The organism is Alicyclobacillus fodiniaquatilis, from assembly GCF_042678105.1.
Taxonomy (GTDB): Bacteria; Bacillota; Bacilli; order Alicyclobacillales; family Alicyclobacillaceae; genus Alicyclobacillus; species Alicyclobacillus fodiniaquatilis.
The window spans coordinates 161,300-276,642 of sequence record NZ_JBHUCX010000092.1 but is presented as its reverse complement, the minus strand read 5'-3'; the positions used below and the strand labels follow the sequence as shown (position 1 = coordinate 276,642).

The 115,343-nt window shown below is 49.3% G+C and carries 113 protein-coding genes, 15 tRNA genes, 1 pseudogene and 1 riboswitch (1 of these 130 cut by a window edge); of the genes and pseudogenes, 92 read left to right on the top strand and 37 right to left on the bottom strand.

Features of this window, described 5'->3' with window-relative positions:
- The 3 genes in view from ACFSB2_RS22830 to ACFSB2_RS22820 are tightly spaced (each overlapping or abutting the next) and all read left to right on the top strand, a layout consistent with a single transcriptional unit that may run on beyond the window.
- Positions 1 to 482: the 3' portion of an ArnT family glycosyltransferase gene (locus ACFSB2_RS22830; RefSeq protein WP_377945388.1), read on the top strand. Its footprint begins 1,144 nt before the window's first position; 482 of the gene's 1,626 nt are visible here — the last part of the coding sequence; its start codon lies off the left edge, out of view; it ends in the stop codon at positions 480 to 482.
- Complete coding sequence (locus ACFSB2_RS22825; protein WP_377945387.1) at positions 479 to 1,513, top strand: glycosyltransferase family 2 protein; 1,035 nt, start codon at positions 479 to 481, stop codon at positions 1,511 to 1,513. Before ACFSB2_RS22830 ends, ACFSB2_RS22825 begins: the two co-directional genes overlap by 4 nt.
- Positions 1,482 to 3,542: a glycosyltransferase family 2 protein gene (locus tag ACFSB2_RS22820; protein ID WP_377945386.1), complete on the top strand. Its 2,061-nt coding sequence runs from the start codon at positions 1,482 to 1,484 to the stop codon at positions 3,540 to 3,542. Before ACFSB2_RS22825 ends, ACFSB2_RS22820 begins: the two co-directional genes overlap by 32 nt.
- Before the next feature lie 172 nt (positions 3,543 to 3,714).
- Here the strand turns inward: ACFSB2_RS22820 and ACFSB2_RS22815 are convergent, their stop codons facing one another.
- Positions 3,715 to 4,701 carry a DMT family transporter gene (locus tag ACFSB2_RS22815; RefSeq protein ID WP_377945385.1) on the bottom strand — a complete coding sequence of 329 codons (987 nt, stop codon included), beginning with the start codon at positions 4,699 to 4,701 and terminating at the stop codon, positions 3,715 to 3,717.
- A complete protein-coding gene (locus ACFSB2_RS22810) occupies positions 4,698 to 5,885 on the bottom strand; it encodes an MFS transporter (RefSeq protein ID WP_377945384.1) in 1,188 nt (395 codons plus the stop codon). The genes ACFSB2_RS22815 and ACFSB2_RS22810 overlap by 4 nt, the downstream gene beginning before the upstream one ends.
- A gap of 293 nt (positions 5,886 to 6,178) precedes the next feature.
- Here ACFSB2_RS22810 and ACFSB2_RS22805 point away from each other — a divergent pair, with 293 nt between their 5' ends.
- The 8 genes from ACFSB2_RS22805 (at position 6,179) to ACFSB2_RS22770 (ending at position 14,165) form a co-directional block, all read left to right on the top strand.
- Positions 6,179 to 7,129, top strand: a complete 951-nt coding sequence (locus ACFSB2_RS22805) for a ubiquinol oxidase subunit II (RefSeq protein WP_377945383.1) — start codon at positions 6,179 to 6,181, stop codon at positions 7,127 to 7,129.
- 25 nt (positions 7,130 to 7,154) lie between these two features.
- Positions 7,155 to 9,125, top strand: a complete 1,971-nt coding sequence (locus tag ACFSB2_RS22800) for a cbb3-type cytochrome c oxidase subunit I (protein ID WP_377945382.1) — start codon at positions 7,155 to 7,157, stop codon at positions 9,123 to 9,125.
- Position 9,126: 1 nt separating this feature from the next.
- Positions 9,127 to 9,753, top strand: a complete 627-nt coding sequence (locus ACFSB2_RS22795) for a cytochrome (ubi)quinol oxidase subunit III (RefSeq protein ID WP_377945381.1) — start codon at positions 9,127 to 9,129, stop codon at positions 9,751 to 9,753.
- 1 nt (position 9,754) lies between these two features.
- A complete protein-coding gene (locus tag ACFSB2_RS22790; protein WP_377945380.1) occupies positions 9,755 to 10,078 on the top strand; it encodes a cytochrome o ubiquinol oxidase subunit IV in 324 nt (107 codons plus the stop codon).
- 23 nt (positions 10,079 to 10,101) lie between these two features.
- Complete coding sequence (locus ACFSB2_RS22785; RefSeq protein ID WP_377945379.1) at positions 10,102 to 11,028, top strand: heme o synthase; 927 nt, start codon at positions 10,102 to 10,104, stop codon at positions 11,026 to 11,028.
- Positions 11,029 to 11,219: 191 nt separating this feature from the next.
- On the top strand, positions 11,220 to 11,915 hold the full coding sequence (locus tag ACFSB2_RS22780) for a response regulator (RefSeq protein ID WP_377945378.1): 696 nt from the start codon (positions 11,220 to 11,222) through the stop codon (positions 11,913 to 11,915).
- A gap of 97 nt (positions 11,916 to 12,012) precedes the next feature.
- On the top strand, positions 12,013 to 13,500 hold the full coding sequence (locus tag ACFSB2_RS22775; protein ID WP_377945377.1) for a PAS domain S-box protein: 1,488 nt from the start codon (positions 12,013 to 12,015) through the stop codon (positions 13,498 to 13,500).
- 239 nt (positions 13,501 to 13,739) lie between these two features.
- Positions 13,740 to 14,165, top strand: a complete 426-nt coding sequence (locus ACFSB2_RS22770; RefSeq protein WP_377945376.1) for a universal stress protein — start codon at positions 13,740 to 13,742, stop codon at positions 14,163 to 14,165.
- 112 nt (positions 14,166 to 14,277) lie between these two features.
- On the opposite strand, the gene ACFSB2_RS22765 is transcribed toward ACFSB2_RS22770, so the two are convergent.
- From ACFSB2_RS22765 to ACFSB2_RS22755, 3 genes are all read right to left on the bottom strand, one after another.
- On the bottom strand, positions 14,278 to 14,796 hold the full coding sequence (locus tag ACFSB2_RS22765) for a hypothetical protein (protein WP_377945375.1): 519 nt from the start codon (positions 14,794 to 14,796) through the stop codon (positions 14,278 to 14,280).
- Between the two features lie 387 nt (positions 14,797 to 15,183).
- On the bottom strand, positions 15,184 to 15,930 hold the full coding sequence (locus ACFSB2_RS22760) for a MerR family transcriptional regulator (protein ID WP_377945374.1): 747 nt from the start codon (positions 15,928 to 15,930) through the stop codon (positions 15,184 to 15,186).
- A gap of 186 nt (positions 15,931 to 16,116) precedes the next feature.
- Positions 16,117 to 16,602 (bottom strand): 8-oxo-dGTP diphosphatase, encoded by a 486-nt coding sequence (locus ACFSB2_RS22755; RefSeq protein WP_377945373.1) that lies wholly within the window; start codon positions 16,600 to 16,602, stop codon positions 16,117 to 16,119.
- Positions 16,603 to 17,049: 447 nt separating this feature from the next.
- Between ACFSB2_RS22755 and ACFSB2_RS22750 the strand changes: the two genes are divergently transcribed.
- The 10 genes from ACFSB2_RS22750 (at position 17,050) to ACFSB2_RS22705 (ending at position 24,633) form a co-directional block, all read left to right on the top strand.
- Positions 17,050 to 17,484: a YciI family protein gene (locus ACFSB2_RS22750; RefSeq protein ID WP_377945372.1), complete on the top strand. Its 435-nt coding sequence runs from the start codon at positions 17,050 to 17,052 to the stop codon at positions 17,482 to 17,484.
- Positions 17,481 to 18,764 carry an RNA polymerase sigma factor gene (locus tag ACFSB2_RS22745; RefSeq protein ID WP_377945371.1) on the top strand — a complete coding sequence of 428 codons (1,284 nt, stop codon included), beginning with the start codon at positions 17,481 to 17,483 and terminating at the stop codon, positions 18,762 to 18,764. Before ACFSB2_RS22750 ends, ACFSB2_RS22745 begins: the two co-directional genes overlap by 4 nt.
- Positions 18,765 to 18,778: 14 nt before the next feature.
- Positions 18,779 to 19,576, top strand: coding sequence for an alpha/beta fold hydrolase (locus ACFSB2_RS22740; protein WP_377945370.1), 798 nt, complete (start codon positions 18,779 to 18,781; stop codon positions 19,574 to 19,576).
- Between the two features lie 31 nt (positions 19,577 to 19,607).
- The gene (locus tag ACFSB2_RS22735) at positions 19,608 to 20,054 is read left to right on the top strand and encodes a YdeI/OmpD-associated family protein (RefSeq protein WP_377945369.1); all 447 of its coding nucleotides are present in this window, start codon (positions 19,608 to 19,610) and stop codon (positions 20,052 to 20,054) included.
- Between the two features lie 155 nt (positions 20,055 to 20,209).
- Entirely contained in the window at positions 20,210 to 21,232 is a 1,023-nt protein-coding gene (locus tag ACFSB2_RS22730) for an alcohol dehydrogenase catalytic domain-containing protein (RefSeq protein ID WP_377945368.1), read from the top strand.
- On the top strand, positions 21,229 to 22,287 hold the full coding sequence (locus ACFSB2_RS22725; protein ID WP_377945367.1) for a Gfo/Idh/MocA family protein: 1,059 nt from the start codon (positions 21,229 to 21,231) through the stop codon (positions 22,285 to 22,287). Before ACFSB2_RS22730 ends, ACFSB2_RS22725 begins: the two co-directional genes overlap by 4 nt.
- Before the next feature lie 92 nt (positions 22,288 to 22,379).
- Complete coding sequence (locus tag ACFSB2_RS22720; protein ID WP_377945366.1) at positions 22,380 to 22,574, top strand: DeoR/GlpR family DNA-binding transcription regulator; 195 nt, start codon at positions 22,380 to 22,382, stop codon at positions 22,572 to 22,574.
- Between the two features lie 41 nt (positions 22,575 to 22,615).
- Positions 22,616 to 23,215: a 2-phosphoglycerate kinase gene (locus ACFSB2_RS22715; RefSeq protein ID WP_377945365.1), complete on the top strand. Its 600-nt coding sequence runs from the start codon at positions 22,616 to 22,618 to the stop codon at positions 23,213 to 23,215.
- Between the two features lie 53 nt (positions 23,216 to 23,268).
- On the top strand, positions 23,269 to 23,595 hold the full coding sequence (locus tag ACFSB2_RS22710) for a cupin (protein WP_377945364.1): 327 nt from the start codon (positions 23,269 to 23,271) through the stop codon (positions 23,593 to 23,595).
- A gap of 105 nt (positions 23,596 to 23,700) precedes the next feature.
- Positions 23,701 to 24,633, top strand: a complete 933-nt coding sequence (locus tag ACFSB2_RS22705; RefSeq protein WP_377945363.1) for a metallophosphoesterase family protein — start codon at positions 23,701 to 23,703, stop codon at positions 24,631 to 24,633.
- Between the two features lie 562 nt (positions 24,634 to 25,195).
- On the opposite strand, the pseudogene ACFSB2_RS22695 reads toward ACFSB2_RS22705, so the two are convergent.
- Positions 25,196 to 25,459, bottom strand: a pseudogene (locus tag ACFSB2_RS22695) (PadR family transcriptional regulator); the annotation flags it as partial.
- 377 nt (positions 25,460 to 25,836) lie between these two features.
- Between ACFSB2_RS22695 and ACFSB2_RS22690 the strand changes: the two are divergent.
- Positions 25,837 to 26,325 (top strand): MarR family winged helix-turn-helix transcriptional regulator, encoded by a 489-nt coding sequence (locus tag ACFSB2_RS22690; RefSeq protein WP_377945362.1) that lies wholly within the window; start codon positions 25,837 to 25,839, stop codon positions 26,323 to 26,325.
- Entirely contained in the window at positions 26,318 to 27,850 is a 1,533-nt protein-coding gene (locus tag ACFSB2_RS22685) for a DHA2 family efflux MFS transporter permease subunit (RefSeq protein ID WP_377945361.1), read from the top strand. Before ACFSB2_RS22690 ends, ACFSB2_RS22685 begins: the two co-directional genes overlap by 8 nt.
- Before the next feature lie 67 nt (positions 27,851 to 27,917).
- On the opposite strand, the gene ACFSB2_RS22680 is transcribed toward ACFSB2_RS22685, so the two are convergent.
- A complete protein-coding gene (locus tag ACFSB2_RS22680) occupies positions 27,918 to 28,709 on the bottom strand; it encodes an SGNH/GDSL hydrolase family protein (RefSeq protein WP_377945360.1) in 792 nt (263 codons plus the stop codon).
- 471 nt (positions 28,710 to 29,180) lie between these two features.
- Here ACFSB2_RS22680 and ACFSB2_RS22675 point away from each other — a divergent pair, with 471 nt between their 5' ends.
- The 3 genes from ACFSB2_RS22675 (at position 29,181) to ACFSB2_RS22665 (ending at position 31,950) form a co-directional block, all read left to right on the top strand.
- Entirely contained in the window at positions 29,181 to 29,537 is a 357-nt protein-coding gene (locus ACFSB2_RS22675; protein ID WP_377945359.1) for a hypothetical protein, read from the top strand.
- 209 nt (positions 29,538 to 29,746) lie between these two features.
- Complete coding sequence (locus ACFSB2_RS22670) at positions 29,747 to 30,298, top strand: dUTP diphosphatase (RefSeq protein ID WP_377945358.1); 552 nt, start codon at positions 29,747 to 29,749, stop codon at positions 30,296 to 30,298.
- A 200-nt stretch (positions 30,299 to 30,498) separates the two neighbouring features.
- Positions 30,499 to 31,950 carry a glycosyl hydrolase family 18 protein gene (locus ACFSB2_RS22665; RefSeq protein WP_377945357.1) on the top strand — a complete coding sequence of 484 codons (1,452 nt, stop codon included), beginning with the start codon at positions 30,499 to 30,501 and terminating at the stop codon, positions 31,948 to 31,950.
- Between the two features lie 124 nt (positions 31,951 to 32,074).
- Here the strand turns inward: ACFSB2_RS22665 and ACFSB2_RS22660 are convergent, their stop codons facing one another.
- From ACFSB2_RS22660 to ACFSB2_RS22645, 4 genes are all read right to left on the bottom strand, one after another.
- The gene (locus tag ACFSB2_RS22660) at positions 32,075 to 32,275 is read right to left on the bottom strand and encodes a heavy-metal-associated domain-containing protein (protein ID WP_377945467.1); all 201 of its coding nucleotides are present in this window, start codon (positions 32,273 to 32,275) and stop codon (positions 32,075 to 32,077) included.
- Between the two features lie 113 nt (positions 32,276 to 32,388).
- Positions 32,389 to 33,297 (bottom strand): non-homologous end-joining DNA ligase, encoded by a 909-nt coding sequence (ligD, locus tag ACFSB2_RS22655; protein WP_377945356.1) that lies wholly within the window; start codon positions 33,295 to 33,297, stop codon positions 32,389 to 32,391.
- Between the two features lie 165 nt (positions 33,298 to 33,462).
- Positions 33,463 to 34,080, bottom strand: a complete 618-nt coding sequence (gene wrbA / locus ACFSB2_RS22650) for an NAD(P)H:quinone oxidoreductase (RefSeq protein ID WP_377945355.1) — start codon at positions 34,078 to 34,080, stop codon at positions 33,463 to 33,465.
- A 226-nt stretch (positions 34,081 to 34,306) separates the two neighbouring features.
- The gene (locus tag ACFSB2_RS22645; protein WP_377945354.1) at positions 34,307 to 34,498 is read right to left on the bottom strand and encodes a hypothetical protein; all 192 of its coding nucleotides are present in this window, start codon (positions 34,496 to 34,498) and stop codon (positions 34,307 to 34,309) included.
- A gap of 334 nt (positions 34,499 to 34,832) precedes the next feature.
- Between ACFSB2_RS22645 and ACFSB2_RS22640 the strand changes: the two genes are divergently transcribed.
- Complete coding sequence (locus tag ACFSB2_RS22640; protein WP_377945353.1) at positions 34,833 to 35,033, top strand: hypothetical protein; 201 nt, start codon at positions 34,833 to 34,835, stop codon at positions 35,031 to 35,033.
- A gap of 107 nt (positions 35,034 to 35,140) precedes the next feature.
- Here ACFSB2_RS22640 and ACFSB2_RS22635 read toward each other — a convergent pair whose 3' ends face one another.
- On the bottom strand, positions 35,141 to 35,665 hold the full coding sequence (locus ACFSB2_RS22635) for an acyl-CoA thioesterase (RefSeq protein ID WP_377945352.1): 525 nt from the start codon (positions 35,663 to 35,665) through the stop codon (positions 35,141 to 35,143).
- 290 nt (positions 35,666 to 35,955) lie between these two features.
- Here ACFSB2_RS22635 and ACFSB2_RS22630 point away from each other — a divergent pair, with 290 nt between their 5' ends.
- A complete protein-coding gene (locus tag ACFSB2_RS22630) occupies positions 35,956 to 36,216 on the top strand; it encodes a hypothetical protein (protein ID WP_377945351.1) in 261 nt (86 codons plus the stop codon).
- Positions 36,217 to 36,314: 98 nt separating this feature from the next.
- The gene (locus ACFSB2_RS22625) at positions 36,315 to 36,704 is read left to right on the top strand and encodes a RidA family protein (protein WP_377945350.1); all 390 of its coding nucleotides are present in this window, start codon (positions 36,315 to 36,317) and stop codon (positions 36,702 to 36,704) included.
- 264 nt (positions 36,705 to 36,968) lie between these two features.
- On the opposite strand, the gene ACFSB2_RS22620 is transcribed toward ACFSB2_RS22625, so the two are convergent.
- Positions 36,969 to 37,136: a hypothetical protein gene (locus ACFSB2_RS22620; RefSeq protein ID WP_377945349.1), complete on the bottom strand. Its 168-nt coding sequence runs from the start codon at positions 37,134 to 37,136 to the stop codon at positions 36,969 to 36,971.
- A 311-nt stretch (positions 37,137 to 37,447) separates the two neighbouring features.
- Between ACFSB2_RS22620 and ACFSB2_RS22615 the strand changes: the two genes are divergently transcribed.
- Positions 37,448 to 39,328, top strand: a complete 1,881-nt coding sequence (locus ACFSB2_RS22615; RefSeq protein WP_377945348.1) for an APC family permease — start codon at positions 37,448 to 37,450, stop codon at positions 39,326 to 39,328.
- A 275-nt stretch (positions 39,329 to 39,603) separates the two neighbouring features.
- Here ACFSB2_RS22615 and ACFSB2_RS22610 read toward each other — a convergent pair whose 3' ends face one another.
- Positions 39,604 to 39,699: a hypothetical protein gene (locus ACFSB2_RS22610; RefSeq protein WP_377945466.1), complete on the bottom strand. Its 96-nt coding sequence runs from the start codon at positions 39,697 to 39,699 to the stop codon at positions 39,604 to 39,606.
- 92 nt (positions 39,700 to 39,791) lie between these two features.
- On the bottom strand, positions 39,792 to 40,034 hold the full coding sequence (locus tag ACFSB2_RS22605; RefSeq protein WP_377945465.1) for a hypothetical protein: 243 nt from the start codon (positions 40,032 to 40,034) through the stop codon (positions 39,792 to 39,794).
- Between the two features lie 333 nt (positions 40,035 to 40,367).
- Here ACFSB2_RS22605 and ACFSB2_RS22600 point away from each other — a divergent pair, with 333 nt between their 5' ends.
- Positions 40,368 to 41,021 (top strand): metallophosphoesterase, encoded by a 654-nt coding sequence (locus ACFSB2_RS22600; RefSeq protein WP_377945347.1) that lies wholly within the window; start codon positions 40,368 to 40,370, stop codon positions 41,019 to 41,021.
- 189 nt (positions 41,022 to 41,210) lie between these two features.
- Here ACFSB2_RS22600 and ACFSB2_RS22595 read toward each other — a convergent pair whose 3' ends face one another.
- Entirely contained in the window at positions 41,211 to 41,342 is a 132-nt protein-coding gene (locus ACFSB2_RS22595; protein ID WP_377945346.1) for a hypothetical protein, read from the bottom strand.
- Between the two features lie 348 nt (positions 41,343 to 41,690).
- Here ACFSB2_RS22595 and ACFSB2_RS22590 point away from each other — a divergent pair, with 348 nt between their 5' ends.
- On the top strand, positions 41,691 to 42,740 hold the full coding sequence (locus tag ACFSB2_RS22590; protein ID WP_377945345.1) for a GGDEF domain-containing protein: 1,050 nt from the start codon (positions 41,691 to 41,693) through the stop codon (positions 42,738 to 42,740).
- Positions 42,741 to 42,992: 252 nt separating this feature from the next.
- On the opposite strand, the gene ACFSB2_RS22585 is transcribed toward ACFSB2_RS22590, so the two are convergent.
- Positions 42,993 to 43,193, bottom strand: coding sequence for a hypothetical protein (locus ACFSB2_RS22585; RefSeq protein WP_377945344.1), 201 nt, complete (start codon positions 43,191 to 43,193; stop codon positions 42,993 to 42,995).
- Between the two features lie 288 nt (positions 43,194 to 43,481).
- Between ACFSB2_RS22585 and ACFSB2_RS22580 the strand changes: the two genes are divergently transcribed.
- Positions 43,482 to 44,726 carry a Ger(x)C family spore germination protein gene (locus ACFSB2_RS22580; protein WP_377945343.1) on the top strand — a complete coding sequence of 415 codons (1,245 nt, stop codon included), beginning with the start codon at positions 43,482 to 43,484 and terminating at the stop codon, positions 44,724 to 44,726.
- A 188-nt stretch (positions 44,727 to 44,914) separates the two neighbouring features.
- On the opposite strand, the gene ACFSB2_RS22575 is transcribed toward ACFSB2_RS22580, so the two are convergent.
- Positions 44,915 to 45,682 carry a sulfotransferase domain-containing protein gene (locus ACFSB2_RS22575; RefSeq protein WP_377945342.1) on the bottom strand — a complete coding sequence of 256 codons (768 nt, stop codon included), beginning with the start codon at positions 45,680 to 45,682 and terminating at the stop codon, positions 44,915 to 44,917.
- 335 nt (positions 45,683 to 46,017) lie between these two features.
- Here ACFSB2_RS22575 and ACFSB2_RS22570 point away from each other — a divergent pair, with 335 nt between their 5' ends.
- Both ACFSB2_RS22570 and ACFSB2_RS22565 read left to right on the top strand, forming a co-directional pair.
- The gene (locus ACFSB2_RS22570; RefSeq protein WP_377945341.1) at positions 46,018 to 46,740 is read left to right on the top strand and encodes a glycosyltransferase; all 723 of its coding nucleotides are present in this window, start codon (positions 46,018 to 46,020) and stop codon (positions 46,738 to 46,740) included.
- 47 nt (positions 46,741 to 46,787) lie between these two features.
- A complete protein-coding gene (locus ACFSB2_RS22565; RefSeq protein ID WP_377945340.1) occupies positions 46,788 to 47,774 on the top strand; it encodes a glycosyltransferase family 4 protein in 987 nt (328 codons plus the stop codon).
- Positions 47,775 to 48,266: 492 nt separating this feature from the next.
- Here the strand turns inward: ACFSB2_RS22565 and ACFSB2_RS22560 are convergent, their stop codons facing one another.
- The 3 genes from ACFSB2_RS22560 to ACFSB2_RS22550 all read right to left on the bottom strand — a co-directional run bounded on the left by ACFSB2_RS22560 (position 48,267) and on the right by ACFSB2_RS22550 (position 49,449).
- Positions 48,267 to 48,800, bottom strand: coding sequence for a DoxX family protein (locus ACFSB2_RS22560; protein ID WP_377945339.1), 534 nt, complete (start codon positions 48,798 to 48,800; stop codon positions 48,267 to 48,269).
- A 478-nt stretch (positions 48,801 to 49,278) separates the two neighbouring features.
- Positions 49,279 to 49,368, bottom strand: a tRNA-Ser gene (locus tag ACFSB2_RS22555).
- Positions 49,369 to 49,374: 6 nt separating this feature from the next.
- Positions 49,375 to 49,449 (bottom strand) — tRNA-Gly (locus ACFSB2_RS22550).
- A gap of 578 nt (positions 49,450 to 50,027) precedes the next feature.
- Here ACFSB2_RS22550 and ACFSB2_RS22545 point away from each other — a divergent pair.
- Positions 50,028 to 51,992: an acyltransferase family protein gene (locus ACFSB2_RS22545; RefSeq protein ID WP_377945338.1), complete on the top strand. Its 1,965-nt coding sequence runs from the start codon at positions 50,028 to 50,030 to the stop codon at positions 51,990 to 51,992.
- Positions 51,993 to 52,446: 454 nt separating this feature from the next.
- Here ACFSB2_RS22545 and ACFSB2_RS22540 read toward each other — a convergent pair whose 3' ends face one another.
- Positions 52,447 to 53,355 carry a YitT family protein gene (locus tag ACFSB2_RS22540; protein WP_377945337.1) on the bottom strand — a complete coding sequence of 303 codons (909 nt, stop codon included), beginning with the start codon at positions 53,353 to 53,355 and terminating at the stop codon, positions 52,447 to 52,449.
- A 292-nt stretch (positions 53,356 to 53,647) separates the two neighbouring features.
- On the opposite strand from ACFSB2_RS22540, the gene ACFSB2_RS22535 reads away from it, so the two are divergent.
- Together ACFSB2_RS22535 and ACFSB2_RS22530 are read left to right on the top strand one after the other, a co-directional pair.
- On the top strand, positions 53,648 to 54,373 hold the full coding sequence (locus ACFSB2_RS22535) for a TVP38/TMEM64 family protein (RefSeq protein ID WP_377945336.1): 726 nt from the start codon (positions 53,648 to 53,650) through the stop codon (positions 54,371 to 54,373).
- 156 nt (positions 54,374 to 54,529) lie between these two features.
- A complete protein-coding gene (locus ACFSB2_RS22530) occupies positions 54,530 to 55,000 on the top strand; it encodes a hypothetical protein (RefSeq protein ID WP_377945335.1) in 471 nt (156 codons plus the stop codon).
- Between the two features lie 186 nt (positions 55,001 to 55,186).
- On the opposite strand, the gene ACFSB2_RS22525 is transcribed toward ACFSB2_RS22530, so the two are convergent.
- Positions 55,187 to 56,377, bottom strand: coding sequence for a glycosyltransferase (locus ACFSB2_RS22525; protein WP_377945334.1), 1,191 nt, complete (start codon positions 56,375 to 56,377; stop codon positions 55,187 to 55,189).
- A 290-nt stretch (positions 56,378 to 56,667) separates the two neighbouring features.
- Between ACFSB2_RS22525 and ACFSB2_RS22520 the strand changes: the two genes are divergently transcribed.
- Together ACFSB2_RS22520 and ACFSB2_RS22515 are read left to right on the top strand one after the other, a co-directional pair.
- Entirely contained in the window at positions 56,668 to 57,678 is a 1,011-nt protein-coding gene (locus ACFSB2_RS22520; protein WP_377945333.1) for a glycosyltransferase family 4 protein, read from the top strand.
- 313 nt (positions 57,679 to 57,991) lie between these two features.
- On the top strand, positions 57,992 to 59,026 hold the full coding sequence (locus ACFSB2_RS22515; protein WP_377945332.1) for a L,D-transpeptidase: 1,035 nt from the start codon (positions 57,992 to 57,994) through the stop codon (positions 59,024 to 59,026).
- Between the two features lie 54 nt (positions 59,027 to 59,080).
- On the opposite strand, the gene ACFSB2_RS22510 is transcribed toward ACFSB2_RS22515, so the two are convergent.
- From ACFSB2_RS22510 to ACFSB2_RS22495, 4 genes are all read right to left on the bottom strand, one after another.
- Positions 59,081 to 59,347 (bottom strand): spore coat protein CotJB, encoded by a 267-nt coding sequence (locus tag ACFSB2_RS22510; RefSeq protein ID WP_377945331.1) that lies wholly within the window; start codon positions 59,345 to 59,347, stop codon positions 59,081 to 59,083.
- Complete coding sequence (locus ACFSB2_RS22505; protein ID WP_377945330.1) at positions 59,344 to 59,565, bottom strand: spore coat associated protein CotJA; 222 nt, start codon at positions 59,563 to 59,565, stop codon at positions 59,344 to 59,346. The genes ACFSB2_RS22510 and ACFSB2_RS22505 overlap by 4 nt, the downstream gene beginning before the upstream one ends.
- A 259-nt stretch (positions 59,566 to 59,824) precedes the next feature.
- On the bottom strand, positions 59,825 to 61,369 hold the full coding sequence (locus ACFSB2_RS22500; protein WP_377945329.1) for a recombinase family protein: 1,545 nt from the start codon (positions 61,367 to 61,369) through the stop codon (positions 59,825 to 59,827).
- A 4-nt stretch (positions 61,370 to 61,373) separates the two neighbouring features.
- Positions 61,374 to 61,943 carry a helix-turn-helix transcriptional regulator gene (locus tag ACFSB2_RS22495; protein WP_377945328.1) on the bottom strand — a complete coding sequence of 190 codons (570 nt, stop codon included), beginning with the start codon at positions 61,941 to 61,943 and terminating at the stop codon, positions 61,374 to 61,376.
- Between the two features lie 123 nt (positions 61,944 to 62,066).
- Between ACFSB2_RS22495 and ACFSB2_RS22490 the strand changes: the two genes are divergently transcribed.
- The 12 genes from ACFSB2_RS22490 to ACFSB2_RS22435 all read left to right on the top strand — a co-directional run bounded on the left by ACFSB2_RS22490 (position 62,067) and on the right by ACFSB2_RS22435 (position 78,294).
- Entirely contained in the window at positions 62,067 to 62,279 is a 213-nt protein-coding gene (locus ACFSB2_RS22490) for a helix-turn-helix transcriptional regulator (RefSeq protein WP_377945327.1), read from the top strand.
- Between the two features lie 56 nt (positions 62,280 to 62,335).
- Complete coding sequence (locus tag ACFSB2_RS22485) at positions 62,336 to 62,602, top strand: hypothetical protein (protein ID WP_377945326.1); 267 nt, start codon at positions 62,336 to 62,338, stop codon at positions 62,600 to 62,602.
- A gap of 172 nt (positions 62,603 to 62,774) precedes the next feature.
- Positions 62,775 to 66,344 carry a bifunctional DNA primase/polymerase gene (locus ACFSB2_RS22480; RefSeq protein WP_377945325.1) on the top strand — a complete coding sequence of 1,190 codons (3,570 nt, stop codon included), beginning with the start codon at positions 62,775 to 62,777 and terminating at the stop codon, positions 66,342 to 66,344.
- 739 nt (positions 66,345 to 67,083) lie between these two features.
- Positions 67,084 to 67,812: a hypothetical protein gene (locus ACFSB2_RS22475; RefSeq protein WP_377945324.1), complete on the top strand. Its 729-nt coding sequence runs from the start codon at positions 67,084 to 67,086 to the stop codon at positions 67,810 to 67,812.
- Between the two features lie 9 nt (positions 67,813 to 67,821).
- On the top strand, positions 67,822 to 68,280 hold the full coding sequence (locus tag ACFSB2_RS22470) for a hypothetical protein (protein ID WP_377945323.1): 459 nt from the start codon (positions 67,822 to 67,824) through the stop codon (positions 68,278 to 68,280).
- The gene (locus tag ACFSB2_RS22465; RefSeq protein WP_377945322.1) at positions 68,270 to 69,007 is read left to right on the top strand and encodes a hypothetical protein; all 738 of its coding nucleotides are present in this window, start codon (positions 68,270 to 68,272) and stop codon (positions 69,005 to 69,007) included. Before ACFSB2_RS22470 ends, ACFSB2_RS22465 begins: the two co-directional genes overlap by 11 nt.
- 258 nt (positions 69,008 to 69,265) lie before the next feature.
- Positions 69,266 to 70,237, top strand: a complete 972-nt coding sequence (locus tag ACFSB2_RS22460; protein WP_377945321.1) for a hypothetical protein — start codon at positions 69,266 to 69,268, stop codon at positions 70,235 to 70,237.
- A 27-nt stretch (positions 70,238 to 70,264) separates the two neighbouring features.
- On the top strand, positions 70,265 to 71,734 hold the full coding sequence (locus tag ACFSB2_RS22455; protein WP_377945320.1) for a hypothetical protein: 1,470 nt from the start codon (positions 70,265 to 70,267) through the stop codon (positions 71,732 to 71,734).
- A gap of 235 nt (positions 71,735 to 71,969) precedes the next feature.
- Positions 71,970 to 74,318, top strand: a complete 2,349-nt coding sequence (locus tag ACFSB2_RS22450; protein WP_377945319.1) for a hypothetical protein — start codon at positions 71,970 to 71,972, stop codon at positions 74,316 to 74,318.
- Between the two features lie 118 nt (positions 74,319 to 74,436).
- Positions 74,437 to 75,174, top strand: a complete 738-nt coding sequence (locus ACFSB2_RS22445) for a transglutaminase domain-containing protein (RefSeq protein ID WP_377945318.1) — start codon at positions 74,437 to 74,439, stop codon at positions 75,172 to 75,174.
- A 55-nt stretch (positions 75,175 to 75,229) separates the two neighbouring features.
- Positions 75,230 to 77,851: a hypothetical protein gene (locus ACFSB2_RS22440; protein ID WP_377945317.1), complete on the top strand. Its 2,622-nt coding sequence runs from the start codon at positions 75,230 to 75,232 to the stop codon at positions 77,849 to 77,851.
- Between the two features lie 41 nt (positions 77,852 to 77,892).
- On the top strand, positions 77,893 to 78,294 hold the full coding sequence (locus ACFSB2_RS22435) for a hypothetical protein (protein ID WP_377945316.1): 402 nt from the start codon (positions 77,893 to 77,895) through the stop codon (positions 78,292 to 78,294).
- A gap of 48 nt (positions 78,295 to 78,342) precedes the next feature.
- Here the strand turns inward: ACFSB2_RS22435 and ACFSB2_RS22430 are convergent, their stop codons facing one another.
- A complete protein-coding gene (locus tag ACFSB2_RS22430; protein ID WP_377945315.1) occupies positions 78,343 to 79,098 on the bottom strand; it encodes a helix-turn-helix domain-containing protein in 756 nt (251 codons plus the stop codon).
- A gap of 130 nt (positions 79,099 to 79,228) precedes the next feature.
- On the opposite strand from ACFSB2_RS22430, the gene ACFSB2_RS22425 reads away from it, so the two are divergent.
- The 4 genes from ACFSB2_RS22425 to ACFSB2_RS22410 all read left to right on the top strand — a co-directional run bounded on the left by ACFSB2_RS22425 (position 79,229) and on the right by ACFSB2_RS22410 (position 82,007).
- Entirely contained in the window at positions 79,229 to 79,627 is a 399-nt protein-coding gene (locus ACFSB2_RS22425; RefSeq protein ID WP_377945314.1) for an AbrB/MazE/SpoVT family DNA-binding domain-containing protein, read from the top strand.
- Positions 79,620 to 79,928: a type II toxin-antitoxin system RelE/ParE family toxin gene (locus ACFSB2_RS22420; protein ID WP_377945313.1), complete on the top strand. Its 309-nt coding sequence runs from the start codon at positions 79,620 to 79,622 to the stop codon at positions 79,926 to 79,928. The genes ACFSB2_RS22425 and ACFSB2_RS22420 overlap by 8 nt, the downstream gene beginning before the upstream one ends.
- A gap of 1,142 nt (positions 79,929 to 81,070) precedes the next feature.
- Complete coding sequence (locus ACFSB2_RS22415) at positions 81,071 to 81,337, top strand: hypothetical protein (RefSeq protein ID WP_377945312.1); 267 nt, start codon at positions 81,071 to 81,073, stop codon at positions 81,335 to 81,337.
- 133 nt (positions 81,338 to 81,470) lie between these two features.
- Positions 81,471 to 82,007, top strand: coding sequence for a hypothetical protein (locus tag ACFSB2_RS22410; protein ID WP_377945311.1), 537 nt, complete (start codon positions 81,471 to 81,473; stop codon positions 82,005 to 82,007).
- 55 nt (positions 82,008 to 82,062) lie between these two features.
- On the opposite strand, the gene ACFSB2_RS22405 is transcribed toward ACFSB2_RS22410, so the two are convergent.
- The 3 genes from ACFSB2_RS22405 to ACFSB2_RS22395 form a co-directional block, all read right to left on the bottom strand.
- The gene (locus ACFSB2_RS22405) at positions 82,063 to 82,299 is read right to left on the bottom strand and encodes a hypothetical protein (RefSeq protein ID WP_377945310.1); all 237 of its coding nucleotides are present in this window, start codon (positions 82,297 to 82,299) and stop codon (positions 82,063 to 82,065) included.
- A gap of 66 nt (positions 82,300 to 82,365) precedes the next feature.
- Entirely contained in the window at positions 82,366 to 82,638 is a 273-nt protein-coding gene (locus ACFSB2_RS22400; RefSeq protein WP_377945309.1) for an HU family DNA-binding protein, read from the bottom strand.
- Positions 82,639 to 82,695: 57 nt separating this feature from the next.
- Complete coding sequence (locus ACFSB2_RS22395; protein WP_377945308.1) at positions 82,696 to 83,262, bottom strand: site-specific integrase; 567 nt, start codon at positions 83,260 to 83,262, stop codon at positions 82,696 to 82,698.
- Positions 83,263 to 83,538: 276 nt separating this feature from the next.
- On the opposite strand from ACFSB2_RS22395, the gene ACFSB2_RS22390 reads away from it, so the two are divergent.
- The 5 genes from ACFSB2_RS22390 (at position 83,539) to ACFSB2_RS22370 (ending at position 87,115) form a co-directional block, all read left to right on the top strand.
- Positions 83,539 to 84,003: a hypothetical protein gene (locus ACFSB2_RS22390; protein WP_377945307.1), complete on the top strand. Its 465-nt coding sequence runs from the start codon at positions 83,539 to 83,541 to the stop codon at positions 84,001 to 84,003.
- 206 nt (positions 84,004 to 84,209) lie between these two features.
- Positions 84,210 to 84,797: a hypothetical protein gene (locus ACFSB2_RS22385; RefSeq protein ID WP_377945306.1), complete on the top strand. Its 588-nt coding sequence runs from the start codon at positions 84,210 to 84,212 to the stop codon at positions 84,795 to 84,797.
- A 102-nt stretch (positions 84,798 to 84,899) separates the two neighbouring features.
- Entirely contained in the window at positions 84,900 to 85,772 is an 873-nt protein-coding gene (locus ACFSB2_RS22380) for a hypothetical protein (RefSeq protein WP_377945305.1), read from the top strand.
- A 302-nt stretch (positions 85,773 to 86,074) separates the two neighbouring features.
- Entirely contained in the window at positions 86,075 to 86,545 is a 471-nt protein-coding gene (locus ACFSB2_RS22375; RefSeq protein WP_377945304.1) for a helix-turn-helix domain-containing protein, read from the top strand.
- A 6-nt stretch (positions 86,546 to 86,551) separates the two neighbouring features.
- Entirely contained in the window at positions 86,552 to 87,115 is a 564-nt protein-coding gene (locus ACFSB2_RS22370; protein ID WP_377945303.1) for a PIN domain-containing protein, read from the top strand.
- A gap of 82 nt (positions 87,116 to 87,197) precedes the next feature.
- Here ACFSB2_RS22370 and ACFSB2_RS22365 read toward each other — a convergent pair whose 3' ends face one another.
- The 3 genes from ACFSB2_RS22365 to ACFSB2_RS22355 form a co-directional block, all read right to left on the bottom strand.
- Entirely contained in the window at positions 87,198 to 87,650 is a 453-nt protein-coding gene (locus ACFSB2_RS22365) for an NUDIX hydrolase (protein ID WP_377945302.1), read from the bottom strand.
- Positions 87,651 to 87,797: 147 nt separating this feature from the next.
- Entirely contained in the window at positions 87,798 to 88,640 is an 843-nt protein-coding gene (locus ACFSB2_RS22360) for a tyrosine-type recombinase/integrase (protein WP_377945301.1), read from the bottom strand.
- Positions 88,641 to 88,887: 247 nt separating this feature from the next.
- Positions 88,888 to 89,097 carry a hypothetical protein gene (locus ACFSB2_RS22355; protein ID WP_377945300.1) on the bottom strand — a complete coding sequence of 70 codons (210 nt, stop codon included), beginning with the start codon at positions 89,095 to 89,097 and terminating at the stop codon, positions 88,888 to 88,890.
- A 37-nt stretch (positions 89,098 to 89,134) separates the two neighbouring features.
- On the opposite strand from ACFSB2_RS22355, the gene ACFSB2_RS22350 reads away from it, so the two are divergent.
- The 17 genes from ACFSB2_RS22350 (at position 89,135) to ACFSB2_RS22270 (ending at position 95,296) form a co-directional block, all read left to right on the top strand.
- Entirely contained in the window at positions 89,135 to 89,713 is a 579-nt protein-coding gene (locus tag ACFSB2_RS22350) for a manganese catalase family protein (RefSeq protein ID WP_377945464.1), read from the top strand.
- A 269-nt stretch (positions 89,714 to 89,982) separates the two neighbouring features.
- Positions 89,983 to 90,285: a metal-sulfur cluster assembly factor gene (locus ACFSB2_RS22345; protein ID WP_377945463.1), complete on the top strand. Its 303-nt coding sequence runs from the start codon at positions 89,983 to 89,985 to the stop codon at positions 90,283 to 90,285.
- An 18-nt stretch (positions 90,286 to 90,303) separates the two neighbouring features.
- Complete coding sequence (locus ACFSB2_RS22340; protein WP_377945299.1) at positions 90,304 to 90,516, top strand: DUF1540 domain-containing protein; 213 nt, start codon at positions 90,304 to 90,306, stop codon at positions 90,514 to 90,516.
- Positions 90,517 to 90,903: 387 nt separating this feature from the next.
- A tRNA-Ile gene (locus ACFSB2_RS22335) sits at positions 90,904 to 90,980 on the top strand.
- 70 nt (positions 90,981 to 91,050) lie between these two features.
- Positions 91,051 to 91,127, top strand: a tRNA-Arg gene (locus ACFSB2_RS22330).
- 1 nt (position 91,128) lies between these two features.
- A tRNA-Leu gene (locus ACFSB2_RS22325) sits at positions 91,129 to 91,211 on the top strand.
- Positions 91,212 to 91,213: 2 nt separating this feature from the next.
- A tRNA-Ala gene (locus ACFSB2_RS22320) sits at positions 91,214 to 91,289 on the top strand.
- 4 nt (positions 91,290 to 91,293) lie between these two features.
- Positions 91,294 to 91,368 (top strand) — tRNA-Asn (locus ACFSB2_RS22315).
- A 5-nt stretch (positions 91,369 to 91,373) separates the two neighbouring features.
- Positions 91,374 to 91,448, top strand: a tRNA-Glu gene (locus ACFSB2_RS22310).
- Positions 91,449 to 91,523 (top strand) — tRNA-Val (locus tag ACFSB2_RS22305). It begins immediately after the preceding tRNA gene.
- A 12-nt stretch (positions 91,524 to 91,535) separates the two neighbouring features.
- Positions 91,536 to 91,611, top strand: a tRNA-Met gene (locus tag ACFSB2_RS22300).
- Positions 91,612 to 91,614: 3 nt separating this feature from the next.
- Positions 91,615 to 91,691 (top strand) — tRNA-Asp (locus ACFSB2_RS22295).
- Between the two features lie 26 nt (positions 91,692 to 91,717).
- A tRNA-Ile gene (locus tag ACFSB2_RS22290) sits at positions 91,718 to 91,794 on the top strand.
- Positions 91,795 to 91,952: 158 nt separating this feature from the next.
- Entirely contained in the window at positions 91,953 to 92,516 is a 564-nt protein-coding gene (locus tag ACFSB2_RS22285) for an anthranilate synthase component II (RefSeq protein ID WP_377945298.1), read from the top strand.
- A gap of 154 nt (positions 92,517 to 92,670) precedes the next feature.
- A complete protein-coding gene (locus ACFSB2_RS22280; protein WP_377945297.1) occupies positions 92,671 to 94,200 on the top strand; it encodes an anthranilate synthase component I family protein in 1,530 nt (509 codons plus the stop codon).
- A gap of 101 nt (positions 94,201 to 94,301) precedes the next feature.
- Positions 94,302 to 94,378 (top strand) — tRNA-Arg (locus tag ACFSB2_RS22275).
- Positions 94,379 to 94,582: 204 nt separating this feature from the next.
- Positions 94,583 to 95,296 (top strand): SGNH/GDSL hydrolase family protein, encoded by a 714-nt coding sequence (locus ACFSB2_RS22270; protein WP_377945296.1) that lies wholly within the window; start codon positions 94,583 to 94,585, stop codon positions 95,294 to 95,296.
- An 83-nt stretch (positions 95,297 to 95,379) separates the two neighbouring features.
- On the opposite strand, the gene ACFSB2_RS22265 is transcribed toward ACFSB2_RS22270, so the two are convergent.
- Both ACFSB2_RS22265 and ACFSB2_RS22260 read right to left on the bottom strand, forming a co-directional pair.
- Positions 95,380 to 95,790 carry a CoA-binding protein gene (locus ACFSB2_RS22265; protein WP_377945295.1) on the bottom strand — a complete coding sequence of 137 codons (411 nt, stop codon included), beginning with the start codon at positions 95,788 to 95,790 and terminating at the stop codon, positions 95,380 to 95,382.
- A gap of 172 nt (positions 95,791 to 95,962) precedes the next feature.
- A complete protein-coding gene (locus ACFSB2_RS22260) occupies positions 95,963 to 96,184 on the bottom strand; it encodes a hypothetical protein (RefSeq protein ID WP_377945470.1) in 222 nt (73 codons plus the stop codon).
- Between the two features lie 190 nt (positions 96,185 to 96,374).
- Here ACFSB2_RS22260 and argC point away from each other — a divergent pair, with 190 nt between their 5' ends.
- The 3 genes from argC to ACFSB2_RS22245 are packed head-to-tail and all read left to right on the top strand — an operon-like array spanning position 96,375 to position 99,402.
- Positions 96,375 to 97,415, top strand: coding sequence for an N-acetyl-gamma-glutamyl-phosphate reductase (argC, locus tag ACFSB2_RS22255; protein ID WP_377945294.1), 1,041 nt, complete (start codon positions 96,375 to 96,377; stop codon positions 97,413 to 97,415).
- 11 nt (positions 97,416 to 97,426) lie between these two features.
- On the top strand, positions 97,427 to 98,236 hold the full coding sequence (argB, locus tag ACFSB2_RS22250; protein WP_377945293.1) for an acetylglutamate kinase: 810 nt from the start codon (positions 97,427 to 97,429) through the stop codon (positions 98,234 to 98,236).
- Positions 98,233 to 99,402, top strand: coding sequence for an aspartate aminotransferase family protein (locus ACFSB2_RS22245; protein WP_377945292.1), 1,170 nt, complete (start codon positions 98,233 to 98,235; stop codon positions 99,400 to 99,402). The genes argB and ACFSB2_RS22245 overlap by 4 nt, the downstream gene beginning before the upstream one ends.
- 115 nt (positions 99,403 to 99,517) lie before the next feature.
- Here ACFSB2_RS22245 and ACFSB2_RS22240 read toward each other — a convergent pair whose 3' ends face one another.
- Positions 99,518 to 100,006 carry an N-acetyltransferase gene (locus ACFSB2_RS22240; RefSeq protein ID WP_377945291.1) on the bottom strand — a complete coding sequence of 163 codons (489 nt, stop codon included), beginning with the start codon at positions 100,004 to 100,006 and terminating at the stop codon, positions 99,518 to 99,520.
- Between the two features lie 173 nt (positions 100,007 to 100,179).
- On the opposite strand from ACFSB2_RS22240, the gene ACFSB2_RS22235 reads away from it, so the two are divergent.
- The 11 genes from ACFSB2_RS22235 (at position 100,180) to ACFSB2_RS22185 (ending at position 114,935) form a co-directional block, all read left to right on the top strand.
- Positions 100,180 to 104,709, top strand: coding sequence for a glutamate synthase-related protein (locus ACFSB2_RS22235; RefSeq protein ID WP_377945290.1), 4,530 nt, complete (start codon positions 100,180 to 100,182; stop codon positions 104,707 to 104,709).
- Between the two features lie 341 nt (positions 104,710 to 105,050).
- The gene (gene argF / locus ACFSB2_RS22230) at positions 105,051 to 106,049 is read left to right on the top strand and encodes an ornithine carbamoyltransferase (RefSeq protein ID WP_377945462.1); all 999 of its coding nucleotides are present in this window, start codon (positions 105,051 to 105,053) and stop codon (positions 106,047 to 106,049) included.
- Positions 106,046 to 107,308 (top strand): argininosuccinate synthase, encoded by a 1,263-nt coding sequence (locus tag ACFSB2_RS22225; protein ID WP_377945289.1) that lies wholly within the window; start codon positions 106,046 to 106,048, stop codon positions 107,306 to 107,308. Before argF ends, ACFSB2_RS22225 begins: the two co-directional genes overlap by 4 nt.
- Positions 107,305 to 108,681 carry an argininosuccinate lyase gene (gene argH, locus ACFSB2_RS22220; protein WP_377945288.1) on the top strand — a complete coding sequence of 459 codons (1,377 nt, stop codon included), beginning with the start codon at positions 107,305 to 107,307 and terminating at the stop codon, positions 108,679 to 108,681. The genes ACFSB2_RS22225 and argH overlap by 4 nt, the downstream gene beginning before the upstream one ends.
- A 109-nt stretch (positions 108,682 to 108,790) precedes the next feature.
- The gene (locus ACFSB2_RS22215; RefSeq protein WP_377945287.1) at positions 108,791 to 110,035 is read left to right on the top strand and encodes an aspartate kinase; all 1,245 of its coding nucleotides are present in this window, start codon (positions 108,791 to 108,793) and stop codon (positions 110,033 to 110,035) included.
- Between the two features lie 363 nt (positions 110,036 to 110,398).
- Positions 110,399 to 110,481, top strand: a riboswitch (ZMP/ZTP riboswitch).
- A 63-nt stretch (positions 110,482 to 110,544) separates the two neighbouring features.
- On the top strand, positions 110,545 to 112,131 hold the full coding sequence (gene serA / locus ACFSB2_RS22210; RefSeq protein ID WP_377945286.1) for a phosphoglycerate dehydrogenase: 1,587 nt from the start codon (positions 110,545 to 110,547) through the stop codon (positions 112,129 to 112,131).
- A 12-nt stretch (positions 112,132 to 112,143) separates the two neighbouring features.
- The gene (serC, locus tag ACFSB2_RS22205; protein ID WP_377945285.1) at positions 112,144 to 113,226 is read left to right on the top strand and encodes a 3-phosphoserine/phosphohydroxythreonine transaminase; all 1,083 of its coding nucleotides are present in this window, start codon (positions 112,144 to 112,146) and stop codon (positions 113,224 to 113,226) included.
- A 41-nt stretch (positions 113,227 to 113,267) separates the two neighbouring features.
- Positions 113,268 to 114,395, top strand: coding sequence for an HAD family hydrolase (locus ACFSB2_RS22200; protein WP_377945284.1), 1,128 nt, complete (start codon positions 113,268 to 113,270; stop codon positions 114,393 to 114,395).
- An 86-nt stretch (positions 114,396 to 114,481) separates the two neighbouring features.
- Positions 114,482 to 114,574, top strand: a tRNA-Ser gene (locus tag ACFSB2_RS22195).
- Positions 114,575 to 114,677: 103 nt separating this feature from the next.
- A tRNA-Thr gene (locus tag ACFSB2_RS22190) sits at positions 114,678 to 114,752 on the top strand.
- 24 nt (positions 114,753 to 114,776) lie between these two features.
- Positions 114,777 to 114,935 (top strand): histidine kinase, encoded by a 159-nt coding sequence (locus ACFSB2_RS22185; protein WP_377945283.1) that lies wholly within the window; start codon positions 114,777 to 114,779, stop codon positions 114,933 to 114,935.
- Positions 114,936 to 115,343 lie beyond the last annotated feature (408 nt).

Below are 115,343 nucleotides of genomic sequence, written 5' to 3'. Positions count from 1 at the left end.
GCTTGCCGCTCGCTGCAATGGTTGTCAACTTTGCGTTGTTGTCCTATGTCATCACACAACCTGCCATCGCGCCGGATGAGAATACATTTTTGCAAAACACATTTGGACATCACAACCAGACATATGTCGAGGAACATCAGCAAATTCAGATTGCGCATGATCTGGACAAAGAGGTGCCAAATGCGACCATTCTCGCGGATTCCTTTTCTGCCTATCTGATCATTCTCGAGAGCCGCTATCCCAGGCGCTTCTATATCACGAGCGACTTTGGCTTTAAAGATGCGATTTCGAATCCAAAGTTGTATGGCGTGCAGTATATCTTGATTCCCAAGCCGGGAGACCCCTCTGTCATCAGTGCCATCAATAACGCCTATCCCAACCTCTACGCACATGGGGCAAGCTGGGGCACACTGGTGAAACAGTTCCCTGGTGACTGGCGACTTTACAGAGTGATCAAAAGCACAGGAGTGAACGCGAGATGAGCTTGGGCGCTGTTGAAATTTCCGTGGTCATACCCGTCATGAACGAAGCGCAGCATATTCGGAATACGCTGGCGCTCATTGCGGCATTCGTTTCGCAGTCGTCCAGTTCATTCGAAGTGATCGTGATCGACGATGGATCCACGGATGGCACATGGGATGCACTTTGTCTTGCGGCATCAGATCTCCCACAAGTCTATGGAATCCGACTCAGTCGCAACTTTGGCAAGGAGCGCGCGTTGTGCGCTGGGATAGAACATGCGAAAGGGAAAGCCGTACTGGTAATGGATGCAGATTTGCAGCATCCGCCAGAACTCATCTCCAAGATGATCGACCAGTGGCGAAATGATGGCGTCCAGGTGGTCGAGGCGGTCAAGCGAACGCGCGGTCGAGAGTCGCTGGGCTATCGGGTGGGCACCAAGATGTTTTACGGACTGATTCACCGACTGACCCGTTACGATCTCAATGGCGCCAGTGACTTTAAACTGCTGGATAGAAAAGTGGTGGACGCCTGGCTGAACATGCCAGAGCGGGCTACTTTTTTCCGCGGGATGACGGCTTGGCTGGGGTTTACCAAAAAAGAACTGGAATTTGATGTCGCGCCGCGCACCTCTGGCACATCAAAGTGGCATTTCATCTCCTTGGTTCGCTTGGCTTTAAACGCGGTGGTTTCCTTTACATCGTGGCCGTTGCGATTGGTGACGCTCATTGGCATTTTGTTTTTTCTCGGCGCTGTGATATTGGGCATTCAGACACTGTATATGAAGTTGAGCGGAAGCGCCGTGACGGGGTTCACCACCGTCATCCTGCTCCTGCTTGGCATGAACAGCGTGATTATGCTCAGTATCGGCATTTTGGGAGAGTATATCGCAGCGATTTATGACGAAGTCAAAGGGCGACCGCGCTATGTGGTCAGGGAGAATACAAGCACTTTGTCGCAGCGTTGGCAAGGCAAACGCATTTCAGTGAAACGTGTCAAAATATCACAATTGGGTGAGGCAGATGAGAAAGCAACAACGGCTTCGACTAGGTGAAATTCTCGTTCAACAAGGAAATTTGGCAGAGTCAGAATTGGAGCGAGCGCTTGCGTACCAGTCGCGCTATGGCGGACGCTTAGGCAATATATTAACGAATCTTGGATTGGTTGATGAACATGTTGTCCGAACCGCTTCGCAATCGATTGCCGATAAAGGGCGCCTGGGTGAACAGTTGATTCACCTCGGTGTGTTGTCGCGCGAACAGTTGGACACTGCATTGGCCTTCCAGGCAAAAAGCGGCGGTTTGATCGGCGATATCCTGCTCTCGTTAAATCTAGTGGATTCAAAGACATTGTATCGCGCCATCGCTGCGCAACAGGAAATGGGTAGGATAGGCAATGAATTCGATCTCGAATCTGTAGAGAAATTTCCGGAGCATATTGCGCGAGCATCCCGCGCTGTCATAGTCCATACGAGCGGGGAGCGGGCGATTGTTGCGGTGGACAATCCTTTATCGGTAACACAAGTAGATGCACTGCAGACGTATGTCGACAGCCCGATTGAACAAGTGTTGGCGACACCGGCAGAACTGGAAGCGCTCTTGCGGGAGGTGTATTCGACAGAACTCATCCGCGTCAGTCGAGATCAGTTGGCGGTGGATGATCCTGAGCACTCCGCCAACCGCACTGTCACACGCGGTCAGTTGATCACGCTTGCCATCATGCTGGCTGTCATCGTGTTTGGTTTATGTGTGAATACGTTTCACACCGCCGTCGTGATCAACGTCATCATCCAACTGATCTATTTTGTCGTTTCGCTCGTCAAATTTTCCATTATCCTGCGGGGCGCTCGTTCGTATTCGCAAATCCGTATTTCTGATGAAGAGGTTCATGCGGTGGATGAGCGCGTATTGCCGATTTATACGATACTTGTTCCAATGTACAGAGAGGGTCGTGTGATTCGGTCCCTCGTGGCGAATCTGGATAAATTGGATTACCCGAAGCACAAGTTGGACATCCGTCTATTGGTCGAAGAAGATGACGCTGAGACACTTGAGGTGCTGCAGGCGATGGCATTGCCGCATCATTACGCCGTCATTGTCGTTCCACATTCGCAGCCCAAGACCAAGCCAAAAGCGTGCAACTACGGGTTGATTCACGCCCGCGGCGAATATGTCGTCATTTACGATGCCGAGGATAGGCCGGATGCAGATCAACTGAAAAAGGTATATCTCGCATATCAACGTGCGCCAGAGGCTTGCTGTTGTATCCAAGCCAAGTTGAACTACTTCAATAGCGAACAAAATTTGTTGACCCGGTGGTTTACGCAGGAATACAGCATGTGGTTTGATCTCCTGTTGCCGGGATTGATGCAGTTGGACATCCCGATCCCGCTCGGTGGCACATCCAACCACTTCAAAACGCAGGTGCTGAAGGAATTGAACGCCTGGGATCCATACAATGTCACAGAGGATGCGGATTTGGGCATTCGGCTTTACAAGGCTGGATTCTCAACGGGCATTGTCAACTCGCGGACCTGGGAAGAGGCAAATAGCCGCGTAGGCAACTGGATTCGTCAGAGATCCCGGTGGATCAAAGGCTACATGCAGACTTGGTTGGTGCACATGCGCAATCCGCTGCGACTGTGGCGCCAGATTGGCACGCGTGGGATGCTCGGGACGCAAGTCGTGGTGTTGGCCACGCCGCTGTTGCCGCTGATCAACCCGTTTTTATGGGCAATGATTGTCTTGTGGTATCTGACGTCCAATCATGATATTCCGTTGATGTTTCCTGGCCCGATTTACTACATTGCTGCGGTGGAGCTGTTTGTCGGAAACTTTATCTTTGTCTTCAGCAATGTGGCCGGTGTCTATTGGGTCGTTCGCGAGCTGCATTCGAAGGAAGATTTCTCGCTCTCTTTCCGTCTGATTAAGCACGCGATTTCGGCGCCGCTGTACTGGATCATGATGAGCATTGCATCGTATAAGGCGGCATGGCAACTCATCACAAAACCGTTTTATTGGGAAAAGACGGAACACGGTTTGATTGAAGAGGACACACATGAAAACACGACCATCGGCGCCTAAATGAGGAGGAAAATGGGGATGTAGAAACCACGCCTGGCAAAGTGGGTTGTGCGCCAGCGGATCACATCATCCGCTATTCTGATGAGCGCATGTCCCACTTTGCGGTCGGTTTGCGCCATCCGCGATGCTCCGATTGACTGGCATTTTCATGGTTCTGCTGGTGCGGGATGCATCACGGATGGCCGGTCTGTTGAACGTCACCTGCTGGTGTTTGTGAGGGAACTGGACGGCTGCGGCGATTGACCATCCAAACACCCAAGATCATCACGATGGCGCCGATGAACTGAATGACGGAGAAGATTTCGTGTAGAAATATCGCCGAGAGAATGAGGCCGGATACCGGAACAAAGTACATGAACACGGACGCCCTCGGCGGTCCGATGGTTCGCACACCGACGTAGTAGAACCAGTTCGCCAGTGCGCTTGGAAAGATGCCGAGGAAGGCTTGATCCAGCCAAAAATCGCCTCCCAAACTCGCCCAGTGGATCCGGACAAGCGAAGGCGCCGCGACAATGCCAAGCGCTACAGCGCCAGTGAGCATGGCGTAGGAGGTTGTCAACAGCGGATCCATTGCCTGCAGCACGTTTTTCCCCAAGAGCGTATAGGTCGCCCACAGAATCGCCGAGCCGAGGAAGAGCACATCGCCAATCCCATGATGACCGTTTGCCTGTTTGGTCAATGCCATGGCAAAGAAAAAGATGGCTGCGCCAATCAACGTGCAAACGAGTCCAAGCGCTTGGTTTTTGCGCAGGCGTTCATGCAAGAATATCGCTGATAAAAGCACGGTGATGGCCGGACTTAAGCTGGGGATGATCATGCTGCCATCAGCGGCTGGCGAGTAGGACAGCGCCATAAAGAACAGCCAGTTGTAGGCAAATACGCCAATCAGGCCGAGCAACAGAATTCGCAAAAATTTCCCTTTGGGGAAGCGCCGTATTTGGTTTTTATTTTTACTTCGCGTGCGCAGCGTGAACAGCATGATGAATGAAACGATGGTTCCGATGCCAAACCGCAAGCATGCGGCTGCCGCAGGCGGGACGGAGTTTTCAGCGATTTTGGAGAAGACAAAGGCGCTCCCCCAGAGGGAGGTTGTAATCAGTAATAAGATATAGATGAATATCTGATTTGTTGAATTCTGCTGTCCTCTGGTCGCAGTCATGCGCTTGCCAACCTCCGTTTCCCCAGAAAGAGAATACATAGAAAACAAAAAACGGCCATCCCTGCCGCGACACTCACTAACATGATACGAACACCGGCGGTATCGATGATTTGGCCAGAGAGCATTGGACCAATACCACTGCCCAGAAACAAGGAGAAAGCAAAAAAGGACACCGCCGTCGCCCGTCCGTTTGGCAGTAAATCAGTGGCAAAAGTCTGTAAGGTGGAGTGGCAATAACTAAAGCCAAAGCCGAGCATGATGAAGCCGACGGTCAGTGTGATGACATTTTCCCAACTACAAATCAAGGCAAAGCCAAGCGCCATCAGAAAAGAACCCATTGCCGGCATCCTCGCTGTCCCTGCCCGCCGCAGCACGGGTGTGATGGTTCTGCTGCCGACAAAAGCGCCAAGGCTGTATGTGGCCGTCAACAGACCAACCACCAGATAGGTGAGGTGCAGTGTAGTCACGCCATAGACGCCTAGAAACGTAAATCCTGCATAAAAAATCAGTCCTTCACAGAGGACGAGCCCATAAATCAACCAGGCGCGTCGATTTCGGGCCAAAGTGATATAACGCGTGCGCAGCGGCACTGTCTGGGTCGAAGACGTCGTTTCACCGTTTCGACGCTGGCGCAACATCGCCAAGAAGGCCGGAACAGCTGCAATTCCGATGACGACAAATAAAATGCGGTAGCTGAAAAACTGCGCCACCAAGCCGCCAATGACAATGCCCATGGCTTGACCAGAAGTGGAGAGAGACATAAAAAAGGCAATTGCCTTCGGGCGCTCTGCAATCGTAAAACGATCCCCAATTTGCGCCAGCGTGGTGGGAATGATGCCAGCGGCAAACATGCCTGTAATGATTCTGAGCACCAACAGCCATGAGAAACTGTCCACGACACCACACGCAATCGTGCCTAGTGCAAATAGACATAAAGCTGCGAGAATCGTATTCACTTTGCCAATCCTGTCGGCAAGCGGGCCATAGGCCAATTGGAAGACTCCATATGGGATGGAGTAGGCCGTCACAAGCAAGGCAGCCGATGACGCGTTGGTGTGCAAAGCCGTTGCAATTGCGGGCAGCATCGGCGAGATGGCCCGATTGTCGGCGTTGACCAAGAAACCGCCGAATCCGAGCGACCACAGCATCTGCCTGTTCGCCGATCTCATTTGCTGATTGTCCATGACCATTTTTCCTGTTCCCCTCTGGATGACTCATTCATCCCACCATTTTAACACGAACCACTCTAGCCACCTAAATTGAGTGATAGGCCTTGCGCCTAGTTCTTCTGGACTATCGTGCAAACAGTCCTGAATGACTAATGAAAATGGGTGCTTTGTGTCTCCTGTGACTACGCGCCCCCCAGTTACGATTAAATCGCCAGTACGGGCGATGGTGGACTGCCCATCTGGGACAATTTGCAATCTATCAGTCCGTCAGTGGATCAGATGGCGTGTGAAAGGAAGGCGAGTACAGCATGAAAGGGCAACAGTGGCAGCGATTGCGCAGTGTGTTCCTCGTCGCCGGGGTGAGTGTTCTCTTTGCCACCGGATGTGGATCTAAGTATTTTGTGTTACACCCTGCTGGGCCAGTCGGCGCAAAGGAACTTCATCTCATTGCCTGGTCGGCCATTTTGACGCTCATCGTCATTGTGCCCGTATTGCTTTTGTTGGCATTCATCATTTGGCGTTATCGCGACAGGCCGGGCAGTACGGCCAAGTACACCCCGGAGTGGGCGGAAAGCAAAAAACTTGAGATTGTCTGGTGGGGCATTCCGATTGTGATCATCGCCATTTTGGGGGTGTACACAGGAAAAGTCACCTTCTCTCTCACGCAGCCGCCCGAGCGCAATGTGAAACCCATCACGATCTATGTGACATCGCTTGACTGGAAGTGGTTGTTTCAATATCCGGGTCAAAAGGTCGCTACCGTGAACTATGCGGAAATCCCAACAGGCGTACCCGTGAATTTTGAATTGACTTCCGATGCGCCGATGAATTCCTTCTGGGTGCCGAGCCTTGGCGGCCAAGAATACACCATGCCCGGCATGGCGACGAGACTGTGGCTCGAAGCCGATAAAGCAGGCACCTATTACGGCCATGGCGCCAATTTTACGGGCAAAGGGTTCGCCGACATGTCGTTTGACGTCGTCGCTGAACCACAGGCCAAGTTTAATCATTGGGTCAAACAGGTGAAATCCAGCGCTTCTGCGTTGACAAAAGCAGGCTATAAAAAGCTCAAGCAGCCGGGCACCGTTGGCAAAATTTCATATTCCTCGTTTCCACCCAATCTGTTCAACGACACCATTTGGGCCGAGGGCGGGCGGTATATGCAAAATGCGATGCCAAGCGGTTCCAGCACGGTTGCGGGCATGGGCATGGGGATGGAGTCCATGACGCAGAACGGGAAAATGGGGAGTTCTAAGTGACCAATTTGAAAGGGGATGTGAAGCCATGCCTGCAGCGTTGAAGCATTTTACAGATACATATCTGATGTGGAACGAAGGATACCTCATCTGGATATCTGACGCGCTGATTTTGCTCGTGAGCATCGGGATAATTGGAAGTCTGACGTATTTTAAAAAATGGAAATGGCTGTGGAACAATTGGTTGACCACGGTGGACCACAAACGAATTGGCATCATGTATTTGATCGCGGCTTTATTGATGTTCTTCCGAGGCGGGGCAGACGCCTTGCTCTTGCGCACGCAGTTGGCCCAACCGGGCGAGCATTTTCTCGACGCGGAGCACTATGATCAGATTTTTACGACACATGGGACCATCATGATTTTATTTATGGCGATGCCGTTTCTCTTCGCACTATTTAATATTGTCGTTCCACTACAAATCGGCGCTCGCGATGTGGCGTTTCCGTATCTGAACGCCATCAGTTTCTGGCTGTTTTTCTTTGGGGCGATGCTCTTTAACCTATCGTTTGTGTTCGGTGGCTCCCCTGATGCGGGTTGGACCAGCTATCCGCCACTGACAGAGCTCGGGTTCGATCCCGGTCCTGGCGAGAACTACTATCTGCTGGGTGTGCAGATTTCTGGCATCGGCAGTATCGCCACGGGCATCAACTTCATCGCCACCATTTTGAAAATGCGCGCACCGGGCATGAAACTGATGCGGATGCCACTTTTCACTTGGTCGACGTTGGCCAGTTGCATTGTCATTATTTTTGCTTTTCCCGCCTTGGCAGTCGCGCTCGCGCTGCTCTTGCTGGATAGAGTCGTAGGGACAGACTTTTTCACCATGCTGCATGGTGGGAATCCGATGATGTTCATCAACCTGTTTTGGATTTGGGGTCATCCGGAGGTGTACATTGTCGTCTTGCCGGCGTTTGGCGTGTATTCGGAGGTCGTTTCCACATTCACGCGCAAGCGGATTTTTGGTTACTCGTCCATGGTCGCTTCATTGATGCTCATTGCGGTCATCAGCTACTTTGTCTGGGCGCACCACTTCTTCACAATGGGGGCGGGCGCGGATGTCAACACGTTCTTTGCCGTTGCTTCCATGGCGGTTGGCATTCCAACAGGTGTGAAGGTGTTCAATTGGCTGTTTACCATGTTTCGTGGCCGGATCCGTTTGACGCTGCCGATGCTGTGGACGCTGGGATTTATTCCGAACTTTGCGGTCGGCGGCGCCACGGGCATCATGCTGGCGGCCGCGCCTGGCGATTATCAGTATCACAACAGCTACTTTCTCATTGCCCACTTCCACCAGATGTTGATTGGCGGCGTGGTCAACGGCATGTTGGCTGGCATGTATTACTGGTGGCCGAAGATGTTCGGATTTCGGCTCAATGAAAGACTGGGCAAATGGGCGTTCTGGATTTTCAACATCGGTTTTTACGTCTGTTTCATGCCGCAGTACGCGCTTGGCTTCGAGGGCATGCAACGTCGGATGTACACATATCCCGCCGATATGGGATGGGGATCGCTCAATTTCATCTCGACGATTGGCGCATATCTAATGGGCATTGGCTTTTTGTTTATCGTCTGGCAGGTGCTCTACAGCATCTTCCGCGGCGAGCGGGATACCACGGGAGATCCGTGGGATGCAAGGACGCTTGAATGGTCCTTGCCGTCGCCTGCGCCGCATTACAACTTCGCGGTGATTCCGACCATCGAAGACAGAGACGCATGGTGGGCCATGAAGGAGAAGGGGACGACAGATGCTTTTCGCGCAAAACGAGAGGATATCGAACCGATTCATATGCCAAAGCGATCAGGGCGCCCGTTCTTGATGGGACTTGCGTTCTTTGTGGCGGGGTTCGGCTTCGTCTTCAATTGGTATGTGCTTGCGGCGATTGGTTTGGCTGGTGTGGCCTTGTGCATGGTGCTTCGGGCATTGGAAGAAGACGATGAGGATGTCATCCCGGTCAAAGAGATTCTTGAAACGGAACATGGATTGGGGAGGTTGTAATATGTCCGCACTGCAAAATGTATTGTCAGGTCATGGGGATACAGAAGCGTCACTGGAATATCGAAATCCTCACCAAGCTGTGAAGATTACAGGTTTTTGGATATTCATGGCGACCGATATGGTGTTGTTCGGTTGTCTGTTCGCAACGTATCTGGTGCTGCGGACACATACAGATGGCGGGCCGACCGCCCACCATCTGTTCGACATACCGGGTTTTACAGCGGAGACATTCATCCTGTTGACGAGCAGTTTCACAGGTGGTTTGTCCACATTGGCCATGCGCAATCGCCAGCAGAGACAGGTCATGATTTGGCTCACTTTGACCATTCTCTTGGGATTGGCTTTTATCGGTTTGGAGGTTCAGGAGTTTGCAGCAGACGTGGCCATCGGGGCGACGATGCAGCGCAGCGCCTTCTTGTCCGCGTTCTTTACCTTAGTCGGCACACATGGCAGCCACGTGAGTATCGGTATCATTTGGATGTTTTTGACGCTCATACAGATTGCAAGGCGGGGGTTGAACGAAAAGACGGCGCGCAAACTGTTTGTCGTCAACCTGTACTGGCACTTTCTCGACGTGGTCTGGGTGTTCATCTTTACAATCGTCTATCTCTCTGGGGTGGTGATGTGATATGTCCATCAACAAAATCGACAAAACGAGATCGCAACATTCGCCTAAGCTCTACATCATCGGTTATTTGGCGTCTCTCATCCTGTCAGCCATCTCGTTTCTCTTGGCCCTGAATACGGGCATGCATGTCGGCTTGCTCGTGGTCATCCTGACGGTACTCGCAGGGTTGCAAATTGTTGTTCAACTGTTCTTCTTCATGCATATCACCGAGAGCGACGGTCCGCCATACCATGCGGTGCTGCTTGTTCTCGGTCTGATTTTCACGTTTGCCATCGCGTTGATGTCCGTCTGGATTATGGCCTTTGGCACAAATGTCAGCTACTGATGTCGATGGAGGAGGGAAAATGAATGGGGATGACAAAGTGCGCGGACGTACAGCCGTTTGCGGATATGCGTACGACGGTCAAAATGATCACGGTTGCAAAAGCCTATCTCGCTTTGACAAAGCCGCGGATCATGCTCTTTCTTCTGTTTACTGCCTATTGTGCGATGATTGTGGCGGCAGGAGGGATGCCTGACTTGCGCGTCACCTTCGCCGGACTGGGGGGGTTGGCTTTGTCCGCAGGCGGCAGCGCGGCCGTCAACATGTGGTATGACCGCGATATTGACGCGCTGATGGAGCGCACGGTCAACCGGCCTATTCCGGCTGGCCTCGTCCGGTCTTGGCACGCACTGGCGATTGGCGTGGGCCTTGGTCTGTTGTCTGTGCTGGTGCTTGACATCTGGTGCAATGGCATGGCGGCCATCTTGTCCTTGGCAGGCTATCTCTATTATGCAGTGGTGTACACCATCTGGCTGAAGCGCAGAACACCGCAAAATATCGTCATTGGCGGTGGCGCGGGGGCATTTCCACCGCTCGTCGGATGGGCTGCCGTCACCGGACACCAAAGTGTTGCCGCTTGGGTGATGTTCGCTGTCATATTCTTATGGACGCCTGCGCATTTCTGGGCCTTGGCGTTGTACAAAAATGCCGACTATATCCGGGCGTGCGTGCCAATGATGCCAGTTGTGCGCGGTAGCCGAACGACCAAGCGACAAATGGTGATGTATACCGTTCTGCTGGTCGTCGCCTCTTGGCTGTTGGCCGCGTCTGTCCATCTGGCGTTGTGCTACATCATTGCCGCCACAGCCATTGGCGTCCTGTTTCTCAAATCCACCATCGCCTTGCTGCGCGCCAGGGAGGACGAAAACACCTTTGCCAAACGGACGTTTCGCATGTCGCTCATTTATTTGCCAGTGCTGTTTGCGGTGATGGTGGTCTGTGTGTTGGCGTGATGAATAGACCACCATGCGTGATGCATCACGCACCAGCAGATCCATGAAAATGCCAGTCAATCGGAGCATCGCGGATGGCGCGCGCACATGTATCGATTTTATTTACAGGTTAGAGGGGCAATTGACAAACACTTTGCCAAGTCAGGTATGATGGACGATATCGCGCATGTCCCGAGAGAGGAGCATTGCCCATGGAACCATCCATTGAAAATTCGATTCGCGTGATTGTTGTGGATGATCATCAGCTGTTTCGCCAAGGTGTGCGCGGACTTCTCCAGCGAACCGAAGGCATTGAAGTGGTCGCTGAAGCTGAGAATGGTCAAGTGGCGCTGCAACAATGTCAGGAATGGTCCCCAGATCTGATTTTAATGGACATCAACATGCCGGTGATGGATGGGTTGGAGGCCACCAGACAAATCAAGCGTCTGTTTGCGCATGTCAAGATTCTGATTCTCACGGTGTCTGACACGGAGGAGATGTTGTTTGAAGCCATCAAATCTGGCGCGTCTGGCTATGTGCTGAAGAACGCGGATCCCGCGACCGTCATCGATGCGGTGCGGCGTGTCACAGCGGGGGAACCGGTGATTCCGGGCAACTTGGCAATGCAAATCATCACCGAGTTTTCTCGGCCACAAACGCGTTCAACCAGAGCAGAAACACAGGACCTTCAGCCGTTGACGGACAGGGAGACGGATGTGCTGCGTCAACTCAGTACTGGGGCGAGCAATCGGGATATTGCCCAGGTGCTTTACATCAGTGAGAATACGGTGCGCAATCACGTGCGCAATATTTTGGAGAAATTGCATTTGAAAAATCGGGTTGAAGCTGCGACTTATGCGTTGCGGGAAGGGATTGTCGCCGAGGAACGCCACCACCGGGATTCATGACACGTCATGCCCGCTTTCTATGTTATGATGAGGGTATTGTGCATTGCATCGGAAGTACGACAATGGCGGATGTGGCTGAAGTGGAGGAGCGTTGAAGGTGCTGCGACAAAATCTTGAAATTTTGACGTCCGTGTTGCACAACATGGCGAACGCAGCGTCTGTCGAACGTGTTCTGCAGGAATTGACGGATATCAATCACGCTTTGGACGAGGCGTTGATTGTGGCGGTGACAGATGTACGCGGCGATATCACGTTTGTCAATCGCCGTTTTTGCGAAATCTCCAAGTACACTCAAAGCGAGTTGCTGGGCGCAAATCATCGCATCATCAATTCAGGACATCATTCCATCGCGTTTTTCAGAGAAATGTGGCAGACGATTGCCCGAGGTCGTATCTGGCGTGGAGAAATCAAAAATCGCGCGAAGGACGGCAGCTTTTACTGGATGGATACAACCATCGTCCCCTGTTTGAATGAAAATGGCAAGCCGTATCAATACGTCGCGTTTCGAAATGAGATCACCAACCGCAAATTGGCGGAAGAGCGCTTGGATACGCTGGTCGCCACGATGCCGGATATGGTGATTTTTAAAGATGGCGAGGGGCGCTGGCTGAAGGCAAACAATGCAGCCATCCGCTTTTTTGGGCTTGGCAGTTTGCAGTATGAGGGACAGACCAGTGCGCAATTGGCCATGTTGCCAGTCGTGCATGGCGAAAGGCTGCTTCATTTTGCCCAATCGGATGACGAGGCCTGGACGCGCGCAACCACGACGCATTTGGAGCTCGAAATTCCGCTAGAGAGTGGCTCTCCTCGTATCTTTGAGCTGACAAAGGTGCCGGTTTTTCACAATGACGGCAAGCGCAGCGGTTTGATTGTGGTGGGGAAAGACATCACGGAAAAAAAGCAGACCGAAGCGTTTTTGCGCCGCGCCGACAAAATTTCCGCAGTTGGTCAAATGGCTTCGGGCATCGCTCATGAGATTCGCAATCCTCTGGCAGCCATGAAGTGGTCGCTTCAAGTATTCTCGATGGATCATCCAGAGCACAAGCAAGCGTTCAATGCCATTTTAGACGAGCTGTCCCGCGTGGATGGGATTGTCGGTGAATTGCTGATGTTGGCGAAGCCGCAGGAGACGCGTTTCGAAAGTGTGCGGTTAGAAGATATTCTCAGCGTGGTGATCACGCTGATGCGGAGCCAAGCGAAGCGCAATGGTGTCCAATTGCTGGTGGATATGGAGCCGAATTTGCCCTATTTGCGCTGTGAGCCAAACCAAATCAAGCAGGTTTTCATCAATCTCATCAAAAATGCGGTTGAAGCGATGCCGCATGGGGGGCTAGTTCACATTCGTGCTGCGCGTCACCCTGAAGGGGGCGTTTCCATACAGGTCACCGATAAAGGCGTCGGCATTCCCGAACCGTTGATTGCTCGGTTAGGTGAACCCTTCCTGACAACGAAGGAATCTGGCACAGGACTTGGCATGATGGTTTGCCATAAGATCATTCGAGATCATCATGGAAGAATGGACATTCACAGTGTCGTGAATGAAGGCACCGAAATTGTCATTGTACTGCCTGCGAGCGATGGATGACGGCCATTGTAAGGATGAACTTGTCGCATCCACGCGATTGTGTTTTGCTTGAATATCCCCGCTTTGTGTTGAATCTTTTCTCTGCGACATTTCTCCCGGTCCAATCTTACTATCCAGTTGTAGTTCAATCGCACTGCAAAAAACAGTACAGATGGGGCTGTCCTCTTTGTGGAAAATGATAGATGATAAGTCTAGCACATCTGCTGTTTTTATTTTGAAAAGGAAAGAGGGCACCTGCGATGAAAAAGATATTGTTGGCGACGGATGGATCCGAGGATGCGAAAAAAGCTGGAGACATGGCTGCCAGTTTTTTAGATGTTTTCCCTGAAGCGACACTTGTCGGATTATTTGTGATGCATCCTAGCTATTTAGGAACGGGCATGGGGATTGTGGTGGAAACACTCAATGATACGTTGGAAACGTTGGCCAAGGACATTGAACAACAGTTTCATGCGCAATTCGCCGCTTATGCGGACCGAGTTCGCTTTATCAGCGAGTTCGGCGCACCTGCAATTTCGATTTGCGAAACGGCCAAGCGAGAAGGGGTGGACCTCATTGTCATCGGCAGCCATGGTTATGGCGTCGTCGACAGAATGCTGCTCGGAAGTGTCAGCAACAGTGTGGTTCACCGTTCGCACATCTCGACACTCGTCGTGAAGTCCTGATATCTCTGTCAACAGAACCACTGAAAGACGGTGGTTCGAAGACCTGGAATATGCCATCACCCCCATCCCTCGTTTTGGGTGGGGGTTTCATGCTGTCTTCAGAAGCGTACATTCATTCGTGACGCTTTTCCCCTTTCTCCTCCAGTTCTTGAAACAATTGTTCCAGCCTGCTCAATTCATCGGTTGCCTTTTGCAGTTCTGGGTTGGCAGCATCGCGGTTCTGCAAGGGGAAGAGCAGAAAGCGGATGGCTGATAACGAGGTTCGGACTTCGTTGACCATCGCCCAAGGCAGGACTTGGTGGGGCTTGTTGATTGTCTTTTGCTTCTCCTTGAAGGTTTTATGCTTGTATCCCAGAAAGGCGACCGCCAAGTAGCCGATCAGTTGCAGTAAGATGACGCTGCTCTGGACAGGATGTGTCCATCCAATGCACAGATTGACACTTAGATACACAATCGCCACGCTGACGCCGATGAGAATGCCAGCAAAGTATGCGCTGGCGCCGACAATAGCAAGTCCAAACACGAATGCCGGGTGACCAGTGCAACCACCCCAAACCGCGAGGCATAAAATGGCGATGGCCATGATCAGATTGATGTGCTGCGTGGTAAACAGCGTGATACGTAGGTCCAAACGACTGCCTCTTGCAAAGAGGTGCGCCATCAGCCTTTTCACGGGATTGATACCTGCTTTCTCCGTTCACGAAGTTGATCCTGCCAATGTATGTTCTATTTGATGATCTTACTTCGGCTGTCGGATGGCAGAAAGATAAGGTCGGACTAGATTCAATAGTCCAATCGGACTACTGAATTCATTTTCAGTTCATAAACACGCTGTATCGTGTCTACAGTTGGATCGCAAAAAAGAGCGTGTTGAATCAATGCATGAAGTGCAAACGAACACGTTGGCCGCGCCATCGGCGCTGACAGCAAAGTATTTGTCGTGATTTTTTGTACGATCACGATGTGCCCAGTCGGCTCTCAAGTGACTGGGCACATCGTGCGATGCTGTGAGTGGAATTTATGCCGTTGCGAAAGATTCTGCGGCGATACAGAGATAGTAAGCCAACCCAGTCTGTTGGGACTCCAGCATGTCACGGTGAAAGTCGTCTTGCAAGAAAAACCGCGCCTGGGTCGCGAAATCTCTCGCATTCTTGATGTGACCAGATTGGGTTAAGCAGTCGATATGCGCGCGGATCAAAAGTTGCACATCGTGATGGTCGTATTTTAATCCTGTCTGCAATGCATTTTTCATGCCGCCCATAAAACGAACTGCTTCTGCCGCTTGTTCGTTCATTTGGTCCACGTCGATGGTCTTGTTAGCCAATAAATCATGACCATAGGTTTTCTGCAAATATTGATTTTGTTCTGCCAACGCGTCGCGCCATTCATCCTCGTGTTGAAATCCTTTAAACATCTTTTTCTTATCCATCCTTTCTCCTTTTGCGGTCGAATCAATCGATTCATCCATGGTTTGAATCAATTGTTCGAGTCTTTGCTTGCGGGCCAACAACAGATCTTTCTGTTTGGCCAAGATGGCCAAACGACCAGGCTCGTCTTCAAGCAATTGCTTGATTTCCTGCAGAGAAAAGTCGAGTTCTCGATAGAAGAGAATTTGTTGCAAGCGTTCAAGTTCTTGCATGCCGTAGAGGCGATATCCCGCTTCGTTGATCTCACGCGGGATGAGCAACGCGATTTTGTGGTAGTGATGTAGGGTCTTAATCGTCACGTTCGCCAATTCGGCCACTTCTTTTACCGTGTACAACAAATTGTCTCACACCTTTCTCGCATTGAGCATAAAGGCTCCCCCAAGAGGAGAGTCAAGGCGCGTTTTTTCATCATTTGGATCTGGGCACTGGTGAGAATGGGGAGGAATCCGATGGGGAGCGCTTCATCATCCAAAAACGCATTGGAAAAGTCCATTTGACAGTGAGGGTCCGTTTGTTTGAGCGGTTTATAGTCGTTTGACGCTCTCTTTCAGCGTCAACTGTGCATCTTCATCCCACATTTCGTAGATTTCAAATGTGCCTTCCGCAAAGAAATAAGGTAATCTTCGCTTAAACCACGGCTGCATGGGCAGGTCCATGGCCTCGTGAATCGACACCCATTTCAATTCACCTTCCGGCGGGTTGTCCAAAAGGGTGCCTTCGAAAGAAGTCGCCAAGTAGTTAAACACCATATATCTGAAGTTTTTCTTCGGATTGACGTATTCATCCAGTCCCTTATAAACCAGATCCTTTACTTTCAGACCAGTTTCCTCCCAAACTTCTCTGATGGCGCCTTCAGTCAAACTTTCGGGGAAGTCCACTTTGCCGCCTGGGCCAATATACCCTGGAAATCCACGTTCATCCGGTCGGTTCAAAAGCAGGATTTGATCCCCGTTCTGCACAATGCACATTGTATACATGGCAATATGTACGTTTTCAGTGCGATCCGCCATCTATATCCACTCCTTCAAGCGTTTGCTGTCTGATTTTATTCTATGTTTGATTCGGCGGATCGACAAGGAAACCGTTGGCTAGCGCCGTATATGCTTCTAAATGAAGCGGCAGAGGTAGATTCGCGGATGGTCGTACACCCAAGAGGCTGTATGATTGTGATGGTAATAGTCCCACTAGAAAAAGCGATTAGCGCCCTTTTCATTCACACTCGACGATTAAACACGTGTTGTAAAAAAGGTTCTACTCGGTGGTTGTAGACCATGTTTTAGCATCGTGCCGCATTTTTCGAGTTTCTCCTGTCGATTTGTCATTTCCCGTTCGTTGTATAAGTGTAGGCGATGTTTGAAGGGCAACTGATCCGTAAATCACCTATTATGATGGAGGAGGACTGATTGTAAGGGTCTGTATACGAGGATATTTGTTATGAAAATTAGGAGGTTGTGTTTATGCGATTCATGATGGTTGTCAAGGCATCGAACGATTCGGAAGCTGGCGTTTTGCCGAGCAAAGAATTACTTGATGCGATGATGAAGTATAACGAGGAGTTGGTGAAAGCTGGCGTGCTGGTCGCCGCAGAAGGTCTTCAACCGAGTTCGAACGCCGTTCGGATCACTTATCCGGTTCCTGGTGGTAAACCTAAAGTTGTGGATGGTCCCTTCGCGGAGACGAAGGAAATCATCGCCGGGTTTACGATTATCGAGGTCAAGTCGAAGGAAGAAGCCATGGAATGGGCTTTACGCATGCCGGATCCGCATGGTTTCGGTGAAGGAGAGATCGAACTCCGCCAGGTATTCGAAGCGCCTGAGTTGACTCAGGATCCGGAGGTGTTGGCACAGGAGATGGAGCTGAGAGCGCAAGTGACGCGGCGTGAGAAGCGATGACAGAAGCGGAGGTTCATCATCGGATCGAAGCCATTGGGAGAATTGAATCGGCTAAGATCATCGCAGCGCTGATGCGTTATGTTCGGGATATAGGGCTTGCCGAGGATCTTGCGCAAGACGCGCTTGTGATTGCGCTGGAACGATGGCCGCGCACTGGCATTCCTGACAAGCCTGGTGCGTGGTTGATGGAGACGGCGAAACACAAAGCCATCGATTTTTTGCGAAGAAATAAACGTCTTTCTCGCAAATATGAGGAGCTTGGTCGTGAGATGGATTTGCAACACAATCCCGATTTGAATGCACACCTTGACGACTACATAGGTGATGATCTGTTGCGCCTGATCTTCATGACTTGTCATCCAGTCCTGTCTGCTGAGGCTCGAGCGGCACTGACGCTCCGATTGCTGTGCGGACTGACGACTGACGAAATCGCAAGAGCCTACCTCGCTTCTGAGGCAACCATCGCGCAACGGATCGTACGGGCGAAGCGGACTCTTGCGGCTGGCAGAGTGACCTTTGAAGTCCCGGACAGGGCCGATCTTGCGCTCCGGTTATCGTCCGTGCTTGAGGTCATCTACCTCATGTTCAACGAAGGTTATGTGGCGACTGAGGGCACGAAGTGGATTCGTCCGTTGCTGTGCCAGGAGGCACTTCGTCTTGGGCGCATTTTGGCCGAGATCGCACACGAAGAACCTGAGGTTCACGGATTAGTCGCCCTGATGGAGATTCAATCATCGAGATTTAGGGCACGCGTCAGCGCTTCAGGAGAACCCATTCTTCTGATGGATCAAAACCGGGCACTTTGGGATCAGCTTTTGATCCGCCGCGGGATCGCTGCGCTTGAGCGTGCCCGAGCGCTGGGACAACCTATGGGCCCTTACGTACTGCAGGCCGAGATTGCGTCATGTCACGCACGAGCACGAATGGCGTCGGAAACCGATTGGGTGCGGATTTCGGCCCTTTACGAAGCGTTGTCCCGTGTGATGCCTTCGCCTGTGGTCGAGTTGAACCGAGCGGTCGCGGTCGTCATGGCATTTGGGCCATCGTTCGGACTACAAATCGTCGATGAATTAGCCGACGATCCATCCATGGAAAAGTACCACCTTCTGCCGAGTGTTCGTGGGGATTTTCTCTTGAAGCTCGGCCGCACCACCGAAGCGCGCCAGGAATTTGAACGCGCTGCGTCGCTTACACGCAATGCACGTGAACGATCATTGCTCTTAAAGCGTGTATCCGAGTGTGACGATGGCATCACTTGTGTCGATTTCATTGACTCATGAATGAGGGGGATTCTATGAGTTTCGTAACGTCCACTGACGGTACAAAAATCGCGTTTGACAAAATCGGAAGCGGTTCGCCGCTCATCTTGGTAGACGGCGCGCTTTGCAGTCGGACGAATGGACCAAATCCTGCGGTGGCCGCCTTGTTGCAGCAACATTTTACGGTCTACACATACGACCGCAGAGGGCGGGGCGAGAGCGGGGACACGCCATTTTATCATGTTGATCGCGAAATCGAAGACATTGCCGCTATCATTGATGAGGCAGGTGGAGCAGCTTACGTGTATGGCATCTCTTCCGGTGCGGCTTTGGCGCTTGAAGCGGCCAATCGTCTGAGTTCTATCAAGAAATTGGCATTATATGAAGCGCCTTTTATCGTCGATGAAAGCCGTGAGCCGGTTCCTAACGATTATATGTCGCAGATGGAAACGCTGCTCACTTCACATCGTCGAGGCGCAGCGGTGAAGCTTTTTATGCGCAAAGGAGTGGGATTGCCGACACCACTCGTAGCCATTATGCCGCTCATGCCTGCCTGGACGAAGTTGAAAAAGGTCGCGCACACGCTCCTATATGACACCATCCTGACGATTGACCATCAGAGAGGAGTAAAGCCGTCTCTAAACCGCTGGGCAAACGTCACCGTTCCCACACTCGTGGCTGTTGGGGGCAAAAGTCCAGCTTGGATGCGCAATGCGATGCAAGCTTTGGCCGATATATTACCCAATGCGAGGCTCCAAATTTTGCAGGGCCAGACACATATGATTAAGCCAACTATGCTTGCACCCGAGTTGCTTCGTTATTTTACGGACTAAGGGAGAACTAAAATAACTGGAGGTCAACAAGATGAAATTCCAAGCAGTGGTTCAATTGAATGGTAAGACAGCAACAGGCATTCAGGTTCCCGAGGAACGATTGGCAAGTATGGGGGCTTCCAAACGCCCTGCGGTTCGCGTTACGATCCGAGGGTATACATACCGCACAACGGTGGGTGTGATGGGCGGCCGGTACATGATTCCTTTAAGTGCCGAACACCGGGCAGCAGCGGGCGTTGCTGCTGGTGATGAGGTGGAAGTGCAGATTGAACTCGACACCGAACCTCGTGAGCTTTCCTTACCGGCTGACTTTTCCGAGCGATTGAAAGCAGTTCCGGCAGCCAAGCGTTTTTTCGAAAGCTTATCTTACAGTAACCGACGGAGATTCCTTCTCAATATAGAAAGCGCTAAGACGTCTGAAACGCGTATGCGACGAATCGATAAGGCCATTGGTATGTTGAAAGAGGGTAAAATTTGAGCAAGATCCACTTGATGAAAGAGGTCAACCAGTCATAATGAATGAACTGGCTGACCTCATCATACGAGTGGGTAGTATTTTGCAAACGTTTACAATATGTTATCAAGCACAAGCCGCCGGCAATAAATGCATTGGCGAACTGGAGGGCAAATGATATGGGGAGAGCAGTAAATGTTCCAAAGTTTGAAGGGAATGAGCGAATTGGCTGGATCGAAAGAGAAATTCCCGAGCCGGGCGTGGGGCAACTCTTGCTTGAAGTGAAGGCCAATGCGCTATGTGGATCGGATCGGGCGCAGTTTTATCATGGAAGTGATGTGACGCCGGGGCATGAGGCGTCTGGCGTGGTTGTTCAAGCGGGGGCGGGAACCGTTCATCCAGTCGGCACGCCAGGTGTGGTTTTTCTCATGGACTTTTGTGGGAAGTGCCGAAATTGTTTGCGGGGCGCGACGAACCAATGTCTGAACAAACGTGCAGATATGGGGTTCAATCGGGATGGCGGCTATGGCAAATACATGTTGGTGAACGAAAACATCTTTTTTCCGATTCCGGACAATCTGCCTTTAACGGAAGCCACGCTGCTCTTGGATGTGATGGGCACGGGCGGGCATGCAATCAAACGGGCCGAGCTTGTCCATGCTGACATTCAATCCGTACTTGTGTCCGGCGCCGGGCCCATTGGATTAGGTGTGCTAGCCATGGCAAAAATTCTGCTCGGTTCTGCGATTCCTGTCTTTATTACAGATATGATTCCTTATCGTTTAGATTTGGCAAAGCGGTTAGGTGGGCTACCCATTCAGTTGAAAGATCGGACATTGCAAGAAGGTTTGCATGCCTACGGTGTGGACGGTGTAGATGCTGCAATTGATACCACGGGTAAAACGATGGCGCGTAAGGCCAATTTAGACGCTTTGCATCAAAGAGGCGTTCTGATATGCGTCGGCCACGGAGAAAGGCTAGAGCTAGAGGTTTCTTCAGATTTGATTGCGACCGAGCGCGCTGTGCTGGGCAGCGAGTATTTTTGCTACAACGAAATCGCGACGAATCTGGTTCATCTGCAAGGCAACTTTGATTACCTCACACAAATCATCACGCATCGGTTTGGCGTCGAACATTTGGAAGAAGCGTATCAGTTATTTCTGCATGACGGAAGAAGTGGAAAGGTCGTGATCGAACAATGAGCATATCGGCGAATGACAAATTGAAGATCGCACTGGTCGGAGGAGGCGCTGCAACATTCTCTCCTAAGGGAGTGACATGGTTTGACGGCGCTGGACATTGGGGCGTACAACATGCCCGAATCCTTTCGGAACGCGCGGACGTCGATTTTTGCGCCATTGTGGGCAGGCATGCAGAGAAGACAAAGGCGAGAGCCGTTCAATTTCATGTTCAGGCATACCTGGATGTCCAAGAGATGCTGGAGAGAGCGCAGCCAGATTTGGTCTGTGTGTGCTTGCCCAATCAGGACCACTACGATGTGACGCTTCAGTTGATACAGGCTGGGGTCCCCTTGTTTGTGGAAAAACCATTGGTGTTCGATCTCGCTCAAGCAAAACGCCTCATCTCTGAAGCTGCTGCGCGCAATCTGTTTTTCGGAATCAATTTTAACCATCGCTATGCGCGCCCTGTGGCACTGGCGCACGACGCCATTCAACAAGGGAAACTCGGTCAGTTGGTTTTCGCGACGTGGCGGTTTGGTGGAGAAGGCGCCAGCGACCATCCCCATGCCAATCTGTTTGAAACTCAGTGTCACGGATTTGATATGCTGGAGCACCTTTGTGGTCCCGTAGCATCCGTCATGGCGGAGATGACAGACGTGACAGGCAATGGGTTCAATACGATGGCGCTGTCCTTGAAATTCGAAAATGGCGCCATCGGGAGTATGGTTGGTTCCTACGATTCATCCTATGCGTACCATGACACACACCGCGTGGAGGTAAATGGCACAGATGGAAGGGTGGTCATCGTAGACACCGTCAAGGAGTACGCCTATCAACGGGCCGGAAGTGAGATAGCGGAGATATGGCAAGCAGGATATTTCAACGACGTCGACCGCGAATTTCACAAGACGTTTGATCGCCATATGGATGAAGTCATTTGCGCGCTGCGAGAGGGCCGCCAACCACCGATTCATGCAAAAGCGGGATATCGGGCCGTATTGCTTGCAAGCGCAGCTGCTCGCTCGTTTGAACTTGGCCGCAGGGTTCACGTTGCTGAAATCGTTGATGGGAAGTGAAATCAATTGCGTTATCGGCATTGCGGTAGTTCTATGGCTAAACGGGGTGAGAGGATGTACCAAGAAGAGAGATTGCAGTTGAGGAGGGGGATATGTACCTGCTCAGAAAGCGGAACAGTTCCTCCGATTACGTGATTCTTTTGGCCGATAAGACGAAGTTTGGCAAGAGAACCCTTCAGCGCATATGTGGACTTGAGAAGATCAACCTGCTTATCACCAATGCTCAGCTGCCAACTCGCATGTGTGAGCAACTCGCGATACGCGGTGTCGCAGTCGAAGTTGTATAGCGTAGTGTGAGCAGAAGTATGAACGGAAGAAGGCAACAGAAATGGAAGAGGGAATGATAGGAATGGTGATTTTAATCAGCGGCAACGGTTGTACAGGTAAAACATTTATGTCTCAAAAATTACTTGAAAAGTATCATATTCCTTATCTTTCGGTCGATCACTTGAAAATGGGGTTGTACAGAGGAGATAGTCGTTGCGAATTTACTCCTCTAGACAGTACGGAACTCATTGCTGAAAAATTGTGGCCAATCATTAAAGGGATCATTATGACGAATATCGAGAACGGTCAACATATCATCATTGAAGGGTGCTATTTGCTACCCCAGCATATTGAGGATTTCGAGAAAGCATATTCTGAACACATCATATCCATTTTCCTCGGATTCTCTACTCATTATATAAAAGAAAATTACATATCAAATATCGTAAAGCATAGGAATGTCATTGAAACTCGTGGTTCGGCAGAGGAGACCATCACTGAATGCATCAACGAGCATGAAGCATTTAAAAGAACATGTTTGGCATACGGTGTTGATTATTTTGAGATTGAACAGAATTACGAACAAGAAATCATCAAAGTTTATGATTTTATTGAAAAGCAAAAATGTATCATTGATAGCAAACTCAAAAAAACGCCTTAGATGAGGTGTATCGAGTGCAAATTTTTAGGTTTGGATCCGAGACGGGGAAAAGCGTGGCACATTTCGATTCAAACTTCATCATGTCACGAATTTTGTTGACTGATGAACCTACACAGATTGGTTGTGTGTATCTCGAGGCGGGCGGCATAATTGGGTTTCACCAAGCACTTTCCGCACAATTGCTACTTGTCGTACATGGACCGGCGTCGGTTCGATGCGATTCGGAATCAGAGGTCTGTGTTTCAGTTGGGGATGCGGTCTTTTGGGAAAAGGGAGAGTGGCACGAGACCAAGACCGAAACTGGCTTAATGGCAATTGTGATCGAATCAGAAGCGTTAAATCCAACGAAGTATATGCCTGTTAAGCTTATTAAGGATTAATCTTTGTTAAACTTGGGGGCATGCCCAACATGCTCTGTCGTTTTGATGACGTATGGACCGAAGTCAGTCACAATACGGTTCGTCTTTAAACAGGAGGGAAAACATTTGCAACATCAATTGAAGTTTCGTGGAGATCATAGCTTTACCATTGCGCAATTCACCGATGTCCATTGGAAAAATGGGGAGGCCGAAGATTTGAGGTCCCGCGCGCTGATGGAACAAGTGTTGGAGGCAGAGCAGCCGGATTTGGTTGTGTTTACAGGAGACGTCGTCGCATCGTACGCTTCTCTCGATCCGATTCGGGCATTCCGGGAGGCCGTCAAATCTGTCGACGAGCGGCAGATTCCTTGGGCAGTTGTCTTCGGAAATCACGATACAGAGCGCATCATCACGCGGCGGGAATTGATAAACGTGGCGTCGGAGTATGCGTTGTGCGTCACGGAACAAGGGCCTGCTGATATTACCGGTTTTGGCAATTGTGTCTTAGAAATTGTCGATCCCAATGGACAAGCGGCGGCCTTGCTTTACCTGCTGGATTCCGGCAATCAGTCTTGTTTGTCGACTGTAAGCGGATACGATTGGATTCGCAGAGATCAAATTGAATGGTATGTACGATCATCTCGAACTGCGACTCAACAAAATGGAGGTACACCGCTTCCGTCCCTCGCTTTTTTTCATATACCGCTTCCGGAGTATCGACAAGTCTGGGCGCAAGAGGTCTGCTATGGCAACAAATTCGAGGATGTGTGCTGTCCGAATCTGAACTCCGGCCTATTTGCGGCCATGGTGGAAATGGGCGACATCATGGGCACTTTTGTCGGGCACGATCACGTCAATGACTATTGGGGCACCTTGCACGGCATCCGGCTTTGTTACGGACGGGCGACAGGGTACAACGAATACGGGAAGGAGGGATTTCCGCGTGGTGCACGAATGATTCGATTGCGTGCAGGCGAGCGCCAATTTGAATCTTGGCTTCGCCTGGATGATGGCTCAGTCATTCGAGATCAGCCGGCGCACCTGCCAGATGAAAAATGAACCGCTATGTCGGGCTAATTGTCAATAGACCTGCACGCGCCCAAGGTCCCCATTGTCGCGGTGGCGAAAGTCCCGCGTCGGAGACCTTTTCTTTTGCCTTGTGCGGACAAATGCCCCCATTCTCCGTGGGAGCAACGCTCTGGACATTGGCTGGCGGAATGTAGGCATGGCTGGATGCCTGTCGTCTTATCACCACGGATCACATTCAATGAACATCATTCACGGAGATGTGTCCGTTTGACGTTTGAAGATGCACTTGGTTCGAACCCGTGCCCAAAGTAGAAATGCTCTGACCAGAAACATTAGCGTTCCAGGGTACATTCCCTTCAATTGAAGCATTTGAAGTCGATGCGTGAATGCGGGCATTTGTATTCGATGGCACAGATAGAGAAATACGGGCATTGGTTGTTCTCAAAGACCATTTTCTCTTGATCGTCGATGACGCTGAGATTGTGTCGTTACTGTCATTGGCAGTGACTGAACCCGTGATGTTCTCTAACGTCATTTTTCCGTTGGAAGTCTGCAGATTGACTGACCCGTTCATATCCGAAGCGGTAATCCCTTCTTGAATCAGTTCCTGTGCGTAGGACTTTCCTTGTTCAGTCAGGCAATAGTATTTTCGTGGTGGACCTTCTCTGGATTCGACCAGGTATGTTGAGAAATATCCCTCTTTCGTCAATCGTCTTAACAGGGGATAAATCGTTCCTTCAGCGATTTCAAATTTCTGCGAAATGGCACTGACCAATTCGTATCCGTAGCGATCCGTGTTCGTGGCAAGCACCAGCACACACAGTTCAAGAACGCCTTTTTTGAATTGAACATTCACAATGTCATCACCTCAGTTTTCGTGTAGTATGCGTTTATCACAGGTACATCATAATTGGTGGTACAGAATATTGAAAGGTACTGTTGAGGCACGAATCAATATCCAGGACGCAGTATAAATGAATCGCGTTTCTTCATGCTTCGAGACACCTTAGCGGAGAGGGAATCGGAATCATCATTCCGATTGTAGAATTAAGGCGGCGGTGAATACCACTGATCGCTTTTTTTATTTCCCGAGTTTATTTAGTGCTTTAATGACAATTTGTTCATGATTAAACCATTGCATTTTTCTATATTCGGAGTAAGATAGCTTTTGTTGTTTTCAATGCGAAGTATTGTAATGCGAAATATTCAAAAACGAAATACTGCCGAGGGATGGTGAGAAAACTGCAAAGTGCGGAAGAACGAGATTCCAGTGCGAGGGCTGCGCAACTGATTCGCTCGTTTCGCCAAGTTCATCGTTCTATGTTGAAAATGATGCGGATTCAGGCGGATTTGCTTGATTTGACCCCGGTGCAAATGATGGTTTTACACGCACTTTCCGAAGAACCGAATTTGTCATTGAGCGATTTGGCAGAGCGCGTTCAACTGGGTTGCAGCACAGTCAGCGGGGTTGTGAAGCGACTGGTTGAAGCAGGCATTCTTGAGCGCAAACGCCTGGAAGAAGACCAGCGCACGATTGCCATTCGTTTGACAGAGAAAGGGAAACAATTGGATGAGCAGGCATTTGGCGATGATTCGCTGATGTCCAAAGCGTTGCGGAATTTGCTCCAATTTCCCGTGGAGAACATAGACACCTTGTTGGCATTGCACCAACAACTGACAGAGATATTAGACACGGAGGGAGAAAGAAAAAGGGATGAGTGAAACTCGAACGATGGGGCAACAATCCGTTCCGGTTGGCCCTATTTTTGGTGTGATGATCGCGGGCGCTTTTGTCGCCTACCTGAATCAGACCTTAATTAATGTTGCTTTGCCGCAAATGATGGATCATCTGCACATATCCGCAACCACCGGCGATTGGTTGACGACGATTTACATGTTGGTCAACGGGGTTGTCATTCCTGTCACTGCCTTTTTGATGCAACGGTTTACGACGCGGGCATTGTACTTGACGGCCATGACGCTGTTTGTGATAGGAACAATCATTTGTGCGGTTGGTCCTGATTTTGCTGTCATTTTAGTCGGGCGTGTGGTGCAGGCCGCAGGTGCGGGCATCCTGATGCCCGTGATGATCAATGTCATCTTTACGTTGTTTCCACTTGAAAAACGCGGTATGGCCATGGGGATATTGGGCATTGCGATCAACTTTGCGCCAGCCGTTGGCCCGACCTTGTCTGGTTGGATTGTGGAGAACTACTCGTGGCGGGTATTGTTCTATGTCATTTTGCCCATCGCGCTGCTCGATCTCATTGTTTCTATCTTTTTATTGAAGAATGTCACGCAAACGAGTAGACCGAAACTGGATACACTGGGCGTCGTCTTGTCTACAATTGGGTTTGGCGGTTTGCTGTATGCGTTCAGTATGGCAGGCAGTGACGGCAACGGCTGGGGGAGTCCACAGGTCGTTATCACGTTTATTGTCGGTGGGGTATCTTTGGCTGTGTTCGTCTGGCGCGAGTTGACGATAGGACATCCTATTTTGGAGTTCCGGATTTTTCGGTATCCGATGTTCACATTGACCACCATCATCAATGTGCTTGTGACGATGGCGATGTATGCTGGAATGATTTTGATGCCGATTTACATGCAGGATGTTCGTGGATTTTCCCCGTTGCAATCTGGCTTGATGTTGTTGCCTGGCGGCATTCTCATGGGCGCCGTGTCTCCTATCACAGGTAAATTATTTGATAAAATTGGCGCTAGATGGCTGAGTGCATTTGGTTTGGCGATCACTGCTGCGACTACGTTCGCATTGGCGCGCCTGCAGATGGATACCACATACACGTACGTCACCATACTCTACACTGTCCGGATGTTCGGCATGGCAGTACTGATGATGCCCATCATGACGGCAGGGTTGAATGAATTGCCCTTGCGTTTAAATCCACATGGCACTGCGATGCTCAATACGATGCGGATGATTGCTGGCGCAGTGGGGATGGCGTTTTTGGTCACTGTGATGTCAACCAAAGCGGTTGTGCATACAAAAGCGATTGTGATGCAACAACATATTGCTGCGACAGATAAAGTTCACATGTTGCTCGCACAGAATCAAGGCAGTGTCATGGGCATTAATGATGCATTCATGGTGGCCACCATTTTGTCGGTTCTTGCGTTCCTCTTGTCTTTTTTCATTCGCAAGACAAAGCCGACAGAAGAGGCGCCCAATCTGTCAAAAGCGCAGGAAAAAAGCAGTTTATCCAGCCCGGCATTGGCTATCGAAGAATAAACGACATACTTTTGCGGCGCGCCCCTGGAGCGGGGCGCGCCTGTTTTCGTTGAGGACCCTAGGGTCCCTAGGCAAAATGGATTTCTTCATTGCCGAATTGGTGAAACCAATCTTGCACGAGGAGTTGGGCCGCCAATTGGTGACCAGCCGCGTTTGGATGCCATGCATCGCCCGCGTACGCTCGATAGGACTGATGGTGCTGATTGATGTATTGCTTCATCTGATGGAAAATGTCGAAAACGTGTACGTTGGCGTTGTGCAACTGATTTGCTGCAGCCATCTCGGTAGAAATCAACTGGGGTTGAGCGGTTTTGTATGTCGTGTAGGACGCGATGGAGACAGGGGTGGTCACAACCAGCACAACGGCGTGCTGTTGCAGTGCAGATTGAATCTCCCAATCAATTTGCGCCCGGTAGTCGCTAAGTGGGGTGTGTGCGGCGAGATCGTTCACACCCCATGCCAAAACAACCACATTCGGCTTGATTCGGTTTAGCCACTGGGGATAGCGGTCGACGATATCTTTGACACATTTGCCAGATATGGCTTTGTTGTATACTTGGAGATGATTGGCTCCTACGTCTGAAATGGCGGTGAAAGCGCGTTTTAAATAGCCGCCTGCTTGCTTGTCGTCTTTCCATCCGTGCGCGACCGAGGCGCCAATGATCAAAACTTTTTTGACGCCGTGGCGAGTTTCGTCTTGCGCCGTGCTGACCTGGGTTGTTATCGCTTTCCCCTGATGTTTTGACAATACAGCGGGCGTCGCGGCGTTGACAGAGCGCAAAGACTGCAAGACACTGATGCAGATGACCAGTAAAGCTTTGCTGGCAGGTCCTCTAAAGCGGTGTCGAATGATGGCCATCACCTTCCCTCTGGTACTGGTATGGCTGGTTATGGATAAATTATGCAAAAAATGATGGCGAATTTTGTCGTTTGCCAAGCAAAATTCAAGCCAAATTCGAACTGTGTCTCTTAAAATTGACCAGAACGTGCAAACCATCAGCGAAAAGACCGCGCAGAGATGTGTCCGGTCTTTTCGTATATACCGTTATGCGTCCCGCACTAGCAGAACATGAAATGCCAGTCAATCAGGGCAGCGCGGATGGCGCGCGCACAGGTATCGACTTTATTTTCAGGATAGATAGAGAAACGATTTTCCCACAAGTGATAGCGACGCAGGTTGCAGTAAATCGGCGGCGTTTTCTACCGCATGGATGTTTGAAGCCAGAATGGCACGGCGAATATAATGGTAGGAGCGGTTTGTCCGTCTCAGGCGGTTTACGTTTTGTTTTCAGCAGCACGACTTTGAGGAAATGGCATGGGAGGAATCCGTTTGCATAAATTTCGTGTCCCTTCATACCAAATGTATGGCGTTCTATATCTGCTCATTCTCGCCATCATTTTCACCATTTTGTTGAGTGGGAAAGTGACGCATCAGGGGATGGTGTTGGGTCTTGTTTCGATTGTAATGGGGTTGCTTTTGATTTATCGCTCGATTCGGAGTTCGCAGATGACACTTTTGATCAACGCTGCTTTGTTTATTGTTTTAGAAGTGATGGCTTGCATTGTGGTCGGCGTGGGCAGTGATCCAACCGAATTGTGGTTTGCTTCGTTTTATTCCTTGTTTTCACTGTTCTTGCTGCTCGACATCCTTGTGCAGCGCATCAGGTCCTTGGGTTTTAAATCCTAAGGATTTCATATGATGATACTGACCGGTTGGATGGTGAACACACGGTACAGGTCGGATTTTTTGGTTTGATGCGCATTTGAAATGACATCTGACGGCATAACCGCGACTGATAAAAATAAAATACAGTAAATACTTGCGCTTACTTCAAATGGTTCATGCAAACAGGTTTGTTTTTATCTTTGTGAATGAATCGGAGGGGGCGTAGCAAAATGAAAATGGATTCGCTCTTTGACGTTCAAAAAGCGTTGGAGCCACAAGCCGTGATGGCAAGTGGGCATGAATCGCAATCATTGTTACCGAAAAAAATCCTAGCTCTGCAAATCGAACTCGGTGGATTGGCCAATCTGTGGCATCACCATGGTTTGCATGTATGGAAACACAACCAGGGATCTCCGGAACAAACGACGTATCCCCTGCTTCAAACAGACGTGCCGTTATCATCTGCAACCAATCCGTTGCTCGAAAGTTATCTAAATTGTCTTCATTTGATCCTCTCCATCGGGTTGGACTTGGGATGTGATTTTCACATATCAGACTATATCCCTATTCGCGATCCGTCCAATGATGTGGGCGCCCAGTTTCGCACGTTGTTTCGCCGCATTGCACAGGTCGACATGGATCGATGGCATGGTGGCAAATATTACCGCATGTTTTGCTCATTTATTGGCCTTGGCGAGATGCTTGATTTGACTTGGAGCGAGATTCAACAGCATTATCTGGAGACCACCAAAACCAGCGGTCGGCATTCAGTGGGACTGTAGGATACATGTACAGGTTTCGCACAAATGCATACTGAACGATGATGTTGAAAGGAAGTGGAGACCTCTGCCACAGTTTGGCGGTGTGGCGGAGGTAGATGTGTAAATGGATATTTAATGCAGAATATCAAATGATTTTGTAAAGTGATATTCGCTTGGATCCGGTAAGATGAAGCAAACGTTGTTTGAAAGGGTTGCTTGATTTGAAACGTGCGCTTACCGTCTTCACAACCGGATTGTTAGTCGCTTCTGCCATCATTTCTACAAACGCCTATGCTTCCATCGCTGGATTCAGTCAAAAAGCGGTGGAAGTCAATGGACAATTGCTGTCTGATCCTTATGCTTTTGTTGCGTCTGATGGAAGTGAAATGACCACATATATGCCAATTTGGTATGTGGGTCAAGCTTTACAAGCGGCGGGTTTCACACAGTCATGGAATGGGGCAACGCACACTTGGACCTTGACAACAGGCACACAGGGGGATTTTTCTAGTCTTCCTATCGGAAATGGCTCTGCAAGCATTGTGGTCAATGGGCAAGTGGTGAAAAAGCTGAATACATACGTGAGGACGGACCCAGCGGCAGGCAAAAACGCTGCCAAAACGGTTTATATGCCAATTTATTACGTGCAGCAATTACTGACAGCCGCGGGCATTCCATCATCCTGGAATGGGCAGACATGGGCCATTACATCCTCATCTGCCGCGTCAAAGCCGATCATCTTTGGATTTGTCACAAACTATTCCGGCAGCACAAGCTCTTTGACGGATTTGGAAGCCCATTCAGAGGTCAGTGAATTTGCGACATTTACACATAGCATCACGGCGTCGGGAGGACTATCCGGGACCTTGTTCACAGCGGCTGGCACATATGCGCAGAGTCATGATTTGTCTGCGTATGTCACCATTACCGATACAGACGCATCAACAGGGGATTTTGACGGGAAGATGGCAGCAACGGTGCTCAATCATGCGACGACGAGATCGACATTGATACAGCATATGGTCACGCTGGTCAAAGGCACATCATTTGCGGGCATCAATATCGACTTTGAGATGCTTTCCGCTTCCGAGCGCGCGAATTTTACGCAATTTCTCACTGCGCTGCAGCAGCAACTGCATCAGGCGGGCAAAAAACTCAGCGTCGACATCCCGGCAATCACCAGCGATAACACCGCTTATGATGAGCATGCCATTGGCCAAGCGAGTGATGAAGTGATGCTGATGGCGTATGATTACTCCTATCCCGGCGGACCGGCAGGCGCCATTGCCCCTGTCTGGTGGGTGAATGACGTCCTTGCTTATACCACGAAGGAAATTTCGGCGAACAAGTTGCTGCTTGGCTTGCCAGTCTATGGCTACGATTGGGCCAACGGCAAGACACAGGCGCTGAGTCTGCCGCAGGTTGATCAATTGATGGCGGAATATTCCGTTGCGCCAAAATGGGATGCAAAAGATGAAGCTCCCTATTTTAACTATACAAAAAATGGGGTTTCTCACACCGTATACTATGAAAACGCGCAAAGTATCACCGATGAACTGGCAACTGTGCAGTCATACCATTTGCGCGGTGTGGCGGTTTGGCGCATGGGCCTTGAAGATACGTCCATCTGGCCTGCTATCCAGCGTTTCGCAAACGGGTCTTCCAGCAGTTGAGGCTTCGGTGTCCACAGACGTTGGCGTCGAACGGATGAAGAAAAACAGCCCCCATGGCTTACGTGGGGGTGTTGTCTGCAAAATGAGCCGCTGTCTATGCGTCACAGTTCGATCACGCTTGTGATCAATGCGCTTTACAGTTTACTTTTTCTATGGTGCTCCGAATAAAAGTATCACTGGTTTCATCATCGTCGTAGGTGATGACGGCAATTTGATCTGACAGATCCACATCGAAATTTCTTACACCTTCCACACTGTGAAGCGCCACCGATACTTCATTTGCACAATTTGCGCAGGTCATGTCCTTGAGTGTCATTGTCGACATTGCCAAGGCACATCGCCTCCTTGAAAAAGATGTTTTGCCTCCATAGCATGCCTCAAAATTCCCACAATATTGCAGTGCGCACTTGAATGAAATTTTCAAACGGGCACTGCCATCTAGTGATGGCGCTTCGCCTTGATAAAATGCAGGATCTCATCAAGCCCATGTCGGTCCGAGGGGGAGGCAATAGGCATGAATAAATCACCATGTTTTTCAACTCTTTGTGCCATATTTAGCATCGTAAAGTCGGTTGGATGAAAGCCACTGGTCACTTCCGCCCATGTCACTGGAGCGGAGACAGAGGCAGAAGTGGTGGCGCGCACAGAATAAGCGGCTGATAATGTCCGCATGCGCCAGAGCTGCAGATAGTCAAAATACAGTTTTTTGCCACGGTTTTGCACACGCCGTTCCAAAGTGATTTTGTCAGGCATTTTCTCGCGCAAGTACTCTGCGATAAATTTAGTGATGACGCGGGTTTCTACAAAAGTATACTTCGATTCAATTGGCACAAAAACTTGGATACCCGTCGCGCCAGATGTTTTGGCCACACTGTGCAGCGAGAGGGAGTCCAGCACTTCCTTCAGACGGAACGCCACCTCCAACACCAAGTCGAAGTTGTCGGGGTCAGAAGGATCCAAATCAAACGCCAAATCAGTGGGATATTCAACGTGATCGCACAGGGAGAAGGGGACATGCAACTCGATGGCCGCGTAATTTGCCACCCAGACCAAGGTGGCGACGTCGTTGATGAGAATCCACGATTTATCCTTATAAAACCAGCGGGGGAGCCAGGCGGGGGCGTGGGCAGGGACTGCTTTGTGCACAATGCGTTGGTGGTCAATGCCATCGGGGAAACACCACATCATCAGCATTCGATCTTTTGTATATCGCAATAAATGCGCCGAGACAGAGACGAGGTATTTGATGTAGTCCAACTTTGTAATATGTAAGTCGGGCCACAGGACTTTCTCAGGATTCGTAATGGCAATTTCTTTGCCTTCAATGGGAATGACCAAGTTTTCCATACCGTTCTCCTACTGCAGAAGAGGTTATACAAAGTTATTCTGTTTGCTGGCGCAAAATCTATTCTGAAAAATGATTCGGTACTTTGGTGGCCATGGCTGGCGGCGAAATGAAAAAGCCGCCTCATATCCGAGACGGCTTTTTGGCATGGAATGATGAAACGAAGGTTATCCTTGGGCTTGGCCGTTTTTCACCCACTGAGCAACGGTGACTACGCGTTTTGCTTGATGGCTTACAGCTGCAATGGTGGTGTCTGCAATGTTTCCGTCTTCTGTAGTGGTGGCGCTTGTCCCATATGGATTGCCGCCTGCGGCAAATAGCACTGGGTCGGTGTAGCCCGGCGCAACAACAATCGCACCCCAGTGGTACATGCTCGTATACAGGGACAAAATGGTCGCTTCTTGACCACCGTGTGAGTTTTGAGCGCTGCTCATTGCGCTGACAACCTTGTTCACGGTTTTGCCTTGCGCCCAGAGACCGCCCATCGTGTCCAAGAATTGTTTCATTTGTGATGGCACGTTGCCAAAGCGCGTTGGCACACTGAAAATGATGGCATCTGCCCATTCAATGTCTGCCGCTGTCGCTGTGGGAACATCTTTTGTCGCTTCGAAATGCGCTTGCCAAGGTGCATTTGAGGCAATGGCTTCAGCGGGCGCCAATTCAGGGACTTTTAAGACCTTCACTTCAGCGCCTGCCGTTTGCGCAGCTTTGGCCGCAGCTTGTGCCAGTTTGTAGTTTGTCCCAGTTGAGCTGTAGTAGATGATAGCAAGTTTCACATTTGCCAATGTAAGTTCCTCCAATTCCGTATGTTGAGTCGTACCACAAAGAAACAGTTCATAAGAATACTGCTCACAATGGATGCTTACTATTCGAGTTCATTTCTTACTCATAGTAAGTATAAAGCAATTATATTATATACTTATTTTTTGTCAATAAATTAAAAATGATGAACCAATATGGATTGACATCGCTTTCTTCCGAGTTTCGAGCAATGATTACCATACAGGAGGGTCATACAGGGTTGGTTTGAAAGCATCCATTTTGGCAATGAGATGTATAGCCGAGCCATTCGTGCATGGCCAGATGCGCCTCTCCGCCGCAAAACGGGCATACAAATGTGGTCGCGGTTTGCGTTTCATAGTCAAGGGTCTCCAGTGCCAGTTTCTCAGCTGAAACGATTTTCTTGATGTCTTCAGCGTTCATCATGTATTCCTCCATTCGATTCATTGCTTAGCAAAGACTGCCGCATGATGTGTCACGCATCAGGAAAATTCACTGCTACTCAATCAGAACATCGTGGATGACACACAAAGGTATTGAGTCTATTTTCAGGATATCGCTATCTAAATTATAGTCTCGGAAATATTGTAAATTCAAATAACTGAGGTGGGCTAGCTGTTGATTGCTGAAAGGTGTATTCTCGTCTTTGCACTATCATGTGTGGTGACGCTCATGAAACTGCCGGTCAATCAAGATATTGCGATGGGATCGGCACAAAACGAATTTAATTCTACAGATAGCGTAGGAGGAACTGAATGTGGCTAGATGTCCGAAATGTGGTTTCAATCGGTTTGGTGTAGAAGATATTCAGGTGGAGGATGGAAAAGGGGTATTGACGTTTGTCGTATGCGCTGGATGTGAGACAGCGATGTCTGTATTGCAACCCCACCCAAACTATTTTCCATTGTTAGAAAGTATCTCAAAGTCTTTGGATAAAATTAGTCAGAAATTGAAATAAGGGGGATGCCGGAAGGCGGTACACCCGCCCCTTCCGGTTTTCGTGAAATACATTATCCCAACTGCTGCACCATTTTATGAAAATGACCGTTTTACAAAAGCCAAAATTCAATCGATGGGCTCCCAAGGTCGACGGGTACCAAGCAGATCAGCGAGCTGTTTGCTGCGAATTCGGCGTTGTTGCCGCGCTTCTGCTCTCTCTGCCGCACTTTGATGAAGGAATAACTCTTCATTGGTCTCGGGCACGACTTTCGGAACATTTGTGGGTCTGCCATTTGGACCAATGGCCACAAATGTCAAGAAGGATGTGGCGCAGACGGCTCGGGTGCCTGTGTTGAGCTCTTCAGCCACAATTTTTACGAACACCTCCATTGAGGTGTTGTGCGTCCAAGTGACGAATGCTTCAAGAGAAACTTCATAATCGACCTTGATTGGTTGGAGAAAATCCACTGAATCCGTTGAGGCGGTGACCACAGGTCCCCGCGCATGTTTCATGGCGGCGAGTGCAGCGACATCATCAATGTGCGCCATCAGTTTGCCACCGAATAGCGTGTTGTGATTGTTGGTGTCCGGCGGCAGGACGTGGCTGGCTTTGAATGTGCGTGATTCCCGTATAAATCGTTGTTCAACCATAAGTGACGGCTCCATTTCAGATGTATCTAATTTTGAACATAACAGATTTTTTCTTCGCTGACACTTCAAATCCTTCATCGGTTGCATTTTATTGCTTATCGTATACTCGCAGTCCGTTTGTCCAACAAGGGGTATCACGATCTTCGTAAGTTATTTTTCCATCCATCAATGACGGCGACATGCCAATCTTTCCACAAATTACACCGGAACGAATGTTTGCATATCGGTATGTCCAGTTCATATAATATGAGCAACCAGAACGTATGTTCTGGTGGTGAGGGGGAGCATTGATGGGACGTCCCACAGTTTTGTTGCGGCGTATGCTGGTCCTTGAGGCGATGCATAAGTATATCGTTTGCGAACTGGCGGCGCTGAAGGAGCAGATGCGCGATGAATCGGTCAAAATTATTGAACGCTATGATGCTGCGCACGAGATTCGCTTCGAATATGTGGAGGAGAACAAGCACCAAGAGGCGATTTATATCCGTAAAATGCTTGATGCTGAGGTGAAAAATCGCGCGAAGCGCTGTGGACTCAACGTCCTTGATTGATGTGGTGGCACGTTTTGCACCATGCATTTATTCTTCATCTTCTGAGTATGTTTGAGTATGTTTTCAGTGCAGCGAAAATGTACGAGGGAGTGGTTGGTGTGGGCGAGATAATTCAAGTGACCTCTGGTGCGCCATGGGAGTCCATCATTGGTTACAGTCGGGCGATTCGCATTGGCAATCGGGTTGAAGTAGCCGGCACAACCGCAATGAGAGGCGATGAGGTTGTTGGCGAGAATGATCCCTACAGACAAACGGTTCGGGTGTTGCAGATTATTAAAAAGTCTTTAGAAAAAGTCGGGGCAGATTTATCCGATGTCGTGCGTACTCGCATATTCGTCACGGATATGTCCCGCTGGGAAGAAGTCGGGAAAGCGCATCGTCAGTTTTTTAAAGACATCCGGCCAGTGGTCACCATTGTGGAAGTCAAGGCATTGATAGACCCTCGGCTTTTAGTGGAAATCGAGGCAGTGGCCATCATCAGCCAGTGACTTGGTCATGCCTTTGCTTGGTATCTTTATGCTTCTGTTCATTCGGCGTCTCGTACATCAGATATTGGCTGGCGCTGGCGGAGCGGGTTTTAAGCCGCGGCCATGAATGATGATGTGGATGATCCTCTGAAAAACTGACGGAGGCAGAGGAGGAACATCCGCAGCTACATATCTGCGTTTGCGATGTATTCTCAACGAGTTGTTGTGAAACAGACCGCGCCCTGTGATGGATGATATGCAGGTAAAAGGCGCGGAAAGCGCCCGTCACAGTCCACCGAAATAGGCGTCTAGTTGATTGACAAACATTTGCAATATGCTTTGCATGTGTGTTTGCAGCCAGTGCTTGGCGATTTCTCCGAAGACAAAATCCGCAGCGAGAGAACCAATAAAGCTGCAGATAATCACAAGAACTGCTAGTAATGGCCACCTCATCTTCTGAAATCCTCAATTGCGATGTTAGGATCTTTTGTGCAGGAGCATTTCATCAATTCGCAGGCTGGACGTCGTTCATATCTCCACATGTCTATCACCTCTAGTTCAAGTATGTCCAGAAAACAAGTCAATAAACGTCTGGCTGTTTGCGCCAGCCAGGTAGCTGTGTTGACGCTTAAACGATGACTGATAGTGTTGACATACTCGCCACAAATACGTAGGGTTTGAAAAGTAGGGTCATTCCTGCGTGTCCAGCGTCCGATAGGTTGAAATTGCGGGCAAATGCATCTCTGTAGGAGGAGAATATTGAATTGGCCACAACATTAAAGCGGCTACTTATCGGTCGACCATTGAAGACTCGAGAAATGGGGCATGCAAAAATCGGAGTCATCAAAGGCATGGCGGTGATGACGCCGGATGCGCTATCGAGTGTGGCGTATGCAACTGATCAGATGGAACTGATCTTGATGTCTCTCATTGGCGCAGGTAGCGCCAAAGAATACGTATCTGACGTCTTGGGATTTTCGATGATGGGTACGTTCATTATTGTTGTGTTGGCACTTTTACTTTTTTTTGCCTATCGCAATATCATTTATCATTACCCACTAGGTGGCGGCGCCTATGCAATTGGATTGAACGATCTCGGAAAGTATTGGGGATTGTCAGCCGCCTCGACGTTGATTGTTGGGTATACATTGACTGTAGCAGTATCGATAGCAGCAGGTATTGATGCAATTGGGCCTGTTGTTCCCCTGATCGGCCACCATAAACTGATTGCCAATATCGTACTCACGCTCATCATCATGTTAATTAACCTGCGTGGTACAAGTGAATCAGCCAATGTCTTCGTTCCCTTTACATACATATTTATCGGCTGCATCCTTCTCCTAGGGGTGACCGCAGTCGTGAAAGCCATCATGCATCCGGTCTCGATACACATTCCATCAGTTGCTGGAATGCACGCTGTGCAAGGGATGGGGCTATTTCTTTTCTTGAGAATGTTTGCCAACGGATGCAGTGCTCTGACGGGCGTCGAGGCTGTGTCGAACTCGGTTCCGGTCTTTAAGGATCCATCAGCATTCAGAGCTCAACGGCTGTTGCTGACACTGGTGATCACACTGAGTGTCTTATTTCTCATCGTCTCTGGCACGGCCGTGATGCATGGTCTTACGTATAACGCTGATATACCTTTGATAAACCAGGAATCTATGTTATTATTCGGTACTCATGGATTTGGCTATATCATCACGGTGATTGTTTCTGTTTCCACGATGTGCATCTTGGCCATCGCTGCGAATACAGCGTTTACAGGTTGTCCTGCATTGTGGTCAGCTATGGCGCGCGATGGTTTTATGCCTCGTTGGTTGCTGCATAAAGGCGACCGACTGGTGTACAGCAATGGAATTGTATTTTTAACCTTCATATCCCTGGCGTTAACCATCGGATTTCACGCCCAAGTCAGTGATCTGATGCCCCTCTATGGCGTATCCGTATTTTACACATTTAGTGTATCTCAACTTGGCATGGTCGTTCGCACGGTTAAAGAGCGGCAACGGAAATGGCTTTATCGCACAATCGGCAGCGGATGTGGATTTGCCCTCACCGCGATAGCCTGCCTGATCTTCGGCATTACACGTTTCACGAGCGGAGCATGGTTGGTCATTGTCTGTGTACCCCTGATGATCTTGATGTTCAGCAAGATCCAACACCATTATCAGCAGATCCGAGAAGATTTAAAGTATGACTTTTCTCGTCCACTTCAGCCGGATCGTCATACCATTACGCTTGTGCCGATCGCGTCAGTAAATAAGTCATCCGTCCACGCGTTGGAATATGCGCTTGCGAACTTCAAAAATGTCGTTGCGGTTTCGGTCATTGCCCAAAACAGCCAAGAAGAGGCAGATGAAACGGAACGCGTGTTGCGTGAGCAATGGGCACGCCTGAATTCAGGTGTCCGTTTGGTGGTCATCCATTCCCAATACCGTTCTGTGGCAAGGCGGCTCCAAAGATTCGTAGATCTTGAGTTGGACAGATATGAACCAGAAGACATCACAGTGGTCGTCCCTCAATTCATCACGAAAAGTTGGTGGCACAAGTTATTGCACAACAAGACAGGAAGCGTATTGATGGCGTGGCTGATTCTGGGTAAATCAGTGAAAGTACTTGCGGTGCCTTACCGTCTTCCTCGTTAAGGATATACTGGATATTTGTCGCCGAGCATGTGGGGACTGCACCTGATGTGGCTAGGGAAGCACCTTTGAGCGTATCGACAAAAATGATTGTTGACAACACGCAGGTGGTGAGGTTTGGATACAGCGATAAAAGAATATTCAGATATCACAAAACCATTTTGTCTGTCAAGCGGAATATTTCGGAACAACGACAAATATACATCAAATAGGAGACGATGGGCCCCAAAATTGAGAGGGGAGACCATCCGTGAAGGATTTATTGTCCACCCTGCAAATTACACTTTTGCTGCTTCAAATTGCTTTAGGGCTCGTGCAACTGTTTCAAATGTGGAAGCGCAAAAAAACGCGATGATTAGTCGTGTAAGTGGCAGCTTACAGACTTTGATTTAGCGAATTCAGGGGGCCCTCGCCATCCTAATTTGTAACACCTTATCTATATGCACTTTATATGTTGCATATCACTTTATCTCCTTATGGCTTTGTGGTGCTCGTGGCGCTTGTGACGTTTGTGATTTGATTTATAACAAACATAAAATTGATCTGTGACAAATTTGAGTTTGTACCCTTTAGGCAATATCCGTTTTAGGGCATCTGCGATTGTCATACCGAGCAAATCTGCAATCACAATGTGTGGATCCATGCTGCTGCCGCCATTGACTGCGATTTCGGCACTGCCAGTTAATGTTACACTCAGGATAACGTACATCACACACAACCTCCCAACTGATGTATTCAATGCGCAAGTGTTACAAAACGTCTGTGCGAATGACGATTAGGGAAAAAAATACGAAACAAATATTTATGTTATTTTTTACGTAAAAGCGAAAGTTGTGACATAAGCGGGCGCGTGATTGCAAGCGTATGGTAGACTGATACCGTATCATCGCTACCTATTTTACGATTCTTGCAAAGATATATGGCTCGTTTTTACATATCCGCGTCGATAGATTTTAGGGGGGAAATGGCCGTCTTTGGCTGTTTTCGTCGCAATCTTGTGCCCGCAGGGCATAGGGGTCTTAGGGGGAAATGTGGTTACATCATGACAAAACGATATATCATTGCGATATCTGATATCCATGGTTGCTGGGACAAATTCTCCAACGCATTGAATGTCTACCAAACCGAATTCAATCCGCAGGAAGACCAACTTATTCTGCTGGGTGATTATATTGATCGCGGGCCGGATTCCCGGCGTGTGGTGCAGACGATTATGCACCTGCAGGCACAACAAGGGGCCATTGTGCTTGGTGGAAATCACGAAGATTTGTGCGTCAAAGCCAACTCGTCAACAGATCCGATTGAGCAGAACCTGGATATGCAGCGATGGATGCGAAATGGTGGGGCCCAGACGCTGGCATCGTACGAAGGGCGACAAGCTGAATTGGATCATCACATTGCCTGGATGCGAAGCCTGCCGAAGTACTACGAAACTGAACATTACATATTCACACATGCCAGTCCCAGTCCTGGCGTGCCAATGGGTGAGCAGCGTGATGTCGATATCATATGGGGTCGCCATACAGATTTGGTTGGGCTAGGGAAAATAAATGTGCACGGTCATACTCCGGTTGATGAAGTTGTGCTCATTAAAGACCAGTTGTTTATTGACACAGGAGCAGTATTTGACGGAAAGCTAAGTATTGTGGCGCTTGACGCAGAGCATCCAGAATGGCGTGTCATTGCCGAAGTGTAGTTCGGATGCAGTCAAAACAAATCGCGGCTCTTGTATTTTCTGATTTTACGAAAGCATCGCTTGAATCACTACAATAGGGGCAACTATCCAAATGTAAAGACGGGCACCTCATTTGAAGTGCCCGTCTTGCTCGATGTCGTTGGCCCGCGCAGTGAGAAATTTAAGTTTCTTGCGAATAGGAGCGATCCCTCAATTGGATCGTTCAGCCTCTTCTTTGTCAGATGGGCATCCAGGCAAGTCTTCAATCATGTCCAGTAGGTCATCGTCGTCCTCATCTTCAAAATGAACTCGCACATCGACCCTCTTCACTCGAATGCGCATATCCATCCCTCCGTGGAATGTATTATAGGTTGAAAAACTCAACAGTAAACCACGATGATGTATTGATGGCAGCATCACGCTGCATGTTTACAGCATGTCTGCCGAAAAGAGATTCACTGGCATCGAAACAGCTATGAGAAGAGATCAGTTTGAGTAGTTTTTAGAGTGGTATACAAAGTATAATCGTTCTAGACAACATATGTCGAATTACGCTACTTAGGTGTGTTTGTTCTGGAATTTAGGCTGAGTACATTGCCACTTTGGGAAGTCGCGTCCTTAAGTGTTACAGCGTCTGTTTTTTTGCTCATCTATTGGAATAGCTATTGGAAGCCGTACGCGCTAGTTTTCATGAAGTCAGCCATCTTGATGTTTGTCACCTGCATCGGTCAAAGTATATTCATGTCAGTACATGATGGGGAACAGGCGCGGTTTGTCTACAGCATCATGTTGCCGATTGTCCTCCTTGGCCAAATTGCTTTAATTGAGACATTTTTGGTGACATTCAAGTTGTCCAAACCACGTTGGTATCCTGTGCTATGGGGAGTAGGAATCACATTTCTCTCTGTCTCAATTGTCTTTCATAGAGATATCTACCCTGTTTTACAACAGGTTCCGGATGGCTATTTTTTTGCCAGTCCGCCATCGGCAGTAGGGTTTACTGTACTTAAATCTTTTGTATTTGGCAGCACTTTAATCGGTTTGGTTTATGTCGTCGTGTGTGGTTTAAAGAAAGTGTCGTCTAGAAACCGCTGGCCATACGCGCTGGTGGTTTTGCTGTACGGTCTCTGTCTCTTTAACGATTCTATCGTGCTTCAACGCCATCGAACCTTATATCCAACCACTTGGGTAGGGGCTTTGTTGCTATTCGGCATGCTATGCCGTGAAATACGGTGGCATATGCAGGACGTCTACTCACAAATCAATGTCGATAGATTGACTGGTGTATATTCGCGCAGTTATGGAGAGCTTTATTTATCAAAATTATTGGTCGAACAAGATGTGGGTATTTTTTATGCTGATATTGATGATTTCAAAGGGATAAATGATGCATTTGGACATCAGGCGGGGGATCAGGCACTGAAATTACTGGCCGATTTGGTCAGTCCGATGATGTACAAGCCAAATGCGCTTGTGCGATTAGGTGGGGATGAATTTCTTTTTATTTTTCCGAATGCCGAATCCGATGATGAATCACACCTGCATAAAGAACTTTACTCCTTGTTAGATGGCATGCTTACACTGAAAGATGAAAATGACGTCATCATCGCGACTCTGCAGGTGAGTTTTGGCTGGGCGCACGCCAAACGAGGGTCATCCTGGATTGAGGTGATTCATCGTGCTGATTTATCCATGTATCAGCAGAAGGGAGCAAAGAAGAACGGGACGAGGCATCGGTAAATGTCAATGATATTGATAATTTGTCGATCACAATTCTGATTCATCATTGACAATCGGCGCGGTAGGGCAACCTGCCGCATGGCCAGCAGCATCGACTCAACTTTCCTAATTGTCGAAAAATAATCCACAGAACACACAGACGGCTGTGGATAAGTCTTACATTATTTGCGCCTGCGCCATAAAAAATGGCTCACCAGGTTTACTCTTAAGAGCGACATGGTGAGCGCTGTGAGGATATTGTAGCATGTTCGACTATTTTAGACGTGTGATTGTCGGTGTTTTTTTAGGTGAAGTTGGTGGAGTTGGGCGATTTCCCAAAGCGGCCTCTAAGTCTTGTGTGACCTGTTTCAATGCGCTGTAGCAGTCTTCCATCGAAACGGAAGAATCCCATATGACTTCACAATGACCATCTTCGTAGACAATCACATTGGTCACGTATCGAATATCACTCATACGTATCCTCTCCTTTGTGTATCGCAAGTAATTGGTGTTTATCTCCTGCGCAAATCAGCCCACCATCATTTTAATGATTTAAATCTAAAATCTCCACTTCCCAATTTGACATCTTCAATCGGATTTCGATATTCGGCAGTTAAAATTCACTTCACAACATCACTAGTAAATATGCAGCTCCCACTTTGTGGGGGCACTTTTTTTGTATCGAATATTTTATTTAACGAATTATTCATGCAAAACAGGCCAACCTACCTGGAACAATAATTTTTAGGTAGGGATTACGCAGTGACCATTTGGTCAATTAGATGCTTTCTAACCAGAAAACAAAAATTGATATTCGGATTGATTTTGGTCATCACATTCCCTTTGCTGACAGGCTGCTGGGATCGATTGGAGATTGAGGAACGGGGCGTGATTCTTGGATTGGCTGTTGATCCAATGGACAGTGAGCCACCATTAGGGATAACAGGCCCCAATGCCAAAAGCGATTCACCGGGTTACCGACTTACTGCACAAATCGGCATACCTGGTCGTATTCCTTTGGGACCAGGTGAAAGCAGCAGTGGTGGCAGTTCGCAACGCCCAGTTTGGGTTGTAGGTACAACAGGTAAAACAATAGACGATGCTATGAATAAACTGCAACAACAGTTGGCTGACAAGATTTTTCTCGGTCAACTACGTGTGATTACCGTAAATCAAAAAATTGCCGGTTCATCGGGAATGCGTGACATTCAGGATTTTTTTCGTAGAAATGCGGAAATTAGACGGCTTTGCTGGCTGCTCATATCTGATGGAGAAGCAAGAGAAGCGATGGAGGCAGCTCCTAAATTAGAACGAGTTCCTACATTATACTTGGTTGGTACAATGGAGCACGCAGTAGCACTCGGTAAAATGCCAAATGTATTTTTGGGAAATTATTGGACAGCGCTTTCAGCAAAGGGGCAAGATCCGGTTCTTCCATTCATTAAAGTGATTGGGTCAGCGAGAGATCAAATTGAAACAGAAGGATTGGCCGTGTTTAACGGAGACCATATGGTTGGTGTGCTTGACGCCACTGAGACAATACAATTTATGGAGATCAGAAATGTACATAAAGCAGGCTATGGAACAGCGTATCCGATGCCAGGAGATCCACAGCATAGTGTGATCGTTACATCAATATCACGCAGAACAAAAACTAAATGCCAGATGATAAATGGCCGCCCTTCGTTCGATGTATACACTGTTGTTCCGTGTAGAATTGAAGAAAAGACAGGAAAAGATTTGCTCAATAATGCTGCAATTATCAATCAAATCGAAGACGAGGATTCAAAAGCGCTCACGGATGGTCAAATGAAACTTGTTAAAAAACTGCAGAAACTTCATGCTGATATATTTGGTTTTGGAGAATTTGTACGAGGTGAACACTCGCACTATTGGAAGAATGAGATAAAAGAATCACACGATAAATGGGATGAGCAATTCTCTAAAATGCCATTTCAAGCACATGTGAAAGTCTATATCCAGCGCATGGGAATGGCCGCAAAATAAGAATTGGGGATAAGTGGTAGGGGATGCGGTGTTCAGTTCAACGATCCGTATTTTGAGTAATTTTTTATTTATGGGAAAATTGAATGTGTCCGACACTTGAGACCGAGGAAACTTGTCCTCGGTCTTTTGCTTTTTAGCAGTCTAATACCCTCGTGTTTCCTGTATGTCTCAGAGTCGATTTTCTAATGTTATTTGTAACCAAAGTCGCGAAGTGCCGTCCCTGCGATCTTGTTAAAAGTCTCTATGTCCTGCTGTTCAAAATGGATTTTCCAGTCACCGATAACACCTTTTCTAAATGTGCCACAAAAACGAGGGTCAACATTTGCTTCCATGCTGCTGACTATCATGCTCATGGTTTTCTTATCCCAAGTTCCATCATCCAAATAATTGGCAATTGACTTGAAGGCTTGGGTTCTTGATTCTTGAGTCTCTACAAGCTGCTCATATCTTACTACAAGTGTATTTGAATCATTTAACCACCCAGAAAACGGGGAGATCCACGTTTTGAAGTCCGGGTAATAAAAATCACCATCTTGGATCCCCGTCATCAGCAATCGTATCTGTTCAATGGGCGTTGAAGCATGTGTAATCAGGTATGTGCGCAATTGATTCATAGTGTGGTATTGAGGTTTATCGACGATAAAGTAACAAAGTGAAACAAGGATATCGCGCAAATCGCGAATGATAAAAATCTGTTTCATTTGCAGACGTCGCAACATACGTGACCATTCTTCAGAGTAGTAAATGTGTCCTACAGCGAAATTACCATTGCGCACTTTCCCTAACCGATAGAAGTTCATAGGGTATTCATATGAATTAAAAAAAGTAGCTGTAGGTTCATGTTTTAGGCCTGGAACACCAGATAGGGCTTGAATGAGCAAATTTGTTCCGCTTTTTGGGATCGAGTTTAAAAATACAGGTTTGAGTGGAGTCGGTTTATGCGTGTTGAAAATCATCATTCCACCTGGTTTCTCAAGTATTGATCACAGTAAGTAAATGGTTCTGGATAAGTTCGTTGTTCTTCTTTGGAGTCTTATCATTTGCATCAGAAATCGTGAATAATTGCTCGTCTCCTTTTGTTGATAGTGATTCAACATATGTAGACGAACATTAGGGGGAAACGGCATTTGTCTGTCACTCCACTTTTTGGCGCATAAAGGGTTTCCTTGCAGCCTACGAATTTCCGCTTGTATCAGTATCTGCTGCAGGGTGTAATGAATAGGATATAAATGGGTTATCAAGGCAGGGCGAATTGAAAGGGCAAGCGGCTTTTTAGGGAGTGACTTAAGTAATGAAAAATAAAGTATCTATTGTGATTCCTTTTTATAACTGCCGATTTATAAATGAAGCCATAGAGAGTGCGCTTGAACAGACGTATAAAAATATAGAAGTTGTTATCGTGGATGATGGATCAACAATGCATCTAGACAAAGTTCGCCCGTATGTTCATTTGTCAAAAGTTCGATATGTGTACAAACCGAATGGAGGTACAGCTACAGCGCTTAATCGTGGAATTGCTGTGTCTAAAGGCGAGTATTTTGTATGGTTAAGTGCAGATGATGTTATCGTCCGAGATAAAGTCGAAAAACAGTTGAATTTTATGCTCGAACGTAATGCTTATTTTAGCTATACTGCGTATTTCCATATCAATGAACACACACAAATCGTAGGGGAGCCAATTATTCAAAGGTTCCAAACTAAAATTAGTTTCGTGCGAACAATGCTTTCGGGTTGTCCGATAAATGGTTCATCGGTCATGATTCGTATGAATGTATTTAGTTCTATTGGGTGTTTTGATGAATTACTTCTGTATACCCATGACTATGACTTATGGCTTAGAATGCTGCCTCATTATGAACTCTATTACTTAGATGAACCGCTCACCTTATACCGTCTTCATGATGGTATGGGTACCAAGACTCATCAATTAGAAATTCCACCTGAGATCACCTATGTGCAACAAAGGCGTAAAGCTGCGATTGAGGCCCTGATTGAGAGGGGAGAAATTGTATGAGATTTACGTTTCCCATATTAACACTGAGTCATGGGGGAGCCCAGCGCATGTTAGTGGAAATCACCAATGGGTTGGTTAAAAAGGGCCATGATGTGACGATTTTAATGCCAAAAAACGCAGAAGTGGACTACCCCTTGCAGGCCACAATGGTTAGAACAGACAGTTCAACGCTTTCGGATCGCGACTATCCATATGGTGATGTGATTGTTTCTAACTTCTATACGACCACTGAAGCTGCTGAATCTGCGAGTAAAAATGGAAAAGGAATACATGTGAGATTTAGCCTTTGTTATGAGCCCCCATTTCTAGAGGGGAACCAATATTCTTTGGATTCCTACAACAAAACGAAACATGTGATTGTTTTATCTAAGTGGCAACATGATCTGATTCAACTCATACATGGGGTGCAGTCTCATATTGTTCCCATTGGAGTAAACGATGTATTTCGAAATCTTAACATACGCAGTTCACTATCCCCTGCCGTCCGAATTTCAGCTACTATTCGCAGACCTGAAGGAGGATTTTCGTCTCACAGAGAGCAGCCTTACTTGCTAAATGAATTAAGATTTATTAAACAGGCATATCCATTTGTTCAAATCAATTTGTTTTGTCCGCCGCGTGAGTTTTACATGTCTCCATATCTTCAAGCGCTTAGTGAAAGTGGTGAGTTTCGGTTTATTACCCCTGGGGACGATTCAGAAATGTGCTATCACTATAATGAAGCAGATATCTTCATCAGTTCATCTTCATATGATGCAGGCTCTCTTCCTGGATTAGAGGCGATGAGATGTGGTGCTGCTCTTGCAACGATTTATTCTGGAGGTAACGCGGATTATTGCCGACCAGAAAAAAATTGCCTGATGTCGTTTCGCTATGAAGGTCGGCTCGCTCAAGACATCGCTCGATTAATTGAAAATCCTAAATTGAGGAAAAAATTAGCATATCAGGGCCAGAGAGATTCATTGTCATGGACTTGGAGTCGAAGTGTCATCGCTTTTGAAAAAGCAATTAAACATATTATGAAGGAGAAGTAACGGAATAAAGAATGGACATGCTCCGATAGATCATTCTTATGTACAGATTAGAGCATGCGAGTGGGCGGCTTTGTTTGATTTCGCTCCACTCATTTTGCGTCAAGCGGGTGTGGCAAGATGATTGCTGTAAACATCCGTAAATTAACATCGGATTGGTAGTCGGTCTGTCATAGATGCAAGAAACAGACAGGGATTTAACGTCACAGGGCAAATATACCATCATACTATGCCAGCGAAGGGTTGTTGCACAAGCTAATTGTAATGAGCGGAGCGGGCGTCGGACACTCCGACGCCCGTGTAACAGGTCATTCGAAGGAGTTACAGAATGGTTGATCCGTGCTTGGGAAATTGAAACTCCTAAGCTTAATATGAATAGACCGCCATGCGTGATGCATCCCGCACCAGCGGAACCATGAAAATGCCAGTCAATCGGAGCACCGCGGATGGCGCAGCGCCAAGGTGTTGTATGATTTTTGGGATAGGGTGTATTTATCAAACGGCTCGCGTGACATTATTGTTTGGCGCTTGCTTTCCAAGAATTGTTGTAATCGTTTTTCGAATATACGGAATGAGCAAATAGTCGAAACCGATGAATCCGGAATTGAATCCAGCGACAATTATAAACATACCACATAAGATGTCCACAGGATTAGTGGATACGCTGCCTGCAAACATATACATAAAGTTCATCAAGATGCCAAAGCAGGCGGCAGTCGTCGTCAGCACACCAAGCATAAGTCCCAGTCCAACGAAAAATTCGCCCCATGGAATCAGGAAGTTAAAAACGCCTATATGGGGAATCGCGAATCCGCTGAGAAAAGAGTTATACCATGGATATACCGCGTGTTTTTCAGGGTTCAGGACAGGATGTTTGACGCTATTGATGAGAAACCCTGCTGCATTAAACGATTTTGTAGCAGTTAATTTGCTCCAACCGGCATGAAGAAAAGTCCAACCAAGATAAATTCGAAGTGCCGCTAATATGACGGATGCATATCTACTTGATCTCAACCATCTGATGAACACAAACTTCATCTCCTTTTCAACATGACTAATTTAGTCAGCTTTCGAGTGATTGTATCATTAGTCAATACAAACATAAATAGTTAAGTTGCTCTAATTATATGATGAATATTCCACAGGTGTTGTTTAGGCGACTTCATAAATCATCGTCTTCTAAGTTGTTGGACGCAGTTCGAAAAACACGCCAGTTGCGTTGAAAAAAGTGTCGCAGTGCGGATTCTCAGATAATGAGGGCGTCTATCCTTTTATTGTGGATAACTTTATCGGTCATTTGGACTTAGGTCATGATTCATAGTAATGTTTCTCAAAAATGTGGCTCAACAGAATGAGTTTGGAACGAGGTTAGTGAACTTCCCATATAAGCGAGTAACAAGATAGTTACAGAGGGGCGCGGTTTCCCTTGATTAGAAAAAGGATTAGAAAAATATCTGCAGGAAAGAAAATGGACACCTCACTGGGTGTCCATTTTCCTTGAAATGACTGGCGGAGAGAGTGGGATTCGAACCCACGGTGCCCTTGCAGACACGGCGGTTTTCAAGACCGCTGCCTTCAACCACTCGACCATCTCTCCACATACTGGAGCGGAAGACGGGATTCGAACCCGCGACCCTCGCCTTGGCAAGGCGATGCTCTACCCCTGAGCCACTTCCGCATACACACGAGATATTGAAATGATGCGTAGACTACTATATAGCATCATGTGTGATGTTGTCAATAAGGTTTTTGAATTTAGATCTTCATCATACGTTTTATATACTGCAGGATGTAACAAAAAGTACAATTAACTCGTCAAATTCATGAAGTCATCGGGCGCTTGAGGGAGAATTCCTTAAGTAGGGAAAAACGAGCAGTCGCATGGATGAATAGCGTATTGCAATCGCGTTTTACAAAATGGCTGTTTGACTTCAAATCCACGTGGTGTTGAACTTCATCTTAAAACACGATATATCTTGCCGTACGACAACGCATAACATATTCTGTGAAGCGCCGATATCACAGTGAGGGCTTACATTTGAATTCTCTATTCTTGCTGTCGAAAGCTGTCACATTTATGGACTTGGCTTCGTCATATGAAATAAGGAATACAATTTTGAAAGGGCAGAATGCACATGGACGACGACGTAACGAGATGTTTTGGCAACAGAGAATTTACAGCAGCGAACGAAGTAACCAGAGGGCGACGAATGACCCAAATGGTAAATGTTCATTGGACGGGATGGGGGTACAGACATGCCTAAGCCGGTTAAGGGAAACGGTCGTTACATGGCAGGGATAGATGGGTTGCGCGCACTGGCGGTTCTCGCTGTCATCGCCTATCATCTCAATCTGGCCTGGACACCTGGCGGACTGCTCGGCGTAGGGGTGTTTTTTGTACTGTCCGGGTATCTCATTACGGATATTCTTGTTGGTCAATGGAAGCGAAACAAGCGCATTGATTTCAAGGATTTCTGGATGCGACGAGCCCGCCGCCTTCTTCCTGCGATGTTCATAATGCTCGTAGTGGTCGTGGCATGGGTAGCATTGTTTGATAGAGCACAAATTGTTTCATTGCGAGAAGACGCGCTGGCAGCAATCCTATACGTAAGCAACTGGTGGTTCATTTTTCACAAGGTATCATATTTCGCCAGTTTTGGACCTCCATCTCCACTTGGGCATCTTTGGTCGTTGGCCGTAGAAGAACAATTTTACCTGATTTGGCCCCTGGTGCTTGCTTTTGGGCTCCGCTTTGCGCCTCGACGAGGGCAGTTGATTGGGATCACGCTTGCGGGAGCAACTGCTTCAGCGCTGGCCATGGCTATGATTTATCAACCAGGTGCTGACCCAAGCCGGGTCTATTATGGGACAGACACAAGGGCTTTCTCGCTATTGATTGGAGCAGCGCTGGCGTTGGTCTGGCCGAGTCGGCAATTATCGGCCACCATTTCGTACTGGTCGCGTTTGTTTCTTGATTTGCTGGGCAGCATAGGGTTACTTTCAATCTTCTTTATGATTTGGAGTTTTAACGAGTATAATACTTTTCTTTACCGCGGTGGCATGGTGTTGTTGTCTATAGCTGCTGCGGTGGTGGTCGCAACACTTGCGCACCCGGCGAGTGGTTTAAGTAAAGTGCTAGGCTGCAAGCCTCTGCGTTGGCTTGGCGTGCGCTCCTATGGTATCTATCTTTGGCATTATCCCGTCATTGTGCTAACTAGTCCTACCGTGGACACAGGCGGTTTTGATGTGACGCGCGCCGTCTTTCAAGTGGCTGCAAGCATCGCGCTTGCTGCGCTATCTTGGCGATTTGTCGAAGAGCCTATTCGTCATGGTGCACTGGGGAAGTTGTGGACGCAGTTGCGCATCTCCATGTCGCGAAAAGGACCAGTGACAAACGGTCTTTGGATCACCTCTGTGAGTGCATTGCTTGTGCTTAGTGTGTTCTGTGTTGGTATGGCCGTGAAGACGCCCGCCGCCACTTCGGGCTCAGGGAGTCAAGATAGAAGCATCACATTGACCACAACCGTTACCACTGATCACAAGGGAAGTCGAGCCACAACGCCCAACGAAAATTCAAACGGGAAGCACATATCCGGGAAACAGGGGACTTCGACAGTCAAGACTTCTCCGGGTACAGATACGAGCCAGAACAGCCCAACGGCGGGAACTGGTAACGCAACAGGAACAGGAACAGGCAGCACATCGGGAACGGGCAATACGACAGGGACGGGAAGCACATCGGGGGTATCTGTGAAATCAGGCGAAGGCGTGACTGCAATTGGTGACTCAGTCATGATTGACGCTGCTCCATATTTGGAAAAGTTGTTGCCGGGCATTGTGGTGGATGGCGAAGTTGGGCGTCAAATGTCGCAAGCGCCTGCAGTGATAAACCAACTTCGATCAGAAGGTAAGTTGGGGGATCGCATCATCATTGAGTTAGGCACGAACGGGGATTTCACAAAAGATCAATTGACTGCATTATTGCAATCGCTGGGGTCGGTAAAGCAGATTGTGTTGGTGAACACGCGCGTCCCGCGCCCATGGCAGGATGTGGTCAATTCAACCCTGGCGGAGGTCGCTGCATCTTTTCCGCACACGACACTTGTCAATTGGTACAACGCCAGCGCCGGGAAGAATTCGCTTTTTTATTCTGATGGTGTTCATCTTCAGCCTGATGGTGCTCAGTTCTATGCGTCGTTGTTGGCAAAAGCCATCAATTAGAATCACGTGGATGTTGTCAAATCGAGCGCATTAAATGTTCGATCACTATGCGCGATCCAGTAAAAAATATGAAGAGCGCTACGAAGATCATCGAATAGATTCTGTATTTAAAATACCTGCTCCGGCGGGTATTTATTTTGGCTAACTTTTATGAAACAAATCTGCGCTCGTCTACGTCTAAATGATAAATGGATCACAGAGAGGAAGTAGACAACATGGATAGAATTCATTTGAATGACTTTGCTTGGGCGGCAATAGGAACGGCGCTTACGATGTGTGTGTTGACTGGGTTGGTTACAATATTAGGATTCAATACACTCTGAAGTAGACAAAAGGCGCCTTGCAACGATAATGCAAAAGGCGCCTTGATTATGAAGTTCACTATCGGAATGAGCGTCTGCTGGAAACCCCAAATTCCTCATTTTGTTTCAATAGGCATGTGCGATTTTATGCATTAGTGGATGTCGCGTTTTTTAAATCGACCACCACGAACTTCTGCGATTGAGCCGATGGCCAAGAATGCTTCGGAATCGATTTCTTCAACAAGAGATTTCAATTTTGCTTCTTCTAAACGCGAAATGACGCTGAAAACAATTTTTTTGTCGTCTCCTGTAAAGGCGCCTTCTCCGTTGAGATATGTCACACCACGCCCAAGACGACTCAACATCGCTTCGCCAATTTCACGGTATTTGTCACTGATAACCCAGATTGATTTGGTTTCTTCAAAACCGTTGATGGTCACATCAATCATTTTAAAGGCAATAAAATAAGCAATCAGGGAGTACATGGCGTGGTTCCAACCGAAAACAAATCCCGCACTACCGAGGATGAAGATGTTAAAAAACATCACTACCTGCCCAACAGACCAAGGTGATTTTTTGTTGACAAGCACTGCGATGACCTCTGTACCGTCTGAGGACCCTCCGTTTCGCACGACAAGACCGACGCCGATGCCAACAGTAATACCACCAAATACCGCAGCGAGCAACGGATCGTTTGTCACGTCTGGGATGGGACCTAAAATGGTAGAAGCGATAGACAACACGATAATCGCAAACAGCGTTGAAAAAGCAAATGTTTTTCCGATTTGACGATAGCCAAAAATCAAAAACGGAACGTTCAGCACAAACAGGAAGATACCTAACTTGAATCCTGTGAGGTGTGCTAAAATAATTGAAATTCCCGTGATGCCTCCATCAATGATATGATTGGGGACAAGAAACTCCTCTAAGCCAGTTGCAATCAGAATGGCGCCTATCAGAATAAATGCGGCACGTTGTAATAACTTCCACTTCGAAGTTCTTTTGGGGTTTGTCTTTATGGGTTCGCTCCTGTAATGTGTATCCGTAAATTGTTCTTGCATTTCTTTCCCCCTGTCTTTGGAAGTATCCGTCTCTGTGGTACTGCATGTGTCATGTTGAGTGGACAACCTGCTGTTGGAAATTGGGGTGGGTGGTGTATTTATATTATATCATAAAGCCGATTATATAAGTAGGCATTGAGTATTTATAACATCGATGTTGGTCATGATGCACTGTTTGCGGTGTGATCAAGTACAGTACATATTTTGTGCGGCTAGTTTCAAGGCCAAACATAAAATGATTTGGAAAATGAAACAATATCACGTGCAAATCCGATTTGAAGGATGGCTTATCATGCACATGAAAACAGAGGGCACACGATTGAAATCAATTAAAAATGCGGAAACTCATCTGCTCGTCAAACACGCACGTCATAAATGGTTAAGCTTAATTATCACGTCATTGACATTATGCATTTTCACCGGTTTGGTCATCGTTTTTTTTCACGAAGATCGCTCTAATGCTTTGACGCGACTCATTCAATCAACGGGCGTACTCGGTGTTTTGATGGCCATCCTTCTGATGGCGATTCTGAGTACGCTCCCAGTTCCATCCGAGTTTTTGATGATTGTGATTATGAAAATATTCGGCACCTGGTGGGGGATTTTCTTCAGTTGGTCAGGCACGATGATCGCTGCGATTGTCACGTTTTTGCTTGCTCGTCATTTCGGCAGTCGTTTGTTGCGCATATTTGTGTCCGAGAAGCGATATCAACAAATATCGAATTGGATCGGCGACAGAGGCGTACTGGGGTTGTTGCTAGTGCGCGTTATTCCGTTGCCGTTTATCGTCGTCAATTACACGGCGGGCATATCGAAATCGGTTCGATTGTGGAATTATATTTGGACGTCGGCTGTCGGGGGGATTCCATACTACGTCGGAGCGGCGTTGGTTTTCCTTGGAGTATCAAAAAAGTACATGGTTTGGCTGGTGATCGGCGGGGTTGCGTTGCTCGTTGTTTGGATTGCCGGCTATTTCTTTAATCGTCACGTTCAAATATTGAAACGATGGGCGCACTAGATCTGGGCTTCAGGCAGGTGGACGATGCGTCGATTCCCCGTTGCAGCGATTTTGCTATGGTGTAACATATATGCTTGTGGACTTGTATCTGGATAGAGCATGGATAGTGTAAATACCGAACAAGTCATGAAAAACAACACGAGGTGGATATGAAGTATGTCAATGGTGGAAAAGGATATGCTCACGGAAGAACAGGAGCAAACGCTGCGTCTAAAAATTGAAGAAAAGGTACTTCGTTATTTCCAAAATAAAGAGATTGCCAAAGAACGGCGAGAAGAAAACAATTTGATCTTCGAAGAACTAGAAGAGCTATTTCAAGGGAGTAATGAGGAAGAAGTCATCATTTCACTGCCTAATGGAGAGAATGCAATTCTCGCACCGCAATTTCGCGAGAAAGAGGTGCTGGATAAGGACTTACTCGCTGAGGAACTTCAGGTGGCGAAGGATGAATTGAAAACGCCGTTTGACTTTTGTATGTTTACGGCGCAGGGAAAACTGACGCCTGCCATGATTACAAAGCACACCACCGTTGAGCGTGAGGTAAAGTTGAAAATCAGCAAACGCAAGCGCACGAGTAAACGTAGAAAAGCGAAAGTTGAACCGGAATTGCCACAGGCAACGGAGTAAAAATCGCTAGCAACCCAAGTGAACATTTCAAGAGGCAAGGAAGTAGGGCATTTTTTCGTGTGTCTGGCAACAACGTAGCGGTGATGGGGGAAGCTCACACCGATTCTTTGTAGGTAAATTCATACGGTTCGCCCGAGCTTAGACCCTTCAACAGGAGACACGCCAATGTGCGTGTCTCCTGTTGTTTCAACGTGTCTGCAGGGCTTGGCGCTTGAACAGTTCATCACAGCCGACTGGCGGTGTGAGGGCAGTTTGCGTGATCATGTCACCTATGGCGTGATCGAACTTTACTGAAGCGATGTTGTCTGGAGCGGCTGTCAGATGATCGTGCAGCGCTTGTAAATCAGGACATGCCCCTGCTTGCTGCGCGTCGTAGAACAGGACATACGGCGTGGTCGATTCTGCAGCAATGCGCCGGGCTGCTGTATGGGCGTCCTCTGCGACGGGGAGAATGGCAACACGTGGGTCTGAAATGCTGCTCAGCGTGGCACGAGCTTGTTCGTCTCCTGTTCCGTCGATAATCCACACTTCGAAATTGCTGTAGTATTGCTCATACAATGCTTCCAATCGTTGCATCACGGTGTCAGTGACTTGTGAAACAGGGACGATGATTGTTGTTTGAACAGGAATTCCTTTGCGCGCCAGCGCTTCTTTTTTTGTCAGTTGGAACGCGTAGTGCCAGCGTCTGTGTTGTTCCGGAGAAGAAGAGAGCGTTTTGGAAATACTGTAATCCGATGCGACGCGATAACCCATTAGTTCCTCATGGACGTAGGCGATGCCACAATGGTCTGTCAAGCGTAGCCAATAATCATAATCTTCAACAGGTTCAAGTCTATATGGTCCGATTTTGTCTGCATAACGTCGTTTGTACATGAAAGAGGTGCCAATAAAACAGATGGTTGGCAAATTTTCAACAGGTTGATCTTGCCATATGCCAAAACCGGTTTGCACTTCTTTATCATATATGGCCTCACCCTTGGTGCCAATGTGTTTAAAAGTGCTGTACGCGAGTCCAACTTTTGCAGGGGAGTGACGCAATTTGCGCCGCAGTTTGCGCAGGTAATCCGGATAATAGATGTTATCGCTTGAAACCCAGGTCAGGTAGCGTATATGTTTCCGCCGTGAAAGTGAGCGGAACCCTCGATTGAGTGCGGCAGCCACGCCTTTGTTTTTTTGTACAATGATACGCACGCGCGGATCTCTTTTTACTTCCCGCCGCACCAACTTCTCAATATGTTTGGGAGCGCCATCAATCACAATCACCAATTTAAAATATTTGTATTTTTGTTTTAAAATAGAATGAATAGCTTTTCTGACATATGATCGCTTTTGTTTGTAGATAGGCAGCACAATGCCCACGTCTCGTATATGCGACATCTTTCCCCCTCCTTGAACTTGGAAACCTTATACATAAAGTCGTTTCGAAACCCTTGTCGTAGCATATTGTCTTTTCATCGTGAATGTACGGGCTTTGTTTCACACTCCTGTAAATAATCCGATGCCTTTGCGTGCGCCATCCGCGATGCTCCGATTGACTGGTATTTTCATGATGCTGCTGGTGTGGGCGCTATGACGCTTAGCGTTTTAAGGCGTTTATACCGTGGGCAGATACTCGTTTCGAAGGATTTGAAGGTGGACTATATATGTACAGGAGGGGGGAAACACGTGTGAAAGTCGTCATCCCGGTCGGAGCGCTGCATGTTGGTGGTGGGTGTCGTGTCTTAGCTCAAGTAGCAAATGCACTCGTAGCAAAAAGACACGATGTGGAAGTGGTCATACCTCAAGGTATGCCGATTGAGTATAAATTGCATTGTAAGGTTACACAAGTACCCAGTTTACAGAAGGAATATATCCCGTATGGGGACGTTGTTTTACCCAATTTTTATACGACATTTGCTCCGGCTTTTGCGGCATGGCCGGAGAAGTGCGTTCGTCTCAGTTTAGGCTATGAGCCCTATTGGGTGCCTGATCCCGATTATGCGCGATGGACCTATCAACAACAAGTGCCCGTCATCAGCATTTCAAATTGGTTGGCGGATCAGATTCAAGCCAATGCCGGTTCGCCTAGTCAGGTTGTCAATTTGGGCGTTGACAGGCATGTTTTTCATCCGAAGGGACGAAAAAAGAAACGAAAAAGGAAAGTGATTCTTTATATTGCTCGAGATCCGAATGCCGGTTACGAATTGAAGGGATACACTGACTTTGTTGCCAGTATGCACATCTTAAAACAAATATCGAAACGTAAATTCACTGTGTACATGATTTGTCCAGAACGGATTTTGCCATTGCCTGGCATTGCGCACCGCACATTTCAGCCACAGACGGATGACGAAATTGCGACTTTGTACCGCGCTGCTGACGTCTTTGTCTCCACCTCGTGGTTTGAAGGGTTTGCATTGCCGCCACTTGAGGCGATGGCGTGCGGTACGCCGGTGGTCACAACCAATTCTGGCGGTATCTTGGACTTTGCAGAACATCATGAGAGTGCGTTGATCACATCTCCACGGGCGCCTGAAGAATTGGCCTATGCAGTGAAACGAATTTTGAACAGCCACCATCTGCGCGGCCACATATTGCGAGGAGGCCTGAAATCGGCGAGGGAGCACTCACAAAGGCGGTTTGAACGCAGGATTGTGCGTGCGCTGGAAAAGATTCATAGGGAGCGAACTTCAGGTTAAGACGTATGCCATTCGCCATTCCCTAATTTTATAGAGGGGAATGGCGAATTTGATTTTTTGTTTTATGCGAATATGCCGTCGGCATTGGGTAAATAGCGCTGATCTTTGTTTAAACAGTCGATGTAGTGTAATAAAGTCGCTTAGGGTTTCGTCTAATTAAATGAAAGTGTGCAAACTGGTAAAGGGCCTGTGCGTTTAGCGTATCGCCTAAGCCTGTTTGTTCGAAAAATAAACATAAGTGGGCTGAAGATCTAGTTGAATTTGTGGTAAGATCTAAAGCTGTTGCAAGTGTTTGATTATAGGAGATTGCGTTGTGATTTGGTTGAAAAAGTTGCTTCGACTGATGGCGGTTCTCCCCTTATGCGTATTGGGGGTAACAGGGTGTGCAAAAAATCAACCGCCTGCACCATTGCCGCATTTGAAGTTGTCCAAAACCTTCAAAGTTGAGTCCTATCAAGGTGTTGAAGTTCACTTTAATCATCCGGTAAAGTCCCTTCAATGGTCTTGGAACGGAACTACGAAAAAAATGAATTTGGCAAAAGGGAAAAAATCTGTCCTGATTCCGGTGAAGTTGCCGCAGGGGAAGCAATTTTCGTTGACGATTGAAAAGGCCTCGGGTCCAAGTACACAACCTTTTAAAAAAAGTACGGTTCTCACTGGGCAAACCGCGCCTGCGTTGCAAGTTGTAACGAATCCGGGGATTTGGCAGTTTAACGTATCGCCCGAAGGGCCTTTTACCTTACAGTTCAGTTCACCCGTTGCCAACCGGGCGAGTGTGTCGCAGGATATCCATTTTAGTCCTGCCATTTCCGGAACGTTAAATTGGACAAGCGCGACGACTGCCAATTTTGTGCCCGATCAGCCGCTCAATCCGACTGAGACAGTGACGATGACCTTGGACGGAGGCGTATCTGGGCCGCATGGGGCACAAGGACAGTACCTAGATTCCACGACAATTGTGCGACCGTTTATCACGGCGAGTAATCAGAAGATTGTCGTACATGAACAACTGCCAGAAACGTTGACACTTTATCAAAATGGCAAAGTGATGCTGAAAACAAAGTGCAATACGGGCGTAACTGGTGCGACGACGCCGACAGGGACATTTTATATCCATTCCAAGGTGGTCAAAACCGATATGTCCGGCGTGGATCCGGATGGGGAAAAGTACGAGGTCAAAAATGTACCCTGGGTCATGGGGCTGTTTGGCAATACGGCAATACATGGTTATCAAAGAGCCAAATACGGTTTTCCGCAGAGCAATGGATGTGTGGAATTGCCCATTGCTACAGCGAAAAAACTTTATCATATGGTGGATGTTGGGACCCCGGTCGTGATCGAAAAATAATGTGTAAACGGCTTGGCCGGGCACCTCAATTCGAGGTGCCCAAACGAGTGTGCATTAGACCTGCCACGGCCAGGGCGCTTCACTCCACTCCCACTTGTTTGTGTTGTTTGGACTGCCGCCATATTGGTAGAGTGGGCCGAATGCCGATTCGAATTGTTGGACAAGGTTCTCTTTTCTCTTTTGAAATTGTTGGAATTGAGCGAGCGCTGTCGCATCATCCGGATGTGTATCCAAATATAGAGTGAGTTCCACCAACACAAAATCCACTGATTGTAACTCGTGCAGGTACTGATAATATGCTTTCGGCAGTTTTTCGCTCATGTTCTTGCCTCCCGTTCTCCATGGGGATAGGGACTGTATAAATCAGGCCATAGCGTTCCTCTGCGCAGCGCCTCATGGGGCGAAAATTGCTTCAACCCTTCCGCCTGAAATTCAATGAATAAATTGGGGGCTACGACATATCGTTTCAAGCGTGGTGAACATGGGTCGAACGGACTATGATATGGTCTATATTCGCGCCATTGACTTGTGTTGGGCACGTGGGTTTTCCCCTTTCATACAGTTTCCTTTCACTTCCTGGCCATATTTATGACATTGGGACAGTAAACAGTCCAGTTGGGTTCATTCTGTGAATGTAGGAAACAGGAGACTTTGCAATATTGAAAAGGTTATCTGCATATGTACAGGCTTTTTTGACATATCCATCCCTGACGGAATTCTTATACCAGGGAGGATTTACCGTGTGGATTTACGAATAGAACCTCGGATCATGTATCCATGGACGAACTTAAGAAGACTCTAAATGCGTAAGAACAACTCCAACTCAAATGATTTCTCCAACGACCATTCCTTCGGTCGATAGTAACGAACTTCCCGAAGTACGGACTTTAAGAGTTTGTTTTTCGCCTCGATGTCCTTTGTCTTTTTGTACTGCTTCACCACATTTGCAATTGCAGGCAGCAATTTTTCGCGTTGGAACCTTGCCTGCTCCTGCCCTTCTAGTTCAGCTTGTACCTCGGATAACTCCTTCTTTGCAACATCGAGCCGTTCTCCGATATTTTGGCTTCTCTCCATGAAAACCTCGATGGTATAGACGCCTCGTTCCAAAAAATCATGGAGGCTCTCACGTTGTTTTTCCAAATTCGCGATTTCTTCAGTTATTCCTTTGATCCTTCTCTCAATAAGCCCGGCTTGATCTTGCTCTGTGGATTTTCGATCATTCTTCCGATCTTGTTTTGGCAGGGCACGCGAAAGAGCCTCCAACTGCGCCAAAACAGTAGCCTCAACGTCTTCGTAACGTCCTATCCGTGTATTACAGCGGTGTGTATTGCACAAGAGCATATTTTTAGAACGGTTTTGGTGATTACGACGAACCATTATTTTTCCGCAATTCCCACACCGAATCAGGCCCGCCAAAGCATTTTTAAGGGAGTAGTCTTTAGTATGGTGGGCTGACATAGTGTCTTGCATTGCGTGGGCGCGATCCCATAGTTCCTGTTCAATTATCGGGGGATGGGCGTTTTCAACAATGATCCATTGGTCACGTGGGAGCCGAACTTTCCGTTTGCCCCCATTAGGGTTTTTTACATATTTGAACTGCCCGAAAATAATCCGTCCGAGATATGTTTCGTTGTTTATTATGTCTTTAACTGTAACGCTCTCCCATGCCTTTCGTATTCCTGTTCCTGCCGGAGGAGCTATGTGGTGGTCGTCCAACCAATGTGCGATTCCATAGCGGCCCATGCCTTGTGCTCGGAGTTCAAAGATTTGACGGACTATAGGGGCAGTTTCAAGATCGGGAATTAGGTGTAGATCGTCACCACGAGAATAACCATACGGAATTCTGCCCACATTCTTACCTTCTTGTGCGGCCATGCGACGCCCTCTGGCTAGACGACGGGCAATGATTTTGTATTCGCGTCGAGCTAGGAACTGTTCAAACTCAGTCCATTCCTCATCAAGCTCATTTTGTAAGTCGTACATTTTTCGGGGAGTAATGATAAGAGTTTCCGAATACTTAAATGTCGCGGCGATGATCCCTTGGTCAATTTGATCACCACGTCCCAACCGATCCATGTCCATACACAGGACTGCCTCGTACAGTCCTTTTTCGACGTCACTAAGAAGACGTTGAACTTCGGGGCGCACCGCTATGGATTCTCCAGTCACAATTTCTTCGAAGATAGCGCGAATGTTGTATCGGTACTTCGCCGCCATTTCTAGTAACGCCTTTCGGTGTTTAGATAGAGTCTCGCCCTCTCCGCGTGCTTCGGCTTCCAAGTCGGCGCGGCTTTTGCGTAAGTAGATTGCGACGTGCTGCAAGTCTATTGGAAATCCTGACATGAAACTACCTCCTGAATTCCTCGACCAAAGCTCGGATGATTCCAGTTTGGGATTTGCTCAATCTTGACAAGTCAGAAGCTAAGGTTAGAAGGTCTTCATCGCGTATGAATCCTATAAGTCTGGCTCCTTCTCCTTCTCTTACTGCACTCCATAGCGTTTTAACGACGGCTATTTGGGTGTCTATTTCGGCCTTTAGTTGCACGAAATTGGTTTTGGTGGCTGGAGTGAACTTCAACTCAGAATACTGGGCTAGGTACGCCAATAATTCTGCCGTCAAGTCGGATATATGTTGCTCTACTTCTTCAATAGACTCTGGTTTTGATGTACTGTTGTCCGAGTCGATGAAACCTGCAACACGCATCAGTTCCCGGTAGCTTGTTCCTATTAAATAAGGGGCAAGTCTTCGTAAAAAGTCAGGAGTCAAGCCGACGTGCCCATTCAACACTCTTGAGATATGGGACTGGTTTATCCCTGATTCCTTGGATAATTGTCGCACACTCATTCCGCTCTGCTCTAATTGATTTTTGATGTGTTCAGCAACTGCCGTCACATTCGCGCTGGACTTGGCTGGCATACGCTACCCTCCTTTAGGATGATGCTTACGTACAAACGCATTCTATCATAATGCCTTGACAATATGTAATTCTAAAAGTAAATTAGTATATGCAAACGCAGCATTCATAATTATTGGCAGGTGATGGTTATGTTAAACGTTAATGTGGAAAAATTATCTGATTTGCTCTTAGAAAGAGGGTGGAGTCAACAACGTCTAGCCAAAGAGTTGTGCGTAAATCCGAGTTATGTATCGCTTGTGGTTAATCGGCGAAGGAATCCGAGTTCCCGGTTCGTATCAGGCGTACTTAGTGCATTCCCTTCGGTAAGGTTTGAGGAACTCTTTAAGGTTAGCTAACTTGTCCGTGAAAGTGGTCAAACAGTAGTCGCATAGGTTCAAAGAGGAAGGGGGAGATGACGGTGGCCAAAGACGAGCAACAAGAATGGATAAGGCTGAATGATTTAGAAATACCGGGCTGCCGGGTGTTTGCTACACCGACCTCCTATACCTTGATGACCGATGACGACAGGGAGGCAGCTTGGGCTAGGGATGTTGAAACTCAATCTGGCCCCGCCGCTATGTGGATTGCAGCATGTGCAGCGGTTGAACACGCTAAGATACGCGAACTGCGTGAGTCCAAAGGTAAACCACAACAACGGCGCAAAGTTGTCGGCGGGTGATGTAGCCCCGCCTGAATGGACAAGCCTTATATATATGCAAACAAAAAAACAGACTCTGCATGGTCAGATGCAAAGTCTGTCACTTTTGTCCACTCTCGTTGTCGAATCGTGTCACATTCCGTTCCGAAAGCTGTTCGCACCAGACTTTCGGACTAATGTAGGAGGAACTGATATGTCAGGCGATGACACTACAAGTATGCTCCCTTACAGTTCGGAGTATATCACTGCTGTACGGGACACGTCAACAATAAGTCCTAGTGGCTCTAGGGAATTATCCGGCAAGCCAAAAACAACCCTCCAAATGTTTTCGAAGCTCGGATGGCGCATCTTCCCCGTAAACAGCACCAAGGCAGATGGGAAGTGTAGCTGTGGTCGGCCAGATTGCTCAAACAAAGGGAAACATCCCCGCGTCACGGGATGGCCGGAACAAGCAACTGCCGACATGGTTCAACATGCAAAATGGTTAAAACAGTGGCCGGACACTAACTGGGCATTAGCGTGCGGCCAAGAGTCAGGCGTTTGGGTATTGGATGTTGACGAGAAAAACGGCGGATACGAGTCGTTGGCGCGTCTCGAATCCGAAATCGGTGAACTCCCTGCAACGGTTCGCGTCAAGACAGGCGGCGGTGGCCTACATATCTATTTCGCTTGGCCCACCGATGGCACCATCATAACAAATGCCGTCAATCTAAAAGGAGACTATCCGGGACTTGATGTTCGTGGGTATCGCGGATACGTCGTTATACCGCCCGGTAAACACAAATCTGGCAATCGTTATGATTGGGTAGACGGTTTGTCCCCTGACGATGTATCTCTGGCGCAGGCACCGCAGCCTTTGATTGAAGTGATCAAGAACGCTGGTGGTTCGCGCACCTATGCTGATAAGCCAAGAGATACAAGGCCGTGGGAGCCTGTACCAAATGACATTATACGGGAAAAAGCCCCGGCTTTATGCGCACGGATTGATTATTTCACTTCCGATGCGGGGGCAAATGATGTCAGCTACGAAGATTGGGTAGCCCTTGCGTCTTGGGCACATGCGATGACAGACGATGAAACGTTGTTCCATGAGTGGAGTTCGGTTGACAAAGACCGTTACAGCAGTCGAGATACCGGGCACAAATGGAAGGGCACGAACGACATGGCTCCGCGTAGCTGTCACAGAGCGCAAGCGGATCACCCATTGGATGAGTGCCTAAAGTGTCCTCTCTTTGAAGCGGATAAAAACCCGTCGTATCACGTTCGCGTGGCATACAACCAAGAACAGGGCGGTCGAGGCCCGTGGGGAGCACCGCCACTAAAACCAGAACAAACACATCAGAAGGAGCGTGAGGCTTACATGGAGGCACTACAGCGAGTTGATGAGGTTGCGGCTGGCATGGAGGCCACCGCACCGAAGATAGATGTGACGGACGACTACGATGGCGAGTCCAGCACCAACGATCAAGCTGGACAAGCCCGTGCGGGTGACGCAGGGGCGGGGGAGGGACGTGGGAAATCGCGATTCTACAAAGCAGTAGATAACGAAAAGGCAGCACGTGAAACTGTTGAAAAAATTATCGACGATGCTTGTGAACAGATTCGCCAAGGTGTGGCGGGCGTGAAGCTCAAAGCGGATTTGTTGAAACCTCTCGCCGAATACGGATCGTGGAATTTGGATGCGGCAAAAGACCTTGTTCGCTTGCTTTGTTCAGTGGACAAGCAGAAAAACAGATCGGCAGCTACACTTCGGGAAGGGGAATTTGTACGACAAATCGAGCGAATGGCGCACCAATTTCAAGCGGATCGCCGAGAGGCTGAAAAAACGGTCGGTGACGTGTGTTCGATTGCACCCTTTGAACACCGTGCGATTCGCCTTCCCTCTGGTGGGGATTATGATTATCAACCTTTAGGTGATGGACGGGTCATGATCGCGATGGTCAAAACAACAGCCACTGAAGTGTGGTCAGAACCATTGAGCCGTCAATTTACTTATGTGAGCGGCTTGCGCATGAACGTCGAAACAGGTGAATGGGAGGCGGTCATTTCAACGCTTTTGCCCGGTGGTCGGTGGAAGCATAGTATGTCGGTTTCTCCTAGCGTTTTTGCGAGTGAAATAAAAATGCAAGAATTGCTGAGCAAAGGATTGGCCTATGAAAGTCCTCGTGATATGGGGCGTTACCTCTTAAAGTGCTACATCTTGGTACGGGAGGAACAGATGGTAAAGACTGCGCTATCGACAGCGCGTCTCGGTTATCATATCGACGATGAAGACGAGGAAGAAGAAAATCACCTAGTTTCCTTTGTTTTGACCGACGTGAGCATCGGTTCTGACTTGGTTGTATCGACTGATCATGTGTCAATGAACGAGACGTTAAAGTACTTCAAAGCTGCTGGAACTTATGAAGAAGAACGCAAGACGATCCTCAAAGTGCTAAACAACTACCCTGAAGTGGCATATTCGATTGCCGCAAACGCAGCCGCTGCTCTTATGCGGCCACTAAAAGAGGCGAATGCCGTTGATCTCTGGGGATTTGCAGTGGAGTACGTTAATCAGAATCCTGAAACCGGGAAAACCACCACGATTTCTGTAGGTTTTTCGATCTGGGGATCACCGGAATCCATCAGGAATGCGTGGTCAACTACGCAAGGATTGACGAACAGGATGGCTATGACTCCCGACTTGCCTACGGCGATACAGGAAGTCCAGAGTGGCGGTGGAAACGGTCGAGGATCAAATACACTGAACGGCGAGTTGCTGATCAACAGTCTTTGTGATGGTGGGGGAAAGATGAAGGGTGCTCCAAAGGGGAAAAATCAATCCTCGCCACAACTCTACGGAACTTTAACGATGGCAAATAACGACCGTTTATTGGGTGCGGATGCTCAGAGTGCTGCGAAAAGCCGTGTCTTCACTCAGACGGTAACACCTTTTCCGAAATACGAGGATAAGGCAAAAAAAGCGATAGTGCAGGCCAATACCGGGGAGTATCTGCGTGAACTAGCGAAGCATCATGGTCATGGCGGGCGTCGAATGATGCAAGGACTCCTGAAGAGCGTTGGCTATAGTTGGTCTAAGCTGAAAGAAAAACTCGACAAAGAATTGCAATACGAGAGAAAGTATGTAAAACTCCCAACGGACATTTTGGGGAATGATGTCGAGGGCATGAACCGGATGCTGACATACACCGCTGTCATGCGATTGGCACTGCGCTACCTTTTGACGTATGGGTATGCGCTTCACGATTCTTTTGAAGTTGAGGCTCATTTGTCCAGCATTGATGACGCTCTGCGACATGTCGCGGAAGACCGTGAGCGGAACAAAGAAGAGAACAACGAAGCATCCAAATACTTGAACCGTGTATCAGATTGGGTGAAGTCTCGCATTGGCTCACTGAAAGGATTGGAACGGAAGGACAACAATGGTGAGCCGATAGCTCCTTCTGGAGGCTATATTGGGACGATCTCCATGATCAATAAGGAGCCGCATATCTGTATCTTGCCGAGTGTGTTACAAAGCCATCTGAGTCAGTGGAATAAACCTCTAACAGATTTGCGCAACGAATGGATCGACCGGAAGTGGATTAAAACGCGATCAGAAGGCAGTAACAAGTTGTATCAGCCGAAGTTTCTAGGGGACAAAAAAGACATGTACTGTTTTTCACAGTCTGTATTAGGGATCGACATCAATTCTCTCGATAGTGATAACAGTGACGACAATCAGGGTAAGCCTCAATCAACGGACAATCCCGACGAGATTTGACTTTGTTCCACCCGCTGCGGCGGGTTTTTTTCTTTTGTCGGGAGTACCTCTCACTTGTAACAAGGAGTACTTTTGGGCTTCTTGGGAGTACCGGGAGTACCGCCATCTCTCGGAAATCCTACTCTCTCTAGCAAGTTAGTAAAAGTACTCCCAAACGCAAAACACTATAGCTGTATATAGAGATATTATTCGCGTTCAGACCATTTGTCTGTTCGAATCAATGTCTCTCTTTATAGCATCTGGTGTTCAAAGTTGGGAGTACTTTTCTACAAAAATGCAATTATATCAAGGTTTTTCGGACTTTTACGGTACTCCCAAGTCCTCCTTAGAGGGCCAAAAGTACTCCTAAAACAACAAAAAGTACTCCCAAAATGCTGCGAAAGTACTCCCTTAATTGTGATCACTGCCACCTCGTCACCCCGCGCCCCGTTCCTCCACCACTCCAACGCCCCCTGTAACCCTGTCATGCCTCAAAGCCGCAGCCGCACCTCCTAAACTCCAATTCGCATTGATTCCCCCGAATGCCCGTCCGGAACGACAAGATCAGCCTCACGCCCCTAAATACCGCCACCCGGAAACCCGCACGCGCCAAGGCATTTCCACTGAGCAATTGAATATGCAAACGAGCATTTTTAAGGAACATAAATTCTTATAAAATACCTTGACGTGGCAACATCTGGGCTGTAATATATAATTATAAGAAATATATTTCCTTGTTATTCAGAGGATGTGAACGGACATGGCAATTATCGATCTGGATCGAGCAATCGTTAGGACGGGTGGAAAGTTTGATGAAATGGTCGAGCGTTGTTACTACAGACCAGTAGAGCGTGAGGCGTTGGTTTTTCCAATCTGTGCGCAGGTGCCGGGAGATCGGTTGTACCAATGTCGCGGAGAGGACGCTGTACTCGCATTTTTAACGCTGTCGCCCTACGCTCAACTAGACTCGCAGACGCGGCTAGAGAAACGCTTTGCCTGCGCAGCACACGCGGCGGAACCGCACGCAATGAGGGGCGAGGATGTCAGCATCGTGGTTTCTGACCACGTTTATCTGGACAACCATGGTGGTAAGGCCGAGGAACCTTTGATTTATGACGCCACAAACGAGCGGACGCTACTAGCATCATTGGTTCACTACGGAGACCTAAAACTGTGGGAACGCGGCGATAGTAGGATTCTCCGGGGCAGCAGAACATCGGCTGCCGTGCTTAACAAGTCATGCAACAACTGTATGTTCAATCGCACATCAGGCAGCCCTTCGGGAGCTTTCTTTGACCATTGGTGCCATCTTGATCTGCTGGACATCAGCAACGACCGGGCGGCAACCTGTGCAAGCTATCGACTTACACGCGGACAACCTAAGCCTGCAAGCGAAAGGTACGTCAGGCTTCACGCGGACGAGATCTGGATTCCGCAGTTTGCAGAACACCCGCACGGGCCGTTTTCGGTAGCTGCAAATGACAAATGAGGGATAGACATGGACGAGAAGAAACGCGGGCGAGGAAGGCCGCCGAAAGACCCAACAGGACTGCGGAAAACGAAGATAAGTACCTACGTGAGCGAAGAGATTGCGGAGCTATTAAAAGGCGATGCTGACGCGCGAGGAATGACGATCTCAGAATTGGTTGCAACAGTTTTAGAAGGGTATGTTTTTGGTGACAAGAAAGATTTACATCTTCCTCCTGTTCCAAAGGACGCTGTGTACGCAGTTATGAAGGTGTTGGCGGAGGAAGGTTTACTCAATGGTTCCACTGTTGATGGTGCGAATGTGTCACCAAAAACAATAAATAGTGCTGAATTCGCACCAAAAAAATCTGCCACTACTCAGACGGGCGCAAAAGGCGAGAAACAGCGCGGCGATGATGGCGGTAACAATGTAGCACCAAAAACGACGAGACGAAGAGGCAAGCAAGGAGGCGAGAACAATGCTACTTGATATGTGCAAGGCAGAGACTCCGCTATCCGTACAAGACCGCATTTCGGCCATCATGCTTGAGGTTGGAGGTGCAATGACCCGTGATTCCTTGTTGTCACTACTTTCTACCTGCGCGAAACGGTCGCGACTGGATGAGGTTCTAGGTCAGATGCGCCGCGCGGGGCTTATTGGAGTGGTGTTCACGTCCGGCCACAAGGCCATCTATTTTCTAACAGCGGACGGAGCGGCTTACAGCAAAAAGCTCCTTTTTATTCGCACTAAGGTGAGATATGGACAGGCTGCCGTCGCCTACGCTCTTACAGTAGAGGAACTTCTAATGCGCTTCGTCCGGGCTTGGGGACTGCAAGGATGGGAGATTCATGGACAGTACGAGGCTTCCGACGAGATCGCGTTCTATCGTCAAAGGCAAGGTGTATCAGCGGTTGAAGTGAAAAAAACGACACCAACTCCGTCTGCGTTTATCCGCACTAAAAGCGGCAAGGCTTGCTATATCGCGGTTGACTGTCACTACACCGGAAAAAGGGTCTTCGACGAGATGCGCCGTTATGCTACAAGCCTGTTCAGGAAGAACGGGACTATTCCCGGAGTGCTGTTTGTGGCCGCGACCAGTGAGAGAGCACAGTGGATGCGGTCAAGGGTAATACCTGATCCAGTGGTTAAGGTTGGATTTTGTTCTCTGGATCAGGCAGTGGATGTGCTTGAAGGCACTATGGCACCGATACGATGAGCAGAGACACATTGAGTCGAAGAACCAAGGTCTTCGGAGAGGCTGAAACCGCCGGATGCGGTAGAGTGACTGTTTTGGAGAACCATGTCTTTTGGAAAAAGACCGCCTCAAAAGTTGTGTCAGTAAGGTGATAAACGAAAAGTGGCGTTTTTGGATTGACATAAGACTTACATCATAACATGGCCATCCACCACCCATAACATGGTGAAAATTGAGTTTTGTCGTACAGCACACCGATAGATAAGGAGGCCGAAAAAAATGCCACCAAGAACTGTACCAGCCGTACTTTCAGGCATCGTAGCTGCAATCGCTTTTCTTTGCAGTATCCCATGTGCAACAGCGTTTGCCGCTGAAAAGCCCTCCAGTGCGCAAAAATACGAAACCAAGCTCGATGCGGCTTTGCAGTTAGAGCAGGTGTTGGATGTTAAGGTGAGCGGAACGTCCCACTTTGCAGACGTTCCGCAGAAAGATGCAAGCGTCATCGCCACCATCACCTCTCCGCACAGTGTAACGGAGGGCCAAGTGCAACCCATGATGACTACTGATTCAATGGATAAGTTCGGTAGTTCCGATGGGGTCACTGCTAGCGAGGTCGATGCTTTTTACGGGAACTGGCTAGGCGTTACGCCGTACAACCTGCAATTCGCACCGGGCGGAAGTGCATTGGGACTGGCAAACGCGCTTGAAATCAACTCCAAAACACCTCTGACAGGCGACTTAACGGTATCGCAGTTCGCTCAGATGGTTCAAAACCTAAAGTCCCTACAGGACGGGTATTCGGAGACGGACAAAAACGAGTACAAGTTGCTCTATCGCCCTTCCCGAGGCACTTTCGGGAACAACGGCACATACAACGTGCCTCTGAATGTCCAGCAAAAGAATGAGGCAGCGGCGATCAAGTACATGGATGGTGTTCAGATTTTGGTCAGCGGCAACAAAATGACCGTCCTCTTGCCTAAATTGACGGGTGGCAGTGCAAACGATCTCCCGCAAGTGCAAGTTTGGGCCAGCGGAGGCAAATACAGCAGCGACAAAGGCAAGACGTGGCACCGCATGTCCATCGACGGCTACACAGCGACAGGGCCGCAGAAATATTACATCACTGTTGAGGGTGACGCGACGAAAGGATTCAGCTTGACCCTCAGTTATACCTACGGCAGCACTCATTACGCCGTAGCGACGGAGGGTGCGAAGATTCAGACTGGTAAAGTCGTCGTAAATAGTTTCTAAAAATGGTAATCAAGGAGAGTGGAAGAAATGAAACGAAATCGCGTTCTCTCGGCAGTTTCAGGGGTTTTAGCAGTTGCAGGCGTGTTGGCATCGCTACCAGTTACCGCGAACGCTGCAACCAAGTATTACCCGACCAAAATCGAGATCAATAACAACGATACTGCAAACCCCGGCCATTTGGTCGCATCCGACCCGTTCGCGGGGCAAAATAACGAACCAACAAGCTATCTCCCGATTTGGTACGTGGATCAGGCGTTGACAAAGCTTGGTATCACTCCGTCGTGGAACGGCGCGGAAGGCGTTCTCAGCCTAACCGTGCCTAGCACGATGCAAGTCAACTACCCGACACCGCCTACTCCGATGGCGATTGATTCGCAGATTATGAAGATCGAAGTCAATGGGCAGGTAGTGACCTATGCCCCTAGACTGGCGGCAGTGGATGAGGGTACTACGACGGAGACGACCTACGTGCCGATCTACTATCTCGAAAAGACACTCAAAGCCATCGGAATCACGGTTGGATGGGACGGCACGGACTGGACGATGGACTACACTGCGACGGCTCCGAGTGCGCCGACCACGCCGAGTGGGGACGTGAAACTGGCGGCAGCACTGGCATTCGCGCAGACACTTGGGATTAAGCCCAACCCTGATGCCGGAAACGACCCCTATACTGATATTCCCGGATCTGACTGGCCTACTCTCAGCGTCCTCCTCACACCATTCGACTTTCAGGTTCCGGGTGGCGGCGGAGCGAATTTCGAGGTTGGTTCGTCTATGTTCCAGCCTGAGAGCAGCACGACATTCGGCTCAACAGTCAGTGCATCGGACATCGACAGGGCGTTTCAGGTGTATTCGGGGATTCCCACTGGACACGATCAGTACCTTCCCGGCGGTTCGGTCACGTCATTTGGCGAAATTCTTGGGCTGTCAGCGGGTGTTCCTACAACGGGGAACCTCAGTCAAAGCGACGTTTCAACGATGATGGAGAACCTTGCGCGGATCGAAAAGGGCGACGTTGCACTTGGAAATGGTCAATACCAGTTGGTCTACCGTCCCGGATCGGCCCCGAACTACTGGCAGACCAGTATCCCTGCCAGTGTTTACTCGCAGGATTGGGCCAATGCTATAAAAACGGTGGATGCCGTTAAAATTCAGCACTCGAACGGTGTGTTCACCACAACTGTTCCTGCTTACACAGACGCAGGTTATGATAAGACCACTGGTAACTATATTGGTCTGACCGGAATCTCCGCAGGAGAGCAATACAGTCTCGACGGCGGTAAGACGTGGCGTTCCACAACAGGTGTCAACGGTTACAACAGCCTAGACCCCAAGAATGGCGGCGTCAGTGCGGTATCGGATACAAGCGTTCTAATTCGTGACAAAAATGGTGGAGGTGTCGCAGTCAGTTACGTGTATAACGGACAACCGCAAGGATTTGTTGTTGGCGGATTGGCTTATGAAAACGGTCAGTTGATTCCAGCGTTCCAATAATGTCGCATGTTTTTCTCCACTAAAGGAGGATTCGCTTCTTACAATTCAAAACAGGTTCAGACCGCATTCTCGAAGTTCAGAGAATGCGGTTTTGTCGTACAGAAGGCGGATCTGCGAAGGGGTGAATGTGATGAAAGCCGGACTACATCGAAAACCTAGTATAGTAGCTGCTCTGGTGAAAAAGAAATCAGTGTACCTACCATGCCTATCCGTATGCGCTGCGGGTATTTGTGTTTTGACATCGCTACATGCTTTTGCTGATACTCCGTTACAGTCTGACGGTGGAATGGGTTCTTTTGCTCAGCCGGGACAGCCTCCAACAACACCATCAGGCGGAGTTTCGGGGAATCCCGCACCACTGTATCCTCAAAAAGGTTCTACTGACCTGCCAACTGACGATCAAGGTGGCTATTCTTCAGCCAACTACTACGTGGACAAAAAAGTGACCTTGGATGGGCCGGGGCAAAGTCTAACTAACCCGGACGCATGGCTCCTACACATGGACATCACCGCAAATAGCGACGGAATGTCTCAACAGTCTAACAACGGCTATTTACAGATTACTCCCTCCCTCATCACTCCTTGGGTCAGTGCGGTAGACGGGTATCAAAGCAATGGCGGAACAGCAGAGTCGCAATTCGATTCATTTCTGAGGAGCGAAGTCCAACATCAGTTTTCAATATGGGCTAAAACTAAGTTAGGCAGCATTAGCGGCAGTAACGGAAACACCATCACCACCTACAACCTCCCCACTCTCATTACAGACGCGGGAGGCGCGTTCAGCGGAAAGGTCGCCGGAATTGGCAATACCGAAGGGCCGACCATTTATTGGACGGACGCACCACAGGCAAAAGTCGTTGTCCCACCGCAAACGATTACAGGTAAAACAGGCGAAAAAATCTACTTTAATGACGAGGTAGCATTGCAAACTTACCACTCGCATTACCACTGGGAATACGTCGAAGTAGACGGGCCAAACGGCACCCCGGCAGTGCCAGAAAGTGCAATCCACCTGCAAAACACTGTAACCAGCAGCCATACGGTGTACCAGACTCCCGGTGACACCACCAGTCCTCAGATGGTCGAGGTCAACGGGGGCAATCCTGACCCCGGAAGTGTCGCACCTCGTTGGCACTATTGGACGGACGGTACGGGCGAGACAACTTGGACGGACAGTAACATCCCGCAAAACGAGCAGGACTACATCCAGTTGCCGAGTGACTTGGCACCGGGCAAGTACGAAGTGAAGTTGTGGGCCAGCGATTATTTTAACCGCGTCACGGCAAGTCCCGCCACAGCGACTTTCACTGTTGGATCAGGTTCGTCAGGCTCCGGCATTACTTTAACAGTCAACGGCGGCAACACGGCCTCCGAACCTACTGGCACACCAGTTACTTTGACTGCAAGTGTCAATCAACAGCCGCCCAAAGGCGACCAATGGCAGATCATGATCGAAGACAACAGTGGCAGCACGATTGGAAGCGGGAAAACTCAAGCATCATCGGTAGTTGGTACTCCGACAACGTTCTCGATTACGGCAGACAGCTATGTGCCTTTGAGCGATGAACAGTACACCGCATACCTCTACGATGAAACCACAGGAACCAGTGTACCAAGTAACGCTGTGACCGCTTCGTGGACTAATTCAGGCACCGGAGGTGGCCCGACACCTTCTGGGGTCTGTCCTAGTCCTTATATCAGTGACACTCAGTGGGTGAATGACGGAACGGGAAACCAAACGCTCACATGGGTTCTGAACACTCCGACTTGGGTGCCACCTGTGTACGGCGGTAAGCCGCGCCACATCATCCAACAAGGCTATTGCAAAGACGTTCGAACTCCCGAAAGCAAGGACTACCCTGCGACAGTCGGCTCAGGGCAGGTTACAGCATTGAGTTATGACCCCGGAACTCCGCTGTATATGTGGCTTCCGACTTCCGTACAACAGTGGTCACTCGGAGCCAATCTCGGAGGCTTCTGGGCACCGCTTGACCAGAGCCACGGCTGGACGGGCTTTGAAAACGGCGGCCCCGACGCCAGCCAAGTCTCGGGGACTTACAACATAGACGGGGAGGTTTATCACAGCTACGGTTCATCCGCTCAGTCTCCATGGGTTTGGGCACGCCCGGATTCAGGTTACGGATTCCGCGTGCAGTGGGTCGGGTCGCCTGATGCAATTCCAGAGTCGGGCCGTGTTTTGTACACGATGAGCAATCCCGACGGGGAACGGCAGTGGAGTGAGAACCTCGTTATCAACTCGGACACCATCTACGACCAAGGAACACAGTTCCAAGGGCTTACCCCACCGAGTGACGCAGAAGAATTCGTCTCGGCTTGGACGCAAATCCCTAAACATGTCATTGGTGCAATTGGGCCGGAACTGGCCGACTGGTCACTCAGTTCTTCGCCGCAAACCGCCTTTGCAAACGGAGCGCACATTTCCGTACAAGTTGAGATTTACACCAAGGCGGGCACCGTGACCTACAACGTGCCTAACATGGTTTGCCTGTTCAGCTATCCTGCGTGGTACTTCAACCAGATAAAGAGTGTGACTATCTCGGGACACACTTACTCCAACCAATAACAATACTTCACACTGCGTTCGGCGAACTTGCCGGACGCTGATTTTTTTCGCTCGAAAGTCCGGCTGGATGCGGGTTTTGTCATACAGCAAGGGATCGTGCAGAGGGAGGTTTTTCGAGATGAAAAAATCGCTAATCGCAACAAGTTTAGTTGCGCTCAGTACGCTTGTTGGACTGACTGGCTGCGCAACACAAGCACCTGCAACACCTACACAAGCTCAACCATCAACAGCACAGATTACATCCACTGACCACAGGGTCAGCATAACCGCACAGACCGGGACGCGAGATAGTGGCATCGCACAGGTAACGATGCTTGGCCCGGATAGCGAGTATCAGTACGCAGTCCCCGTCACTGATGGAAATGTTCAAACTACGCTCACCGTCCCGTGGAGCGGAAAAACGAACATAGCAGTGTCAGATGGCTCTAAAACGGTTACAGATATTGATGCAACGGTGTCAGGTTCAGCCCTGTCAGAGCAGCAGTTAGACCTACTGCCATCGTACACGATAGACTCCAATATCCCTTCCGTTGCGGCGAAAGCCCATGCAATAGCATCCAGTGTAACCACGCAGGGTACGGATCGGAATCAGGCTATCGCATCAGCGATTGTCCAGTGGGTCAAGCAACACATCCACACTACAAACCCAACCCAGACAGCGCGGGCCGACGAAACGTTGACAAGCGGTAACGGCAACCAAGCGTCCCGGACAGCGCTGGCAGTCGCGCTCTTGCGGGCTGACAACATCCCCGCGAAAGTGGCGCAAGAGCAAGTGGCAAGCAATGGCATGTACGGCACAGCTTACTCGGTGCAATCGTGGCTCAACGGCAAATGGTTGAATCTCGGAACCCCATAACATCGTAAAGCCCTCGTGACGGGGGCTTTTGAACATCTGACAGGAGGTGCATGGTATGTCAACAACCGTCCCCGCCGACACGGTGTTCTCAGCATCGACGACCACGTTCCCCGGATGGAACAATCCAGACCCATCGGCTTATGCGTGGACTTTGCCGAACACAACGCATTGGTACAACTTTGGGCAGAACATATCGCAAGGCGTTTTCTCATTCGTTGCGAACACGCTCTTGGAACTTATCGCATGGGTGTTGCATATTGTGATTTACGTCTGTTCTTGGTTTTCTGATCCATCAAACATCACAAATCCAGTGGTACATGCTGCATCTGGCATTTTTAAGAGTGCCTATCAAAATGTGTTCGTGAAGTTCTTGCCCGTGCTGATTATGTTCTTTGTTGCATATTTAGCATGGAAGTACGTGGTGGCGCATCACGCAAAAATGCTAACTGGGATTGTCAGTATGTTACTGGCGACAGGGCTTGTAGCGTTCTTCTTCTTTGATTTCGGGCAGGTTTTTGACACTGTTGATTCCTTTGGTCAGCTAGTAACGAATACTGCTGCTTCGGCAGTCGCTTCTACTGCTGGAACAAACGTTGGCTCGGAATATGACACGTTGTGGCAGAATTATATTTTGTTCCCGTGGGAGTACGGACAATTCGGGCAGTTCTCTGGTACGTTGAGCAATTTTGACGTGAATTCTACTTATATCAACAACGGTAGTTTCAAGTATCAACCAGACCCTACTACCGCTAATCCGAATCCGGGAGAGGAAGTTATTCCGACTAAAATGGACATCGGAGGCACGACGGAACCCGCAAACTGGGTGTTACTGTTCCTGAGTACGACAAACAGTCAAGGTCGCACCGATCTTGAAAACATTCTCACACAGAATCCAAATGTGTTTGCTACTGGTAGCCCTCTTTCCACTGGCGCAGTTAAAGCGGCTAACCCTTTTGAGATGATACCGTTCTTGGTCATTGAATTGCTGTTGATTCTCGTTCCAGTCATTTTCCTGATTTACGTCGGGTTCCAGTTGTTTGTGCGCGAGTTGTTGTTCATCGTCACGATCATGATGGGAATAGTAACTATCCCGATGGCGTTTATTCCCGAAATTGGGTGGCGAATCACGTTCAATTGGCTACGCGAAGCCGTAGGGCACCAAGTGGAACGGCTTGGTAATGCAATTTACGCGGCGTTGCTGTTCTTGGTCGCATCGCTCATTACGCAGAGTGTCACGCAAAGCGAATTCGGCATGATGGAAGCATTTTTGGTCGATGCAATTTTGTTTGCGGCGGCTTTAATTTACCGTCAGAAGATTTTCAGCATCGCAGTCAATCCGCTTTCTGATTCGGTGCGCGGTGTTGACCAACACCAACGTATGACGATGGATGAGTACATGCAACAACAGCATGATCGGGAGCAGCGCGAAGGGCGGAACCGTTCGCATGGTGAAGGGAGTAGTCGCAAGCTCGGTAAACTGGCTGAGAACTTCGCGCATACGGAAGCGCATGAAGAACACCATCACTCCGCCCTACCATCAAGCAGTCGCACAACGGCGGCTGAGACTTATCATGTGCTTGGCAGCGACGAGCAGCCGCAGTTCACGGTGGGACATCATGTGCAAAAAACGGCGAGTGGTAAGTCTTCGCACTTAGCGGATAGTTTCAAGGATGATACAAGTTACCCAAAACGGCAGAAGTTTGCCCGCGATGCTAAAGGCTTCAGAGCCGCTCTTGGCAACGCAATAAAACAGCATATCGACGACGTATCCAATCCCGGCCCGCCTTTGTCGCATGAAGAACGGATTCGTCGCCGGGAACAACGTGCGCGGGGCATCGAGGTGAAGCTGCATCGCCACAGCGTAAAGGCTTTACGTCGCACCATCATGTCGGTTCCTAAACTTGCGAGTGGTTTTAGCAACGTTCCAGACGACGATCCACCACCGCCAGCACCACCGGGCGGCGGGCCAGTGGCAGACAGTGGCGACAAGCTGAGAAAGATGATGGTCACATCGGATGGTAGCGGTTCGCAGGGAGTTATCTTTGACCTCGACGGCAATAAGATCGCGTATGACCCACCTTCGATTGCACGGCCACGCCGCGACGAAGCCGACATCAATACGCCGAGCCTGTCGGAAGGTTTCAACGTGGCGGCGCAAGATGTACCCGTCAGCAGTTCAAAGGAGCAGCCAAGTCAGCCGATTAGTGTCAATCCGCCAGCACCAACGGAAAGAGTGACCGAAGTCGAGCAGGCAGGACAAGCTACTCTTGCAACGGGATTTACGCTGGATGTACCACAGTCAGAACCTGTACCTGCACCCGACCAGGCCCGCTTGTCAGCCGAGAAACCCGCGCCGCAGAACGGCTCAGAATCAGGGGCATCTACAAAGCCACCAGAGGCTCCGACCACCCAAAACGACACAGATGCTCAACCAGCACCACAAAACGATCCACAGCCAAATTCTGAGTCCGTGGCAGTCATTTCGCAGCAAACATCACTCCCGGTGCAAACAAAACCACTTCCTGCAAACGTAACTCGATTGCAAGATGAGAGGCAACACCGTACCGAAGTCGAAGGAAGGCAGCGTGAGCAACGGTCGCAGCGTGTAAGGCAGCAGCAAGGGCGGCGAAGGGCTGTCAGAGTCAACGACCGAAACCCGCGCCCACCGCGTCCGTGAGTTGTCGTGCAGGAACCGGAATGGTGGGAGAGTGATTGATAATGGCAAAACAACTTGGTAGAGCCGATAAGTGGATGATTGCCCTGTCAGAGTTATCAGGGCGTTTCGGGGTTGCGCTAGTTGAATATTACGACGGTGCGCGGATAACAGACGCAAAAAGCGGCAAAATATTGGGAACGAATCTCGCTTACCTCTGTGGTCTGTACACTGCGCACAGACCGCGCACGAAGAAGCATAAGGACAATGGGACAGCAACACAGGGAGCGCGGGACGTACAGGGCTTTGTGGCCGCACTAACCAGTCTGTCAAGTGTGTTTGGAGTGCTCTTGGAACTGCGTTTCGCGCCGATGATGCTCGTTGATGTTGAGACGATGGAGCCGTTAGGACGCTTGGTCAATTTGAGTGAGGGTGGCTACACCGTTGCAGAACTACTTCCAGTCTAAAAGACAAATCAAAAGCCGATCTCGCAGTGTGCGGGGTCGGCTTTGTACTTACGCTTGAATTTCCTCAATAGTAGCAAGAGAAAGCGGCATCCCAAACCGCTTGCCAGTATAATCGGTCAAGTGATGTCGCGCCAAATGGAACTTTACCTCTTTACTTTGCTGTGCAACGATCTTTGCGTCATCAAGGTTTTCGTCTGATATGCGAATGCCAGACTTCCCGTTTTCGGTAGCCCAGAACAGTCCATATGGCTTATTTGACAGTGTGGCTGCGATTAAAGCTGCGAAGTACCCGTCGATCATTGTACCTTCGTCTGCTTCATTCTCCGCGTATGTATCTTCGCCGCGTGCGTCAATAAGTGCTACACGTTGCCCCATCAGAAGTTTCATTACGTCGGTGACGCTCGTTATCTGGACATTCTGCATCGTTGTCTCCATGTATTCCTCCTCGAATCCAAGTTCGTCGTAGTAGTCCACATTACAGCCAAGTGCGCGTGCATCTTCCACCACTTTTTGCACTTCGTTTAGGCTTGGATATGTGTCTAAATCCTTTTTATCAACCTCATACTGTTCAAGTTGACGAATCAAGGACAACGCCCGCTCTTTGTCCGTAACCCCGTTCAATGCCTTATGAACCCTTTCAACCTTGCGATACATTTCTGCGTCCATTGTCCGCCGACCCGTTTCCCACTGGGACACGGTTATGGGGTGAACGTCCAGTAGATCGGCGAATTGCTGCTGAGTCAACCTTATCGACTTACGCACCAGTTTCACTTGATCACTTACGTTTATCTGTTTGGAATTCATATCCAAACACCTCCTAAGTCAATATACTAGGTTTGATATTAAACTACGTCAAGTGACTTATATAAAGTTGTTTGCGATTTTTTGATTTCGGTATATCCTTGAATCAAGGACACAAGGAGGTCGTCTACACATGACGCTATCGGCATATGCTAAGAGTGTGCAGGAAAGGGGGCACTCTGGCGTGGACAAGTATGTTCGCATAACAGGCAAACGACAAGTCACGATTCCGAAAGAGTTTTTCGAGCAGTTAGATATGGGAACAGTGCTTCACGCCTTCGTCGAAGGTGGCAGACTGGTCTTGGAACCTGTACGTCCCGAAGACCCGATGGATTTCTCACAGGAGATCATAAACGACTTAGCAGACGCGGGATTGACTGGAGAGGAACTGAAGAAGGAGTTCGCTAAACGGCGCGAGGGCATGATGGCAGCGATGAAGGAACTGGTCACGGAAGCTCGGAATGAGGCTGTGGATGGGTCTGAGGCGGATGGCGACGACTTCATGAACGAGTTGATCGACGCCGATGAGTGATTACCCGTACAAGCTATCATCGCGTGCGAAACAGGTGCTCAAAAAGTTTAAGGACAAGCCATTGTTACGGAAATACCAAGAAACGATGCGCGACATCTGCGAGTCACCGTTCGAGGGCGACCCGAAGGTTGGTGATTTGAGCGGCGTGTACGCCGTTGCCTTTCGCTACGTGGATGGCGAACACCGAGTGGCGTACACCGTGGTTGAAGAAGATGGCATCGATCCGTTTGTGCTAATTCTGTTAGTCGGGACAAGAGAGAATTTTTATGAGGAACTAAAACGCATATGGAACAAGCATTGAGGGTCGGGACGAAAGCTGTCCGGGCTTTTTTGTTGGTGGAGCGACACCCACTCTGAAAGTTCAAGGTCGCGGGTTTGTGGGCACATGGAGTCAAAATGACTTCAATATGATGGGTGGATAGGAAAAGTGTAGCATGTACCTCGTTTACAACATCGCCGGATTTGGTCTCATTTTGGCCTGAGAGCGTTTTTCTTCGCAAAGTCGATAGATTGGTCGTCCGAACAGTTTGAGGGGGCTTAAAAACGATTCTGGGCTAAAGTTGTTTTCAACTTTTAGAAAATGGCATCGCGATTAAGGATGATCGTTCCACCCACTATATAAGTTGCATCCTCATTGTGCGATCAAGCTGCGAATTTCCAGTTCGTCTATTTGGGCACCTTCGTGACATCGTTCTTGGTCACAAGACCCCCGTTTTTGACCCTGTTTCGGTCACAAAACGACTGTTCTTGGTCACAGAAACGCGATTCTTGGTCACAAATGAGGCGTTGGGTGTCACACGGATTTGGAAATGGAAATTATTAAAAACCTTGTTGCAGTAGGATATATATATAATATTGATGGAAATTATCTATAATATTATATAGTTTGTGACCACCTTTTTGCGATAGTGTGTATGATCACGTGCGGATTTTTTCTTTTTTCTCCGTCACATCCTGTCTATTAGTAATTTATCTCCGCATACATATGCAGACAAATTTTTTTAGGTGTCACAAAACACGTTTTTATTCCAATTTGAGTAAATATATTCCTGCATCCTCTCTACTGCCACATAGATTTGAACCTTCCGAGTTTCCAAATCCGCGTGACACCAAACTATGCTTTTGTGACCAGAAACACGGTGATGGTAACTAATCCCAAGAACATGTTCCCTACATAATCAAGGGTTAGCGTTTTTGGCATGTGACCAAGAATGTGCCGACGTTGGTCATAATCATAAGGGTGTCACAAGACAGCTTTTGCTAGGTTACACCTTGGTAGGGATTTGTATTGTGTAATTATAGGGTCAATTTGACTGCTTGATTATTACTTATAAAGAAAATAATGGTTGCAATATTGCCGATGCGAGTCTATCATAAAAACAGAGTTCAAACGCCCTACTGAGTGGCGTTACAAGACTGGGACGAGTGGGGAGATCGGGACGAATGAAAAACAACGATGCGATGTTGACGGATGAAGTTTGCGAAGCAATCATTGAGGAAGTGTATGAGTCTGAAGAATATCAAAACGCTAGCAGTTTTCTTGAGGGAGAAATCATGGCTTTGCTTGGTGAAAATGAGCTAATGTGGGCAAGACACAACGATGCTTATACGATGCTCGAAAACTCGGTGGCGCGAAAAGCGTTTGAGATTGGCTACTCCCTTGGCAAAGCGGACAAGCAGTCGATAGAGGTTGTTGCCACTGCTCTGTAAGTTACTTTGCAAAACAAAAACCCCGCAATCGGTTTGCGTATGAGCCGTGGGCGGGGTTTTGATCTAGTTACTCTCTTGTGCGTAGTATTGACGATGGTATATTTAGTAAAGAACGGTTACGGGAGGATGTTTCGTGAAAAGAAACCTTGTTTTAGGCACGATGATTTTAAGCGCGTTATGGTTGACGGGATGTAGCACCGCAAACACTGCAAGTAGCACAACCTCTGCACAACACACTACTAAATCTACTACACATACAACCAGCACGAAAGCAACAGACCGTCAACTAACTGAATCCGATATGAAGATAGGTCACTTGTACATTGGACAGAAGTTATCTGATGTCCAGTCCGTTTACGGAACCCCCAGTACAAAAACTATCGTCCACGGGAACGGTGCGCCTCAGTGGGAGTACAGCAAGCAAGGGATTACTGTAGGTGGGTCGTCTGTATTTATCATTGTCGTTTCAGACGGGTTCTCTGGTAGCACTCCACGCGGAATCCATATTGGCAGCACAGAAGAAGCGGTCAAGATGGCTTATCCAACGTATAAGACGGTTCTGGGCGGTTCACAACTCTTTGTGGAATCACCTGACAAGAAGTACGACATTGATTTTTTCATGAAACAAGGAAAAGTAACGCAAATTACTTTGGCAAATGAAAAACCTTAAACCAACCACTACAAAAAGATAAGGCACCAACCACTTATGGTCGATGCCTCTGTTTTTAGTATTGGCACGCTGTGTGCTGCATTGGCGGGGCGGTATCCCATAGTGGTTCCGTGGCCGGGGAAAGCTGAAACCATTCTTCGTCATCAAGTGCGATTGGCTCCACATGATAGTGCGCCACGCTATTGCAAGCTAAAAACGCGGCGGCGGCGGGCAGTTCTGAGCGGCGGACGAGGACGGATTGTACTACTCCATGAGCAAACAAGGTGAGTTGAATTTGGAGTTCGGAGTCCATGACAAAGTGTCCCTCCCAAGCAATGAAATAGGCCGCCAGATTCGCTCTGACGGCCTTTGTTGTGATTCAGTTCAGACGACTTTTAATGTCGCCGCTCGGCACGAAGCGGACTGTTCGATACGAACGAGCCATCTTTGTTTCGCCTGTCTGCGGATGATGGTAGTATCGTGCAGCGTGGTCGGTGATTGCGAAGCTGCCAAAACCCCTGATGGACACCTTGTCGCCATGTGCCAACACGTTTGTCACCGTTTCCTGCATTGCCGTGAGCATTTTTGCAGCCTGCGCATGTGAAACACCTGAACCGATTGCGATTGCTTTGATAAGTTCCTGTTTGTTCATCTTTGATCCCTCCCGTCCATCCAGAGACTGTATGACAAAAACGCAGATGGAACGGCGTTACAGGTTAATTCGCAATACGGCCTTGTCCACATCTTCCTTGGTCACTCCGATGTACCGAAGGGTCACAGATGGACTGCTGTGGTTCAAAAGCGTTTGCACCAATGCAATGTCTTTGCCCTCTGCATAGACGTGATATGCCAGCGTCTTGCGCATGCTGTGCGTGCCAACACGTTCTTTCACGCCGACAGCGTGTGCAGCCTCGGCAACGATTCTTCGTGCTTGCTGCCTCGTTAGATGTCCCCCTTTTCGCGACACAAACAACGGTTCGTCGTCTTGAGCGGACTTGCGAGTTGCCAGATACTCTCCGAGGGCTTTACTGGCTGAGTCGCTGATCGGGAAGTTTTTGAACTTGCCTGTTTTTGCTTCGCGCACTTGTACCCTGTCTCGGATACGACCGCGTTCATCGCGCACATCACCGATTGTCAGACGGAGAAGGTCTGATACCCGTAATCCAGCGTTGCAACCCAATGCGAAAAGTGCATAGTTTCTCAGATTCGATCCTCGCAACAGTTTTTTGATAGCCTCAACCTTGTTCCGATCTTTGATCGGTTCCACGAACTCCATTCTGATCACCGTCCTCACTATGTCCCACAACGTATGACAAATAGCAGCTTTGGAACATTGGGAAGTAGGAGTATGACGTTCAGAACATCAAAAATGCCCGCAACCCCATGCGACACATAGGTTTGCGGGCATTTTGCTAATGTTCCACATTCATCATTGTGGTGCATTAGAAAACCCATTAAGAAAAATACCTAAATTACTTTCATACCATATTGACACCTTGGTATTACCGTAGTATTATACAGGTATCACCAAAACGGAAAGGGAGCAAGCACAATGAGTCCAGTTAAAAAGTTTTCAATATCTTTACCTGAAAGGATTGTCGATGAACTTGAGGACAGACAACGAGAGGGAACAGCAAGATCGGAAATTATCGCACGGGACTTAGGGCGTCTGTACGATATGTACCGTTGGACACGCGCGAGTATTGCAGAGAAGTTCTCGGAAGAAGAAATGGCTGCTCTGGTGGCGGTTCTGATGAATGTCGCTACAGATACACCGGGCGATCAGGCCATCACTGCAAGATCACTCCATATGTCTATCGAGGATGAAATCGAGTATGGGAACCTTGCTCAAAGAGTTCCGAATACGGATGTTCAGATGTTCCTCGACAAAGTAAAGGCATTGTCATTGTTTGAGCGGCTTGCTGTGGTTGACACGGTGGAACGATTCCTCAAGGATGCCAGCCATGGTATTTCTATTGACAAAATTGTAGATTATTTCAGCCCAAAGAGGGTCTAGGACGAAAGGGAGAAGTCCCGTGCCAAACGGATTGATTTTTGACAAACTGAGAAAGGATCGTGATTACAATAAAGACTATGACCGCACGGTACAATGGCACGTGCCCAAAGTGTGGGCGATTTATCAAGGCGGGTACTACCATCAGCTACGAAACACAGACTCGTAAGGCATACCACGTTGCCTGTACGGAGGCGCAAGATAAGCCATTGACCGAAGAGGAGAAGCGGCTTAAAGAGGAGCGCGAAGCAAAAATGAGAGCGGAACGAGAACTCTATGAGCGCGAAGTCAAGGCTGAACAGGACAAGCCTCTTTCTTTTGAGGTCGATTTGAAACGGTATTTTGCGTGCGACATGGATATGGAAAACTTGGTTTTTGAACCTTCAAAGGAGCACCTGAGCAATGCGCAAAAGGATGCTGTAAGCTGGCTGATGAAAGTTGCCGGGAGTATATATTGTCACGGCCAATCTTACGTCAACGCCGAAATGTTTGATATTAAGGAACACGAGGAAGTTACTTTGGAAAAACTGCTCCAACTGGCCGATTCCATCGCGAGAGAAAAGGGAATCAAATCTCTACAGGATACACAACGCGAGAAAGAAGAGAAAGAAGCGACAGAGAAGGCCAAACGAGCCGAGATTTTTGAAGAAGCCAAACGCACTGGGGCACCCGTAGTTCTCTCCTCGTACACCACGGATTGCATCAATTCTGCGAAGTTTGATTGTAGCATGGACATCGTAACCGTCTACGCGATGCCCGATGGATCAACTGACTCCAGACGAGTCCATGCCTGTTGAAGAGAGCGAGGGAGCGTAGACATGGGACCGAAAGATGTGGAGTCTAAATTGAAGTGTACACCGACGGAACGTCAACGTTGGACTGAGGCGGGTTATCTACCTGTGGTTGAAACAAAGGAGTTTCACAAATACGGTAAAACCCTCTTGTACAACATTTACGATGATTCCGCCATTCAGAGCATTTCGCCAGACCAGATCGAGTTTTGGCGAAATGCTCACAAACAACACGTGAAGGAATCTCGTAGCAAAGGAGCGCAGAAAGCCTCTGAAACACGGGAAATCCGTCGCCAGAAGCGTGATGATGTATACACCGAAGTAGGAGAGAAGTTTAAGCTACTTAGTGACATAAACGAGATGCTTGGTGCGACCTATTTGTTGGCTTTCTGGACGCTATGGGCATCTCGGTGGGCGAAAGAATACCAAGTCAAACGTGCTGTTTCCAAAACACCTCATCTACAAACAGACAAGACGGCTTATTGGTATAGTTTGAAAAAAGAGGCGATCGGTCTCTTGGTGACTTCTCCGGTGGGGAAACTATCGTTTTACGAACCTCCAAAGCCCAAGGTTCGAGCTTCTTTGTGTGAGTTTCATCGTGAAGAGTGGCGCGACAGTAGCTTGAGTCTTGGTTTTGGGGAGTTCGTTGAACAACAATTCGAGCAGCTAGTCCGTTGCAACGAATGTGAAATTGATCAGATGTACTTTGCGTTGTACTTTTTGGAGATCAAATCCCCTCTTGCGGATGGGTGGACGTTCTCATTTCATACTCCTTATTCGGTCGGAAGTCAATTCTTACCTGACCCCGCTGTGTTGCCGAGGGTGTTCCATACTAGGGAACAAGAAGGGATGTTCCGGTTTGGGAGGACACTCCAAGACGTTGAAAAGATCATTTACTCCGAACGAGATGTTAAACGGAATTTGCAGGGGGCAATGTCCAACTATTTATCTGTGGCAAATAGCCAAGAACTGTCGAACTAGCTGTATTGGTCAATCGTAGAGGATCGGAATCACGTGTCGGGCTGTTGAGGGTCGAAACTCTTGATGGCCTTTATTCATGTTTACCGTGGTTTGTGTCTGGTTCGCAGACTGTGATTATGGCTAGTTGTTTCCGCATATCGCCCCAAATCCACTCCCACTGGGATTTCCCGTACATTTTGCAAACCAGACTTTCAATCCATTGTGTCTGATACATACACTCAGCTTACGTCGTTGCGGTTATTTCGTTTATTTCTTATAATACGGATACAGGGAGGCTATACTGTTCAGAAGGAGGGAGTCCCATGCCGGATATGTCAGTCAATCTGATTGAGCCTAATGATAAAGAGTTCGACAGCATAAAAAAGCTCGTCAGCAGTCTGGACACTGCACCAGACGAGAATGAGTTCGTGATCGTCGATCAGGTACACAATGTCAGGATCGAACTTCCACACGCTCTTTACCGCGTGTTAGTGGACGCGGCGCACCAGTTAGCGAAGGGGAACACCGTTGGGGTGCTGCATTACGAGCAGGACATCACCACACAACAAGCAGCCGAGATTTTGCAGGTATCGCGTCCGTACGTCGTCAAAATCCTCGAAGCAGGTGAGATTCCGTATCATATGGTCGGTTCCCATCGTCGGATACGTTTGGCTGATTTGTTGGAGTACAAGAAAAGTCGGGATACGACGCGCAGAGAGAAACTGAATGACCTGATTCGCATTTCGGAGTCGTCGGGGCTGTACGAATTAGACGATTTCCCGGAAGAGGATTAGTCGCTGATGGCCTTGGTCGTGTTTTTAGACGCTTGTGTGTTGTTCCCATCCAACTTACGGGACGTGATTTTGTCGATGGCAGAGGCAGGTATGTACCAGTTACGGTGGAGTCCTGATGTGTTGGAAGAAATGGAGCGAAACCTAATAAAAGCGGGCAAAGCCACGCCGCGACTGCGGAACGTAATGGAAGCTGCCTTCCCAGATGCGATGGTACTGCGAGACGAGTATCAAGAAATGCTCGGTGATATGCCAAACGACGAAAAGGATCGTCATGTTCTGGCTGCCGCGATTGCAACTCAGGCCGACGTACTGGTGACGGCGAACCTAAAGGACTTCAAGCCGCTGCCAGATGTTTGCGAGGTCGAGATACAACACCCAGATGACTTCTTATGCGCCGTGTTGGAGAGTTCTCCGGGGGAAGTATTCAATGCACTTAAAGACCTAGCATCCCGTAGGCATAAGCCGATGAATTCCATTCATGCCATCCTTAACGCCCTGCACAAGACCGCCCCCAACTTTGTGATGCAGTCATTTGATATTCTTCCTCGGTACAACAAAGGCGGCCTATGAGGGCCGCCGATGCGATAATGGAGTGGGGAGAAGGGTCGGAGCTTCTTCAGGATTCGCTTGCTTTAGTCCAAGAAGACTTACGCTACCAAACGTCTGAACCACCTACACGATAGTCCCTAACATTTTGGTCACGAAGTGTCACAATACCGTTATACCCATGAGCATCACGGATTCGCGTCACAGTGAAGTTTTCCATTGGGGAGGGTAGATCGTTCACGTCAAAGTAGCCCCATTGGTCGATTTCTGCTCCATCTGGCGTCGGTTCCCCCGTAAATTTTGTAGCCTTAAAAATAAAGACGTAAGCGTTACGGTGAGAAAGGAAATACAAACCTGACAGCGGACCTAGTTCCACATCGATGCTTACTTCCTCCATGCACTCACGTTTCGCTACGATCCATGGAGACTCGCCCAATTCTGCTATCCCACCAGGAAGGTGCCACAACTTCTTGCCATATGTCTGATGTACCAAAAGCACTTTACCCGATTCGTCAAATATGGCACATCCAGCCGAGTCGTGTGTTCGTTCTTCAGCCACAGAACCTTCCCCCTCCGCATCTCAAACCAAAACTCTTAAATAAAACATTACCAATAAAGTTGCTATTGCAGTAATCTGTCCGTTACCTGAACAACAAAAAATCCTGTACGGTCGCTCTGTACAGGATTTTACCATAGACAGGAATCATTATTGCACAAAATATCGTTGATACGATTGCTGTCTCGCCGCGCCACTCAGATGCGCGTACAGTTGCGTTGTCTCAGGCTTTTCATGTCCCAATATGGATTGTACTGCGACAAGCGGCGCACCTTGGTTCAAGAGGACAGTTGCTAACGTGTGCCGCATCTTGTGGGGGCTGACGCGCTCTGCGAGGCCACAACGCTTGGCGATCCGTTTGAATATGTACTGGATTTCATGGACGGACATGCGGTGTGGGCTTCTCTGTGTGACGAACAGTGCGGGATCGCGGTCTTTCCTTTCACGCAAATACCGTTCCAACCAGATACGAGCCTTGGCACCGTAATATACCTCGCGCTCCTTGTCACCTTTGCCAAGCACGGTGAGGCAGTTCCGCTGCCAATCAATATCGTTGCGGTTAAGGCGTTGAACCTCGGACAGTCGGCCTCCAGTCGCGAAAAAGAACTCGATGAGGGCGTGTTCGAGGGGCGATGTGCAAGAGTCGCGCAACAACTCCAGTTCTTCGATGGTCAACGCCTTGGGCACCCGCTTGCTCGGCTTTGGTTCGTTCAACTTAAAAGTCGGATTCCTCGCCAGCAGGTCTTCCTCGGTCAACCACTTAAACAACGACTTGATGGAACGAATCTTGTGGCCCAAGCTGGACGGTTTCAGGTGGGCATGGTGGCTCAGATGTTCGCGCAGGAGCGGCAGTGTGACATCTTCAATGTCGATGTCTCCAACATCGCGGATGAGAAGGGCATGTTGCAGTCGGTACGCTTTGATGGTGTAGCGCGAAAAGCCTTCCTGTGTGCGGACGTTGAGATATGTGGCAGATGCCTCGGATAGTCGCATGGGGGATACCTCCGTGTGTTGGTGTGTTTCACACATCAGGCGGAGGTATGACAAGGGAACAGATCGAACACCCCTCCCACGCGCGATTTCACGCGGCCACCACTTTTGCGGCGTTTTAAGGGGGTTCTGGGATGTTGAGGGTCGTTTTGGGACAATGTATCGTTAATGGGTCGAAAAATCGAAGACAGGCCCAATGTGGCGGCCTGTCTTCGCAATGCGATGGGATATTGTCCCTCTTCGGTGCAACTCAGTCGCAGGGATCGAGGAGATGGTCGTCTTCTGAATCAGGAACATCAAACTCCCGCAAAATTCCCGAACCAGCATCTTCACCGATGCCATGTCCACACCCACAAATTACGACTGAACCTGAAACCTCGATGAAAGTGTCTTGTCCAACCACCAATCCGTCTTTCCATTCCTGAATCTTGCCACATCGTTTACACTGGATTACAAACACCTCAAATCACGCTCCACACAAGGGTTTATCGTGACGGATACATGATCCGAGGTTTTATGAGAAAAAACTTCAATATCCAGTACGGGTGAGCAAATGTGATCCCAAACTGGCCAAATTGTTGATTGAACAGTATGGGGGGGCCGATGGTGAACTCTCCGCGGCACTGCGTTATCTGAATCAACGCTATACGATTCCAGACAAAGTGATTGGTCTATTGACCGACATTGGCACGGAAGAGTTTGCTCATCTCGAAATGATCGCGACAATGGTGTACAAACTGACCAAGGATGCGACCATAGAGCAGTTACAGAAAGCTGGGTTAGCGGAGCATTATGTCAATCATGATCGCGCGCTTTGGTATCATGACGCGGCCGGAAATCCATGGACGGCGACCTATATTCAGGCGAAGGGGGATCCGATTGCGGACCTTTATGAGGACATCGCCGCTGAGGAAAAAGCCCGCGCTACATATCAATGGATCATCGACAACACGGACGATCCCGATATTGTAGATAGCTTGAAATTCCTGCGCGAACGGGAGATTGTTCATTCTCTGCGCTTTCGCGAAGCGGTTGAAATTCTCAAAGATCACCGGGAGCAAAAAAAGATATTTTAGGTGTTGACCGTTTCATGCGCATGTTTGGCGTTATCCATCAGACATAGCCGAGACCCTCCCATTCGTGGCAGAGGGTCTTTTCGCGTTGGGCAGTTTGGATGTATGCCTGTTGCGGCCGTGTTTCGTATGGCTGCATTTGCTTATTTGGCTTAGACCGCTGCAAGTTGTGAAATACATACGCGGAAATTGAAAGTGATGTGTCAAAAGGTGCCTAAATATTCGCGCTCATTTGGTTCCATGCTAAACGATGATAAGTGGAGGTGTAGAAGCTGATAAGCACGGATGAGGTCAGAGAAAATTTGAAAAAAGTGATCGATCCTGAAATTGGTATTAACGTCGTTGATCTCGGCCTGATTTACGACATCAACGAGCCGAAAGATGGGCAACTTAATATCGTGATGACGCTGACGACGCCTGGATGTCCATTGCAAGAGGGATTTTTGGATGCCATTGAGGCGGCGGGGGCGCATGCCAAGAATGTGGAGTATGTGAATGTGGATTTGGTGTGGGATCCGCCATGGAACCCGGACATGATGGAGCCGACGGTGAGAAAAGAACTCGGAATTCACTGATTGAAAGGAGACGTGTGAATGAAAGTGGATGTGAAATGTAGTGTGTCGAATTGCTATTTCTGGAAAGATGACAACAACTGTGGTGCACCAGCCATTATGGTCACGGTCAACCAGAACGCCAACGCGAATTTCAACGAAGAGATCGCAAATGAGATTATGGTGGATTTAGACCATACACAGTCGGCAAGTGACCCGGCCAATACGTGTTGTCATACATTTAAACCTGTTTAAAAAGACAGGCAAAGTCGGTCCTTTGGGCCGATTTTGCCGTTTTGGATTTTATGAAATATATTTGAATTTATTTTGGTTGACATTTTATCATGTAAAATGAACTCAAATGTTGGACAGAATATAGGAAATGTGTAGTTTTTGGGGATAAGGGATATCATGACCGCGTTGCGAATCAATGACGCGGTGTTTTTATGAGTAGGTATTGCCAATATGAATACAGCGATTTCTGAAGATTTAGCGGGGGGACGGCAGAAGGCATTGGATCAAGTGCTTCAGATGTACAATCAAAGGGCAAGATATTCGGTTCAAAAATAATGATTGACTTTGATGATGAAACTCCTGTAGAATATCGCTCGTGACACTTTGAGATTTGCTTTTATTACATAAGGGCCTATAGCTCAGCTGGCTAGAGCGCACGACTGATAATCGTGAGGTCAGAGGTTCGAGTCCTCTTAGGCCCACCAGCATTTTCGAAAGTTGTTGCATTCAAGAAGCGGACGTGTTATGATACAGCTCGTCCTTTAAGACAAGTATGTGCCCGTAGCTCAGCTGGATAGAGCGCTTGACTACGAATCAAGAGGTCGGGAGTTCGAATCTCTCCGGGCACGCCATGCCGAAGTGGCGGAATTGGCAGACGCACACGACTCAAAATCGTGCGGGAAACCGTGCCGGTTCGAGTCCGGCCTTCGGCACCACTGGGGGTATAGCTCAGCTGGGAGAGCACCTGCCTTGCAAGCAGGGGGTCATCGGTTCGAATCCGTTTACCTCCACCAGTATTCCTCGATAGCTCAGCGGTAGAGCATCCGGCTGTTAACCGGAGGGTCGTAGGTTCGAATCCTACTCGGGGAGCCAGTATTGGCCCCATGGTCAAGCGGTTAAGACACCGCCCTTTCACGGCGGTAACGCGGGTTCGAATCCCGCTGGGGTCACCAGGGCGGTTAGCTCAGGGGGAGAGCACTCGCTTCACACGCGAGGGGTCGGCAGTTCGATCCTGCCACCGCCCACCAACTATATATCGACGCGGGGTGGAGCAGTTGGCAGCTCGTCGGGCTCATAACCCGAAGGTCGCAGGTTCAAGTCCTGCCCCCGCAACCATGTGGAGCTGTGGTGTAGAGGCCTAACATGCCTGCCTGTCACGCAGGAGACCGCGGGTTCGAATCCCGTCAGCTCCGCCACATAATGCAAAAAGATCCATCACCTTGGGCCTATAGCTCAGCTGGCTAGAGCGCACGACTGATAATCGTGAGGTCAGAGGTTCGAGTCCTCTTAGGCCCACCATTTAGGTGGGTCTTTTTGCGTATTGAGCAAAGTTTTTATTTGATTATCCCGCCTTGATGGTTGACGATGCGGAGGTTCTCATGTACGGTTGGTGTAAGTTGAGACAGTTGAGTAGAGTGTGGCGGACAGCCTTGTGCGCCCGAGGGGAGAGAAGCCGAGTGTTATTGATGATCGATAACTACGATTCATTTACTTACAATTTAGTGCAATATTGCTGTGAGTTGGGTAGTGAGGTGGTTGTTCGCAGGAATGATGTTAAGCTTGACGAACTGCGCCAACTGAAACCATCCGCTGTATTGATTTCCCCTGGTCCGTGTACACCTGCTGAGGCAGGTGTCTCCATTGAATGTATTCAGTATTTTGCGGGGCGTATTCCTGTGCTTGGCGTCTGCCTAGGGCATCAATCTTTGGCAGCGGCATTCGGCGGAAACGTCGTTCAAGCGGAACGCCCGTTGCATGGAAAAACTTCGCTTATCCAGCACAATGGAGATCCTTTGTTTGCGCAAATTCCTTCCCCATTCCAGGCAACAAGGTACCATTCTTTGGAAGTTGATGTAAAATCTTTGCCATCGCCGTTTACTGTGACTGCATATGTCGATGATGTCATTATGGCGCTGCGGCATGAGCCGACAGGCGCGCTTGGCGTGCAGTTTCATCCAGAGTCGATATTGACGACGAACGGCAAGCAAATGATTGCAAACTTCCTTTCGATGGTGGCTTGAGGTCAAATTGCTTATTTTTCCAAAGATAAACCATCGTATTTTATTCGTTTTGACCAACAGGCCATGAACATGCCGCTGATCTAAACATCGGGATGTAGGGTGGTCGAAGTACCGATTTTATTGATAGGAGAGCAAGAATGGGGGCATATTTGTTGTGAAAAAGTTTACATTTGCGACGGATCAAACCGTTGATCCGTTCTATCTATATTTGCATTTGCAGTCGATTGTCGCGCCAAACCACGCGTTTTTGTTGGAAGCTGGGCGCGCCGATGACAGTGCGCTTTATCAGATGAGTTTGGTTGGTCTGTGTCCTGTGGTTGAGGTGCAAATCAAGGATGGGCTGGTTGCGGTATTTGCCAATTCTGCTTTGGAAAATCTCTTTGAAACGATGCAGAACCGTATCCAGCAGGATGCGCAGGCCGCTCTTGTATGGACGAGCGCGGTGTCAGACGAACCATTTTTGTTTCGGCCGGAAGACCCGATGGCCTTTCTCGAATCGATCCGCCAAATCCTCAAGGAGACCTGTGCCAGGGAGATGGAGCAGCCGTTTAGCGCCGGATTTCTCGGATATGCTGGTTTTGATGCTGTTCATTATTTGGAACGACTGCCGAAGACAACCGAAGATGATCGCGCTTTGCCGGATGTGCGCCTAGCGTGGCATGCCGCCATTGTGCAACTTGTCCCTGGTGAAATCACCCTTTATCGTCAGGATGATGCTTCTGTATTCGGGCAAGAAAGTGACGGATTGGGTAAACAGATCAGCGAAGTTGTGACGCAATTGTGCGAAATTGCGCGCTTTGGCCTAGGTGAGCCTCAATTGCTGAATCAGTGCAAGATTGAATCGAGTGAGCCGCCTGAGGTTGCGTATGACATACCTTCGGATATGTATCAGCACAATGTAGAAAAGGCGAAGGCGTATATCCGCCAAGGGGATATATTTCAAGTGGTCTTATCGACCCGGATGCGCATCAAGGGTGCCATCCATCCTTATCAAGCCTATGACGCTTTGCGCAAGCTCAACCCTTCGCCATATATGTTTGTGGCCGAATACCCGGGTATGCGCCTGTATGGCGCAAGTCCTGAAGTTCAATTTCGCTGCATTCAAGGTCGGGCAGAAATGAAGCCGATTGCCGGTACTTCGCGCGGTCGCGGGCAATCTGAAGCAGAGAATCGGCGTTTGGTGGAAGCATTGCGGGCAGATGAAAAAGAATGTGCGGAACATGTGATGCTTGTGGACTTGTGCCGCAACGATTTAGGGCGTGTTGCAGTGACAGGCTCTGTACATGTGCCGGATTTAATGGTGGTGGAAGGGTATTCTCATTTGTACCACCTCGTCTCGCGCGTAGAGGCCGTATTGCAGTCGGATATCAGCGTATTTCATGCTTTGTTGGCGACATTCCCGAATGGCACGTTATCCGGCGCGCCAAAAATTCGCGCCATGGAAATCATTGACGAATTGGAACCGGTGCGTCGAGGTCCGTATGGCGGTTTTATCGGCATGGTGGACGCAGATGCAAATGCGAATACAGCCATCATTATCCGCACGGTCATCGAAGTGGATGGCACACAGTATGTGCAAGTAGGGGCTGGCATTGTCTTGGATAGTGATCCAGAGCGCGAGTGGCAGGAATGTCACCATAAAGCTGGCGCCATTTTGGATGTATTGACCACACCGGTTGTCTGATTTTCGTGCTTTCTGGACTGAGTGAACAACAGTCAAATGCGAATGTGCATTTTAGTGTTGCAAGGTGGCGCGAGTCTGTGTTATGATACACAGCGTCGCTTGCGTTCGTAGCTCAGCTGGATAGAGCGCTGGCCTCCGGAGCCAGAGGTCGGGGGTTCGAACCCCTCCGAACGCGCCACGTAGTGAAAAGTGAAGTAGTCGCAAAAGCTTCTCGGTTGATGCCGGGGGGCTTTTTTTTGCGGATATAGGCCGTCAGTGGATCATTTTTCAACATTTTTTCCGCGTTGATCACAGTTTTGACTTTGTTCACTGTGTACATCTGTATACAACGAGTGGTGTACAATTGGCTTGTCTAAACGTCTGGAAAACGGAGGGAGACAAAATGCGTATTGTATGCGCTGGAGACAGTCTCACGCGAGGTGTGACATTTGTGCACGATCGACCGCGAATTGTGCGTGACAACTATCCTAGCCTGTTGCAAGCAGCTCTCCGCGGAGAAAAGAAGGTTGAGGTCCTCAATCGTGGCGCATTCAACGACAATTCGGACACGTTGCTCGCTCGGTTGGACAAGGATGTGCTCGCGTTACAGCCAGATGTCGTCCTTGTCGAAATTGGTGGGAATGACTGCAATTTTCGTTGGGGGGAGGTGGCCGCAAGTCCTGAGGCCAACCATCAACCCTATGTTCCACTGCGTAGGTACATAGACAATGTCACAAACCTCGTCAAACGTATACGCGACATCGGCGCCACCCCTATCTTTCTCACCTTAGTCCCGCTCGATCCTGTTCGTTACTATCAGTACCTCGCCAAAGCATTCGGCAAACAAATTGCCCACTGGATTGCGCTTTGTGGAGGTATCGAGTATTGGCATACCGGTTACCATCATGCGCTGCGTCAGCGACTCCGCGAACTTCAGGTGAGCGAGATCGATGTAAGGGAGCAGGATGGCCAAGTGGTGAACTGGCAAGATATGCTCAGCGAGGATGGCATTCATTTAACGGCATCTGGATACCAAGCGTTGAGCCGGGTAGTGTTTCTAGCTTTGCACAATCTCAACGCATTCGCCGCAACGACCACGTCATCACTCGCAAAGTAATCATTCTCATTGAAGTGGAATGGACAAGCGTTGTCTGCGTCATAAAATCAGGACGGGTGTCATCTGACGCCCGTCCTGATTTTTTATACAAGGCGCGCGTGTTCAATTTTGATGCAGCGGTCCATGATGATCGTTTTCCCGTGCTGCAGTCCAATCGCCGCGGCTTCCTCGTTGTAAATGCCTAATTGCGCCCAAATCACCGGTGCGGACAGTGCGAGAGATGCTTCGATGATCTCCGGCAGCGCTTCGCTGCGGCGAAAGACGTTGATGATATCGACAGCGTCGTCTACATCCTGCAGTGATGGAATGGCTGTTTCGCCGAGGATTTCATCGGCGTGTGGATTCACGGGAATGATCTGATAGCCGTTGGTTTGCAAATATTTTGCCACTTGGTAACTTGCTCGTGTCGGATCGTCAGATAAGCCGACGATGGCGATGGTTCGCGCATGTGTCAGGATCTTTGCGATGGTTTCGTCACTTGGGTTGCTGAACAAGTGAGCACCTCCTATAGTTGTGTTGTCGTTCGCTGGAAGGCGGCTGATATGTATAGAATGTACCAAATGACGCAAACGAGACGCCCAATCGCAGCAAGCGTGGACGTCTCGTTTGTGTGCTCGAATATTTTGGAATCGCATGCATGTGCGACAATGCGGCCACATGCGTGAATCAGCTGCTGCTGCTTTCGGAATAGTCGACTGGGTAGCCGTAACCGTAACCAACGTGATCGACCTCGTAACCGGTGGTGGTTGTCGTGTCGTATTGTGTCATGTTGATTGCGGTTTCTGGTCCTCCAACATAGCCGTAACCACCTGGGCACAGCAAGAAGAATAATACGAAAATAATCAGAAATACAACCGCCCATCGTGTATAACCGCCGAAAACACCCATCAATTATCCCTCCTCATCGAGATACTCCATGCAATGATGGGACAGACGCCCGATGATACGTACATTCGCACAGAAACATGCAGTTAGGCAGCAGTGTGAATTGGACAACAATCTCGATATTATCGGGACTTCTCTTTGTCTGATGATTTCGTTATACTGAATGAAAATACAGTTTAGGGGATGTTTATTCGTGGGCGAGTCAAAGCCACGTGTGGGTGTAATCGGTGCGACAGGATACTCTGGTATGGAACTGATTCGCCTGTTGTTGCTTCACCCCAATGTGCAACTGACATATTTAGCGGGTTCTCGCGCTCGGTCGGAATCGTTTGGCGCCATGTTCTTGCATCTAGCTCATTTAGAGGGTGTATCGGTAGAGGCGTTTGATGTCGAAGCGTGCAAACAGGCGTGCGATCTCGCTTTTGTGGCGCTGCCTTCGGGTGAGTCGGGGCGTGTTGCCGCGGCGTTGTGGTCGGCGGGGTTGCGTGTCATAGACCTGTCGGGAGATCTTCGTCTGCCGGCAGACGTTTACCAAGCATGGTATGGACATACACCAGTCGAGACGTCAGCGCAAGCAGCGGCTGTTTATGGATTGACCGAGTTTGCGCGGGATGAAATCGCGTCTGCACAACTGGTTGCCAATCCTGGCTGTTACGCAACTGCTGCCGTCCTGGCGTTGAAGCCGCTCCAAGATCATCCGATTCTGCAGGCGGGTATCCCTGTCATCGTTGACGCAAAGTCAGGGGTGACAGGCGCTGGGCGCAGCGCCAAAACCCATCTGCAGTTTGCCGAATTGACGGATGATTTCTACCCTTACAAAGTAGGAAAACATCAACATGTCCCTGAAATTGAGCAAGCGCTGGGCGCAGAAGTGCCGATTGTCCTGACGACACAGCTATTGCCAGTCTCGCGCGGTATTTTTGCGAGTGTTTATATCACGTTGACCACGGAAGTTGATAGGGAGGCCATCTATCAACGCTATCTGGAAACCTATGCGAATGAGCCGTTTGTTCATGTGTTGCCTTATGGGGAAGTGCCGCACATCAAGGCGGTGCAGGGCACGAATTTCTGTCACATTGGGCTTGTGCTGGACGAACAGAAAAAGGTGCTGCAGGTGTTCAGCGTGATCGACAATTTGCAAAAAGGCGCGGCAGGGCAGGCGCTGCAAAATGCAAACTTGATGTTGAGACGCAATGAAACGGACGGCTTGAATGCCGCTGCGTTGTGGATGTAGGGGGGGATAGTGTGCTTGTCGTTCTGAAGGTTGGTGGCGCGCTTGACGGTCAGGGTCAGAGAGAACTGGCTGCGGCGTTGCAAATTTGTCAGACTGCTGGGTATCAAGTCGTCATTGTTCACGGCGGCGGACCGGAGATCACACGACGCTTGACTGCACAGGGCATCGAATTGCCCTTTGTCGATGGCCTGCGCGTGACGACGCAAAGGGCGATGCCTGTCGTCATGGAAGCGTTGGCGCATTGCAATGCCACGCTGTCGGAGGACATTCGTCAAGCTGGATTCCAAGTCTGTTCGCTGACCAGCGGCGATGTCGTTATCGCCAAAGATGTTGGAACCGGGCGGACGGGTGACGTGGCAGCCATTGACAGTGACTGTCTATTGGCTGTTTGTCATCGCGGTGAGATACCGATTTTAGCGCCTTATGGGAAAGATGCGGCTGGCGCCTTTTACAATCTCAACGCAGACACAGTCGCTGCGCATGTGGCGGTGGCCTGCTCCGCCGACAAGTTGGTGTTGTGCACAAATGTGGCGGGTGTCTTCGCCGACTTCAAGGCTGGCGTTCAATACTACGATGTGACAGCGACGACGCTTCGCCGCGCGCTCGAAGCCGATGAGTTGACAGCGGGAATGGTGCCGAAGGTGCAGTCGATGCTTTTGGCGGCTGAACATGGAACCGGGGAAGTATGGGTTGTGGATGGTCAGGACGGCGAAAGTCTTCGCTTTGCCATTGCGCGCCCGACTGCGGAGTTTGACGCGTCAAGGCGCACGTTTGGCACGTGTTTGCGAGCGGCGGAAACTTATCGGGAGGTGGTTCAATGACCACTGCGGTGCAAACCAAACAGCACTTGTTCAACAACTATGGTCAACGGGCGTTGACGATGGTGAGCGGGCAAGGAGCATATCTGTATGACGAAACCGGGAAGGAATATCTCGATTTTACGGCGGGGATAGCGGTCTGCAATTTGGGTCACGCACATCCAGGCGTGGCGCAGGTGATTGCCGAGCAGGCCAGTACGTTGATACACACATCCAACCTCTATGCCATTCCGGGGCAATTCGCCTTGGCGGAAAAACTCGCCTCCTTGTCGGGGCTTGCTGACGATGTCAAAGTGCTTTTTGTCAACAGTGGCACAGAGGCCAATGAGGCGGCGCTGAAACTCGCTCGCCGCTATCAGATGCAGCAAGGGCATGGTGAAGAAAAGTCGCGCGTCTTATCGCTGCCCAAGGCGTTTCATGGGCGCACGATGGGGTCGCTGTCGCTGACGCCGAAAGCTGCTTATCATGAAGGGTTTACGCCGCTGGTGCCAAACTGTGAGACTCCGCCTGATTTGGACAGCGTGTTTGCCGCTGTAGATGAAACGGTTGCGGCCTGCATCGTGGAGGTCATTCAAGGAGAAGCAGGCGTCTTAGGGATCGATCCGGCGTTTCTTCGCGCCTTGGAAAGCCGTTTGCACGCTGTTGGCGCTTTGCTCATTGTGGATGAGGTGCAAACGGGCGTTGGTCGCACTGGCACATTTTTTGCTTATGAAGAAGTCGGTATCAAACCGGATATTGTCACCATGGCAAAAGGACTGGGCAATGGTATGCCAGTTGGTGCGGTGTTGGCGAAAAAAGCAGTCGCCGATGCGTTTACCCCGGGGAGCCATGGGACGACTTTTGGTGGGAATCCGCTCGCTATGGCCGTTGCAAATTATGTGGTAGACACAGTGGCAAAGGAACAATTTTTGGCGCATGTGCGTGAAATCGGTGACGCAATTGAAGCTGTATTGCATACGTATGTCAAAAACGTGAGCGGTCGGGGGTTGATGTGGGGATTTGACGTGCCGGACGCGGCGAATTTTGTCGCCAGGGCGGCCGCATTGGGCTTGTTGGTGACATCTTGCGGCGCTTGTCGCATTCGAATTGTGCCTCCTTTGATCATCGATCAAACTCATGTGGATCAGTTTGCAAATGCACTTGGGGTCTTGACGAGTGTAAGCAGTTAAAGTAACTTTAAATAACCAAATCGCGAGAGATTTCAAATCTCCGCGATTTGGTTAAACATTTGCACATTTTGGCGTCGGCTGCGTAGATGAGAACACTCCACTCCTCGGTAACGGGTCAAGCTTCTTTGGTCGCTTGGAAACGGTCGTAATATCGTGTATAATACACCATAGCAACCTCGTCACAGTGGTAAAACTTCTTGCAGTAGATACAGTCCTTCCAAACCTTGTGCGGCAAGCTTTCTTTACGAACCACGTGAAAGTCTAGCTTTTCAAAGAACTGCGTCTGATAAGTGAGAGATAAAACCTGTGCAATACCGAGTTGTTCCGCTTCCTGCACAAGTTGTCGCACAAGTTGTCGTCCGACGCCGTGGCCATGTGACGCAGGCTCCACAGCGAGCGAACGGATTTCTGCTAGGTCTTTCCAAAGGATATGAAGGCCAGCTACTCCGATAACACGTCCGTTGTCTACTGCAACTGTAAAGCTTTGCAAATGTTCACACAGCGATTTAACGGTTCTTGGCAGCATTAACCCAATTTCAGCGAATTGCTGGATCAGCTGTTGCATGCTTTCAATATCGGAAGAGGCTGCTTTGCGGATTTCCACAGCAGATACCTCCTTTCGAACTTGCATATAGTTATAGCATGCGATAGCATTATTATTCAATATCACGTATATTTTTTCATGATGTTTTCATTTTGTTCACGAAACGCAATAATTGTCGATTGACGCAGATAAAGAGAGAGTGTCAAAATATTTTGCAAAAAGGAGTGGCGCCAGTGGACTTACATGCCTTATCAGCAGATATCCATCGAGAACATGATGCCTGTGGTATTTTTGCACAAATCAACAAATCTGGTCAGCCCTCAAATGACACGGTTCACCATGGACTGGAAGCACTAAAGGCAATGCGTCACCGCGCGGGGTATGTCGCAGGTGAAGGTGACGGTTGCGGTTTGCTGCTCGACGTGCCGCGCAAGTTATGGCAACTGCGACTTGAAGCAGCTGGTGTGTCGGAAGACGTGGCATTTGCGGAAGATTTTTTTGTCGGTCATTTCTTTGTTGGGAATAACGTACCAGAAAATGCAGTCAACCTCATTGTTGAACAACTGCAATCACAAGACCTTGAAGTGTTATTGGTCAAGACGGACGGTCTCAACCGAACAGCCCTGGGGCCGATGGCCACAGCGGTCAGTCCCCTCTTTTGTCAGGTGGCGGGCCGTGCGCACACTGTAGACGACGCGCGGATGAGTGCGGCATTTACGGCGATTGACCAAATTTCAGACGTGCATGTGGTGTCGCTTTCTCACCACAGTGTCGTATACAAAGTAATTGGCAACGACGATACGCTTTATCGTTGTTATGAAGATTTGCAACATCCGCAATTTGCGTCGACGTTTGTCTTGGCGCATACGCGCTATTCGACGAATACGACGACGTCGTTCCCACGTGTCCAACCATTTTCTTCACTAGGGCACAATGGGGAAATCAACACCATTCTTCGCTTTTTCACGGAAGCGTCGATGGTGGGGGTGCCTGTTCGTCCGGATTTCAGTGATTCCCAGATGGTGGACCGGGCTTTGCTGTCCTTCGTCTCAGACCGCAGTTGGTCATTGTTTGAGACAGCCGAGCTGTTGTTCCCGCCCATCGTGCATGAAATCAAACAGATGTCGACAGAATTATCTGATTTGTACATGTACTATCGTTCATTATGGGGACCTTTCGCGCAGGGACCGGCGGGTGTCATGATGCGTCACGGCAATTCAGCTGTGTTTGGCACTGACGCACTGGGTTTGCGACCGATGTGGCTGGTTGAGACGGTTGACGCGTTCTGCTTTAGTTCAGAGCAGGGCATCGTGCCGCAAACCACCTGGGCGCAAGAACCCAAACCATTGTCACCCGGAGAGAAGGTCGGTGTTCAGTGGACCGCTGATGCGGGGGCTCGCTTGTATCCATATTCCGAATTGCAGCAAGAAGTGTTGCGTGCGGCGAAAGCGCGGTTCAACTTCCGCGATGAACACCGCCATCTCCACTTTGCGGTGCCGTATAGTCAAAAAAGTGAAGTCCTGCATCCAGAGCGAGATGAAAAGCCGCTTGCAATTCGGGCGCTGGCATTTGGCTTCCGCGATGATGATCAAAAACTGATTGAACAAGAGATTCAAACAGGCGGCGAACCGATTAAGTCGCTCGGCTTTGACAGTCCGATTGCCGCGTTGTCCGATGAAGTGACGCTGTTGTCAGACTATCTGCACGAAACGGTGGCCGTTGTCACGAACCCGGCGATTGACCGCGAGCGGGAAATCGAACATTTCAGCACACGGGCAGTGCTCGGTCGTCGTCCATCGTTTGACGGGTTGTACCATGATGCGCCGCGCGTTGAGGTCAACGCACCGATTTTACTCGAAGAATTGCCGAAATCATACGGTGTCGAATTGCAGGATATACAAAATCTCGCTCACCGTTGTGGCACGATGTGCTATGAAGATGTTCTGGCGCTGTTGCACAACAGTCCGCATGGAACGGTTGAAATTTTGATTCACCGGGAGCCAGAAGAGGGCATTCTCGCCGCGTTGCAACGTTTTCAAAGAGAAGCGTTGGAAGCCGTACAAGCTGGCGCGAACGTAATTGTACTGGATGACCGACTGCAGTTTAAGCGCGGGCAGCATGTGGATCCGTTTTTGGTGGCAGCGGCGATTCACAAAGCGTTGTTGCGTCCGGCAAGCAAAGGCAAGGGTGAATTCTTGCGCCGCCGCACCAGCTTAATTCTGCGCAGTGGCGGGTTGCGCAACTTGCACGACATCATGGTCGCGCTCGGACTTGGTGCCGATGCGGTCGTTCCTTACTTGATGTGGGAAACAGCTGCGTCAAAGGGTGATTTGCAGTCGATTGAGAATCTGTACAAGGCCTTGTCAAAAGGCATTGAGAAAGTGATCTCCACACTGGGCATCCACGAAGTACGGGGCTATGAACGGTTGTTCGGCGCGATAGGGTTGTCTGACGAAGTGAGTCAGTACCTTGCCATCCCGTCTTTCTGTGGCAGTGAGAGCGCAGGGCTCACATTCGCCCGGATGGAGGAACAGTCGGAACTGCAGTATCAATGGTATGGCGCTGAAGATCGGAAGTCGGTGCGGCCGAACAAGCTGTTTCAATTGTATCCGCGCATTTGGAAAGCTGCAGGTTCGGTTGCTCAAGGCGCGCTGTCGTATGATGAGTATGTTTCGAAACTGTCACAATTTGAAACGGACAATCCGTTGAGTTTGCGCCATGTATTGGGCATTGCAGGCGGAGATGCGGATGCGGATGCGGATGCGACGGTCGATACATCGGTTGATGGACATGATTTCCCGTTTGTCATCAGTTCCATGTCTTTCGGTTCACAGAACGAAGTGGCTTATCGCGCTTATGCGGAAGCGGCATATCGTCTCAACATCGTTGGGCTGAACGGCGAGGGTGGCGAAATCAAAGATTTGCTCAGCAAGTATCCGCGCAATCGCGGTCGTCAAATCGCATCTGGCCGCTTTGGGGTCAACGCGGACCTCTGCAACGGCGCTTATGTGTTGGAGATCAAGATTGGGCAAGGCGCAAAACCAGGTGAAGGCGGCCACTTGCCAGGCTCAAAAGTGACGGTTCAGGTGGCAAACGCGCGGAACGCGACACAAGGCGTCGATCTGATATCGCCATCCAACAACCACGATATTTATTCTATTGAGGACTTGGCGCAAGTTGTTTATGAATTGAAGGAAATCAATCCGTACGCCAAGGTGTCCGTCAAGGTTCCTGTGGTTCCGAATATCGGCACCATTGCGGTCGGGATCGCCAAGGCGGGCGCAGATGTAGTGGCGCTCTCTGGCTTCGATGGCGGCACCGGTGCAGCGCGTTCACACGCCATTCGCCACGTTGGGCTGCCGATGGAAATCGGGGTTAAGTTGGCACACCAGGCGCTCTGTGAAGCGGGACTGCGCGATGTCGTTGAAATTTGGGCCGATGGCGGCATGAAGTCGGGCTTCGATGTCATGAAGTCGATTTTGCTTGGCGCCAATCGCGCTGGTTTTGGCACCATGGCGATGGTGGCAATTGGCTGTACGTCCTGTCGCGCTTGTCACAAGGACACTTGTCACGTTGGCATCGCGACACAGATGCACGATATGGAAGAGGCGAAGGAAAAAGGCTTGAAGTCATTTACACCGCGTGAGTTCGAAGAATCGGTCGAACAACTGGTGACGTTCTTCGGCGCAGTCGGCAAGCACATTGCGAAATTGACGCAACAGCTTGGGGCAGAGCGCACACAGGACTTGGTCGGACGCAGCGATTTGCTCGTGAGCTTGGCGGATCAATCTCGTGTTGACACGGATTGGCTTTGCGCCGTCAACGAGACGTTTATCGGACGCGGCACGCAAGTGCGGGCGAGATCGTTTGACGAAGCTTATGGAGATGTCATGCAGGAAGTGTCCAGCTACCCTGTGGCAACTGGGACAGATGGTGTCGTCGTTCATGATGGCGTGACGACTTCTGCAGTGTCGACCAAAATTCAAGCTGTGCCACGGGCGCTCGGCATTCGCCAAAGCGGTGAAAGTGTACGCAGCGCAAGGAACAACGAGGTTCGGCATATCGTGCACGATGGTGTGGCCGGTGCAGGCTTTGCAGCTTACCACACGGTAGGTATGTCCAGTGTCGCGCACGGGGGTGCACAGGATGGCGTCGGTAAAGCGGCATTTGGCGGAAAGATTGTCGTTTTGAAAGGTCGTTGTTCTGATGGTGTCTGGCGTGGCGGTTCTGTCGGCAAGGGACTCGGCTATGGCGCGGGACATGGACTGTTTATCATTCAAGGCGATGCGGATGCGCGTGCTGGCATCCGTTTGTCAGGGGCTGACATCATCATTGGCGGTGAAGTGACACGGCCTGTGAATGACAGTTTGGCATCCATCGGCAGTCGGGCGAACATCAAAGGTTTTGCCTTTGAGTACATGACTGCAGGGCGCGCGCTGATTATGGGAGATCCGGGTCCGTGGATTTGTTCCGGTATGACGGGCGGACGCGTGTATCTTCGCTATCAGCCAGAGCTGGGCTTGGATGAAGCTGCGTTGCGCCGCAGAATTGCAAAGGGTGCAAAAGTCAGTTTGCGGTTCCTTGACCAAGCAGGTGAGAAAGACGTTGTCGAATTGATGAGCACATATCAAAGAGAGTTGCGCAAACATGGTCAACAGGAAGCTGGCAAGAAACTGCAGTCGTTGATTGAGCATCCATCGATGCACTTTATGATGATTGAACCTGCACACGAAATTACGGATCAAGACATCGCAACAGAGTGAGTTTTGTGCGATTTCCCTGTTAAGACGCGGAGGGGCCTGTCCCTTCGCGTTTTTTGGATGTGCGTTGCCTGTAGTGCTCGACTGGCTGTGTGCGCAGTGTATATTCTGAATGATTTGGCATTGTGATCGTGTAGAATCTGTGAAATATCTTGGTTTCCATATGAATCATCGTACAAACGATTGATAACTATACATAATAGTGTATAATCATTCATAACAAAATATAGCCAACGTTGCGTTTAGACGGACGTGTGGAAGGAGTCTTGCTCGTGGCGACGTGGGAATCAGCGAGTGTAGTGGGGAGAGGCCCGGCAGCGGTGACTTCGCTGGGATCGAACTATTTGTCTGTTCGTTTGCAAAATGCGCTCTGGGAAGCGCATCAGACGCTTTGCGGACGGGATTTGCTCGAATTTAGTGGATATACGAGTGATGAACTGCGAAATCTCGTTCGTTTGTCACAAGTTTTAAAAGAGGCGCAAAAGACCAATTTTGTTCACTCGCTTTTGGCGGGGAAGACGTTGGGACTTATTTTTGATAAATCTTCGACGCGCACGCGTGTTTCATTTGAGGTTGGCATGTTGCAACTGGGCGGGCATGCACTGTTTTTGCCCGGCAATCAGATGCAAACAGGCCGCGGTGAACCGATATCGGACACGGCGCGCGTGATGTCGCGCTATGTGGACGGCGTGATGATTCGGACGTATCGGCAATCGGATGTCGAAACGTTCGCGGAATACGCGTCAATTCCGATTATCAACGGTTTGACGGATGAATTTCACCCATGTCAATTGATGGCGGATGTCTTGACGATTCTCGAACACAAAGGGAAATTGGAAGGCGTTACGGTGGCGTATGTCGGGGATGGCAACAACTTGGCCCATTCATGGTTGCAAATCGCGCCGAAACTTGGTATGAACATTCGTGTAGCGACGCCAGCGGCATACCGTCCGATGGCCAGCGTCATCGAAGAAGCAAAATTCCATGCTGTACAGCAACATACGGAAGTGCTTGTCACAACAGACCCGATTCGCGCAATCGAGGGCGCCGACGTCATTTACACCGACACATGGATCAGCATGGGCGACGAATCCGAAGCAGATGAACGGCGTGCCATCTTTGCGCCATATCAGGTGAATGACGAACTGGCGTCACATGCGGCAGCCGACTATCTGTTTATGCATTGCTTGCCTGCCCACCGTGGCGAAGAAGTGACAGAAGCTGTGATGGAAAGTGAACATTCCGTGATTTTTGATCAGGCCGAAAATCGTTTGCACGCGCAAAAAGCAATTCTAGCTGCGCTGATGGCGGATGCGGGCGCATTTGGGGAGGACTTGGGATGAAAGAAAAAATAGTATTGGCATATTCCGGTGGTTTGGATACTTCTGTGTCGATTCCGTGGATTAAAGATCACTACAATTATGATGTCATCACGATGTGTCTTGATGTCGGTGAAGGGGCCAATCTGCAGGCGGTCCAAGACAAGGCGATTCAAGTGGGGGCCATCAAATCGTACAAAATTGATGCTAAAAACCGCTTCGCCAAGCAGTTTATCGCACCAGCGTTGAAAGCAAATGCGCTTTACGAAGGGAAATATCCACTGGCTTCGGCGTTGTCACGTCCTTTGATCGCGCAATTGTTGGTGGAAGTCGCGGCGGCAGAAGGGGCGGTTGCCGTCGCGCACGGTTGTACGGGAAAAGGCAACGACCAGGTGCGGTTTGAGGTGTCCATCAAGGCGTTGGCGCCAGATTTAAAAGTGGTGGCGCCGGTCAGAGAATGGGGCTTTACCCGGGATGAAGAGATCCGGTATGCGGACGAACACAATGTGCCCATTCCGGTCAATCTCGATAATCCGTACAGCATTGACGCCAATCTGTGGGGACGTGCCATCGAGTGCGGCGTGTTGGAAGATCCATGGCAGGCTGCGCCGGAAGGGGCGTTTGAGTGGACTGTCGCGCCAGAGGCTGCGCCAGATGTCGCTGAGGATGTGCTGATTGCCTTTGAGCAAGGGGTTCCGGTTGCGTTGAACGGTCAAACGCTACCGTTGGAGACGTTGATTCATCAGTTGAACAGCATTTGCGGCAAGCACGGCGTCGGCCGGATCGATCACGTCGAAAATCGGCTTGTCGGCATCAAATCGCGTGAAGTGTACGAATCGCCGGCTGCGCGCGTTTTGATCACGGCGCACCAAGAATTGGAGCATCTCACACTGACACGCGAGGTGCTGCAGTACAAGATGGGCTTGGAACTGGAATATAGCAAGCTGATTTACAACGGTCTCTGGTTCTCGCCGCTCAAGCAGGCGTTCGACGCATTTATCGATCAAACACAGACGCATGTCACAGGCACTGTGCGTGTCAAGCTGTACAAGGGTCAAGCCCAAGTGACTGGCCGTCAATCTCCATATTCCCTGTACCGCCACGATCTCGCCACGTACACGACGGGGGATTCGTTTGATCACATGGCTGCGGTTGGATTCATCTCCCTGTGGGGCTTGCCGACGACTGTCCATGCAACCCTGCATGCGCAAGGGACGAGTGAAACAGCGATGGATGACCTGGGTGTTTCCGTCATTGCGGCAGGGGAAGAGAGTATCGTATGAAGCTCTGGGGAGGCCGTTTTGGCGAAGACACAGACGACTTGGTGCTGAAATACACGGCTTCCATTTCGTTTGACAACCGACTTGCTGCCTACGATTTGGCCGGATCCATCGCGCACGCCCGCATGCTTGCGGCGTGCGGGATCATCTCGGCTGCTGAAGGACGCGAGATCATCGACGGTTTGACAGCGTTGGCGCAGGATATCGAAGCAGGGAAGATTGAATTTCGTCTCGACGATGAAGATATCCACATGAATGTCGAACGACTTTTGACGGAACGTATCGGGCCAGTGGCGGGCAAGTTACATACAGGAAGAAGCCGCAATGACCAAGTTGCCTTGGACATGCACTTGTTTGTCCGGGACGTCTGCGGTGAGACTCTCGATGCCATCAAAACGTTGCAACAAGCGCTCACGACACAGGCGGAACAGCATTTTGAGGTCATCATCCCTGGTTTTACCCATTTGCAAAGAGCGCAACCCGTCTTGTTGGCACATCATTTTTTGGCGTATGTATGGATGTTGGAACGCGATAAGCAGCGGTTTCAAACGCTGTTGGCGCATGCGGATATGATGCCGCTGGGCGCGGGCGCCCTGGCTGGGACCACATTCCCAATCGACCGACAGATGGTCGCGGACGAGCTTGGCTTTACGCAATTGTACGAAAATTCGTTGGATGCTGTATCTGACCGGGATTATCTCTTGGAACTGCTGTTTGCCTCGTCGACCATCATGACGCATTTGTCTCGTTTGTCAGAAGAGTTGGTGCTGTGGTCGACGGAGGAGTTTGGCTGGATCGAACTGGCGGATCGGTATGCGACGGGTTCGAGCATGATGCCACAGAAGAAAAACCCAGATGTGCCGGAGTTGATTCGGGGCAAGACGGGGCGTGTGTATGGCCATTTGCTGGGTTTATTTACGGTGTTAAAGGGACTTCCTTTAGCCTACAACAAAGATTTGCAAGAAGACAAAGAGGGCGCCTTTGACACCGTCGACACGGTCATACCGGCACTTCATTTGATGGCGGGGACGATTTCGAGCATGCAAATCCGGACGGATCGACTGGAAGCGGCATTCGCCCACGATTTTTCCAATGCCACGGACTTGGCTGACCATCTCGTGCGCTTGGGCGTGCCATTTCGCGAAGCGCACGCCATTGTCGGCGAGTGGGTGCAGACTGCCATTGGGCGGCGAACGAACCTCGCTGGTTTGCCTCTGGCTTTCTTGCAGGAAAAAGTCGCTGCAATCGGTGAAGACGTCTATGATATCCTGTCGCCCTCATCGGTTGTGCGCGCCCGCCAATCGCGGGGCGGAACTGCGCCTTCTGCGGTCCAATTGCAGCTGGCGTTGGCAAAAGAACGCTGCGGCTTGGCTTGAAGTCTGTGGAATAAATCGGAATTTTGTAGCACGGGCTTTTCGATCCCTGTCATGTGCGGTATGATAGGCAAAATAGAGAGAGGTACCGCAACTGTAAGGAGTGGAGACCGTGCTCATTGTACAAAAATATGGCGGCACATCAGTCGGCACGACGGAGCGAATCCGGGCGGTTGCCGAGCGTGTGCGCAGAACTGTGGCCAAAGGGGATCAGTGCGTCGTCGTGGTTTCGGCGATGGGGCATAGTACAGATGCTTTGGTGACATTGGCAAGTGAGCTTGTGGATAAGCCCGCTGACCGGGAGATGGACAGTCTCTTGGCGACAGGAGAACAGGTGTCTGCAAGTCTGTTGGCCATGCGTTTGATTCACATTGGCTGTCCTGCGATGTCCTTGACGGGGTGGCAGGCAGGGATTGAGACAGAGGCGGTGCATAAAAACGCCCGCATCACGTCGATTGACACAAACGCGTTGAAGACATTGTTGGAACAAGGAATTACACCGATTGTAACTGGTTTTCAAGGGATTGCAGCAGGCCAGATTACAACGCTTGGACGCGGCGGTTCCGATACGTCGGCGGTGGCGCTGGCGGCTGCGCTCGAAGCGGACGCGTGTGAAATTTATACGGATGTCGATGGGGTTTATACGACAGATCCGCGTGTGGTGCGGCAAGCGAAGAAGCTGGACTATGTCACATACGATGAAATGCTGGAGTTGGCCAACCTCGGCGCACAGGTTTTGCACCCGCGCGCGGTTGAAAATGCCAAGCATTTTTCGGTGCGGTTAATCGTTCGTTCGAGTTTTTCAGAGGAGGATGGAACACAAGTCGTGTCTATGATGGAGAATCAAATGGAAGAGCGTCAGGTCGTTACAGGCATCGCATTTGAACGTCAGGTGGCGCGGATTGCGGTCATTGGTGTGCCGACAAAGCAGCACGGGTTGGCATCCATCTTCTCGAAGCTTGCAGAACACGGCGTCAATGTCGACGTCATTGTCCAAAGTGTGGTCAGTGAGGCTGCGGTCGATGTCGCATTCACGGTAAATGAGGCAGACATCGACAAAGCGGTTGAAGTCGTTGAAACATTGCGGAACGGGCTTCATTTCGAGCGGATCGAAAGCGCGGCTGAGTTGGCGAAAGTGTCGATTGTCGGGGCAGGCATGATCAGCAATCCTGGTGTTGCCGCACAGATGTTTGTCACGCTGCGCGACACAGATATTCATGTGCAGATGGTCAGCACTTCGGAAATCAAGGTGTCTTGCGTGATTCCTGCAGGTGATGTGGAGGCGGCCGTACAGGCATTGCATCGCACGTTTGTTGAAGCGGAGAGGGAAGCTGATCTCACGGTGACGGAATCTTAATGCGAAACCAGCCAGTTTTGTGTATGCGAACTGGCTGGTTTGGGTTTCGGTTGCTGTATTGGAATGTTCAGTATAGAATATATTTTGGCTCTTCTACTTGACGCATGTATACAACCTCTTCTATCCTGAAAATAAAGTTGATACCTGTGCGTGCGCCATCCGCGATGCCTCGATTGACTGACATTTTCATGATTCTGCTGGTGTGGGATGCATCACGCATGGCGGTCTATCCTGAAAATAAATTCGGTGGTCTGGCAGTGCGCTGTTTGCGCGCTTTCCATCGACATGGATGGTTGCGGTTCTGAAACGTTGTAACTGTAAATGGCGTTGTCGTAGGACGTGTAAAACCATGAAATCACCAATAAAACGTTGCATGACTGGCGGATAGTGGACCATACCACAGGGGAGTGCGACGTGTTGCGATGCCGGCCGCCTGGGCGCTTTGATTTGGTTCAAAGTGTCCTGGTGGCTTTTTTGTAGGCTGTTTTTTGAACAAGGGGGAAGCATGGATGTTCCGCATATTGGTCACAGACGATATTGCTAAGAGTGGGATTGAAGTATTGGAAGGTGTTCCAGACGTACAGGTCGACGTGCAAACAAATCTATCGGAAACGGAGCTGCTAGAAGCCATTGCAGAGGCGGATGCGCTTGTCGTTCGTTCACAGACCATGGTGAATGAAGCGGTCATTGCAGCCGGCAAACGCCTAAAAGTGATTGGCCGCGCAGGTGTGGGCGTGGACAATATCGATTTGGAGGCTGCGACAAAACAAGGCGTGCTGGTCATCAATGCGCCGGACGGCAACACCATCGCTGCGGCTGAGCACACGTTCGCCATGATGATCAGTTTGGCGCGGCATATCCCAGCGGCGAATCGGGACTTGCTCGGCGGGAAATGGAACCGCAAGCGTTGGGTGGGTGTTGAATTGCGTGGCAAGACACTCGCTGTGCTGGGCATGGGCAGAATCGGCACAGAAGTGGCGAAACGCGCGAAAGTGTTCGGCATGCAAGTGCTTGGTTTTGATCCATTTTTGACAGAGGAACGCGCAAACAGCTTGGGTGTTGTCAAGGCAAGTATTGACGAGGCGGTCGCTGGCGCCGATTTTATCACGGTTCATACACCGTTGACGAAGGAGACGCACCACCTGATTGGCAGAGAGCGGCTGTCGCTGGTAAAACCAACAGTTCGCATTGTCAACTGCGCGCGCGGCGGCATCATTGATGAACAGGCCCTATGTGAAGCTTTGGCGGAAGAACGCGTTGCAGGCGCGGCGTTGGATGTGTTCGAGTCGGAGCCCTTACTGGAAGATCATCCTTTGCGTCAATTTGAAAATGTCATTCTGACGCCACATCTCGGCGCTTCGACGGTGGAGGCGCAAGAAAACGTGGCGATTCAGGTCGCAGAGCAAGTGATTCACGTGCTCATGGACGAACCGTTTGAGCATGCGGTCAATCTACCGAGTTTGAATGCGCAGCAGAAGGCGCAATTGGCGCCCTATCTTGTGCTTGCGGAAAAACTGGGCCTGTTCGCGGCGCATATTGCGCAAGGCGCGCCTTCGGAAATGACCGTCACGTACACTGGCGATGCTGCGGGACGAGATGGCGGCTATTTGACCAGAACGGTGCTCAAGGGGCTATTCGGATTTCAATACAGCGACGATATCAACTATGTCAACGCGCTCACATTTGCGGAAGAAGCAGGGCTGCGCGTCAAGGAAGTGCGCGAGTCGCGCGGACTTGTCTACACGAATGAAATTTCCATCTCGTTCGTCACAGAAAATGGGACGCATCGGGTAGGCGGCACATTATATCATGAATCTGGTCCGCGTTTAGTCGAGTTGGATGGCTATGCAATCGACATGCCGATTGAAGGCAATTTGCTGTTTACGCGCCACGTGGATAAACCCGGAATGATCGGACACATTGGCACATGCCTCGGCAATTTGCGCATCAACATCGCGGGCATGCAGGTCGGTCGCCGGGAGAGCGGCGGCGAAGCCGTGATGCTGTTGACGGTAGACAGGGCATTGTCGAGCGATGTCATCGCCGAGATCGCGAAGGTAGATGGTATTTCCATGGTGCGGGCAATCGAACTGTGAGGAGGGAATGACATGCACCGGATAGATAATTTTAACGCGGGCCCAGCTGCTTTGCCTTTGCCTGTGCTGGAACAGATTCAACGGGAGATAACCGATTACAACTATACGGGCATGAGCGTGTTTGAACTCAGTCATCGCAGTGACACATATGAGTCGATTCAAGCGAAGACGGAAGCGCGCTTGCGCGAGTTGCTGTCGATTCCGGATGGCTACCGTGTGCTCTTCCTTCAAGGTGGCGCCAGCTTGCAATTTGCCATGATTCCGATGAATTTCTTGGGGCGTGATCAAACTGCGGCTTATGTGCTGACTGGCGTGTGGTCGGAAAAGGCGGTGAAAGAGGCGCAGCAGTTTGGCGCAGTGCGCTGCGACGAGCAGGCAAAAGCGGGCGGTTACCGAACCATTCCGGCACACCTGGATGTGGGTTTGTTGGAAGGTGCGGCTTATGCGCATATTACATCCAACAACACAATTTATGGCACACAATGGTCCTCGTTCCCCAAGGTGAACGTTCCTTTGATTGCGGATATGTCGAGTGATATTTTATCGCGTCCGATCCCGGTGCAGGATTTTTCCTTGATTTATGCGGGCGCGCAAAAGAATTTGGGGCCTGCTGGACTGACAGTGGTCATTGTGCGCGAAGAACTGTTGGCCAAGGCGAATCAGCATGTCCCGACTATGCTGGATTACAACGTCCATGCCAAAAACAATTCTATGTACAACACACCGCCGACATTCTCTGTGTATGTGATGGGCCTTGTGTTGGAGTGGATTGCGGAGCAGGGCGGAGTCACTGCCATCGAAAGACAAAATGCAGCAAAAGCGGCATCGATTTACTCGGTCATTGACGAACACCCGGAATTCTACGTAGGACATGCGGAAGTTGCTGCTCGGTCTGCGATGAATCTGACTTTCCGCCTGCGGGATGAAGCGTTGGAGAAAAAATTCCTCGCAGAGGCGAAGGCGAAAGTATTTGTCGGTGTGAAAGGGCACCGCTCGGTTGGCGGGTGTCGCGTATCGCTGTACAATGCTGTGCCAGCGGCGGCTGCGCATCGGTTTGCCGAGTTTATGCAGGCATTCGCGCGTCAACATCAGTGAGTGTTTGTCGTGCCAAGGTGATATAACTGGAGGCGGGTTGATTGTTTAACACGGTTTTATTTGATATTGATGGTGTCATGTTGAGCGAAGAGCGCTATTTTGACGCATCGGCTTTGACCATCTATGAATTGCTCGGCAGTCCGCGTTTTCTTGGGGCAGATGTGGGCCAACCAGGAATATCGATGACACCTGACGACGAGCAGATTCAAGCGGTTCGATCCGCCGTCTTCCAGCGTGATCAAGTGCTGGAGCGGTTGAAGAACGTGGGTGTCAACGCCAATTGGGATATGGTGTATTTGGGCTTCGTGGCTGAATTTGCGGCATTGTTGGGTCAACTGCCCCGCACGGAGTCGGTCGCCAAAGCGGTTGAAGCGGCGCTCCGAGACGGCTGGACGGCGGATGCGTTGTGTCAACTGGGTGCACTGATACGGGAGAACATTGGGTCAACACGTGTCGCTTGGCAGGCGTATGATGACGTTTTTGGCAGAGCGACGTCGCGTGACGAACTGTTTGCCATTGCGCGCGCTTTACTGCGAGAAGTAGCGCCGGAAGCAGACGAGCAGAGTCTGTGGGCGTTGGGCCGCGATACGTTCCAGGAGTGGTACCTCGGCGATGAATACAGTGGACAAAGCATTGGCAAACAAGGCTTTTTGGCGAGTGAACAGCCGCTTGTGGCGCCGGAATCACTGGCTTTGCTGTTCGAACAGTTGAAGGGCCGGGGCATCCATCTTGGTATAGGTACAGGGCGACCGCGCATTGAGACCGAGGTGCCGCTGACGCACTTTGGTTGGTGGTCTTTCTTTTCGGTACAGTACGTCACCACGGCTTCGGATGTTTTACAGGCGGAGACGGCAGTGCCGGCGGCTCGTCCGTTGTCGAAGCCGCATCCGTTCTCTTATCTGCGCAGCCTCACAGGCGAACATGAGCCACAGACGCTGCTTGCAAAAAGTCTGCCGCTGGACTGCCGCAATGAGGTGCTCATTGTCGGGGATTCTATCGCAGATGCGCTGGCGGCCAAGAGTCTGGGTGCGTCATTTGCCGCCGTTTTGACAGGTTTAGAAGGCGAATTGGCACGGCCCAAATTCGAAGAGCTAAAGGCTGATTTCATCTTGAACGATGTTTTGGCGTTAAATGATATATTACTCAATCAGTCCAGTGTAACCCAGTAATTTTCTAATGAAATTTTGAACAAAAAAAGCTTGCGCATTTGGACAAGACCGTGCTATGATACTAAACGTCGCGTGACACGGTTCACGGAGAGATGTCCGAGTTGGCCGAAGGAGCACGATTGGAAATCGTGTAGGCGGATAAACCCGTCTCGAGGGTTCGAATCCCTCTCTCTCCGCCAAATGCTTCGTAAGCACCCGTTCAGTTCGCGCAGGAATATAGATGGGCAACATACACGATAAACTGCTGTATGTTGAGGGGTAAACCCTCCGCCGCTATTTTTTGCCACCTTGGCTCAGGGGTAGAGCGGCTCACTCGTAATGAGCAGGTCGTCGGTTCAAATCCGACAGGTGGCTCCATAAGATAGACCGTAGAGATGCGGTTTGGGGTGGTTGTCCGAAAGGGCGGCCACCCCATTTGCATTTTGTGGGCAGATTAAGCCGCATTTCCTATACAATGCACGAATTACGATCTCTGCATTGTGTGATGTCGAGCCGAAACGAGCAGGTGATGTCACAATCGAGTTGGCTCATAATTTGTGAAGCTGATTGACTTTTGAAATATAGAAAGATTCGCGATTTGTGTTTAGTTTTTGTTGATAGAAATTTGTTAGATTAAATCACGAGAAAGAACCTATTTTGAAGCATCGGTCTGTCGAGTACGTGGAATGGCGCGACATGGACGCTAACTGAAGATAGCTCGCAGTGATGCGTGTACTATCGGAGATTCACAAACACAACGAAGAGAGGGATGAGTGTGCAAGCGTTGTACTATATATGTCAGAAATGTGGTTATCATACCTCAACAGCCGAACCACGCTTACGATGCATCAATTGTAATGCGAGAGGAAAAGATTGGACGTTGATTGGCAATGCTGGTGATTCGGACCTTCAGGAGCGAATCTCGAAGTTTTTCACGGCACAGAATTAAAGATGTGAATTTGTTCGTAG

Coding starts and splice junctions, on each gene's coding strand:
- ACFSB2_RS22825 (WP_377945387.1), top strand. CDS start 479: ATGAGCTTGGGCGCTGTTGAAATTTCCGTGGTCATACCCGTCATGAAC.
- ACFSB2_RS22820 (WP_377945386.1), top strand. CDS start 1,482: ATGAGAAAGCAACAACGGCTTCGACTAGGTGAAATTCTCGTTCAACAA.
- ACFSB2_RS22815 (WP_377945385.1), bottom strand. CDS start 4,701: ATGACTGCGACCAGAGGACAGCAGAATTCAACAAATCAGATATTCATC.
- ACFSB2_RS22810 (WP_377945384.1), bottom strand. CDS start 5,885: ATGGACAATCAGCAAATGAGATCGGCGAACAGGCAGATGCTGTGGTCG.
- ACFSB2_RS22805 (WP_377945383.1), top strand. CDS start 6,179: ATGAAAGGGCAACAGTGGCAGCGATTGCGCAGTGTGTTCCTCGTCGCC.
- ACFSB2_RS22800 (WP_377945382.1), top strand. CDS start 7,155: ATGCCTGCAGCGTTGAAGCATTTTACAGATACATATCTGATGTGGAAC.
- ACFSB2_RS22795 (WP_377945381.1), top strand. CDS start 9,127: ATGTCCGCACTGCAAAATGTATTGTCAGGTCATGGGGATACAGAAGCG.
- ACFSB2_RS22790 (WP_377945380.1), top strand. CDS start 9,755: ATGTCCATCAACAAAATCGACAAAACGAGATCGCAACATTCGCCTAAG.
- ACFSB2_RS22785 (WP_377945379.1), top strand. CDS start 10,102: ATGGGGATGACAAAGTGCGCGGACGTACAGCCGTTTGCGGATATGCGT.
- ACFSB2_RS22780 (WP_377945378.1), top strand. CDS start 11,220: ATGGAACCATCCATTGAAAATTCGATTCGCGTGATTGTTGTGGATGAT.
- ACFSB2_RS22770 (WP_377945376.1), top strand. CDS start 13,740: ATGAAAAAGATATTGTTGGCGACGGATGGATCCGAGGATGCGAAAAAA.
- ACFSB2_RS22755 (WP_377945373.1), bottom strand. CDS start 16,602: ATGGCGGATCGCACTGAAAACGTACATATTGCCATGTATACAATGTGC.
- ACFSB2_RS22750 (WP_377945372.1), top strand. CDS start 17,050: ATGCGATTCATGATGGTTGTCAAGGCATCGAACGATTCGGAAGCTGGC.
- ACFSB2_RS22745 (WP_377945371.1), top strand. CDS start 17,481: ATGACAGAAGCGGAGGTTCATCATCGGATCGAAGCCATTGGGAGAATT.
- ACFSB2_RS22740 (WP_377945370.1), top strand. CDS start 18,779: ATGAGTTTCGTAACGTCCACTGACGGTACAAAAATCGCGTTTGACAAA.
- ACFSB2_RS22735 (WP_377945369.1), top strand. CDS start 19,608: ATGAAATTCCAAGCAGTGGTTCAATTGAATGGTAAGACAGCAACAGGC.
- ACFSB2_RS22730 (WP_377945368.1), top strand. CDS start 20,210: ATGGGGAGAGCAGTAAATGTTCCAAAGTTTGAAGGGAATGAGCGAATT.
- ACFSB2_RS22725 (WP_377945367.1), top strand. CDS start 21,229: ATGAGCATATCGGCGAATGACAAATTGAAGATCGCACTGGTCGGAGGA.
- ACFSB2_RS22720 (WP_377945366.1), top strand. CDS start 22,380: ATGTACCTGCTCAGAAAGCGGAACAGTTCCTCCGATTACGTGATTCTT.
- ACFSB2_RS22715 (WP_377945365.1), top strand. CDS start 22,616: ATGGAAGAGGGAATGATAGGAATGGTGATTTTAATCAGCGGCAACGGT.
- ACFSB2_RS22685 (WP_377945361.1), top strand. CDS start 26,318: ATGAGTGAAACTCGAACGATGGGGCAACAATCCGTTCCGGTTGGCCCT.
- ACFSB2_RS22680 (WP_377945360.1), bottom strand. CDS start 28,709: ATGGCCATCATTCGACACCGCTTTAGAGGACCTGCCAGCAAAGCTTTA.
- ACFSB2_RS22670 (WP_377945358.1), top strand. CDS start 29,747: ATGAAAATGGATTCGCTCTTTGACGTTCAAAAAGCGTTGGAGCCACAA.
- ACFSB2_RS22660 (WP_377945467.1), bottom strand. CDS start 32,275: ATGTCGACAATGACACTCAAGGACATGACCTGCGCAAATTGTGCAAAT.
- ligD (WP_377945356.1), bottom strand. CDS start 33,297: ATGGAAAACTTGGTCATTCCCATTGAAGGCAAAGAAATTGCCATTACG.
- ACFSB2_RS22645 (WP_377945354.1), bottom strand. CDS start 34,498: ATGAACGCTGAAGACATCAAGAAAATCGTTTCAGCTGAGAAACTGGCA.
- ACFSB2_RS22635 (WP_377945352.1), bottom strand. CDS start 35,665: ATGGTTGAACAACGATTTATACGGGAATCACGCACATTCAAAGCCAGC.
- ACFSB2_RS22630 (WP_377945351.1), top strand. CDS start 35,956: ATGGGACGTCCCACAGTTTTGTTGCGGCGTATGCTGGTCCTTGAGGCG.
- ACFSB2_RS22620 (WP_377945349.1), bottom strand. CDS start 37,136: ATGAGGTGGCCATTACTAGCAGTTCTTGTGATTATCTGCAGCTTTATT.
- ACFSB2_RS22605 (WP_377945465.1), bottom strand. CDS start 40,034: ATGTACGTTATCCTGAGTGTAACATTAACTGGCAGTGCCGAAATCGCA.
- ACFSB2_RS22600 (WP_377945347.1), top strand. CDS start 40,368: ATGACAAAACGATATATCATTGCGATATCTGATATCCATGGTTGCTGG.
- ACFSB2_RS22595 (WP_377945346.1), bottom strand. CDS start 41,342: ATGCGCATTCGAGTGAAGAGGGTCGATGTGCGAGTTCATTTTGAAGAT.
- ACFSB2_RS22590 (WP_377945345.1), top strand. CDS start 41,691: ATGAAGTCAGCCATCTTGATGTTTGTCACCTGCATCGGTCAAAGTATA.
- ACFSB2_RS22585 (WP_377945344.1), bottom strand. CDS start 43,193: ATGAGTGATATTCGATACGTGACCAATGTGATTGTCTACGAAGATGGT.
- ACFSB2_RS22575 (WP_377945342.1), bottom strand. CDS start 45,682: ATGATTTTCAACACGCATAAACCGACTCCACTCAAACCTGTATTTTTA.
- ACFSB2_RS22570 (WP_377945341.1), top strand. CDS start 46,018: ATGAAAAATAAAGTATCTATTGTGATTCCTTTTTATAACTGCCGATTT.
- ACFSB2_RS22565 (WP_377945340.1), top strand. CDS start 46,788: ATGTTAGTGGAAATCACCAATGGGTTGGTTAAAAAGGGCCATGATGTG.
- ACFSB2_RS22545 (WP_377945338.1), top strand. CDS start 50,028: ATGCCTAAGCCGGTTAAGGGAAACGGTCGTTACATGGCAGGGATAGAT.
- ACFSB2_RS22540 (WP_377945337.1), bottom strand. CDS start 53,355: ATGCAAGAACAATTTACGGATACACATTACAGGAGCGAACCCATAAAG.
- ACFSB2_RS22535 (WP_377945336.1), top strand. CDS start 53,648: ATGCACATGAAAACAGAGGGCACACGATTGAAATCAATTAAAAATGCG.
- ACFSB2_RS22530 (WP_377945335.1), top strand. CDS start 54,530: ATGTCAATGGTGGAAAAGGATATGCTCACGGAAGAACAGGAGCAAACG.
- ACFSB2_RS22525 (WP_377945334.1), bottom strand. CDS start 56,377: ATGTCGCATATACGAGACGTGGGCATTGTGCTGCCTATCTACAAACAA.
- ACFSB2_RS22510 (WP_377945331.1), bottom strand. CDS start 59,347: ATGAGCGAAAAACTGCCGAAAGCATATTATCAGTACCTGCACGAGTTA.
- ACFSB2_RS22500 (WP_377945329.1), bottom strand. CDS start 61,369: ATGTCAGGATTTCCAATAGACTTGCAGCACGTCGCAATCTACTTACGC.
- ACFSB2_RS22495 (WP_377945328.1), bottom strand. CDS start 61,943: ATGCCAGCCAAGTCCAGCGCGAATGTGACGGCAGTTGCTGAACACATC.
- ACFSB2_RS22490 (WP_377945327.1), top strand. CDS start 62,067: ATGGTTATGTTAAACGTTAATGTGGAAAAATTATCTGATTTGCTCTTA.
- ACFSB2_RS22485 (WP_377945326.1), top strand. CDS start 62,336: ATGACGGTGGCCAAAGACGAGCAACAAGAATGGATAAGGCTGAATGAT.
- ACFSB2_RS22480 (WP_377945325.1), top strand. CDS start 62,775: ATGTCAGGCGATGACACTACAAGTATGCTCCCTTACAGTTCGGAGTAT.
- ACFSB2_RS22475 (WP_377945324.1), top strand. CDS start 67,084: ATGGCAATTATCGATCTGGATCGAGCAATCGTTAGGACGGGTGGAAAG.
- ACFSB2_RS22470 (WP_377945323.1), top strand. CDS start 67,822: ATGGACGAGAAGAAACGCGGGCGAGGAAGGCCGCCGAAAGACCCAACA.
- ACFSB2_RS22465 (WP_377945322.1), top strand. CDS start 68,270: ATGCTACTTGATATGTGCAAGGCAGAGACTCCGCTATCCGTACAAGAC.
- ACFSB2_RS22460 (WP_377945321.1), top strand. CDS start 69,266: ATGCCACCAAGAACTGTACCAGCCGTACTTTCAGGCATCGTAGCTGCA.
- ACFSB2_RS22455 (WP_377945320.1), top strand. CDS start 70,265: ATGAAACGAAATCGCGTTCTCTCGGCAGTTTCAGGGGTTTTAGCAGTT.
- ACFSB2_RS22445 (WP_377945318.1), top strand. CDS start 74,437: ATGAAAAAATCGCTAATCGCAACAAGTTTAGTTGCGCTCAGTACGCTT.
- ACFSB2_RS22440 (WP_377945317.1), top strand. CDS start 75,230: ATGTCAACAACCGTCCCCGCCGACACGGTGTTCTCAGCATCGACGACC.
- ACFSB2_RS22435 (WP_377945316.1), top strand. CDS start 77,893: ATGGCAAAACAACTTGGTAGAGCCGATAAGTGGATGATTGCCCTGTCA.
- ACFSB2_RS22430 (WP_377945315.1), bottom strand. CDS start 79,098: ATGAATTCCAAACAGATAAACGTAAGTGATCAAGTGAAACTGGTGCGT.
- ACFSB2_RS22425 (WP_377945314.1), top strand. CDS start 79,229: ATGACGCTATCGGCATATGCTAAGAGTGTGCAGGAAAGGGGGCACTCT.
- ACFSB2_RS22420 (WP_377945313.1), top strand. CDS start 79,620: ATGAGTGATTACCCGTACAAGCTATCATCGCGTGCGAAACAGGTGCTC.
- ACFSB2_RS22415 (WP_377945312.1), top strand. CDS start 81,071: ATGAAAAACAACGATGCGATGTTGACGGATGAAGTTTGCGAAGCAATC.
- ACFSB2_RS22405 (WP_377945310.1), bottom strand. CDS start 82,299: ATGGACTCCGAACTCCAAATTCAACTCACCTTGTTTGCTCATGGAGTA.
- ACFSB2_RS22400 (WP_377945309.1), bottom strand. CDS start 82,638: ATGAACAAACAGGAACTTATCAAAGCAATCGCAATCGGTTCAGGTGTT.
- ACFSB2_RS22395 (WP_377945308.1), bottom strand. CDS start 83,262: ATGGAGTTCGTGGAACCGATCAAAGATCGGAACAAGGTTGAGGCTATC.
- ACFSB2_RS22390 (WP_377945307.1), top strand. CDS start 83,539: ATGAGTCCAGTTAAAAAGTTTTCAATATCTTTACCTGAAAGGATTGTC.
- ACFSB2_RS22375 (WP_377945304.1), top strand. CDS start 86,075: ATGCCGGATATGTCAGTCAATCTGATTGAGCCTAATGATAAAGAGTTC.
- ACFSB2_RS22370 (WP_377945303.1), top strand. CDS start 86,552: ATGGCCTTGGTCGTGTTTTTAGACGCTTGTGTGTTGTTCCCATCCAAC.
- ACFSB2_RS22360 (WP_377945301.1), bottom strand. CDS start 88,640: ATGCGACTATCCGAGGCATCTGCCACATATCTCAACGTCCGCACACAG.
- ACFSB2_RS22340 (WP_377945299.1), top strand. CDS start 90,304: ATGAAAGTGGATGTGAAATGTAGTGTGTCGAATTGCTATTTCTGGAAA.
- ACFSB2_RS22270 (WP_377945296.1), top strand. CDS start 94,583: ATGCGTATTGTATGCGCTGGAGACAGTCTCACGCGAGGTGTGACATTT.
- ACFSB2_RS22260 (WP_377945470.1), bottom strand. CDS start 96,184: ATGGGTGTTTTCGGCGGTTATACACGATGGGCGGTTGTATTTCTGATT.
- ACFSB2_RS22245 (WP_377945292.1), top strand. CDS start 98,233: ATGACCACTGCGGTGCAAACCAAACAGCACTTGTTCAACAACTATGGT.
- ACFSB2_RS22225 (WP_377945289.1), top strand. CDS start 106,046: ATGAAAGAAAAAATAGTATTGGCATATTCCGGTGGTTTGGATACTTCT.
- argH (WP_377945288.1), top strand. CDS start 107,305: ATGAAGCTCTGGGGAGGCCGTTTTGGCGAAGACACAGACGACTTGGTG.
- serA (WP_377945286.1), top strand. CDS start 110,545: ATGTTCCGCATATTGGTCACAGACGATATTGCTAAGAGTGGGATTGAA.
- serC (WP_377945285.1), top strand. CDS start 112,144: ATGCACCGGATAGATAATTTTAACGCGGGCCCAGCTGCTTTGCCTTTG.